109 protein-coding genes, 1 tRNA gene, 2 pseudogenes, 1 riboswitch and 2 other annotated features (2 of these 115 only partly in view) are annotated in these 115,343 nt (G+C 41.8%); of the genes and pseudogenes, 83 read left to right on the top strand and 29 right to left on the bottom strand.

Annotation, left to right across the window (positions count from 1 at the left end; all coding sequences use genetic code 11):
- The 4 genes from P343_RS21070 to P343_RS21045 all read left to right on the top strand — a co-directional run.
- Positions 1-1,980, top strand: partial view of an endonuclease MutS2 gene (locus P343_RS21070; RefSeq protein WP_023508683.1) — the 3' portion only. It extends 378 nt beyond the left edge of the window; the window shows 1,980 of its 2,358 coding nt (coding positions 379-2,358); its start codon lies beyond the left edge, outside the window; the stop codon is at positions 1,978-1,980.
- A 96-nt stretch (positions 1,981-2,076) separates the two neighbouring features.
- Positions 2,077-2,394 (top strand): thioredoxin, encoded by a 318-nt coding sequence (gene trxA / locus P343_RS21065; RefSeq protein WP_023508682.1) that lies wholly within the window; start codon positions 2,077-2,079, stop codon positions 2,392-2,394.
- A 238-nt stretch (positions 2,395-2,632) separates the two neighbouring features.
- Positions 2,633-4,414 carry an excinuclease ABC subunit UvrC gene (gene uvrC, locus P343_RS21060; protein WP_023508681.1) on the top strand — a complete coding sequence of 594 codons (1,782 nt, stop codon included), beginning with the start codon at positions 2,633-2,635 and terminating at the stop codon, positions 4,412-4,414.
- 61 nt (positions 4,415-4,475) lie between these two features.
- Positions 4,476-4,656: riboswitch (Lysine riboswitch) on the top strand.
- A 383-nt stretch (positions 4,657-5,039) separates the two neighbouring features.
- A complete protein-coding gene (locus P343_RS21045; protein ID WP_031263545.1) occupies positions 5,040-6,272 on the top strand; it encodes an aspartate kinase in 1,233 nt (410 codons plus the stop codon).
- Between the two features lie 216 nt (positions 6,273-6,488).
- On the opposite strand, the gene P343_RS21040 is transcribed toward P343_RS21045, so the two are convergent.
- A complete protein-coding gene (locus P343_RS21040; RefSeq protein ID WP_023508677.1) occupies positions 6,489-6,965 on the bottom strand; it encodes a YslB family protein in 477 nt (158 codons plus the stop codon).
- 217 nt (positions 6,966-7,182) lie between these two features.
- Here P343_RS21040 and fumC point away from each other — a divergent pair, with 217 nt between their 5' ends.
- The 9 genes from fumC to P343_RS37720 all read left to right on the top strand — a co-directional run bounded on the left by fumC (position 7,183) and on the right by P343_RS37720 (position 16,565).
- Complete coding sequence (gene fumC / locus P343_RS21035; protein ID WP_023508676.1) at positions 7,183-8,574, top strand: class II fumarate hydratase; 1,392 nt, start codon at positions 7,183-7,185, stop codon at positions 8,572-8,574.
- 374 nt (positions 8,575-8,948) lie between these two features.
- Positions 8,949-10,658 (top strand): FAD-binding protein, encoded by a 1,710-nt coding sequence (locus P343_RS21030; protein WP_023508675.1) that lies wholly within the window; start codon positions 8,949-8,951, stop codon positions 10,656-10,658.
- Positions 10,658-11,620, top strand: a complete 963-nt coding sequence (locus tag P343_RS21025) for a succinate dehydrogenase/fumarate reductase iron-sulfur subunit (RefSeq protein WP_023508674.1) — start codon at positions 10,658-10,660, stop codon at positions 11,618-11,620. Before P343_RS21030 ends, P343_RS21025 begins: the two co-directional genes overlap by 1 nt.
- Positions 11,610-12,491 (top strand): CoB--CoM heterodisulfide reductase iron-sulfur subunit B family protein, encoded by an 882-nt coding sequence (locus P343_RS21020; protein ID WP_023508673.1) that lies wholly within the window; start codon positions 11,610-11,612, stop codon positions 12,489-12,491. The genes P343_RS21025 and P343_RS21020 overlap by 11 nt, the downstream gene beginning before the upstream one ends.
- Positions 12,492-12,589: 98 nt before the next feature.
- The gene (locus tag P343_RS21015; RefSeq protein WP_010026148.1) at positions 12,590-12,814 is read left to right on the top strand and encodes a helix-turn-helix domain-containing protein; all 225 of its coding nucleotides are present in this window, start codon (positions 12,590-12,592) and stop codon (positions 12,812-12,814) included.
- Positions 12,815-13,042: 228 nt separating this feature from the next.
- Positions 13,043-13,954 (top strand): retron St85 family effector protein, encoded by a 912-nt coding sequence (locus P343_RS36285; RefSeq protein WP_023508672.1) that lies wholly within the window; start codon positions 13,043-13,045, stop codon positions 13,952-13,954.
- Between the two features lie 170 nt (positions 13,955-14,124).
- Entirely contained in the window at positions 14,125-15,411 is a 1,287-nt protein-coding gene (locus tag P343_RS21005) for a retron St85 family RNA-directed DNA polymerase (protein ID WP_023508671.1), read from the top strand.
- Between the two features lie 795 nt (positions 15,412-16,206).
- Complete coding sequence (locus tag P343_RS36280) at positions 16,207-16,464, top strand: lytic murein transglycosylase (RefSeq protein WP_023508670.1); 258 nt, start codon at positions 16,207-16,209, stop codon at positions 16,462-16,464.
- Complete coding sequence (locus P343_RS37720) at positions 16,455-16,565, top strand: lytic murein transglycosylase (RefSeq protein ID WP_152525242.1); 111 nt, start codon at positions 16,455-16,457, stop codon at positions 16,563-16,565. The genes P343_RS36280 and P343_RS37720 overlap by 10 nt, the downstream gene beginning before the upstream one ends.
- Positions 16,566-16,654: 89 nt before the next feature.
- Here the strand turns inward: P343_RS37720 and P343_RS20995 are convergent, their stop codons facing one another.
- Entirely contained in the window at positions 16,655-17,443 is a 789-nt protein-coding gene (locus tag P343_RS20995; protein WP_023508669.1) for a hypothetical protein, read from the bottom strand.
- 499 nt (positions 17,444-17,942) lie between these two features.
- Here P343_RS20995 and P343_RS37395 point away from each other — a divergent pair, with 499 nt between their 5' ends.
- From P343_RS37395 to P343_RS20980, 5 genes and pseudogenes are all read left to right on the top strand, one after another.
- The gene (locus tag P343_RS37395) at positions 17,943-18,233 is read left to right on the top strand and encodes a hypothetical protein (RefSeq protein WP_236620306.1); all 291 of its coding nucleotides are present in this window, start codon (positions 17,943-17,945) and stop codon (positions 18,231-18,233) included.
- 63 nt (positions 18,234-18,296) lie between these two features.
- Positions 18,297-18,503, top strand: a pseudogene (locus P343_RS37390) (recombinase family protein).
- A 53-nt stretch (positions 18,504-18,556) separates the two neighbouring features.
- Positions 18,557-18,967, top strand: a complete 411-nt coding sequence (locus P343_RS37385) for a hypothetical protein (RefSeq protein ID WP_023508667.1) — start codon at positions 18,557-18,559, stop codon at positions 18,965-18,967.
- Positions 18,968-19,056: 89 nt separating this feature from the next.
- Positions 19,057-20,205 carry a DUF3800 domain-containing protein gene (locus P343_RS20985; protein ID WP_023508666.1) on the top strand — a complete coding sequence of 383 codons (1,149 nt, stop codon included), beginning with the start codon at positions 19,057-19,059 and terminating at the stop codon, positions 20,203-20,205.
- Positions 20,206-20,348: 143 nt separating this feature from the next.
- Complete coding sequence (locus tag P343_RS20980; RefSeq protein ID WP_023508665.1) at positions 20,349-22,484, top strand: AAA family ATPase; 2,136 nt, start codon at positions 20,349-20,351, stop codon at positions 22,482-22,484.
- Between the two features lie 598 nt (positions 22,485-23,082).
- Here P343_RS20980 and P343_RS20975 read toward each other — a convergent pair.
- Complete coding sequence (locus P343_RS20975) at positions 23,083-23,535, bottom strand: MarR family winged helix-turn-helix transcriptional regulator (RefSeq protein ID WP_023508663.1); 453 nt, start codon at positions 23,533-23,535, stop codon at positions 23,083-23,085.
- Positions 23,536-23,692: 157 nt separating this feature from the next.
- Between P343_RS20975 and P343_RS20970 the strand changes: the two genes are divergently transcribed.
- From P343_RS20970 to P343_RS20955, 4 genes are all read left to right on the top strand, one after another.
- On the top strand, positions 23,693-24,568 hold the full coding sequence (locus tag P343_RS20970) for an SDR family NAD(P)-dependent oxidoreductase (protein WP_023508662.1): 876 nt from the start codon (positions 23,693-23,695) through the stop codon (positions 24,566-24,568).
- Positions 24,569-24,598: 30 nt separating this feature from the next.
- Positions 24,599-26,053, top strand: coding sequence for a DHA2 family efflux MFS transporter permease subunit (locus tag P343_RS20965; RefSeq protein ID WP_023508661.1), 1,455 nt, complete (start codon positions 24,599-24,601; stop codon positions 26,051-26,053).
- 207 nt (positions 26,054-26,260) lie between these two features.
- A complete protein-coding gene (locus P343_RS20960; protein WP_023508660.1) occupies positions 26,261-27,388 on the top strand; it encodes a methyl-accepting chemotaxis protein in 1,128 nt (375 codons plus the stop codon).
- Position 27,389: 1 nt separating this feature from the next.
- Complete coding sequence (locus P343_RS20955) at positions 27,390-28,559, top strand: phenylacetate--CoA ligase family protein (RefSeq protein ID WP_023508659.1); 1,170 nt, start codon at positions 27,390-27,392, stop codon at positions 28,557-28,559.
- Positions 28,560-28,948: 389 nt separating this feature from the next.
- Here P343_RS20955 and P343_RS20950 read toward each other — a convergent pair whose 3' ends face one another.
- Positions 28,949-30,550, bottom strand: a complete 1,602-nt coding sequence (locus P343_RS20950) for an AMP-binding protein (RefSeq protein WP_051384700.1) — start codon at positions 30,548-30,550, stop codon at positions 28,949-28,951.
- Positions 30,551-31,048: 498 nt separating this feature from the next.
- On the opposite strand from P343_RS20950, the pseudogene P343_RS36910 reads away from it, so the two are divergent.
- Positions 31,049-31,146, top strand: a pseudogene (locus P343_RS36910) (helix-turn-helix transcriptional regulator); the annotation flags it as partial.
- 164 nt (positions 31,147-31,310) lie between these two features.
- On the opposite strand, the gene P343_RS20945 reads toward P343_RS36910, so the two are convergent.
- Positions 31,311-31,673 (bottom strand): FlxA-like family protein, encoded by a 363-nt coding sequence (locus P343_RS20945; RefSeq protein ID WP_023508657.1) that lies wholly within the window; start codon positions 31,671-31,673, stop codon positions 31,311-31,313.
- Between the two features lie 250 nt (positions 31,674-31,923).
- On the opposite strand from P343_RS20945, the gene P343_RS20940 reads away from it, so the two are divergent.
- Positions 31,924-33,570 carry an L-lactate permease gene (locus P343_RS20940; protein ID WP_023508656.1) on the top strand — a complete coding sequence of 549 codons (1,647 nt, stop codon included), beginning with the start codon at positions 31,924-31,926 and terminating at the stop codon, positions 33,568-33,570.
- A 122-nt stretch (positions 33,571-33,692) separates the two neighbouring features.
- On the opposite strand, the gene P343_RS37030 is transcribed toward P343_RS20940, so the two are convergent.
- Entirely contained in the window at positions 33,693-34,208 is a 516-nt protein-coding gene (locus P343_RS37030; protein ID WP_023508655.1) for a hypothetical protein, read from the bottom strand.
- A gap of 456 nt (positions 34,209-34,664) precedes the next feature.
- On the opposite strand from P343_RS37030, the gene P343_RS20930 reads away from it, so the two are divergent.
- Positions 34,665-34,940, top strand: coding sequence for a response regulator transcription factor (locus tag P343_RS20930; protein ID WP_023508653.1), 276 nt, complete (start codon positions 34,665-34,667; stop codon positions 34,938-34,940).
- 25 nt (positions 34,941-34,965) lie between these two features.
- On the opposite strand, the gene P343_RS20925 is transcribed toward P343_RS20930, so the two are convergent.
- Positions 34,966-35,517, bottom strand: a complete 552-nt coding sequence (locus tag P343_RS20925; RefSeq protein WP_023508652.1) for a GNAT family N-acetyltransferase — start codon at positions 35,515-35,517, stop codon at positions 34,966-34,968.
- 223 nt (positions 35,518-35,740) lie between these two features.
- Here P343_RS20925 and P343_RS20920 point away from each other — a divergent pair, with 223 nt between their 5' ends.
- The gene (locus P343_RS20920) at positions 35,741-37,900 is read left to right on the top strand and encodes a glycosyltransferase family 39 protein (RefSeq protein WP_023508651.1); all 2,160 of its coding nucleotides are present in this window, start codon (positions 35,741-35,743) and stop codon (positions 37,898-37,900) included.
- Between the two features lie 45 nt (positions 37,901-37,945).
- Positions 37,946-38,920: a glycosyltransferase family 2 protein gene (locus P343_RS20915; protein WP_023508650.1), complete on the top strand. Its 975-nt coding sequence runs from the start codon at positions 37,946-37,948 to the stop codon at positions 38,918-38,920.
- Positions 38,921-38,981: 61 nt separating this feature from the next.
- Here the strand turns inward: P343_RS20915 and P343_RS20910 are convergent, their stop codons facing one another.
- Positions 38,982-39,893, bottom strand: a complete 912-nt coding sequence (locus P343_RS20910; RefSeq protein ID WP_051384691.1) for a methyl-accepting chemotaxis protein — start codon at positions 39,891-39,893, stop codon at positions 38,982-38,984.
- Positions 39,890-40,348 carry a methyl-accepting chemotaxis protein gene (locus P343_RS36265; RefSeq protein WP_051384690.1) on the bottom strand — a complete coding sequence of 153 codons (459 nt, stop codon included), beginning with the start codon at positions 40,346-40,348 and terminating at the stop codon, positions 39,890-39,892. The genes P343_RS20910 and P343_RS36265 overlap by 4 nt, the downstream gene beginning before the upstream one ends.
- Positions 40,349-40,678: 330 nt before the next feature.
- Here P343_RS36265 and racE point away from each other — a divergent pair, with 330 nt between their 5' ends.
- From racE to bsh, 10 genes are all read left to right on the top strand, one after another.
- On the top strand, positions 40,679-41,500 hold the full coding sequence (gene racE, locus P343_RS20905) for a glutamate racemase (RefSeq protein WP_031263538.1): 822 nt from the start codon (positions 40,679-40,681) through the stop codon (positions 41,498-41,500).
- Positions 41,501-41,586: 86 nt separating this feature from the next.
- A complete protein-coding gene (locus P343_RS20900) occupies positions 41,587-42,606 on the top strand; it encodes a GerMN domain-containing protein (protein ID WP_023508648.1) in 1,020 nt (339 codons plus the stop codon).
- A gap of 97 nt (positions 42,607-42,703) precedes the next feature.
- Positions 42,704-43,456 (top strand): ribonuclease PH, encoded by a 753-nt coding sequence (gene rph, locus P343_RS20895; RefSeq protein ID WP_023508647.1) that lies wholly within the window; start codon positions 42,704-42,706, stop codon positions 43,454-43,456.
- Positions 43,453-44,055 (top strand): XTP/dITP diphosphatase, encoded by a 603-nt coding sequence (locus P343_RS20890; RefSeq protein WP_023508646.1) that lies wholly within the window; start codon positions 43,453-43,455, stop codon positions 44,053-44,055. Before rph ends, P343_RS20890 begins: the two co-directional genes overlap by 4 nt.
- Positions 44,055-44,576, top strand: a complete 522-nt coding sequence (locus P343_RS20885) for a metallophosphoesterase family protein (RefSeq protein ID WP_023508645.1) — start codon at positions 44,055-44,057, stop codon at positions 44,574-44,576. Before P343_RS20890 ends, P343_RS20885 begins: the two co-directional genes overlap by 1 nt.
- A gap of 527 nt (positions 44,577-45,103) precedes the next feature.
- Positions 45,104-45,868, top strand: coding sequence for an epoxyqueuosine reductase QueH (locus tag P343_RS20880; protein ID WP_031263537.1), 765 nt, complete (start codon positions 45,104-45,106; stop codon positions 45,866-45,868).
- Positions 45,869-46,387: 519 nt separating this feature from the next.
- Positions 46,388-47,209, top strand: coding sequence for a non-homologous end joining protein Ku (ku, locus tag P343_RS20875; RefSeq protein WP_023508642.1), 822 nt, complete (start codon positions 46,388-46,390; stop codon positions 47,207-47,209).
- A gap of 3 nt (positions 47,210-47,212) precedes the next feature.
- Complete coding sequence (ligD, locus tag P343_RS0118400) at positions 47,213-48,163, top strand: non-homologous end-joining DNA ligase (protein WP_031263536.1); 951 nt, start codon at positions 47,213-47,215, stop codon at positions 48,161-48,163.
- A complete protein-coding gene (gene ligD, locus P343_RS0118395) occupies positions 48,160-49,065 on the top strand; it encodes a non-homologous end-joining DNA ligase (protein ID WP_051384689.1) in 906 nt (301 codons plus the stop codon). Before ligD (P343_RS0118400) ends, ligD (P343_RS0118395) begins: the two co-directional genes overlap by 4 nt.
- Before the next feature lie 105 nt (positions 49,066-49,170).
- A complete protein-coding gene (gene bsh, locus P343_RS20870) occupies positions 49,171-50,160 on the top strand; it encodes a choloylglycine hydrolase (RefSeq protein ID WP_023508641.1) in 990 nt (329 codons plus the stop codon).
- 103 nt (positions 50,161-50,263) lie between these two features.
- Here the strand turns inward: bsh and P343_RS20865 are convergent, their stop codons facing one another.
- The 3 genes from P343_RS20865 to P343_RS20855 all read right to left on the bottom strand — a co-directional run bounded on the left by P343_RS20865 (position 50,264) and on the right by P343_RS20855 (position 51,621).
- The gene (locus tag P343_RS20865) at positions 50,264-50,725 is read right to left on the bottom strand and encodes a hypothetical protein (protein WP_023508640.1); all 462 of its coding nucleotides are present in this window, start codon (positions 50,723-50,725) and stop codon (positions 50,264-50,266) included.
- A 199-nt stretch (positions 50,726-50,924) separates the two neighbouring features.
- Positions 50,925-51,272 carry a hypothetical protein gene (locus P343_RS20860; protein ID WP_023508639.1) on the bottom strand — a complete coding sequence of 116 codons (348 nt, stop codon included), beginning with the start codon at positions 51,270-51,272 and terminating at the stop codon, positions 50,925-50,927.
- Between the two features lie 97 nt (positions 51,273-51,369).
- On the bottom strand, positions 51,370-51,621 hold the full coding sequence (locus tag P343_RS20855; protein WP_236620305.1) for a YciI family protein: 252 nt from the start codon (positions 51,619-51,621) through the stop codon (positions 51,370-51,372).
- A 240-nt stretch (positions 51,622-51,861) separates the two neighbouring features.
- Here P343_RS20855 and P343_RS20850 point away from each other — a divergent pair, with 240 nt between their 5' ends.
- The 4 genes from P343_RS20850 to P343_RS20835 all read left to right on the top strand — a co-directional run bounded on the left by P343_RS20850 (position 51,862) and on the right by P343_RS20835 (position 55,022).
- Complete coding sequence (locus P343_RS20850) at positions 51,862-52,224, top strand: 3D domain-containing protein (RefSeq protein ID WP_023508638.1); 363 nt, start codon at positions 51,862-51,864, stop codon at positions 52,222-52,224.
- A gap of 513 nt (positions 52,225-52,737) precedes the next feature.
- Positions 52,738-53,199, top strand: a complete 462-nt coding sequence (locus tag P343_RS20845; protein ID WP_023508636.1) for a DUF2975 domain-containing protein — start codon at positions 52,738-52,740, stop codon at positions 53,197-53,199.
- 9 nt (positions 53,200-53,208) lie between these two features.
- Positions 53,209-53,424 (top strand): helix-turn-helix domain-containing protein, encoded by a 216-nt coding sequence (locus P343_RS20840; protein WP_023508635.1) that lies wholly within the window; start codon positions 53,209-53,211, stop codon positions 53,422-53,424.
- Positions 53,425-53,447: 23 nt separating this feature from the next.
- Positions 53,448-55,022, top strand: coding sequence for a DUF4153 domain-containing protein (locus P343_RS20835; protein ID WP_023508634.1), 1,575 nt, complete (start codon positions 53,448-53,450; stop codon positions 55,020-55,022).
- Between the two features lie 377 nt (positions 55,023-55,399).
- Here the strand turns inward: P343_RS20835 and P343_RS20825 are convergent, their stop codons facing one another.
- Entirely contained in the window at positions 55,400-56,170 is a 771-nt protein-coding gene (locus P343_RS20825; RefSeq protein WP_023508632.1) for a 2-keto-4-pentenoate hydratase, read from the bottom strand.
- Between the two features lie 291 nt (positions 56,171-56,461).
- Positions 56,462-56,767, bottom strand: coding sequence for a hypothetical protein (locus tag P343_RS20820; RefSeq protein WP_023508631.1), 306 nt, complete (start codon positions 56,765-56,767; stop codon positions 56,462-56,464).
- A gap of 210 nt (positions 56,768-56,977) precedes the next feature.
- Between P343_RS20820 and P343_RS20815 the strand changes: the two genes are divergently transcribed.
- A tRNA-Arg gene (locus tag P343_RS20815) sits at positions 56,978-57,051 on the top strand.
- A 191-nt stretch (positions 57,052-57,242) separates the two neighbouring features.
- A complete protein-coding gene (locus P343_RS37025; protein ID WP_023508629.1) occupies positions 57,243-57,398 on the top strand; it encodes a hypothetical protein in 156 nt (51 codons plus the stop codon).
- A 301-nt stretch (positions 57,399-57,699) separates the two neighbouring features.
- Here P343_RS37025 and P343_RS36585 read toward each other — a convergent pair whose 3' ends face one another.
- Both P343_RS36585 and P343_RS20790 read right to left on the bottom strand, forming a co-directional pair.
- Positions 57,700-57,819, bottom strand: coding sequence for a YjcZ family sporulation protein (locus tag P343_RS36585; protein WP_023508627.1), 120 nt, complete (start codon positions 57,817-57,819; stop codon positions 57,700-57,702).
- A gap of 1,544 nt (positions 57,820-59,363) precedes the next feature.
- Positions 59,364-60,440: a helix-turn-helix domain-containing protein gene (locus P343_RS20790; protein ID WP_023508623.1), complete on the bottom strand. Its 1,077-nt coding sequence runs from the start codon at positions 60,438-60,440 to the stop codon at positions 59,364-59,366.
- Positions 60,441-60,850: 410 nt separating this feature from the next.
- On the opposite strand from P343_RS20790, the gene P343_RS20785 reads away from it, so the two are divergent.
- The gene (locus P343_RS20785) at positions 60,851-61,357 is read left to right on the top strand and encodes a DUF3189 family protein (RefSeq protein ID WP_023508622.1); all 507 of its coding nucleotides are present in this window, start codon (positions 60,851-60,853) and stop codon (positions 61,355-61,357) included.
- Positions 61,358-61,499: 142 nt separating this feature from the next.
- On the opposite strand, the gene P343_RS36580 is transcribed toward P343_RS20785, so the two are convergent.
- The 3 genes from P343_RS36580 to P343_RS36575 form a co-directional block, all read right to left on the bottom strand.
- A complete protein-coding gene (locus P343_RS36580) occupies positions 61,500-61,616 on the bottom strand; it encodes a YjcZ family sporulation protein (RefSeq protein WP_023508621.1) in 117 nt (38 codons plus the stop codon).
- Between the two features lie 246 nt (positions 61,617-61,862).
- The gene (locus tag P343_RS20780; protein WP_023508620.1) at positions 61,863-62,225 is read right to left on the bottom strand and encodes a hypothetical protein; all 363 of its coding nucleotides are present in this window, start codon (positions 62,223-62,225) and stop codon (positions 61,863-61,865) included.
- Positions 62,226-62,501: 276 nt separating this feature from the next.
- Positions 62,502-62,600 (bottom strand): YjcZ family sporulation protein, encoded by a 99-nt coding sequence (locus P343_RS36575; protein ID WP_023508619.1) that lies wholly within the window; start codon positions 62,598-62,600, stop codon positions 62,502-62,504.
- A gap of 410 nt (positions 62,601-63,010) precedes the next feature.
- Here P343_RS36575 and scfA point away from each other — a divergent pair, with 410 nt between their 5' ends.
- Together scfA and scfB are read left to right on the top strand one after the other, a co-directional pair.
- Complete coding sequence (gene scfA / locus P343_RS20775) at positions 63,011-63,160, top strand: six-cysteine ranthipeptide SCIFF (protein ID WP_037593772.1); 150 nt, start codon at positions 63,011-63,013, stop codon at positions 63,158-63,160.
- A 165-nt stretch (positions 63,161-63,325) separates the two neighbouring features.
- Positions 63,326-64,732, top strand: coding sequence for a thioether cross-link-forming SCIFF peptide maturase (gene scfB / locus P343_RS20770; protein WP_031263531.1), 1,407 nt, complete (start codon positions 63,326-63,328; stop codon positions 64,730-64,732).
- Positions 64,733-64,850: 118 nt separating this feature from the next.
- On the opposite strand, the gene P343_RS20765 is transcribed toward scfB, so the two are convergent.
- The 3 genes from P343_RS20765 to P343_RS20755 all read right to left on the bottom strand — a co-directional run bounded on the left by P343_RS20765 (position 64,851) and on the right by P343_RS20755 (position 67,904).
- Positions 64,851-65,852: a zinc-dependent alcohol dehydrogenase family protein gene (locus P343_RS20765; RefSeq protein WP_023508616.1), complete on the bottom strand. Its 1,002-nt coding sequence runs from the start codon at positions 65,850-65,852 to the stop codon at positions 64,851-64,853.
- A gap of 87 nt (positions 65,853-65,939) precedes the next feature.
- Entirely contained in the window at positions 65,940-66,869 is a 930-nt protein-coding gene (locus tag P343_RS20760; RefSeq protein WP_023508615.1) for a YczE/YyaS/YitT family protein, read from the bottom strand.
- Between the two features lie 510 nt (positions 66,870-67,379).
- Positions 67,380-67,904, bottom strand: a complete 525-nt coding sequence (locus tag P343_RS20755; RefSeq protein ID WP_023508614.1) for a DoxX family membrane protein — start codon at positions 67,902-67,904, stop codon at positions 67,380-67,382.
- 378 nt (positions 67,905-68,282) lie between these two features.
- Here P343_RS20755 and P343_RS20750 point away from each other — a divergent pair, with 378 nt between their 5' ends.
- A complete protein-coding gene (locus P343_RS20750; RefSeq protein WP_023508613.1) occupies positions 68,283-70,217 on the top strand; it encodes a fructose-bisphosphatase class III in 1,935 nt (644 codons plus the stop codon).
- Positions 70,218-70,397: 180 nt separating this feature from the next.
- Here the strand turns inward: P343_RS20750 and P343_RS20745 are convergent, their stop codons facing one another.
- Positions 70,398-71,045 (bottom strand): TIGR01906 family membrane protein, encoded by a 648-nt coding sequence (locus P343_RS20745; RefSeq protein WP_023508612.1) that lies wholly within the window; start codon positions 71,043-71,045, stop codon positions 70,398-70,400.
- 468 nt (positions 71,046-71,513) lie between these two features.
- Here P343_RS20745 and P343_RS20740 point away from each other — a divergent pair, with 468 nt between their 5' ends.
- The gene (locus P343_RS20740; RefSeq protein ID WP_023508611.1) at positions 71,514-72,677 is read left to right on the top strand and encodes an iron-containing alcohol dehydrogenase; all 1,164 of its coding nucleotides are present in this window, start codon (positions 71,514-71,516) and stop codon (positions 72,675-72,677) included.
- A 163-nt stretch (positions 72,678-72,840) separates the two neighbouring features.
- Here P343_RS20740 and P343_RS20735 read toward each other — a convergent pair whose 3' ends face one another.
- Positions 72,841-73,512: an SOS response-associated peptidase gene (locus P343_RS20735; protein WP_023508610.1), complete on the bottom strand. Its 672-nt coding sequence runs from the start codon at positions 73,510-73,512 to the stop codon at positions 72,841-72,843.
- A gap of 187 nt (positions 73,513-73,699) precedes the next feature.
- A complete protein-coding gene (locus tag P343_RS20730; protein WP_023508609.1) occupies positions 73,700-74,074 on the bottom strand; it encodes a YolD-like family protein in 375 nt (124 codons plus the stop codon).
- Positions 74,075-74,247: 173 nt separating this feature from the next.
- Here P343_RS20730 and P343_RS20725 point away from each other — a divergent pair, with 173 nt between their 5' ends.
- The 7 genes from P343_RS20725 (at position 74,248) to hemL (ending at position 84,643) form a co-directional block, all read left to right on the top strand.
- Positions 74,248-75,492: an aminopeptidase gene (locus tag P343_RS20725; protein ID WP_023508608.1), complete on the top strand. Its 1,245-nt coding sequence runs from the start codon at positions 74,248-74,250 to the stop codon at positions 75,490-75,492.
- A gap of 93 nt (positions 75,493-75,585) precedes the next feature.
- The gene (locus P343_RS20720) at positions 75,586-76,644 is read left to right on the top strand and encodes a tetratricopeptide repeat protein (protein ID WP_023508607.1); all 1,059 of its coding nucleotides are present in this window, start codon (positions 75,586-75,588) and stop codon (positions 76,642-76,644) included.
- A 252-nt stretch (positions 76,645-76,896) separates the two neighbouring features.
- Entirely contained in the window at positions 76,897-78,201 is a 1,305-nt protein-coding gene (tig, locus tag P343_RS20715) for a trigger factor (RefSeq protein ID WP_023508606.1), read from the top strand.
- Between the two features lie 773 nt (positions 78,202-78,974).
- On the top strand, positions 78,975-80,243 hold the full coding sequence (clpX, locus tag P343_RS20705) for an ATP-dependent protease ATP-binding subunit ClpX (RefSeq protein WP_023508604.1): 1,269 nt from the start codon (positions 78,975-78,977) through the stop codon (positions 80,241-80,243).
- A gap of 161 nt (positions 80,244-80,404) precedes the next feature.
- A complete protein-coding gene (gene lonB / locus P343_RS20700; RefSeq protein ID WP_023508603.1) occupies positions 80,405-82,123 on the top strand; it encodes an ATP-dependent protease LonB in 1,719 nt (572 codons plus the stop codon).
- A 494-nt stretch (positions 82,124-82,617) separates the two neighbouring features.
- Positions 82,618-83,202: a ribosome biogenesis GTP-binding protein YihA/YsxC gene (yihA, locus tag P343_RS20690; RefSeq protein WP_023508601.1), complete on the top strand. Its 585-nt coding sequence runs from the start codon at positions 82,618-82,620 to the stop codon at positions 83,200-83,202.
- Between the two features lie 145 nt (positions 83,203-83,347).
- Positions 83,348-84,643, top strand: coding sequence for a glutamate-1-semialdehyde 2,1-aminomutase (gene hemL / locus P343_RS20685; RefSeq protein ID WP_023508600.1), 1,296 nt, complete (start codon positions 83,348-83,350; stop codon positions 84,641-84,643).
- An 82-nt stretch (positions 84,644-84,725) separates the two neighbouring features.
- Here hemL and P343_RS20680 read toward each other — a convergent pair whose 3' ends face one another.
- Together P343_RS20680 and P343_RS20675 are read right to left on the bottom strand one after the other, a co-directional pair.
- Positions 84,726-85,145 carry a hypothetical protein gene (locus tag P343_RS20680; protein ID WP_023508599.1) on the bottom strand — a complete coding sequence of 140 codons (420 nt, stop codon included), beginning with the start codon at positions 85,143-85,145 and terminating at the stop codon, positions 84,726-84,728.
- Positions 85,135-85,347, bottom strand: coding sequence for a helix-turn-helix transcriptional regulator (locus P343_RS20675; protein ID WP_023508598.1), 213 nt, complete (start codon positions 85,345-85,347; stop codon positions 85,135-85,137). The genes P343_RS20680 and P343_RS20675 overlap by 11 nt, the downstream gene beginning before the upstream one ends.
- A gap of 181 nt (positions 85,348-85,528) precedes the next feature.
- Here P343_RS20675 and P343_RS20670 point away from each other — a divergent pair, with 181 nt between their 5' ends.
- From P343_RS20670 to P343_RS20655, 4 genes are all read left to right on the top strand, one after another.
- Positions 85,529-86,203 carry a DUF421 domain-containing protein gene (locus P343_RS20670; protein ID WP_023508597.1) on the top strand — a complete coding sequence of 225 codons (675 nt, stop codon included), beginning with the start codon at positions 85,529-85,531 and terminating at the stop codon, positions 86,201-86,203.
- Between the two features lie 188 nt (positions 86,204-86,391).
- Positions 86,392-87,756 carry a LysM peptidoglycan-binding domain-containing protein gene (locus P343_RS20665; RefSeq protein ID WP_023508596.1) on the top strand — a complete coding sequence of 455 codons (1,365 nt, stop codon included), beginning with the start codon at positions 86,392-86,394 and terminating at the stop codon, positions 87,754-87,756.
- Positions 87,749-88,741, top strand: coding sequence for a hypothetical protein (locus P343_RS20660; RefSeq protein ID WP_023508595.1), 993 nt, complete (start codon positions 87,749-87,751; stop codon positions 88,739-88,741). Before P343_RS20665 ends, P343_RS20660 begins: the two co-directional genes overlap by 8 nt.
- Positions 88,692-89,741 (top strand): hypothetical protein, encoded by a 1,050-nt coding sequence (locus tag P343_RS20655; RefSeq protein ID WP_023508594.1) that lies wholly within the window; start codon positions 88,692-88,694, stop codon positions 89,739-89,741. Before P343_RS20660 ends, P343_RS20655 begins: the two co-directional genes overlap by 50 nt.
- A gap of 16 nt (positions 89,742-89,757) precedes the next feature.
- Here P343_RS20655 and P343_RS20650 read toward each other — a convergent pair whose 3' ends face one another.
- On the bottom strand, positions 89,758-89,940 hold the full coding sequence (locus P343_RS20650) for a hypothetical protein (protein WP_023508593.1): 183 nt from the start codon (positions 89,938-89,940) through the stop codon (positions 89,758-89,760).
- A gap of 177 nt (positions 89,941-90,117) precedes the next feature.
- Positions 90,118-90,380, top strand: a binding site (T-box leader).
- An 82-nt stretch (positions 90,381-90,462) separates the two neighbouring features.
- Between P343_RS20650 and P343_RS20645 the strand changes: the two genes are divergently transcribed.
- The 18 genes from P343_RS20645 to obgE all read left to right on the top strand — a co-directional run bounded on the left by P343_RS20645 (position 90,463) and on the right by obgE (position 109,112).
- Positions 90,463-93,096 carry a valine--tRNA ligase gene (locus P343_RS20645; RefSeq protein ID WP_023508592.1) on the top strand — a complete coding sequence of 878 codons (2,634 nt, stop codon included), beginning with the start codon at positions 90,463-90,465 and terminating at the stop codon, positions 93,094-93,096.
- Positions 93,097-93,203: 107 nt separating this feature from the next.
- Positions 93,204-94,514, top strand: a complete 1,311-nt coding sequence (locus tag P343_RS20640; RefSeq protein ID WP_023508591.1) for a bifunctional folylpolyglutamate synthase/dihydrofolate synthase — start codon at positions 93,204-93,206, stop codon at positions 94,512-94,514.
- A 204-nt stretch (positions 94,515-94,718) separates the two neighbouring features.
- Entirely contained in the window at positions 94,719-96,407 is a 1,689-nt protein-coding gene (locus P343_RS20635) for a sensor domain-containing diguanylate cyclase (protein ID WP_236620310.1), read from the top strand.
- Positions 96,408-96,561: 154 nt separating this feature from the next.
- Positions 96,562-97,599, top strand: coding sequence for an SPOR domain-containing protein (locus P343_RS20630; protein ID WP_023508589.1), 1,038 nt, complete (start codon positions 96,562-96,564; stop codon positions 97,597-97,599).
- 173 nt (positions 97,600-97,772) lie between these two features.
- Complete coding sequence (gene radC, locus P343_RS20625) at positions 97,773-98,459, top strand: RadC family protein (protein WP_023508588.1); 687 nt, start codon at positions 97,773-97,775, stop codon at positions 98,457-98,459.
- A 125-nt stretch (positions 98,460-98,584) separates the two neighbouring features.
- Positions 98,585-99,628 (top strand): rod shape-determining protein, encoded by a 1,044-nt coding sequence (locus P343_RS20620; RefSeq protein ID WP_023508587.1) that lies wholly within the window; start codon positions 98,585-98,587, stop codon positions 99,626-99,628.
- A gap of 41 nt (positions 99,629-99,669) precedes the next feature.
- The gene (gene mreC / locus P343_RS20615; RefSeq protein WP_023508586.1) at positions 99,670-100,548 is read left to right on the top strand and encodes a rod shape-determining protein MreC; all 879 of its coding nucleotides are present in this window, start codon (positions 99,670-99,672) and stop codon (positions 100,546-100,548) included.
- Entirely contained in the window at positions 100,545-101,060 is a 516-nt protein-coding gene (gene mreD, locus P343_RS20610; RefSeq protein WP_023508585.1) for a rod shape-determining protein MreD, read from the top strand. Before mreC ends, mreD begins: the two co-directional genes overlap by 4 nt.
- A gap of 123 nt (positions 101,061-101,183) precedes the next feature.
- Positions 101,184-101,876, top strand: a complete 693-nt coding sequence (minC, locus tag P343_RS20605) for a septum site-determining protein MinC (protein WP_023508584.1) — start codon at positions 101,184-101,186, stop codon at positions 101,874-101,876.
- A gap of 23 nt (positions 101,877-101,899) precedes the next feature.
- The gene (gene minD, locus P343_RS20600; protein ID WP_023508583.1) at positions 101,900-102,697 is read left to right on the top strand and encodes a septum site-determining protein MinD; all 798 of its coding nucleotides are present in this window, start codon (positions 101,900-101,902) and stop codon (positions 102,695-102,697) included.
- A gap of 211 nt (positions 102,698-102,908) precedes the next feature.
- Positions 102,909-103,700, top strand: coding sequence for a M23 family metallopeptidase (locus tag P343_RS20595; protein ID WP_023508582.1), 792 nt, complete (start codon positions 102,909-102,911; stop codon positions 103,698-103,700).
- Positions 103,693-104,535, top strand: coding sequence for a site-2 protease family protein (locus P343_RS20590; RefSeq protein WP_023508581.1), 843 nt, complete (start codon positions 103,693-103,695; stop codon positions 104,533-104,535). Before P343_RS20595 ends, P343_RS20590 begins: the two co-directional genes overlap by 8 nt.
- A 58-nt stretch (positions 104,536-104,593) precedes the next feature.
- Entirely contained in the window at positions 104,594-105,775 is a 1,182-nt protein-coding gene (locus P343_RS20585) for a ribonuclease E/G (protein WP_023508580.1), read from the top strand.
- 55 nt (positions 105,776-105,830) lie between these two features.
- Positions 105,831-105,905, top strand: a sequence feature (ribosomal protein L21 leader region).
- Positions 105,906-105,970: 65 nt separating this feature from the next.
- Positions 105,971-106,279 carry a 50S ribosomal protein L21 gene (rplU, locus tag P343_RS20580; protein WP_023508579.1) on the top strand — a complete coding sequence of 103 codons (309 nt, stop codon included), beginning with the start codon at positions 105,971-105,973 and terminating at the stop codon, positions 106,277-106,279.
- A gap of 12 nt (positions 106,280-106,291) precedes the next feature.
- Entirely contained in the window at positions 106,292-106,621 is a 330-nt protein-coding gene (locus P343_RS20575; protein WP_023508578.1) for a ribosomal-processing cysteine protease Prp, read from the top strand.
- Positions 106,622-106,634: 13 nt separating this feature from the next.
- Positions 106,635-106,931, top strand: a complete 297-nt coding sequence (gene rpmA / locus P343_RS20570) for a 50S ribosomal protein L27 (RefSeq protein WP_023508577.1) — start codon at positions 106,635-106,637, stop codon at positions 106,929-106,931.
- Between the two features lie 364 nt (positions 106,932-107,295).
- Entirely contained in the window at positions 107,296-107,847 is a 552-nt protein-coding gene (locus tag P343_RS36260) for a Spo0B domain-containing protein (RefSeq protein ID WP_023508576.1), read from the top strand.
- Complete coding sequence (obgE, locus tag P343_RS20565; protein WP_023508575.1) at positions 107,829-109,112, top strand: GTPase ObgE; 1,284 nt, start codon at positions 107,829-107,831, stop codon at positions 109,110-109,112. The genes P343_RS36260 and obgE overlap by 19 nt, the downstream gene beginning before the upstream one ends.
- Before the next feature lie 9 nt (positions 109,113-109,121).
- Here obgE and P343_RS20560 read toward each other — a convergent pair whose 3' ends face one another.
- Entirely contained in the window at positions 109,122-109,658 is a 537-nt protein-coding gene (locus P343_RS20560) for a transcription repressor NadR (protein ID WP_031263522.1), read from the bottom strand.
- Between the two features lie 272 nt (positions 109,659-109,930).
- Between P343_RS20560 and P343_RS20555 the strand changes: the two genes are divergently transcribed.
- From P343_RS20555 to P343_RS20530, 6 genes are all read left to right on the top strand, one after another.
- On the top strand, positions 109,931-111,643 hold the full coding sequence (locus P343_RS20555) for a LysM peptidoglycan-binding domain-containing protein (protein WP_023508573.1): 1,713 nt from the start codon (positions 109,931-109,933) through the stop codon (positions 111,641-111,643).
- 165 nt (positions 111,644-111,808) lie between these two features.
- Positions 111,809-112,375: a YhcN/YlaJ family sporulation lipoprotein gene (locus P343_RS20550; protein WP_023508572.1), complete on the top strand. Its 567-nt coding sequence runs from the start codon at positions 111,809-111,811 to the stop codon at positions 112,373-112,375.
- 255 nt (positions 112,376-112,630) lie between these two features.
- Positions 112,631-113,359: a YebC/PmpR family DNA-binding transcriptional regulator gene (locus P343_RS20545; RefSeq protein ID WP_023508571.1), complete on the top strand. Its 729-nt coding sequence runs from the start codon at positions 112,631-112,633 to the stop codon at positions 113,357-113,359.
- Between the two features lie 163 nt (positions 113,360-113,522).
- Positions 113,523-114,122: a Holliday junction branch migration protein RuvA gene (gene ruvA, locus P343_RS20540; RefSeq protein ID WP_023508570.1), complete on the top strand. Its 600-nt coding sequence runs from the start codon at positions 113,523-113,525 to the stop codon at positions 114,120-114,122.
- A gap of 15 nt (positions 114,123-114,137) precedes the next feature.
- Entirely contained in the window at positions 114,138-115,145 is a 1,008-nt protein-coding gene (gene ruvB, locus P343_RS20535; RefSeq protein ID WP_023508569.1) for a Holliday junction branch migration DNA helicase RuvB, read from the top strand.
- A protein-coding gene (locus P343_RS20530; RefSeq protein WP_023508568.1) for a DUF2905 domain-containing protein crosses the window boundary here: on the top strand, positions 115,145-115,343 show its 5' portion. Its footprint extends 2 nt past the window's final position; only the first 199 of its 201 coding nucleotides appear in the window; the start codon lies at positions 115,145-115,147; only part of the stop codon is in view: it crosses the right edge, with 1 base visible at position 115,343. Before ruvB ends, P343_RS20530 begins: the two co-directional genes overlap by 1 nt.

Raw genomic sequence — 115,343 nt, 5'->3', positions numbered from 1 at the left:
ATTGATCCACCGGGAGCACTGGAACGAAATATCCGTAGCGCAATCGACGATCAAGGCGGGGTCATGGATTCCGCCAGTCCGGCTCTACGGCATATTCGCGGGCAGATCAGGACTTGTGACAGTCGCGTAAAACAGAAACTCGAGAGTATTGTTCGATCAAGCGGGACAGCCAAAATGTTATCCGAAGCGATCATTACCATTCGCAACGATCGTCAGGTTATCCCGGTCAAACAAGAATATCGCGGATCTTTCGGCGGTATCGTGCATGACCAGTCTGCATCGGGAGCAACCTTGTTTATCGAACCGCAAGCAATTGTGGATCTGAATAACCAGCTAAGTGAAGCAAGAGCGAAAGAACGTCATGAGATTGAGCGTATCCTGCGTGTTCTTTCAGAAGAAACTGCTGAATACGCAGAGGCCATGCTTGAAAATGTAGAAGCTCTTGCCCAGCTGGATTTCGTGTTTGCGAAAGCTGCTTATGGCCATCAAATGAAGGCAACGCGACCGAAATTGAACGATCAAGGCATTATTCGCTTGAAAAAAGCGCGCCATCCGCTGATTGACCGTGAGCGAGTGGTACCGATCGATGTCGTCTTTGATGAGCACACGCATGCGCTGATTATCACAGGCCCGAATACTGGCGGTAAAACCGTTTCTCTGAAAACGATTGGCTTGCTGACGCTGATGGCTCAATCCGGATTACAGTTGCCGGTGGATGAAGATTCAGAGGCAAGCATTTTCCGACACGTTTTTGCTGACATCGGTGATGAGCAGTCAATAGAACAAAGTCTCAGTACGTTTTCTTCACATATGACAAATATTGTTGAGATTCTTAAAGAGGTTGATTTCAGCAGCCTCGTCTTGTTTGACGAACTCGGCGCCGGCACCGATCCCCAGGAAGGTGCGGCATTGTCCATGTCTATCCTTGATGCGGTTTATGGAAAAGGCGCAACCATCGTATGCACAACGCATTACAGTGAACTGAAAGCCTACGCCTATGAACGGCCTGGCGTCATGAACGCCAGTGTTGAATTCGATGTGGAAACGTTGAGTCCTACTTATCGACTGTTACTTGGGGTTCCGGGGCGAAGCAACGCTTTTGAAATATCGAGGAAGCTTGGCTTGCCAGTTGACATCATTGACGGCGCTCGCCTCCAGATTAGCCGTGAGACCAATCAGGTCGACAAAATGATCGCGTCACTTGAAAAGAACAGAAAAGCAGCTGAAGAAGAGGAAGAGAAAGCACGTAAGCTGAAGCTCGAAGTGGAGGCAAAGGAAGCCGCTCTGACTAAGAAGCTCAATGAATTGGAACGCTCGAAAGACGACATTCTGAAAAAAGCACGGGAAAAGGCAGAGCGCGCACTTAAAGACGCACGCCAGGAAGCTGAAGAAATTATTGAAGACCTGCGCCATTATAAAAAGAATGGCCAAGTTAAAGAACATCAATTAATCGATGCAAAGACTAAATTGGCGCACGCACTTGATTCGCTTGAGCAAAATAATTCTACCGCTTCGCAGCAGCCTGTTCAAAAAGCAGCTTCAGGCTTCCAGCCGGGCGATGCAGTCAAAATTATCAGCTTCGGCCAAGATGGCTATATCGTTAATAAAATCAGCGACCAAGAATACTTGGTTCAAGCCGGTATCTTGAAAATGAATGTTAAAGCAGGCGACTTGAAGAGAGTTAAAGAAAAGAAAAAAGTAAAGCCCGTTGTTAATGTGCGCACATCGGGACAGACCGTGCGTCCTGAACTCGATCTTCGCGGCGAGCGTTATGAAGACGCGATGCTAAAGGTTGAAAAGTATTTGGATGAAGCCATGCTTGCAGGCTATCCGCGGGTGTCCATAATTCATGGAAAAGGCACGGGGGCACTGCGAAAAGGTGTCACCCAATTGATCGATCGGCATCCTCGTGTTAAAGCCTCTCGTCTTGGTGCACAAGGCGAAGGCGGAAGCGGTGTGACCGTTGTGGAATTTAAGTGATTTCTCGCGCCAAGCTGAATAATGGCATCTAGCGGTTGCACATGCTATACTTTGTGACATAGAGCATATTGATTTTTTTGAGGAGGTTTTTAGGTAATGGCTATTAGTCAAGTAAATGACGCAAACTTTGCGGATGAAACTTCAAAAGGACTTGTTCTTGCCGACTTTTGGGCAACCTGGTGCGGACCATGCAAAATGATGGCACCTGTTCTTGATGAAGTGGATTCCGAATTAGCGGATAATCTTAAAATTGTTAAACTGGACGTTGATGAAAATCAAGCGACCGCCAGCAAATATGGTGTGATGAGTATCCCAACGATGTTCTTGTTCAAAAACGGCGAAGTTGTGGATAAAGTGGTTGGCTTCCAACCAAAAGAAGCATTGGCTGAACGCATCAAGCAACATATCGGCTGATTGTTACACCTAATGTATTGTTAAGAAAACCGGGACGCACTGCGTGAAACGCATGCTGTCCCGGTTTTTCTGTCTACAGCTATATACCTTTTCTTATTACAGATGGTTAGCAGTTGAATGTTTGCCCGATCTCGATGATAATAAGAACGAGGGTTTGCTTATTGAAGCAGTCCTAAGGTTTTTGCATTAATTAATTCACTAATAAATTCCGTTGCTATTTTTAAAGGATGATTGAAACATGGCAAGTCAAAAAATAAAAGAAAAACTAAGTCTGCTTCCGAAACAGCCGGGCTGCTATCAGATGAAAAACGAACAAGGGCAGATTATCTATGTCGGAAAAGCGAAAAACTTGTTCAATCGCGTGCATTCGTATTTCAGCGGGTCGCATGATGCGAAAACGCAGCGGCTTGTCGCGGATATTGCAGATTTTGAATATATCGTTGTCTCTTCAGAAATCGAATCGCTGCTGCTTGAAATAAACCTGATAAAAAAATATGAGCCTAGATATAACATTATGCTGAAGGATGACAAGAGCTATCCTTATATTAAGCTGACCTCTGAGAAATTTCCTCGGCTATTAATTACACGAAAGGTGAATCGCAAGAGCGGCAAATATTTTGGTCCGTATCCAAACGTGACGGCGGCGAATGAAACAAAGCGCTTGCTCGATCATCTTTATCCGCTGCGCAAATGCCGAACCTTGCCGAATCGGGTTTGCCTTTATTACCATATTGGGCAATGCCTAGCGCCGTGTGTTAATGATATTCCAAAGGAAACCTACGCCAATATGGCTGAGGACATCACGCGTTTCCTAAATGGAGGCTATCAGGATGTCAAAAAGAGGCTTCAAAAGGAAATGCTTGAGGCTTCCGATCAGCTCAATTTCGAAAAGGCCAAAGAGCTGCGTGATCAGATCAGCAATATTGAAACCGTTATGGAGAAACAAAAGATCATTTTTAATGATCTGGATAATCGTGACGTTTTTGGTTATGCCTATGACAAAGGCTGGATGTGCGTTCAGGTATTTTTCATGCGCCAGGGGAAACTGATTGAACGCAAGGTTTCCATGTTTCCCTTTTATCAAGAGCCGGAAGAGGACTTTTTGACCTTTATCGGCCAATTCTATAGCCACCAGAATCATATAAAACCTAAAGAAGTGCTGATCCCTAACTCAGTAGATCGAAGCCTGATTGAGCAAATGCTAGAAACCGAAGTGCTGCAGCCGCAGAGGGGCAGAAAAAAAGATTTGGTTGAAATGGCCGTGAAAAATGCCGGAATCGCACTCAAGGAAAAGTTCGCGTTAATTGAACGTGATGAAAAACGAACGGTCGGTGCAGTAGAACAATTGGGAGAGGCACTCGACATGCCGGCGCCGCGCAGAATTGAGACCTTTGACAATTCAAACATACAGGGAGCAGATCCTGTGTCTGCAATGGTTGTTTTTGAAGACGGCCGGCCAAAGAAAAGTGATTACCGAAAATATCGGGTGAAGACGGTCGATGGTCCTGATGATTATGCAACGATGCGTGAAGTCGTACGGAGACGCTACACACGCGTTTTGAAGGAAGGTAAGCCGCTGCCAGATCTTATTTTGATCGATGGCGGCAAAGGGCAGTTATCTGCAGCAATTGATGTGCTCGAAAATGAGTTTGGACTTTATGTGCCGGTGTGCGGGCTCGTGAAAGATGACAAACACCGTACATCACAACTCGTGATTGGCGAACCTCCACAGGTTGTTCCTCTGGCAAGAAACAGCCAGGCATTCTATCTCTTGCAACGCATACAGGATGAGGTGCACCGATTTGCAATCACTTTCCACAGACAGGTGAGAGAGAAATCGATGATCCATTCCTTATTGGATGATGTACCTGGAATTGGCAAGCAGCGCAAGCAGAAATTGTTACAGACGTTCGGTTCAATAAAGAAAATCCGGGAGGCAAGCAGCGCAGAACTGCAAGAAGCGGGACTTCCAGAGAAAGTCGCTGAATCGGTTCGAAAATATCTGGACAATCCACAATAAAAGGTATTGTTTCGATTCAACAGGTTTGTTATAATTTCCATAACTTAATTTTTCAAATATCTGAAGTGATAGAGGAGCAGTCTTCATAAGTAGGCCGCGCGAGAAGGATGAGATTCATTGACCGCGGCGGAAAGGGAATCCTGCCGAAGTCGGAATCGGTTCATCTCGTTTCCGGGCTGGACCTGCATTGAACAAATGCAGGGCTGTCACACTTGCAAAAAGTGTGGAGAACTATCTCAGCACGTTGAAAAAAGATTGACTGTTCAACAGCGGGGATTTCTCGCTGTTCTTTTTGTCACTGAAGAGAATGAATGATAAGGAGCACGCTCTTATCAAAGAGAATGTCCCGCAGCTTTATAAAAGAGTTTGTTCGAAAAGGAGCAAAATGCGAACATCTCTTAAAGAGTCTGTTCAAAAAGGAGGACAAAAAGGGCCGAGAAGATCAAGAAAACGCAGTTTCGAGTACCGGAGCGTATGTAAAGAATACGTGAGGAGTGGAGAAACAAGTTGACGTAGAGATTCGACAGCAATTTTTCCCGGACTTTTTGAACACCCTCTTAAAAAAGAGGACACAGAGAGAGCGAAGCATGAATATGCCGGTCAGATTCTAAAGGAGCGAGTGTAGGTGGCTTTAACAGTAATGAAGTTTGGCGGAACATCGGTAGCGTCGGTGGAACGGCTGCAGAAGGTAGCGGACAGAGTAATAAAGAAGAAAGAAGCCGGCAATCAAGTGATTGTTGTTGTCTCAGCCATGGGCAAAACAACAGACTCACTAGTCTCCATGGCCGGCGAGATTTCCGACAGGCCGTCAAAGCGGGAAATGGATGTGCTCTTGTCGACGGGCGAACAGGTCACGATTGCTTTGCTTTCAATGGTCCTGATTGAACGCGGCTACGATGCAATCTCATTTACTGGCTGGCAGGCCGGAATCAGAACAGAAGCAGTTCACGAAAGTGCGCGGATCGCGTCGATTGACACCTCATTGATCCGTCCGCAGTTGAAAAAAGGATCAATTGTGATTGTTGCCGGTTTCCAAGGTGTGACGGAAGACGGAGCAATCACAACGCTCGGCAGAGGCGGCTCGGATACATCCGCTGTGGCACTTGCTGCAGCATTCGGAGCGCAGCGATGCGAAATCTACACAGATGTGACCGGTGTTTTTACAACGGATCCGCGCTACGTGGACAAGGCGAGAAAACTGAAGGAAATCAGTTACGATGAAATGCTTGAAATGGCTTATCTTGGTGCGGGGGTTCTGCATCCTCGTGCTGTGGAATACGCGAAGAACAGCCATCTTGAGTTGGTGGTGTGCTCCTCTTTTTCTGATGAAGAGGGCACGGTGATTAAGGAGGAAGTATCAATGGAGAAGACAAAATCGGTCAGAGGGCTCGCTTTTGAGAAAAACGTGACGAAAGTGACGCTGCTCGGACTGCCGAATAATGTGACAGCTGTTTCGCGGGTGTTCGATGCGATTGCGGCAAAACATATTAATATCGATGTCATCGTCCAGAATGTGCTTGATGAAGCAAGAACAAGCCTATCGTTCACTGTTGATCATGATGTGCTGGATGAGACACTGGACGTGCTCCGCGAACAGGAGAAAGAGCTTGAGTACCATCAGATGATCTTCGAATCCGAGTTGGCGAAGGTTTCGATCGTCGGCTCAGGAATGGCATCTAACCCGGGAGTTGCTGCACAGATGTTTCACGCACTCGCCGGAAAGGGAATTAAGGTCAAAATGATCAGTACCTCGGAAATCAAAGTTTCAACGATCATTGACGAAAGCAAACTTCTTTTAGCGTTGGATACACTTCATGAAACCTTTCATCTTGCTGAAGAGGAATCCGTCAGCCTATAAAAAGGTGCAGGTAACAAACTAAGGTTAAACAAATGCCCTTAAGGAACACTAGATTCCTTAGGGGCATTATTATTTGACCAATTGGTATAAACGTTTAATTAATCTAGGTTCTCCAGGTGTTCAGATAGAGCTACGACTGCCGTGATAATCGCTAATGAGTCAAAATGCCGGGCAAAGTGCCCGGCATTTATGTCATCTTAATTATGATGTTATCGCTCATTCTGAGACGGACGCATACTGAATTGGATCCTTCGCATCCCATTTAATGAGAAAGACAACTTTTTTTTGCCGACCGGACTTGATCTCCATGTACGTTTCCGCAACGCATCCCGTCTGATGCTGAATCTGTTCCGCAATGAATCCGGCTTCAAGAGAAAAACTGCCTGATTCCGGGAAATCTTTAATTCGCGACTCGATCAGTGGCGAACTACATTCAAAGGTCATTTTATTTTTTACTTTACTGACTTGTTCTAATTTTCCCCATCCTGCACGATCAAAAAAATCGATAATCTGCTGTTCGTTTTCAAGCGGATACCGGCTCGCCAACTTGCGCCCGGACCAGTAGAGAATCGACGCCGTTTCTTTGCCAAGTAGTTCAGGAATAAGTAAGTCTCTTATTAATTCATAGCCGAAAGCCGGTACAGTAGCATCACCATAATGTTCCGGCTGCGGGCAAGTTTCGTTTCTCGCCATCTTCAATCCCTCCACAGACTATTATAACTGTCTTTTTACGGTTTCACTATGATGAGTTGTGGTTCAGAGCATAAATCATTCTACTAATGTTCATCTAGATCAAGTGTCCTGTCAATACTATACATTGAATGCTTCTTTGATCGATAAAAAATAAATATTTCACAAAATATTCATTATATGTAACACTAGAATTAGAACGTTGAAAGGAATGATAAGGATGGAATTCAGATTAGAACACGATACACTCGGAGAAGTCAAAGTACCCGCGGATCGGCTGTGGGGTGCACAAACACAAAGAAGCAAAGACAATTTCAAAATCGGCTGGGAAAACATGCCGCTTGAAATTATTCAAGCATTTGCGGTATTAAAAAGAAGCGCAGCAATTGCTAATCAAAAGCTTAAAACACTTAATTCAGATAAAGCTAAGGCCATTGTTCAGGCAACCGACGAAGTACTCGCGGGAAAATGGAATGAGGAATTCCCCCTTGTTGTCTGGCAGACGGGAAGCGGCACGCAATCCAATATGAACATGAATGAAGTCATTGCGAATCGTGCGAATCAATTGCTCAAAGAAATAGGGAACGACGCGCGTGTCCATCCAAATGATGATGTCAATAAAGCGCAAAGCTCAAACGACACCTTTCCGACGGCGTTACATATCGCTGCTGTTCGAGCCATTGAAGACGATCTGTTTCCTGCTTTAGATGAACTTAAGGAAACATTGGATAAAAAGGCGCAGGAATTCAGTGACATCGTTAAGATCGGCCGGACACATCTGCAAGACGCGGTCCCCCTGACTGTTGGGCAAGAGATAAGTGGATGGGCATTTATGCTGAAAGAATCGAAAGAACTTATTGAGAGTACGCTTGGTCACTTAAAAAGCCTAGCGATTGGCGGAACAGCAGTTGGCACTGGCTTGAACGCACCGGAACAGTTTGGCGAATTAGCCGCCGAAGAAATCAGCAAAATCACAGGGAAAACGTTTTACGCTTCGGAGAACAAGTTCCATGCACTTACAAGTCATGACGCGGTTGTGGTGGCACATGGCGCGTTGAAAGCTCTCGCCGCAGATCTGATGAAAATTGCGAACGATGTACGGTGGCTGGCTAGCGGACCGCGCTGTGGACTCGGCGAGCTGGAAATTCCGGCAAATGAACCGGGAAGCTCCATCATGCCGGGTAAAGTCAACCCGACCCAAGCTGAAGCGGTCACCATGGTTACTGTTCAGGTAATGGGTAATGACGCTACGATTGGCTTTGCGGCTAGCCAAGGAAACTTCGAATTGAACGTATTCAAGCCGGTCATCGGTTATAATTTTCTGCAATCCGCTAAGCTTCTGTCCGATGCAATGCGTTCTTTTAACGTGAATTGCGCAACAGGCATCAAAGTGAATCAAGAGAAGGTAGATTATTTCCTTCACCACTCACTGATGCTGGTAACCGCTCTTAATCCGAAAATCGGTTATGAGAAAGCAGCAAAGATTTCAAAACTGGCACATCAAGAAGGGATCAGCTTGAAAGAATCCGCAATAAAGCTTGGCATTCTCAGCAGCGAGGAATTCGACGCTTATGTAAAACCTGAACAGATGGCCAATCCATATCAACACTAAGTATAGTGAACGAAGAATAAAGCTGTCCGCTTGACCAGAGGGAACAGCTTTTATTTATTTGTGAAACAAATCACATATATATTCTGTTCTTTATCAGTGACCACGAATTCATAGAAATGCCGCTGTATTTAAAAGTGATCAGCAATTTATTTGAACATGAGTTACTTTGTGACGCTCGACATAGCAGAGCTGGTGCTATTCCCCTTATATTAATGATATGGTCTATTTACTATTTTTGAAATGGATCAATCAAACGCGTATCCAACATTGAAAAGCTTTGATTAATACATAGAGTGCTCGATCCAGGAGAATGAACATGTCCGGGCCGATTTTCAAAAAATGATGATGTGGCGTATGAGAGGATGAATACATATATGATGAAGTACGATGTTGTTGTCGTTGGTGCCGGGGGTGCAGGTATGCAAGCTGCGCTCAACGCATCTTATGGCAGCTCGCTTAAGATTGCGGTTCTATCGAAAATATTTCCAACACGTTCGCATACCGGAGCTGCGCAAGGCGGCATTAATGCTGCACTTGGTTATCGCGATGCAACCGATTCAATTGAAAAACATTTTAAGGATACCGTGAAAGGCAGCGATTTTCTCGCCGATCAAGATGCCGTGCAGTTTTTTACTGAGAATATGCCAAAAATTATTTCTGAACTGGATTACATGGGCGTGCCATTCTCACGTGATCAGAACGGCCACATCGCTCAACGGCCATTCGGAGGAGCTTCGAGTCCAAGAACCTGTTATTCTGCGGATAAGACAGGCCATGTCATTCTGCATAGCTTGTATGAGCAGTGTCTGCAGCAAGGTATTCATTTCTATGATGACTGGTTCCTTCTTTCATTAGTGGTGAAAGACAATGAACTAGAGGGACTGGTTGCCATGGACATGCGCAAAGGGGAAATCCAGGCCATTCAAGCGAAAGCGGTTGTCATTGCGACTGGGGGATTCGGAAGGGTCTTCTGGAGCCGGACTACGAACGCCATCAATATGACGGGTGACGGGACCGCCGCCTGTTTCAATGCCGGCATTCCATTGAAGGATCCGGAATTCGTGCAGTTTCATCCTACCGGTTTAGCATCTACCGGTGTACTTGTATCTGAGGCCTGCCGGGGGGAAGGCGGCTACCTCTTGAATAAAGATGGCGAGCGTTTTATGAAGCGGTATGCGCCCGACAAAATGGAACTTGGTCCTCGTGACCTCGTTGCCCGTTCGATTGAAACGGAAATCAAGGAAGGACGCGGTTTTGGCGAAGGCATGAACTCTTATGTGCTGATGGATCTGAGACATCTTGGCAAAGAACGGATCATGCAACGCCTGCCGCAAGTTCGTGAACTGGCGCTTAATTTTGAAGGTGTAGATATTATTCATGAGCCTGTGCCGGTACGTCCAAGCTGCCATTATATGATGGGCGGTATCAGCGTCAGTGACTATAAAACACTGGCAACATCCGTCCATGGTATTCACGCGGTTGGCGAGTGCTGCTGCGTCTCCATTCATGGAGCAAACCGATTAGGCGGCAACTCTGTGGCAGACGTCGTTCTTTTTGGAAAATATGCAGGGCTTGGCGCGCGCCAAACAGCGGAAAATCGTGAGTTCGGATCGATCGAAAAGCTCGAAGAAGAACAAAACAAGTGGATTGAAAAGTTTAAGATGATGCGAAAGAAAACAGCAGGGATAAAGTTCTTCGAAATCAGAGACAAGATGGCGGAAGCGATGTGGTATCATGTCGGTATTTTCCGCGTCGGCAGCGAAATAGAACAAGCCTTAGCCACGCTTGATGAAGCCATTGAGGAGTATAAAGATGCTTATATCGGTGATTCATCCGAGCGGTATAATATGGCGTTTATCAATTATGTGGAGCTTGGCAATCTGCTGAAACTCGCAAAGGCAGTCACCATTGGCGCGCTCAATCGTAAAGAAAGCCGAGGCTCTCACTCCAGAGGCGATTTCACACAAAGAGACGACAAAAATTACCTGAAACATACGCTTGTTTATTACGACGAAGGGCGCTTCCGCCTCGATTATGCCCCGGTCATGATTACGTCGTATCAACCCGAGGAGCGAAAATACTGATGAAAAAGTTAAAAATCACAATCAAGCGTTACGACGGACAAAAATCGTGGAATCAGGATTACGAGATTGACTATGAGAAGGGAAGAACCGTTCTCTGGTCTCTGACGATGATTCGAGAGAAGCTTGATTCGACGCTCGTTTTTTCTTCCGCATGTCAGCACGGTATTTGCGGTAGCTGTGCAATCAAGATCAATGGCAAAACCGTTCTGGTATGCCAAACCCCTCTTGATTCTATGCTCAATCTTTTTAAGACAGACAGACTGATCTATGAACCGATGAGCCATTTTGAGGTGATTCGGGATCTCGCGGTCGCCTGGGAGCCGAAAATGGAGAAAATGAAAAAGGTAAATCCATGGCTGATCCCAATCGAAGCGGGTACGAAAGAAAACGGCTTTCTTCAGGGTGCAGATGATTTTCAAAAAATCTCCTCAGCAACAGACTGCATTTTGTGCGGGATCTGCACGTCGGAGTGCAACCAGCTTGAGGTGAATGACGGCACTTTTCTCGACCCGTTTATCTTTAATAAGGCGTACCGGTTTGCCGTTGATTCACGCGATTGCGCTTCGGAAGACCATGTACATCCAGCCTATGAAAATGAATTGTGGAAATGTCTCCACTGCATGCAATGCGTCTCAAACTGCCCGAAACATATTGACCTTACCGGTGAGATATCGGCACTTCGAAACATGTCAATGAAGATGGGCGAAACAAAGAATCAAGGCGCACGGCATGCGCGCGCGTTTTATGAAGATACATGGAAGAAGGGGCAGTTGAACGAGACCATGCTTCCAATTAAGACAGATGGGTTGCTTAAGACTGCCGCGACAAAAGTCCCGTTTGCATTACGGATGATGAAGACAGGCAAAATTAATCCGCTTGAACTGCAGAAACCGGTTAATGGAATTAAGGGTGTTCGTGAACTGTACGATTATGCCAAGGAGGTGGAGAAGAGTGAATCTTAAATATGGATTTTTCCCAGGCTGTACTCTGAAATCAGCAGAAAAAGAACTAATGATGTCGACCATGGAAGTTGCTCGCGCTTTGGGTATTGAACTCATCGAACTTGATGGCTGGACCTGTTGTGGTGCCAGCCACATCCAGGATTACGACGAGTTCACAGCGACATTGGTCAATGCACGGAATATCGCTTTAGGTGAAAAACTTGGCGTTGAAAAGATTGTCACTGTATGCAATACCTGCACCTTAATGCTCAGAACAGCGAAGAAAAAGATTGATGAAGATGGCGAATTAAAAGAAAAAGTGAATACGGGCCTAGAAAGAGCAGGGATGCAGTACAAGGGTACAGCTGAAGTCACTCATCTCTTGTGGGTACTTTTAGAAGACTACGGACTCGAGCGGCTGAAGGAAAAGGTGGTACGTCCGCTGAATGGGCTGAAAGTGGCAAATTTTTACGGTTGCCATATTCTGATGCCTCCTAACGTTATGGGCTTTGAAAACCCGAAAAATCCTCAGTCCATGGAATTAATTGCAGAAGCGTTGGGAGCGGAGACAGTAAATTTTGATCAGCGTCTTGCCTGTTGCGGTTTTCATGCCGTATTCCCCGCTGAGAAAGAAGTCAACAAATTAACCAGAATCAACTGTCTTTCACCAAAAGAGGCGGGTGCGGACTGTCTCGTAACACCATGCCCGCTTTGCCAGATGCAGCTTGATGCCTATCAGCCGGGCGCGCAAAAAGGACTTGATCAAGATATAACCATTCCTGTCCTTCATCTGCCCCAATTGATTGGGCTGGCGCTTGGTATTGATCCTGATAAGCTAGGTATTCAGCGTCATGTTGTCGATGTTATACCAATGTTACGGGCACTTGCGTAAAATAATCAAACTTAGCACGCATCGTCCTTGTTTTCATAAAATGTTAAGGACTAAAAGCCTTCCCCGCCCGCTCTTCTGCTGAGCAAGGAGGGGGAATTTTGAAGGAAGAATATCACCGTCCAAAACCTTTGCTGACGAAGAGGGAAAGAGAAGTTTTCGAATTGCTTGTCCAAGACAAGACGACCCGAGACATAGCTAAAGAACTCTTCATTAGTGAGAAGACTGTTCGTAACCATATCTCTAACACCATGCAGAAGCTTGGTGTGAAAGGACGCTCCCAGGCGGTTGTCGAACTTCTGAGGCTCGGAGAACTAAAATTATAGCACCGGCCGGTTCCTGATGAAGGGCCGGCTGTTGTTTTTGTTCGTAATCACATGTCGAATGCGGTGCATGGTCATTGTGAATGTTTTTCAAGGCAGTATAATAAATCGAACAATTGATTTATTATACTGCCTTTAAGGTATCTAAATCTTATAATAAATAGATTAAATTCAATTATGCGGCACTATTAAATATGATATTATGAATAAAAAATGGGAGAAGTTGTTAACTTGTCAATAAATAATACAGTTAAAAAAGGCGTGACTAAAGAAATACAAAATCACTTAATAAGGATTTATAATGATATTTTTTTAGCATTGTCGGACTTGTCACAAGTTAATATATTTTTGTGTGGTGGTGCATCTACATCATCAAAAAAATCTATAAGGGATCTTCTACGAATTGAACTGGAAAAAGAAAGATTTTTAAAAGTATTATATCCTGAAGATTTACTAATTGATTTACTGAATAGAAATAAGAATAAAAATTTATTAGAGCTAGAAGGATTTCTTGCAGACAATAGTGATATTATTTGCATTATTAGCGAAAGCCCCGGTTCTTTTGCCGAGCTTGGGGCATTTGTAACTGATGCAACAATTAAAAATAAAGTAGTTGCCGTTGTGCAAAGCAGTTTTAAAAGAGCAAAAAGTTTTATTATGCTAGGTCCGATAAGACTACTAATGAATATGGACAAAAATAAGGTCATTTTTTTTAAAAAAAATGACCTTAATGGACTAAAAAAAGATTTAATGAAAAACGTAATTAAACCAGCTAAAAACAAAAAGGATAATATTAGGTTAGATTCTATTTTTGGTGTTGATAGAATTATATTGTTAATAAATTATTTTTACACAGGAGTTACATCTGAATTTATCCGTGACTGTTTAAACTTTCTATTTAAGCAATATTTAAATGGATCTACTAATAACTTGCAGGTGTTATATAAATCTGCACTAAAGCAACTTTACAAAGATAAATTGATACAGAAAAATAGTAATTCAAATTCTTTTGTTTATGAACTAACTAAAGAAGGATTTAAAGAGATCCATTTTATAATGGATAACCTTTATTTTCACAACAGTTCACGATTGTTTGATGAATTGAGATTTGATATAATGACCTACAGTTATTATTCACAGTGACGTAAATTTTTTAGAATTTTCTCTTTGAAACTTGAAGAGTGAGAAATGGTGATTCGCCATTTTAAGTGAAATGTGAGATAACTTATTTGAATAATAATCCTCACATTTACAACGTAAATATTCGGCTCATTATTCAAATATCTAATGACTGGTAAAGGATTGACGACACTGTGAATAATACTCATTCTAATACAATTCTATTAAATAACTTACAATTACCAATTATACATGACATCTTTGACCTTTCAGACAATACAAGAATTAGTGACGGGAAACTTTATTTATTATTTCAATTCCATAACTACTACTATAATACTTTTTTTATAAATAAGAAAAATGGTAAAAAAAGGGAAATATCCTCTCCGCAAAGACCCTTAAAATTATTGCAGAAGTGGATTTTGGAGGAAATTCTTTTAAATATCAAAGTATCTGCAGAATCTCAAGCCTTTATAAGGAAAAAGAATGGGATCTTAGAAAATGCACTTCTTCATAAAGATAATTTGTTTTTGCTGCAAATGGATATAGAAAACTTCTTTCCAAGTATCGATGATAAAAGAATTTTTTATTTTTTTAGACAAATTGGCTATAATTCATTTGTTTCTGACATTTTAAAGAATGTTTGTACTTTTAAAGGAAAACTTCCCCAAGGTGGAGTATGTTCACCATATTTATCAAACTTAATTTGTTACAGTCTTGATAGGCGTATCGCTGGACTATGTGCAAGGCGCGATATTATATATTCAAGATATGCAGATGACCTAAGCTTTTCTTGTGATAATAAAGATAATTTAAGAAAAATTCGTCCTCTTGTTGAACTAATCTTATCAAAAGAAGGCTTCAAAGTTAATAAAAGTAAAACTAGATTTTCGTTTTCACATAAAACAATAACTGGATTAAATATAGCTAAAGATAATAATAATATGAATGTAGTTAAAGTTCCGCGAAAATTAAAAAGGAAAGTACGTTCAATTATCCATTATAGCTTTGTGAGTGGAGATTTCTCTAATCAGAATGTTGTTCTTGGTTACATTGCTTTTATTTACTCAATTGAGCCGGAATATATATCAAAAATAATAAAATACATTCAATCACTACAAAATAAGGATTATAAATTTTTTTCGGACATTGTTAATGCGTTTAATAAATCGGATTTAGCTAAGATATCTAACTTTTGTTGGAATTTTGATGACACATATGAATCAAAGATTGATGTAGAAAAAGTTCTTAGGAAATATAAAATATCTGATAGAAAAGATTTAGATCTTTTTGCTGAATATTTGCCGGATGAATACTGGGGTTTTCAGGAAAAATTTGAAAAACGTTTTTTCTACCTAAAAAGACATAAAGTTTTAACTGATCATTTAGTGAGCATCTATCAAAATAAATTATACGATTTAAACTTTTTAAATAGAGAAGATAGTACAAATTCATTTCATCAAGATCTATTTGAATTTTAATCTATTTAGCTTTAGTCACATCAAAGAGATTTTGAGTATCATCTGAAACAGAAGATCCTTAGATCAATTATGCTCTTTCATCATGAGTTGCAATGCAATAAAATATATCTCACATTCATTTTATCACTGTCACTTGTTGTGAGAGCATTTGATTATGCTTTAATTGATCGAATCGGAGTTTGCATAATTCGATTGATACTTGAAATGTTGCAGATGCCTCTTGTAAGAGCGTAGGGCTATCCAAATTGATTGAATCGATATATGTAAAAGTATTGTTGCATATTGAGTGAATCGTTAAGCATCTGATTCTTGAAGATCTAAGAAGGGTTTAGGCAGCCCATTGAATTGATTTCCTGAATGTCTCAAGACGTGGTACAACTCATGAAAAAAGAATTCTCTTTACTTGGATATTGGTAAACGATTGTCAATGTTTATCATTTTAAAGTTATCTTCATCAACAGAATAACTTCTAAGACTAGAATAAATAAGTTTAATGCCTAATTCATAACAAATATGTTCTTCTTTCAGTTCGTGTGGATTATGTATACACATATCTTTTAATAGTTTAAACACACATTGATCCAAAGTCAGAGAGCGATGAATAATAGTTCAAAATAACCGCCTCGGAACTATTAGATAAGCGTACTCTGTATTTTTTAATAAAATAAAGAACATATGTTCTCGATGATTATGTAAGAGCAAATAGAGCGATCGGATCAGAATGAAAAGATCAAGCTGTTCAGGAAAGATACACAACTCTCTAATTATACAGCTGCGTACCAAAAAGCAATTGAATTGATCCAGGAGCCAGAAGTAACAAATAACAGCCAAGCAATACAAAGTTATGCCAGTTTCTCTTTTATTCCTGCTAAGATGCAACCAGGCGAAAATGTCCCGCAAGAATATATTCCAATCTATGAAGCTGCCAGGCAGAGATATGAGGTGAACTGGCAGTTGTTGGCTGCTATCCACTCCATTGAAACGCATTTTTCAAGTATTCGAACCATGGTGTCGCCGATAGGCGCAATTGGGCACATGCAGTTATGCCAGTAACATTCGCAGCTTATGGTGTTGATGGTAACAGAGACGGTCAGACAAGCGTCTGGGACCTCACAGACGCCATCTTTTCTGCTGCACTCTACCTTTCCAGTTAATGGTTATTCAAACGATGCTAGAAAAGCGATCTAGAATTATAATCACGCGGATTGGTATGTGAATGATGTGATAACAAAATCTAATAGTATCAAATCACTTTTGAAATGATTTGATTGATGATCTTTGATTCCACCCTATTCACTTTTTCTTTCTCAATTTTTGCAAGATCTTCATCAATCATTGCCAAATGAATAAATTCAGTTATTAGAATCAGATGTGTTATTCTATCTAGTTTTGTGTTAATTATCATTTTGATGAAGTAACGAATAGTCCAAATAATAATTAATATTAATACTATAAATGATGATATTTGTACTATATAACCGATAGCTTCTTCAACAGAACTATCCCGAGAATTATTAAATATCCAATTATTGAATGAAGACCAAATAGGAATGAAAAGAATTAAGAATGATCCTCCAAAAGAACTTAAGAGTTTTAAAAAATTATTTTTTGAGAGTGTATATTTTTGTACTCGAAGTTTTCGAATTAGATACTTCATAGCATTCTGGTGATAATAATGATTATCAATAATAAATTTTTTAACAGATGCACAAATTAAATCCTCCCACTGCTTATCTTTATATGACATGTTATATAGACTTGTACATCTTGTTTTACTTCGTGGATCTAGGTAGTATTTGAGAATTATTAATAGATTGGTTTCAAAAATAAAGGGTATTATTGTAGAACTAAATAAATTACCGTACTCAGAAAAAAATGGATTATATCTAAAAAAATAATTAATTAAATAATAAATCAAAGGAATTAGTATTAGCACTGCACTGATAATTACTTGCCCAATCATCTCTTTGAGAACTAAATTCCAAATTGATAGTTTTGAGTAAAAAGTAAATAGCCGATTTTCAAAATTCATAAGCTCAACTCCCGTACATATTCATTTTTTTATCGGCTATTTTAAAGAAAAGTTAATAAATTCCTGATTTGCGAATATATGTTCTATTTATGTGCTAATCTTTGTATAATGTATACAGATGTGATGCAGTAATAGACATTTTTAATCGGACTGAATTAAGTAAAGATAAAATCACCCCTTATCATGTGTACCCCTACATTGTTTATGGTCGTACATCCACTGAAAAAGATGAGCAGATCTTGTCCCTAGAAAACCAAATCGACATATGCCATAACTGGCTTGATTAGACTCACTTTGAATGGAATGAAAAGAGCATTCTCCTGGACGATGGCATTTCAGGAACAATAATATTGGCGCGAAAAGCAATGCGTCTTATTCTTGAAAAGCGAAGAAAAGAGAAATTAAAATGGTTCTTTTCAAGTAGATAAGCAGACTTGCAAGGGACTTAAAGGACGCACTTTAAATTAAAGAAGTGCTGATTTCTGCTCGTGTACGAGTCGTGACTATTGAAGAGGAATATCACAGCCTTACAGAAAATAAGAACGATATGAAATTTGAAATGTTTTCGATGTTTGCGGCTCAGTATCAGAAAAGTAACTCAGTTTCAACGAGTGCAGCATTTGCTGCCAAAGTTAGAAGAGGTGAATACAGAGGTGGAAAAACCGCGATCGGTTATCGTATAGAAAATAAAAGACTGGCTATAAACGAAGAGGAAGCCAAGGTAGTTCGACTTATTTATGAGCTCTATAATCACCATGGTTTTGGACAGAAAAACAATGTATCGTCTTAACAAAGAATTAGCAAAGAGGATATTGTTGGCCCTCGTTTAAAAGACAAGTGGCAGCTAACCAGCGTGCAAACCATATTGAAGAACCCGATTTATTGTGGTGTGGTGATCACGAATCGGTATGAGAAGGTAAAAATATCTGGTCGTAAAAAGTAGATCCAAAATCTTCCGGAAAAGTGGAATATATACTATGATCAACATCCGAAAATCATAACAAGAGAAGAATGGCAGAAAGCAAATAGTAAAGTATATAAGCACTCAAAAAAAGAATAACTACATGGAATGAACTTCGTGGTTTCGCAGTTTGCAGCGAGTGCGGTGCAAATATGGTTGTCGATGCTACGTATTACGAAAAGAAGAACGGAGGCAGGACAAATTGGCAGTATTTAAAATGCAGTACGTACAGTCATTTAGGTAGCTACGGCTGCGTGAAACATGCGCCGATTATTTATCAGGATTTTAGAAATCTCATTATTGAAAATCTGAAAGAAAAGGGCAAGAAGACAATGTTTGATCTGAAAACCAATTTAAATCAAAAGCGCAGACAAAAAATTGAGCTATTGAAAAGTCAAATTGAAAAGTCTAAATTAAAGAAAAGAAAACTAATTGAGCTCTTTCTGGAAGATGAATTATTCCTGCTTAAACAAATGAATCGATATATATCAACGACATCAAAAAAGCCTTTAATATGTTTGATAGGACAGAGGGGAACTTATATACAGTATTTCAGGCGTTGATCGAGAAAAATTATCGTACAATCAGACGGACATATTGTTATCAAGTATAAATTTTCAAATGCATAAATTTTTCGCAGGAGGTGGATAGGTTGGATATTTATTTTGATGAATCAGGTAACACGGGTTCAGTAAAGGTAAAAAATAATAAACTTAATTATGATAATCAAAGACATTTTGCCTTATGTGGAGTTATTTGTAAAAGTGATGATGAAAAGAATAAAATTCAGAAAAAATATTGTGAATTCAAAAAAAAATATAATATTCAAGGAGAATTAAAAGGAAATTCTCTAATGACTAAAAAGAATAATAAATTGCTACACTATTTTATAGAAGAAATTTTAGATGCATCACACTTTCAAATAAATATTTATGACAAAAAATTTTACTTAATTACTAAAATGCTTCAAATTTTTTTAGGCTACGAGTTTAAAAGGGAATTTCCTGTAGAATCATATAAGTTAGCAAGTAGCCTTATTAATGAAAATGAAGATATTTTAATAAAGTATTTGCAGCTCGAAGAGAATATAACTTTAGAAAATGTCGAATTATTCACGAAATATCTAATGGATTTTCCTTACAATTTTGAATCCAATTTCTTATTATCCACAATCGCTCAAAAAATTATAGAAAATACCTTTGAAGATCAAATATTAAACGATCTGATTGAAGAGAGCAAATATGATGGAACCATATCCACAAATATTGTGAATTTGAATGCCCTTTCCGAGTTTATATTAATGTTCAAAAAAGAATCTGGAATCAGTATATCAAATAAATCTATAAATATTTATCATGATAAAATTGATGGTTTCTTTAAGGTCTTTCAGAATGAATTAGATCCGTATGGAATTTTAGTTCATTTTACAGATAGTGCTGATAACATATTCATTCAAGTGGCAGATAATGTAGCAAGCATTTTCTGTAAGGTTTTCAATCAGATGATAAACATTTTTGAAAACAAAAAAGAATGGTGTAAAGAAAGTGAGTGGACTCTAGATATCGCATCTAAACTTATTAATCAAATTCATGTAGACAATATAAAATTTACATTGCCTATTCAGGACTGGGACGTTGCTTTATGCGTTAGTGAGATGTTCAAATCAAGCTATAGAAGAGAAAATAGAAACAATATACATTTTAATCCAATTTATATATCAAATATGGATAAAATATATGAATCAATAGACTCTAATATGCGTGAGGATCTTGATAGTCTAAATTTTATCTTAAAGAGATAATAATTTTGTAAATTAGCCTTTTCGACAACTGTCTATCCTCATGTGTATAAATTACTTTTGTTTCTTCTTGTCGCCTAAAACTAGAAAAATAAAATATGTATGTTTAAAAGTGTTCTTATGCAAATTTATTGGAGGGGTTCATTATGATTTCTCAAATAAAAAATTTAACATATAAGTCGTTCTTAGATTATACTGGTCCAGCAGAAAATTTTAAAAGTAAGAATATAATATATGGTGACAATGGAAACGGTAAATCTTCTTTGGCAATAGGGCTTTATAATTCATTTATTCAAAGTGATCACGAGAGACTTACATATCTTTTTAATAAATATTACATTGCACAAAATATGTTATTAACCGAAGAATCAAATGATAACATAAAAGCAGTTAAAATAACTTATGGAGATAAGAATGTTTCTAATGAGAAAGAAATAAAAGAATTAAAAGATAAATTAGATATATTAAAGAGCAATGAGAGTGGGTTGAAGAAAAAAATAGATGGACATTCAAAAAAGGTCCTGAGTGAGATCGAAAAAATTTTTCAAGATAATAAAAAAGACAACAAATCAATTAAAAGAAAACCAGGTAAGGATGTCGATAGAAAATTTAATGCATGGTGTGGAGAATATACTGAAGCTATTAAGCAACATCCTGATTACGATTATAGTAATAGCCCTACTTCTAAAAAAATAGAGGAAGAAATAAATGACATTGAAAAAGCAAAGATAAATGAGTTGAATTGTTCAGAAATAGATCAATTATTAAGAGTTATAGAGAGCTTGATGATGACAGGATATCCTGAATTAGGAATTAGCAATGAAGTTTTAAATTGGATTAATGAAGGTCTACATATACATAATGATAAAAAGAAAGATGTTTGCGAATTTTGTCATAATAAGTTTGATAGAAATCAACTGTTGGGGGAAATCAATGACAAATTAAAAAATGAAACGGCAAAGAAACAAAAATACTTAGAAACTGCTACAGATAAATTAATTCTCTTTAAAGATCAGTTAGGTACATTAAATGTTAATAGTAAAGTACTTTTAGAAAATGGCGATTTTAATGATACTTATTTTACATTAGTGTCATTAATCAATATTGCAAGGGAGGAACTGGAGAGCAATATATTGACTATGCAAGCAAAAATAAAAAAAATGGCCACACCACTTAACAAGAAACTATTGAGTCAAGTAAAAATAAATGATATTGAGCAACTAATAAATGATTTAATTAAAAAAAAGAGAAAAATAAGTAGAGAAAAAAGCAGAGAACTTGAAGAAATTAATACCTTAATAAAAGGTGTTATTGGATTTAAAATTAAAAATAGCACTTTGATTTCGAGTGAGATGGCTCTTCTAAAACAAGACAATAAAAATCTTAGTGAAATGAGTGAAAATGCTAATGATATAGAACAACAAATAGAGTCACTGGAAGCTGAAGGATCAGATATTTCGGATTTCGCTCAAGAAATTAATGAGATATTAACTGACTATGAAGTCGGATTGAAACTAGTGCCTAAAAATGACACATATTTCTTATGCCACAAATTTAATCCAGAAAGAGAGATTACGTTAGATGTTATTAGTGAAGGAGAAAGAAATGTTTTAGCATTTTGTTATTTTTACTGTTCCCTATTAGGAACTGAAAAAGAAATCAAAAATGATATTGCTGGAATTATTATAGATGATCCAATTTCAAGTCTTGATAATAAAAATTCAACCCTAATAACTGCTATGCTTGAGCACATTTTAAAAAGCAACGCTCAAGTTTTTATTCTTACACATTCATGGAAGGATTATTTAAATATTATCTATTCAAAACAAGAGGAAGAATATGGATTTTATGAGTGCTTTAAGGAAAACTATAGGAGTTCAATTAGGCGCATTAAAAAAAGTGTATCTGTTTATAAAAAGTTATATCAAGAAATTTACCAGATACAAAAGAAAAATTTTGATGATATTAAACCAGAGGAGTTTTTGCATTTACCAAATACAATGAGAAGAGTGTTTGAATCTTACTTGAGGTTTAACTTTAATATTTCAATGGCTACTGCAAACAGTATCGATAAAATAAAGACTGTTTTTGAATTTTCTAATAGAGATATTGATAATGGTAAACTTCAAGGTTTTTTAAATGTTATAAATGTGTTTTCTCATGGATCGATATTTGAATACAATCCAAAGCAAAGAGAAATTTATGACAGCGCGAAATTTTTAATTAAGACGTTGAAGTGCAATAATAAAGGGCACCATCAAAAAATGATTGAAGATATATAAGCTCAGATAAACTTAATGGGGTTAGTTTTCCTTGTTCTAATAACGAAGAGCACACCAGATATAATGGTGTGGTGAAACTAACTTGTTTCTGAGGACAGCTTACTCAAATTCATGTAAATAATATTTATATAATAGGTAATTCATTGCTGCTATTTTCGATTATTAGACAATTAGTTACAGAGTTAATTAGGTGGTCATTGATTATTAGGCGATTGCAAAAAGATATGATTGAAGAATAAATTTGTTTTGGTTTATTCTATTGTGTAACAACACACTTTAATCCGCAATGGGTAAGTATTACGAACACCATACAGAAATTAGGTGTGAAAGAACGCCCCGGCGGTTGCCGAACTTCTAAGGCTCGGAGAACTAAAATTATAGCACCAGCTGGTTCCTGATGAAGGGCCGGCTGGTGTTTATTAATAAGTTCGATTATGGCCCCTTGTCTTATTGAGGGGCGGGCTTGTCTCCTGAACGGCGAACTTGTCCTGTTCAAGCTAAAATCTGAAAAAAAAATCCTAAATCAAAAAAGCCAAGACAAAAAATTGTGCCTATTGAAAAAGCCAACTAGGAAAGCTAAATTAAGTTTTCAATTTCGTTAAAGTCCATTAAAAGACCTGAGCATATTAATAAACTCTTGAAGATCGTCGTTATTCCAATTTGAAATGCGTTCATAAAAAACCGATTCTTTTTCCTTAAGAGCACTAATTGTCTTTTGTTTTCCAACCTCAGTAAGAGAGAGAAGAATTCTCCGACCATCATCAGGCGATGCGTCTTTTTTCACATACCCTAAAGATTCCAACTGTTTGACAAGACGGCTTACCGAACTGCGATCCATAGCGGTTGATTCCGCTAAGACAGCAGCACTCGTCGGTCCATAGGAATAGAGCCAACGAATAATATGGAACGCAGCAGGCTGTAAGGAAGAATCGAATCGCGCTGCGGCTTTGACATTTAGTGCATGTGAAGCGCTGATGAGTGCATTGAGCTGCTCACCCAACGCTATCTCCAATTGCTCTCTTGGACTTTTTTTGTAATGATTATCCTCCATGACTATTCACCTATCCTTTAGTCTCCAAAATAACCTTCTGTATTTTGATTGACATATATCCACCAAATCTATATAGTGGACATATGTCAATTATATTAATTGCTACACTGGCTTTCTCAGCTCTCAAAAATATTGTAGCACACAAAGGAGAATGATCATGGCTAAAAATCCAATCGTTGTCATAACAGGAGCAACAAGCGGTCTGGGGCAGATTGTTGCAATTGAATTAGCAAAGCGTGGGTTTGACCTTGTTCTGACAGCAAGAAGCAAAGAACGTGCTGATGCAACGAAAAAAATCATTGAAGACACCAATCCTTCAGTGAATGTCGCCTTTTTCTTCGGAGACCTATCGTTAATGAAGGATGCTAAACGAGTTGGCCAAGAAATAGCTGCTGCTTACCCTAAAATCGACGTACTTTTGAACAATGCGGGAATTCATGCATTCGAGCAACGCATTACTTCCGAGGGATTTCCAGAAATGATTGCTGTAAACTATTTAGCACCATGGCTATTGACACATGAGTTGAAACCATCCTTACAGAACGCAGGTAAGGCTAGAGTTGTCAATGTTGCCTCCGAAGCTTCACGCAATCATGGAGTATTGAAGCTTCCCGAAGATTTAACTGATACCACTCCTTTTACTGCCCGCGGCTCATCTGCTATCTATGGAAAAACAAAATTGTTAGATATCATGTTCACTGCTGAACTGGCTCGACAATGGGCAGGCACCGGAATCAGTGTGAATGCGCTAAATCCTGGATTTAATGTTACCGGACTTGGACGTGAACTCAGGTTTGCAAACGTTATTGAACGTCTTTTAAAAATCTTCCATATCGGAGATCCGAGAAGAGGGGCTGATATTATTACCCGATTAATCGTGGAACCCAAATATCAAGAGGTGACAGGAGGGTATTTTAATGTTGGAACCGGGAATGCAATTGAACCGAAATCACCTGGCGGAGATGTTGCGATGCAGAGTAAGTTGTGGAAGGAGACACAAGACTTACTTGAGCAACGAGGCTACCTTGGTTAAATCAAATACATGGAAAGGAGTGAACAATTGATGAGTCAAGATTTAGATAGAAACACCATCAAAAAAGGTCCCCTTCTCTTTATTATGATCTTAGGTGCATTTATTGCGATTCTAAATCAAACGATTATGAGTGTGGCGATACCCGAACTGATTACAGAGTTGAACATTGCAGCGACAACAGCTCAGTGGCTGACAACAGGGTACATGCTGGTCAATGGAGTATTTATACCTGTGACAGCGTATCTCATGCAACGTTTCACAACTCGCGAGCTATTTCTTTCAGCGATGATCGCATTTCTTTCCGGAACGATCGTATCAGGTGTCGCTCCGGGCTTTGAGATGCTGTTAATCGGACGGCTTATCCAGGCTGCAGGAGCAGGTATTATTATGCCACTGTTGATGAATGTTGTACTTGCCATTTTTCCGGTGCAGAAGCGTGGGGGAGCCATGGGTTTAATCGGAGTAGCCATCATTTTCGCACCAGCCATTGGCCCAACATATGCCGGCTATATGCTGGATCATTTTGTATGGCGCTCACTGTTTTACATTATTATTCCGTTTGCCGCACTGGTTATTATTTTGGCCTTCTTTTACCTGAAAAATGTAACGGAGCGCACCTACCCTAAGTTGGATGTTATAGGTATGATTTTATCGACCGTTGGATTCGGCACTTTATTGTATGGATTCAGCAGAGCAGGCGCAATTGGCTGGTCAAGCGCCGAGGTGGTTTTAACCTTAATTATCGGCGTGATTGCACTAGTAGTGTTTTCCATAAGCCAATTAAGGAGCAGTAGCCCTTTGCTGGATTTAAAGGCTTTTAAATACAATATGTTCACGTTGACTACAGTCATTAATGTTGTGGTGACCGTTGTCATGTATGCGGATATGATGCTGCTGCCTATCTATTTGCAGAACATGCGGCATTATTCTGCATTTGATGCCGGTATCTTAATGTTGCCAGGCGCTTTACTTATGGGGCTTATGATGCCCGTTGCCGGTAGATTGTTCGACCGATTTGGGGCAAAATGGCTGTCTATCATCGGTATTGCTATCACGGTTGTGACAACAATCAGTTTTACTTCCTTAACGGATTCGACAAGTTATACGTTTCTCTTGCTCATGTCGACTGTCAGAAGGTTTGGAATGGCGCTGTTTTTGATGCCTATTACAACCGCAGGACTTAACCAGTTACCAACGGCATTGCACGCTCACGGAAACGCAATCTCTAATACGGTAAAGCAGGTGTCAGGGGCCATCGGTACGGCGCTGTTGGTTACAATCCTTACCAACCGAGCGCATGCTCACGCCGTTAAACTAGCAGCAGAAGGAACAATAAGCAATCCAACCAAATTACTTTTGAAAGCTTCCATTGCTGGAATGAATGACGCATATTTGGCTGTCATCATTTTTGGATTAATAGGGTTGGCAATGTCCTTTTTTATAAAAAAGACCAAACAAGCCGATCTCATGCAGCAGGGCAACTAACATTTAAAATGAAAATTCTATGAATAATCACACTGAATGCCGAAAATAAAGTCTGTAATCTTTTTAGAAGAACAGGTACATCTCCCTGTTCTTCTATTCTTTATGTACATCTATCGACTCATTTCACGCACTAAATCTAAATGATTATTTTTTATCGCCGATATTAAAAACGAAATAAATTAATGATTTATGGAAAGGACTTGGAGCATGAACATCAGATTAAAGCTGTACATAGTCATATCTGCTAGTTTCATTTTCCCGTTATTTATGTTTTTTGGGGTTGGCCGTAGTTTTAATGCATGGGAAGGAGTTTTACTTTTCATTTTCATGTGCATTACGATTATTGGACTTATCATCGTTCATCGGGGGGTGCCGCTTCGGTCACCAGATGAGTTGTCAGATGCGGTAACAGAGAATCATACATTAACTCACCAGGAAAGTAATGCTGCACAGGATACGAAACATGCAGTCTCTGAATTGTCTCACCAAACGGTTGCATTAACTGAGCAGGTAGAGGCACTCGTTAATATTGCTGGTGACATATCACATGGTGCATCGATTCAAACGAATAATGTGGTGAAAAGCACAGATACCATGACAGAAATTACGAGTGGTATTCAACAAATTGCTTCCAGTTCGGAAAAGGTTTCGGACACATCAAAAAAAGCGTCAGTTGCTGCGGATGAAGGCTATAAACTAATCGGTAATTTGCTCACACAAATGCAGTCTATCTACCAGACAACAGATAAGTTGTCAAAATTCATTGCTAATCTTGCTAATAACTCAGGTCAGGTTGATCAGATTGTCCATACAATAACAGACATAGCAGAGCAAACAAGGTTATTGTCTTTTAATGCGACTATTGAAGCAGCTAGAGCTGGTGAATTTGGAAAAAGCTTTGCGGTTGTGGCGAATGAAGTCGGAAAGTTATCGGATAAGTCAAAAGAAGAGGCAGATCACATTTCCAATATTTTATCTTCAATTCAGTCAGATGTGCATACAGCGGTCGAAATAACGTCAAACAGTATGGAAAAAGTCTCAGACGGCATGACAACAATGAATACAACGAAAAATTATTTTAAGACAATTATTCAGGAAGTCAGCGGTACATCTGATCAAATCATGGAAATGTCTGCTGCTGTTCAGCAGTTGGCAGCGGGAACTGAAGAGGTTAAAAAAATTACTGAGTTCACGATGAAAGTGCAACAAGGTGGGACAGATAAGATTAATCAACTTGATAAGCTTCTGAAAGAATTCCGTTCTTCTTATGAAATGATAATAAAGAATACTAGTAACTTAGAATCACATGTCGGACAAGAAATTACAGTGGGTTAAGATGATGAATGATGATTTTGTTACTTCAGCATTAAGGTCTACTTTTTACCGAAAGAAGTTAGCAGGGTTAACAATTAATAGATGGGAGGATATTCCCTTTACGACAAAGGATGAACTCCGGAATACTTCGGCATATGACGTGTTAGGTGCATCTATTGAAGACATTGCTACATACCATGAAACAAGTGGTACCACAGGCACACCTACTCCAAGTTGGTACAGTCATTCCGACGTAATTAAGGAATATCAAGTGATTCTTCAATCAAAACTTAATTTGAATAAAAATGATATATTGCTTAACCGGTTTCCTTTTGCCCTAGCCATCCCTTCATTTATTTTATATTGGGCATGCCAAAAGGTAGGAGCTACACATATTGGTGTAGATAAAGCAAGTATGATCACACCGGACCGAAGAGTTGTAGAAATTATGCAAAGAGCAAAACCTAGTATCTTAGCCCTGTTACCATCAGAAGCGGAAAAAATATTTGAAGTTGCAAAACAACTTCACATTCCGTTCCCAACAGATGGGTTAAGAGCGCTACTCCTTGCCGGAGAGTTAGTTTCGCCTAAACGAAAGGAATATTTTGAAAAACTATGGGGTGTACCCGTATTTACTTTCTTTGGAAGCACAGAAACAGGAGGTTTGTTTGTAAGCGATCAGGATGGTTATTATCGATTGAATAATCCGCATGTAAAGATTGAAGTAGTTGATGATGATGGTCATCCGGTACCTCATGGCGTCCGCGGCTATGGTGTTCTGTCAACCACTCGGGAGGGAATGCCCCTATTACGTTATTATAATCATGACCTGCTAGAAATTAGGGACGCAGATCCGACAAATAAAGATCAAACCCCTGCTTTGATCCACTACGGCAGAGATGAAAACACAATTATTTGGCATGGAAAAGAATGGACCTTTTATGATTTACAAGAATTGATCTATTCTTTGGATCGTGTACCGCTATTATGGAAAGTAAAACAAAATGGAGAAGCCGTTACGTTTATACTTCAATATACACCGGATCAGAATATATCAAGTGATTTGATCAAAAATGAAATTTTTAGACGATCTGATCTCGAGGCTGAAGTTCGGATAGAGGATATTATTCCAATCGAGAAGCTTATAGGGAAACCAGCTTACAGTAAATATGTTCATATTGAGAAAGTATAAACAAGCTTAATTTGATCAAAACATGTTTAAATAACTTAGATTTTATAATAAAAAACAAGACGTTATTCTTAAAAAATGTCCTCATCATTTCGATGAGAACATTTTTTATGGTTCAATAAGTTTATTTTGATGAAAATGAGTTTGCGAAGAGTATATATCACAAACACCATGCAGTAGCTTGGTGTTTAATTCTACGTAGAAAGCCGAAAAGAAAATAGAGAATTTTTCACGCGCATTATACTGGAACAGCGCTTGAAAATCCTCTAAAGAGAAAAAGATGGGAAGACTAGACTTTACCTATTGAATGCGGGCATCGGGCTGTCAGACTGTTCTGTAAGCACCGTGCTGTTCTTTCGGCAAATGGAATTCTTTTCGGTTGCCTGATGTAATCAGGCAAGATTCATACCGCATCGTCTAATTTTCCTTGTCGTTGTTTTTTCAAATTCTTTTTCCAGAATTTCAAACACACGGATGTGTTTATAATCCGGCATTTTGTTGTTTACTTCATCGATGATCGATTTTACCATGGCTTGTATTTCTTCTTTTGCAGGCAGATGACCGATTATTTCGGTCACGCAATCTAAATCTGGAAATATTTTGGCCTTCACACAGGCGCCTCCATTGCGATCATTTCCAGTAAGAATAAGGGCTTCACTAATCGTATCCTTTTCCAATAGTCGCGCTTCTAATTCCTCCGGATAAATGTTTTTGCCGTTAGCCGTTACAATCACATTCTTCATGCGCCCTTTGATATACAAAGCCCCGTCTCTATCGATGAATCCCAGATCACCTGTCCGAAAATAGCCGTTGCGGAAAGTGTTGGCCGTGGCCACCGGATCGTTATAGTAACCAAGCATGATATTATCGCCTTTGGCAAGAATTTCGCCTACACCAGCTTCATTGGGGCTGTCTATCATCAATTCGACGCCGGGAATAGCAACACCGGTTGATTTGGCGTTGAAATAAAAATCGTTGTTTCCCGCCAGAAGAGGAGCAGATTCAGTGAGTCCATAGCCTTGCAAAGCCCGAATGCCAAGCGCCAGAAAATCCTCTACCACAGCAGAGGAGAGATCGGCCCCGCCGACAATGCACGTATGAATTTTGCCTCCAAGCGATTTCTTCACTTTTCGGCGGATGACCATCCTTACAAGCGCAGGCAAATCTCGAAGCGCCATTGAGATTGAAGATGTTTTGAATTTTGATTGATACTTTGCCGGACCATTCTTTGAAATAGCCGCTTGAATCCGCTTGTCTAAAAGCTGAAGCAGCGCGGGAACTACGACGAGAATGGTTGGCCTGTATTCAAGGATGTTGCGGCGTATGGCATTCAGGCTGTCTGCGTAAGCAATGCAGGCCCCGCGCGACAGAATAAGTAAGCAATCCAATGTGCATTCGTACGTATGACAAAGGGGCAGGATTGAAAGGGTTTTGTCGCGTGACGTGATCTTTACGATTTGTGAGGTCGAAAAAATATTCGCGCAAATATTCTTTTGAGAAAGGCACACACCTTTTGGCTTTCCGGCAGTGCCTGAAGTGAAAATCAGCACACTCATTTCATCTTCAGCAATCGAAACGGTGTCAATTCGCGTATCGTCCGCAGGCATGGGTGGCAAGGTGTCCTGCAAAGACAAAAGCAATAGTTCACTGCTGATCATCGGTCTTAATTGTTCGAGTATCTCTCTGTCCGCGCACACCGCGGCACAGTCGGCACTGACAATGAACTGATACATATCTTCCGGCGACAGTTCGCGATCGATTGGAACAGCCACACCAACTGTAGCGGCGCACGCATAGTGCAGCACCCATGCATAGCTGTTTTTTCCAACGACTGCAATTCGCTTACCAAGTAAGCTAAGATCGAGAAAATGCGTGCCTAGCGTTCTGTACTCCTCTTTAAATTGAGAATAAGTCACATACCGGTAGCTCCCGCTCCCAATCTTTATCTGAAAGGCAGGCTTTTTCCTGAACTTCTTTGCACTAGTGTAAATCATTTCCCGAAAATCAGTATACCGTGTGGCCTTGTTCAACTGTTTTATTCTCACATTCTTGCTCCTTCACCTGTTGGTCATTTATGGTTATTCAGAATTTTGCCTGAGACAATTGTTCAGCCAGTTACAGCAGCTGTCTAAGAGACCTGCGCCTGATTAAGAACTGACACAGGCGTTGATGGATCAATCGCACAGTCTGGTTACTTTTGAGCACAGTGAAAATGTTGGATTTTGAAAAAAACACGAATACGCTCATTGTGATTCGTGCGGAATCCCAGTTACCAAAAGGTGAGAAATTGATAACATAATTTTTTCGCTTTTAGTGTCTCTTCTAAGTACGTTGTTTTTCGCGGATAGTTTCAATTAATTATAAATAGAAGTTACAATGATTATCGCGCGTGCTATCCGTCATTAATTGATTTAGAGATTGAGTAAAGTTTTTTAAAAAATAAGTGATGAAGGATAACCTGGACAATGGGACACAAAACTACACTTAATTGCATTCGTAACCATATCTCAAACACTTTGCAAAATCTTGGTGTGAAAGGACGCTCCCAGACGGTTGTGAATTGCTAAGGCTCGGAGAATTAAAACTATAGCACCGGCCCGTTCCTGATGAAGGGCCGGCTGTTGTTTTTTTGTAAAATGAAGAATGTCTGCTTGGTTTTTCTTAAAGGATCAACTATTTTAGCTGAAGTAATCAGTCATAGTAAAAAGGCACCCTCAATGGATGCCTCGATCTTTCCCTTTTAACTTAAAACAGTTATTCATTTTCTTTGATACTTTGTTGGCTAATGGTCAGCAGATCGCCATCAGTAGATTGTGCCGACACTGCGGTGTTTGCATCGTTCTGATTTCCTGTATTGGCGCTCCCATTGTTACTCTTGTTTTTCGATCGGGATTGCAGTTGCTGGATCTGCACTTCAATTTGTTCAATCTCGTTTTGAATGATTTCGATCTGTTTTTGTGGATTGGCTTGATTGGATTGGCTGGATTCCAATTGCCGCTTTTGGTTTTCCAGTGTCTCTTTCTGTTTCTCTAGAGTTTCAATTTTCTGAGTTGAATCTGCAAGGTCTGTTGATTGATACGTGCTGCTTGCGGATGTGGTAACGGATTGTATCTGCATAACGAATCTCTTCCTTCTTGATCTAAACTTACGTGCTTCAATTAATCCTTCAAAAACATAGTCCTCAATTCTTAAAATATCCTTAAGGTTTTTTTAAACAAATTCGATCAACGATTTGTTCACAATAAGTTCAAAAAATGTTCACCAAAATTGCAAATTTAAGGAGTTGCATGTAAAATTTAAAAATGTAAGCGCTTTAATTATTTCTGGCTTTATTCACCTTATATTGATGTTGGGAAGGGGAATGATTATGCAATGGGCCCAGAATTATAATCCAATGGGGAATATGTTTCTCTCGTTTGTCGTTGCCTGTATACCGCTTGTCGTCTTTTTTTGGTGCTTGGCCATTAAGAAAATGAAAGGGTATAAAGCCGGACTTTTAACCGTTGCCGTCGCTGTTCTGGAGGCGGTCTTCATCTACAAAATGCCATTTCATTTAGCTTTGGAAGCAACAGCTCTTGGCGGACTTCAAGGACTTTGGCCGATTGGCTGGATCATTATCACGGCAGTATTTCTGTATGAGCTGACTGTCGCATCAGGCAAGTTTCAGATTATCAGTGATTCCATCGCCTCAATTACCAAAGACAGAAGATTGCAGGCGCTCTTAATCGCATTCTCATTCGGCGCATTTCTCGAAGGGACGGCGGGATATGGAACTCCTGTGGCAATCGCAGGCGGGCTGCTCGCCGGTTTAGGCTTTAATCCTTTTTACGCGGCCGGTCTTTGTCTGATTGCAAATACAGCTCCGGTTGCGTTTGGCGGTGTAGGTATTCCAATATTAACCTCAGGTCAGGTTGCGGGCATTGATGTACACCTGCTCAGCCAGATGGTCGGCCGCCAGGTTCCTTTTCTTTCACTGTTTGTTCCGTTTTGGCTTGTCTTCATTATGGCAGGCTGGAAGCGAACGTTAGAAGTGCTCCCGGCTATTCTTGTATGCGGTGTTTCTTTTGCTATTACGCAGTTTTTGACCTCGAATTTTTTAGGACCGGAATTGCCGGATGTTATGTCGGCAATTGTGAGCATGGCTTGTCTTGTTCTTTTGTTAAAATTCTGGCAGCCGAAAACAATTTTCCGTTTTAAAGATGAAAAAGAAGAGCCGGCACAACCAGAGGGGTTGCCAACTTCGAAGACCAATTACTCCCTACCTCAGATTATGCGTGCATGGTCGCCGTTTGCTTTACTCGTGGTCGTGATTTGTTTATGGGGCGGTTCAGCAAGTTTCAAAGCGTTCCTAAGCCAAGTAACACTAATGATACCGATTCCTGGATTGAATCAAATGATTGAACAAGTACGGCCGATTGTGACCCAGGCGACGCCGTATGCAGCGGTGTATAAATTTGATGTGCTGGCGGCGACCGGAACCGCTATTCTTGTGACGTGTATTCTGAGCAAATTTTTGGTGGGCATCAGCTGGAAAACGTGGGCGCAAACATTTGGTGTCACGCTTAAAAAGCTTACTTTTCCATTAATCATGATTGTTTCCGTACTTGGGTTTGCTTATATTGAAAACTATTCGGGCATGAGTGCAACATTAGGGCTTGGTCTTGCATCAACAGGTACGATCTTTCCGCTATTCTCACCGGTCATCGGTTGGCTTGGGGTATTTCTCACAGGTTCGGATACGTCATCAAACGCACTGTTCTCAAATCTGCAGAAAGTCTCCGCCCATCAGATTGGTGTCGATCCGACGCTGCTTGTCGCGGCAAATTCAACCGGCGGTGTCGCAGCTAAGATGATTTCGCCTCAATCCATTGCCGTAGCGACAGCAGCAACCGGGCAAGTTGGTAAAGAAGGTAATTTATTCAGATTCACCATCAAACACAGCTTGTTTCTTGTCGCAATCACCGGTGTGATTACCATTCTTCAAGCGTATATCTTTCAATGGATGATTCCATAATGTGTTTACCCTAACTGGATCGTATATTTCACTATAAAAGTGCTGGAGAGATAACCTTTTTCTCTTCAGCACTTTTTCACACAACAAAAATGTACGAGCAGAGGATGAATGCCCCATATGTTTTACACTTCTACAGAATTCTCAGCGATGATTTTTTGGACAGGATCCGGATGGACTTGATCAATAAATTGATCGATAAATTTTGAAAAATCCTTGTTATTCCGTGCGAGCTCAATATTCTCTAAAATTTGTATGAGTTCTGTTAATTGAGCTGTTTTACTAATTAAGCTCTTGAAATAAAAACGAATAAGCCAGCTGATCATAATGACGAACAACAGATTGATACACGATATTGATAAATAAATGAATGCATAACCGGCATTATCATCAACAATCTGATACAAATACCAGTTGTTGAATGTTAACCAGATTGGGAAAAAAACAAGCAAAGATCCTAAAATTAAATAAGTTATAATCGAAAAGCGAATGAATTTAGTTCTTACCTTTCTCTGTTTCCTAAATTCTTGTATTAGGAAGAATATCCCTTGATCAAGCAGTTTGTTCGTTTTTATAAATTCGGAGATAACAGAGAAAATTAAATAGCGCCATCCGGAATACTGAAAGGAGGTTTGATACAACTCTATACTCTTTTTGATGGCTCGGGGAAATAGATAATACCTAAGAAATAAGAAAGAGGAGATTTCAAGAAAGCAAAAATAGAACATTAAGGATATGAGCCAATGAATATCAGATAAGTAAGTAACAAGACGACAGATCTCGAGATAGACACCAAATAAAATAATCGATAAAAAGAAGGAGAGATTTAAGAAGATAATTAATTGAGATTTCATATGGCGGAGTACGAGATTCCACACGGAGAGTTTCTGATAAAAGAGTATCAAATGATCTTCAATATTCACAAGAGTCATTCCTTTTTTTATAAGTTATTTATTTTATTATCGTTAATTAATGAAAAAACTGAAATGTGACTCTAGTCTCATATTGTAGAAAGACAAACGATAAAAGGCAAGAGAAACGAACATTCAGGATCAGAAGAGATTGTCGGCGCAATTAAGGCGGCGAACACCAACAGCATGCTGCTTAATGAAAAGATTGCCTTAAAAGTTGTGTCCGCACTGCACAAAAAACCGGCAAAGGATCAGAGAGATACAGAAAAACTGTCTCTTCTGACACAGCGGGAAATTGATGTGGCAAATGAAGTGAAGCTGGGAAAAAGTAATAAAGCAATTGGGAAGGCCTTATTTATTACAGAGGGGACGGTCAAAAACTATGTCTCTAGAATTCTAGATAAACTTGAACTGACTAACCGTACTGAACTGGTCATCTATATGCAGCAGCATGACAAGTAAACAAAATTAGTTTTTCAATGCTAGGTTATTTTATAAAATAATGCGCAAAAGGGATGGTACACATTGGCGCCGCATCTATGAATGAATGTTTGTTCAATACGGTTAAACGGACTGCTGCCTGCGGAACCGCTTTGGTCAGCAAAAAGTCCAGCTGAAAATCGCGATAAAAATGGTTAATGAAGATTGCGAATAATTCCTCCATAGCGTCTGTTGTCTCGAGCGATGACAGCACATCGATTCTCAAAATGCCTATCGTTTCCTGAGCCTTCGAATATTTATGTGAAGGACACAATTCTACTGTTCCAACGCATTTATTCGTTTGCTTATGCACGATGCTCCAGCGAACAAAATCGTGAATGGTATAGGAGTGAATCCAATAATTTATGCATTTCTTGAATTTTTCAAAATCCGTATAGTAAAAATCGTCACCGCAGTTATCCCCGTTAAAAAACTGAGCTGCAACAGGATCTGAATAACACTCAAAAAGCTCTTCACTGTCCTCAATCATTAATTTTCTAAGCGTAAAACTTTCGGTTTCATAAACCGGACAGTTTACAAAAGGATCTAAATGCCACATAAGTTTCCTCCATCATCAAATAATAAATTCTAGCTGTATCAATTATAGAACATATGTTCTTATTTGTCGATGCATTTTTTAATTTTTTCCCCCAGCATCAGAACATAACGGAAGTTAAGCCTTTCTTAAGAATGAATGTTCATAATGACGTTAAACAAAAGCCCAGGCTGACGAGCCGTGGTGTTGGCGAAGATGTTTTTGACCGATGAGGAGGAAATGTAAGATGAACTTTTTAAAAAAGAAATCTATTGATTTTTATCTGGTTGGTGTCATTATTTTTTCGGCGTTTATGAACTTCTTTCTGCTCAATCAAGCGAGCACGAATGAGTATTATACAGTGGCGGTAAAAAGTATGATGAAGAATTTCCACAATTTCTTCTATGCGTCCTTTGATCCGGCGGGTTTTATTACCGTCGATAAACCGCCGGTTGCACTCTGGTTTCAGGTTTTGAGCGCCAAAATCTTTGGCTTTAGCAACTTTAGTGTTCTGCTGCCGGAGGCGTTGGCCGCAGTCATCGCCACAATTATTGTTTACCAAATGGTAAAACATAGGGCTGGAAAATTGGCAGCCTTTATTTCTGGCTTGACCATGTCCGTTACACCGATTTTTATCGCTATCTCACGGACCAATAACATGGACAGTATCTTAATCCTTACATTAGTTATTGCAGCATGGGCCGTTTTCAAAGCGGTGGAAGTCAAAAAGATGCGTTGGCTGATCCTGAGTACCGTCATGGTCGGGATCGGTTTCAATGAAAAAATGTTTGAAGCGTTTATGATTTTGCCGGCTGTCTACCTTTTTTACTGGCTGGCCATGAAGGTCAACTGGAAGAAGAAAATTCTGCATTTGGCAGCAGCAACGGTTGTGCTGGCGGGGATCTCTCTATCATGGGCGATTGTTGTTGACTCTGTTCCGGCAAGTAAACGTCCTTATATCGGCAGCAGCCAAACGAATTCCGTTCTGGAACTTGCCTTTGGCTATAACGGCGTCTCTCGTTTGACTGGGCAGCAGAATAGTGGCGGCGGACAAAAGGCGCCCTCTTCGATAGAAAAGCAGTCCGTTAGCCAAACGAAGGCAACGACTCAGAACAGCATCACCTCCAAAACTAAGTCATCTGGGGAACTGTCTTCTGAAACCCAGATTGGCGGAGCACGGCCAAGCGGCAGACTGGGCGGCGGACAGCAGGGCGGCATGTTTGGAACAGGAAGTGCCGGACCACTTCGTTTGTTCTCCAAGTCCTTATCTGGACAAGCAAGCTGGCTTCTGCCTTTTGTGCTTTTCGGAGTAATCGGTATTGTAGCGGACTGGTTCCGCCGTAGAAAAATCGACCAAAAGCACACATTCGCTATTTTCTGGCTGGCTTGGCTTGCTCCGGCAATGGTATTCTTCAGTATCGCTGGATTTTTTCACCAATATTACCTGAGCATCATGGCTCCACCAATTGCAGCACTGGTTGGCCTTGGATTTTCCTATCTGTGGCGCGATTACAGTGATAAACAGAATTCTTGGCGCAGTTATCTGTTACCGATTGCTTTCGGTGTCACGCTCGTGTTCGAAGCCTTGATCTTTTACCAAAACAGCATCGGTACACTTTGGATTATTCTGCTGATCGTTGCTGCAATCCTCTGTGCAGGTTTCGGATTGATTTGGCGATCGGCTGAGCACAAGGCAAAAGGTACGATCGCGGGAGCCGGTATTTTTTTAATACTGCTGCCTCCTCTGTATTGGGCATTACCATCGACATTCAATCAAACAAACAGCTCAATTCCTGTTGCAGGTCCTAGTTCGACACTTTCCGGTATGGGCGGTATGGGTAGAGGCGGCGCTAAAATGAGCGGTTGGCGACAGTCTTATGAAGGAAAGAGCGGATTCCCAGGGAACAATGCCGGAGGCGCTCCTGGTCAAGTGCCAACAAAAAATAGTTCGACAAACGATGTATCAAACCAACTGCCAAATGGGTCGATGAGTCATAAGATGAGTGGCATGCGTCGTGGTGGCGGCATGGGTGAACAGGTGAATACGAAACTTCTGAATTATTTAAGAAAGCATTATAACGGGGAAAAATTTATTTTGGCTGTTGAGCGCGCGCAATCGGCATACTCGATCATGATGAAAACCAACTACGCGGTCATGGCGATGGGCGGTTTTGGTGGTAATGATCCTGCATTAACCGTTAGCAAATTGGAAAAGATGGTGAAGGACGGAGAAATTAACTATTTCCTTTTATCAAGCAGTTGGGGTAGAAACCAGGATTCCAGCGTAACAGACTGGATTAAGAAACATTGCACAAAGGTGCAGGCAAGTGAATGGTCAAACCAGAGTTCAAGCTTCAGCCAGAGCGGCCCTGATGGGCAGTCAACACTTTATGTTTACAAAAAATGATGATGAATAATCAGCGGGCATGGATCAGTTAAAGGAGGCAAAGCCATGACAGCCAAATATTCTGTAGTTGTTCCTGTGTACAATGAAGAAAAAGTGATTTATGAATCCTATAAACGGTTGAAAACGGTCATGGATCGGACCTATGAGCGCTATGAACTGCTCTTTGTTAATGATGGCAGTAGGGACCGAACCTCAGAAATGCTGAATTATATTTCCAAAGGTGACACCAATGTCAAAGTGATTGAGTTCTCAAGAAATTTTGGACATCAAATTGCGATTACCGCAGGGATGGATTATGCCTCGGGTCAGGCTGTCGTTGTTATCGACGCAGATCTTCAGGATCCGCCGGAATTGATCCTGAAGATGATTGAGAAGTGGCAGGAAGGCTATGATGTCGTTTACGGCAAACGTGTCGAGCGAAAAGGCGAGACATTCTTCAAGAAAATGACAGCATCGCTTTTTTACCGGACTTTGCGTATGTCAACAGAAATTGATATCCCTTTGGATACCGGAGATTTTCGATTGATTGATCGACGCGTCTGTGAAGAAATGAAACGGATTCCGGAAAAAAACCGATTCATTCGCGGGCTCGTCAGCTGGGTTGGATTCAAACAGACAGCGATTGAATATATCCGGGACGAACGGTTTGCCGGGGAAACTAAGTACCCGCTGAAAAAAATGCTGAAGCTCTCAGTGGATGGATTAACATCATTCTCATACAAGCCATTAAAGCTCGCAACGTATGGCGGGGCATTACTCTCAATTGCTGGTTTCGCTTATATGATTATTGCCCTAGCCCTTAAATTGTTTACCTCCAGCACTGTACCAGGGTGGACATCACTGATTGTTATTCAGTTGCTGTTCAGTGGTTTCACGCTGTTCATTCTTGGGGTTATAGGCGAGTACATCGGAAGAATCTATGACGAGACGAAAGATCGTCCACTTTATATCGTAAAAGAAGCGAAAGGGTTCAGCACAGCTAATCGGGTACGCTCCATTTCAAGCGTCAAACATGGCTGATCAGTAAAGAACAGAGCCGAATGGATCATGTATGATCTGTTCGGCTCTGTTTTTTGCTGGTTTACTGAATGGTCAGGTCCACACCGAATACGCCAATGACCTCGTTTTCATCAATAATGGGAAAGGACAAGGTGACACATGGGCGCTTAGTGATTGCGGAATAATAAGGGTCCGACACATAAGGAACTCCTTTCATGGCTTCAAGGAACCACTTGCGAGCACCGGCGTTCGCGAGCGCTGCTTCCGGATCGGAAAAAATGAAAGAGCCGTCTGAAAGATTTAATACTGCCTCAAGTTCCGGATGTTCATCGCGAAGAATGCTTAATATCCCCTTATGGCGGGTCACTTCTAAAGGAATAAGCGGATGATCATCAGCAAACTGCAGAATATTGCGTTTTACACGCTCAACAACTTCCGGATCGATCCGGATCGTCGCGCGCTTGTCCTGCTTGATTGAGTCTTGAAGCTCGTTCGAAGTGTCAATCAATCGTTTATTTAATGAAAGCATCTGATCGATGTTTTCGAATTGGTTGGCGACATCTTGGTCAACGGTTTCGGCAAGTGCCTGATTTGTCTGAGTCATGGCTGAGATTTGGTTGATCAGTTCCGATATGGCAGATATACTTGTTGTTTGTTCATTGACGGCAGCTGCTGATTCCTTGCTTCCGAGCATGATCGTTTCCAGCTTAGCCCGAAAAGTGTCAAGATGAGCAAGAATGTTCTTGAGGTTCTGAGAGCCATTATCTATTTCAATAGTTTCCTTGTTCACCCGTTCTGTCGATTTCTTGATTTCTTTTTGGATGAGTTGAGTTGTTTCTTTCGTGTCTTGCACTGCTTTCTGCGTTTCGCCGGACAGCTTGCGTATTTCAGTAGCAACAACGGAAAAACCTTTACCCGCTTCACCGGCTCTTGCGGCTTCGATCGCGGCATTAAGCGAAAGTATATTTGTCTCCTCCGAAATCGATCCAATCAATTTAAAGACTTGATCGATTTTTTTGAATGCTCGACAAGCTCATTCATTTGGCTGATTAATTCGCGGTGACCATTCAGAATTGCATTCATTGTTTTTTCCAATGTATCAACAGCCTTTAAGGATAGGATAAGATCTTGATAGGTCTGTTCGCTATCCTTTTGAACACCAGTGACAATGGATAGAATTTTTTGTGCGGAGTTCTGGATCCGCTGCATTTGTTCATTTACTTGCGATGTATCGTCAGCCGTACGGCCTGTATGCACTTTAAATTCCGAGACACTAGACTGGCTTGAACTGGATGTCACACTCAAGGCATCGGCAGCATGCTTCAGCTGTTCTACAATGCCTTTTAATTGATCGGCGGCGACCTGAATTCTGCCGATGGATTCTCCTTTTTCAGTAGATTGTTCGGATGTATCAATTGTGTTTTGCGTATTTTTTTTAAACCGTAACATTTACGTTCCTCCCGTATGAATAAGCGGTGATGTTATGCGAAAAACAGGACTTTATACTCATTAAATTGAGTATACCATGATGTGACAAAATTTTCTTACTGTTTATAAAAAGTCAAAAAACATGGGTCCATCATACGCTAATAAAATAGAATTCCTGAAGTGTCGCTTATCTGCCATTGCGAAGATCATGTCTGCTTTTCCATTGTTCTCACTCAGAATCAATGATTGTGATAAGATGGTAAAGGCATTTTGAAGACTTTCATAATTAGACAGAGAAATGACTTGTGGTTTCACAAATGTCTCGATCAATGGCAGCGAGAAACATAGTGAATGAGGCGAACTTTCTTGAATCAACCAATAGGTGTTATTGATTCCGGTGTCGGCGGTTTAACCGTTGCCCGAGAAATCATGAGACAATTACCGAAAGAAAAAATAGTATATCTTGGCGATAATCAGCGCTGTCCCTATGGTCCTCGGCCAGTTGAGGAAGTGCGCAGCTATACATGGCAAATGATTCGGTACCTGCTCAAACATCATTCGATTAAGATGCTGGTGATTGCCTGCAACACGGCGACTGCAGCTGCCTATGAGCAAATAAAAAAAGAACTTAATATTCCCGTAATTGGTGTTATCCGCCCTGGAGCACGGTCCGCACTGAAGGTTAGCCGCTCTTACCACATTGGTGTCATCGGCACATTCGGCACGATAAAAAGTAATGCGTATCAGCAGGCACTTCTCGATATCAATAATGAAAGCGTCATAAATAGTCTTGCCTGCCCTGAGTTTGTTCCGCTTGTTGAAGCCAATAATTTCAGCAGTCCGGAGGCTTATCAGACGGTTGCTGAACGGTTAAATATATTGAAATCGGATGCGCAAATGGATACCTTGATTTTAGGTTGTACGCATTATCCGATTTTGCGCCCGTTAATTCAGAAAGCAATGGGTTCGGCCATAAAGTTGATTGATTCCGGTGAGGAGACCGCGCTAGAAGTGAGTACCGTGCTTTATCATAAGAATTTAACGAGAAAAGACCGCAGCCAGCCTGTGCATCAGTTTTATACAACGGGATCAGCACAAATGATGGAAGCAATCGGGGGGCAGTTGCTCGGTTATAAGCCTGAGGTACGGACGGTTCGTATTGATATGGAATAAACAACTTTTTCCATAAGAAAGGTCTATTCGAATGGATAGCTCGTATACATGGTAGTACAACCTATAGGGATCAAGGAGGGTACACCATGTATCGTCGAACATCGATCATTGTAACCGGCGCATCGCTAGTGTTATCAATGGCACTTCTATCCGGCTGCGGCAGCATGGCTGACCGTGAACCGGACAGTGTAAAGTATGTGAACAGCAAAGTGGATCTTGCCAAAACCGCTAAGCATCAGCAATACACGGAAAAAGTGTTGTACTTAATTGACGCGAATGGTTTTGTCGCACCGCAGATGGTAGGTCTTCCGAATACAAATACATCCGTAAAGCAAGTCTTGGATTATTTGGTTGAAGATGGTCCAGTCTCCAATCTATTACCAAACGGTTTTCAAGCGACACTTCCTCCAGGAACAGAAGTAAGGAATGTGACTACCGACCAACGAGGCAATTTGACCGCCGACTTTTCAAAAGAATTATTGGATACACCTGCAAGTAATCAAAACCAGGTTGTCCAATCGATTGTCTGGACCTTGACTCAGTTTCAATCGGTAAAAACGGTAACCATCAGTGTCGATGGCAAGCCGCTCGACATGTGGCCTTCAAGCAAGAATGAAGTGGGAAGAACGCTGACACGCGCGGATGGCATCAATCAAGTAGTCGGCGATATTGCGGATTTTACCGGCAGTGAACCATTAACTGTATACTATATGGCTGCCAACAAGGGAAAAACATACGATGTACCGGTCACTGTTCGGGCAGACGGGAGTGTCGATCGTGTGACGAGTTTAGTCAATGCACTGGTGCATGAGCCGGCGACAAGCGACCTGATCTCACCATTTAATCCGAACATCCAGTTGATTGGAAAGCCGCAGATTAAGAATGGGACCGTTTATCTGCATTTTAATGACGCGATTTATGATAACAAAAAAGCGAAAACGATTAATGACCAGGTGGTCCGCAGTCTTGTCCTGACCTTAACGGGGGAGCCGACCATTCAAAAAGTGTCAATCAGGGTAGGGACTTCCACAAAAATGACGTTGGAGTCCGGGAAAACGTTGACTGGTCCCGTTTCCCGTGAAATGGTGGATGCCACTGGTTTATGATTTAAAAAAGCGAAATATGGTATAGTAAGAGGAGCAAAAAGGCTCCTCTTTTTGATATTTTATTCTAAATAACTGTGACACGGAGGCTAATGGAACAATGAGACCAGATGGCAGAGCAAGTGATGAACTGAGGTCTGTTCAAATACAGCCGGATTTTATTATACATCCTGAAGGATCTGTCCTAATTACGATCGGCAGGACGAAAGTCATCTGCAATGCGAGTATCGAAGATCGAGTGCCGCCCTTTATGCGCGGTCAGAAAAAAGGCTGGATCACAGCAGAATATTCGATGCTGCCGCGTGCGACTCCGGAGCGGAACATTCGCGAGTCGTCAAAGGGAAAGGTGACCGGACGGACAATGGAAATTCAGCGGCTGATTGGTCGCGCACTTCGCTCAGTGGTTAAACTCGAAGACGTAGGTGAGCGGACAATCTGGATCGACTGTGACGTTATCCAAGCGGATGGAGGGACGCGCACAGCGTCCATTACAGGTGCATTTGTCGCTATGGTTCTTGCCTTTAAGCGTGCACTGGAACATAAGCAGATCAGTAAACTGCCGATTAAGTCTTATCTTGCTGCTACTTCAGTTGGTGTCCATCCGATTTATGGACCGATTCTTGATCTGTGCTATAAAGAAGACTCTACAACCAATGTAGATATGAATATTGTGATGAATGGTCAGGATGAATACATTGAGATCCAAGGCACCGGTGAGGAAGCAACATTCAGTGAGAAAGAATTGGCGACCTTGTTAAGTTTAGCAAAGAAGGGTATTCATCAGCTGATTGAAGCCGAGAAAGCAGTTCTTGGCGATTTATTCACAGAGCAAAAGGTGGGAACGAGCAAGTGACTAAGGTTTTAATTGCTTCCAATAACTCTGGAAAAATCAAGGAGTTTAAGACCTTGTTGGCGGATTTTGGCGCGGAAGTTTTCTCTTTGAAAGATATGGGAATTGATACTGATGTTCCAGAAACAGGCACAACTTTTCGTGAAAATGCGGCACTGAAAGCCGAAACACTGGCGAAACAGACAGGCATGATCACGCTTGCCGACGATTCCGGCTTATGCGTTGATGCGCTTAACGGTGAGCCGGGCATCTATTCCGCGCGTTATGCGGGACCGGATAAGAACAGTGAACACAACATTGATCTGCTGCTAAGTAAACTGGAGTCCGTTCAGGCTGATGAGCGAACCGCTCACTTTGTCTGCGTGTTGGCCATTAGCAGGCCGAATCACCCGACACATTTTGCTGAAGGACGCTGCGACGGACAAATTACGAATGAACGGCGAGGCGATGATGGCTTTGGCTATGATCCGGTTTTTCTGATACCAGACAAGAATCTGACATTTGCTCAAATGGGTGAAGAAGAAAAAAATTTGATTAGCCATCGCGCACGCGCTCTTCGGCAGTTACAGGATAAATGGACGAGCTGGGTAGGTGAAGGCTGATGAAAGGCCTTATTGTCAGCGATTCGCATGGCTTTACAAATGAATTACTGGAACTTAAGGAACGCTACAAGGGGCAATTAGATTTTATGATCCATTGCGGAGACTCTGAGCTGCAGTCAGATCGTCAGGAAATGGAAGGATTTCTTTCAGTGGAAGGAAATTGCGACTATCCGGGTACATACCCTAATGAGCGCATAGAAAAGTTCGAAAATCTGAAATTTCTAGTCGTTCATGGGCATCTTCTGGGTGTTCGTCAGTCACCTGCCCGGCTCTGTTATCGCGGACTTGAGGAAAAGGCAGATGTGGTTTGCTTCGGGCACACCCACTATGCGGGAACCTTTGAAGAAGAAGGCATGATTGTGATTAATCCTGGGAGCTTGCGGCTTCCTCGAAATTATCAAGAAGGTACCTATGTGATTTTTGAACATAATGAGGAGCAGAATAAAGTTCATGTTACCTATTACAACTTTGCGGGTGTACCTGTTGAAGCATTTTCCAAGTCCTATAATTTAAAAAATTAATTCTATAGGTACAAAAAAGAGAACCGGATATCCAGTCCGGTTCTCTTTTTATTGCGGAACGCACCGCTTCGTAAGGGAGTGATGAGGAGGGGCACTCATATGGCGGTTATCAGACATCTTTAACTCTTTTGCCTGATGATACATATTATGTTTATTCAGAACGAATTGAATGGGGAAATGAACGAGCCAAAATGCCTTTTTTGGATTCTGAAATAGTCAAAGACAGTATCTATACACGGATGAATGGACATACTGCCGAATATCAAACCCTGTCCCACAACCGGAAAAGACCGGTGAAATGACAAAATGAGGTGGTCTCATGGAAGGGAACTTTTTTAAAGGCGCACTGTGGGCAATGATGATTTGCATTCCATTCTGGGTCGTTGTGATCTGTCTTTTGATTGCATTATGGTGATGGTTCGCCATTGCTCAGTTTTTTTAAGCTTGATACAATCAAAGAAAATGCGTTTCAAGAGGGTGTTCAAATTTGGACAGACTCCTCAAAAGTAAAGAGGTTTAAAAAATTGTTGATCAATGCTGAAGAAATATTGAGCAAATTACAACCGAATCAAAAAATAAACTATGATGATGTTTTGCGAAAAATGATTGACGCATGGAAAAAGAATGGTGAGCGCCCGAAAATTCTAATTCACAGTTGTTGCGCGCCATGCAGTACCTACGTGCTGGAATTTCTTTCTCAACGCGCAGATATTACTATTTATTTTACTAATTCCAACATTCATCCTAAGGTGGAGTACGAGCGCAGAAAGTATGTACAGGAGAAGTTCATCAACGATTTTAATGAACGTACCGGCAATCATGTAGCGTTTCTTGCGGCCCCTTACCTGCCACTAGATTATTTTGCGAAGACGAAAGGGTTGGAAAAAGAACCGGAGTGCGGAAAACGATGCAGTGTATGCTTTGAAATGCGCTTGGATTTGGCTGCAAAGAAAGCGAAGGAACTGAATTTCGACTATTTCGCAACAGCACTGACGATCAGTCCTCATAAGAACAGTCAGGTGATCAATCAAATCGGATTAATGCTTCAGAAAACCGATGATTTTCCTTACCTTCCTGCCGACTTCAAAAAGAGAGGCGGCTATCAGCGTTCGATTGAGATGTGCAAAGAATACGATGTTTACAGACAATGTTACTGCGGGTGTGTGTTTGCGGCATTACAGCAAGGGGTTGATTTAGTGAAAGTAGTTCATGATGCGAAACAAGCTTTGAAGGCTGTAGAAGACGCAAAATTTTTGACTGAAAATGAAGGAAATGTTGCAATCGAAAATTAATAAAGAAAAAACATTATTATAATAAAATATTTTCAAAAATATATAGAAAAATTGTTTTTTCTCTGTTATGCTAAACTTGTAACTCGTGAAAGCAATAACCCCCCTTTTAGGTCCTTGTTTCAAGGACTTTTTTTTATTTTTTTGAAAAAAATTAAAGAACTCTTGAAATCTAATTAAACCTAGTTGTATAATATGAATTACCTTCTGTTTCTGACAGCAAGATCCTTTTCCATCCGTCTCCTTGCATCATTTGCGAGGAGGCTTTTTTTTAGCTAAGAAAGAATAAAAGAAGCAAGGCAGATTCAATACACAATAGATTAGATCCCTTAAGCCATAAAATAAATGAAAACGAATCAAAATACTTGTGGATGAATAAATCCAAGTTATATAATATGACTTGCCTTCTGTTTCTGATATGCAACATCCTTTTTTGTTCCGCTTCGTGTCTTTACGAAGCGGCTTTTTTTCGTTTTTAATAGTCCAAGGAGATGCGTGCATACTAACTTCGAGGTGAACGCCATGCGAACAATGTGGAAGGGCTCGATACAGTTCGGACTTGTCTATATACCGATCAAGCTATACACAGCCACAGAAAATAAGGATGTCCGCTTAAGGATGCTGCATAAGGATTGCATGTCGCCGATCAATTACACACGTACCTGTTCGAAATGCGGCAAAGCGGTTGGAAACGAAGACATTATCAAAGGCTATGAATACGCACCGGATCAGTTTGTGCCAATCAGTGAACAGGAAATGAATGAGCTTCAAGAAGATGTAGATAAACACATTGAAATCATCAATTTTGTCAAACTAAGCGAAATTGACCCCATTTATTATGAGAAGTCTTATTTTATCGGACCTGACAGCGGCAACGGTTTACGTGCATTTTCTCTACTAAAGCAAGCGATTCAAGATTCGGACAGAATCGGGATCGCCAATATCATTATCCGTTCCAAGCAGCACCTAGCCGCTATCAGAAGCTTTGAGAACGGCATGTTGCTGGAGACGTTATATTATCCGGATGAAGTGCGAAGCATGAATGAAGTGCCTGGTCTCGGCGATCTTTCGGTCAATAATGCACCGAAGGAAATGGATATCGCAAATCAATTGATTGACCAGCTGACAACCGAATTTAAACCGGATCAGTATAAGGATAACTATCGTCTGAAACTTGAGAAATTGATCGAAGACAAAGTCGCAGGAATGCCCACCGAACGGAAGAAAGGTAAAGCGCCGCAACAAAATGTGGTGGATTTGCTCTCTGCTCTGGAAGCGAGCGTAAAAGAAGCCAAGCCGAAACCAAGAAGAAAAACGGCTGCGCGCAGCAAGAAGACGGTCTGAGTAATGGAACTCCAGCCGATTGTGCCATTTGAACCGGTACAGGAAAAAGTAATTCCCGAAGGATCAGAATGGGTACATCAGATCAAATGGGACGGCGTCCGGGTACTGACCTACTGCGATGGGAAAGAGGTCCGGCTTTACAATCGAAAGAAAAATGAACGCACATTAATTTTTCCTGAACTGGCTGACGCCTCCGCCTATAAAGCGGAATCATTTATCATTGATGGTGAGGTCATTGCACTGGACACCGATGGGAAACCTTCCTTCCATGAAGTGATGAAGCGGGATGGCATTCGAAATAGTGAACGGGCTCGCGCATTAGTGACTACCGTACCCATTTTTTATATGATTTTTGATTTGCTTTACTGTAACGGCGAGTGGATTAATGATCATCCATTCATCGAACGTGCCCATCGGCTTAAACAACTGGCACAAGGCAATGACAAGATTCAAGTCGTCCCATTTTTTGGAGATGGCAAGGCGCTGTTTGAGAGTGCCAAGAAACAAAAGCTGGAAGGGATTATATCCAAAAAAGTGGATAGCCCTTACCTAATTAACGGTAAAAACGGAAATTGGAAGAAAATAAAAAAGATCGAGGATTTGATTGCCGTCATCGGTGGTGTAACCTATCGTGCAGACCGAGTAAACGCTTTGCTACTTGGACTTTATAATCAGCATGGAGAATTGGTCTATATTGGTCATGCGGGCACGGGCAAGCTGACTGATGAGGATTGGGGAGCAATCACCCAAATTGCCGATTCGTTGAAAAGTGAAGAAAGGCCGTTTCTGAACAAACCTGAACGAGTCAAAACGGCACAATGGCTGAAACCGGTTTTGACTGTAAAAGTGGCGTTCAGCGAGTGGACTGAAGGTCATGTGTTAAGACAGCCGAGTATTCAGGCATTCGTTCATCTGGATCCAAAACAATGTAGAATCGAGGCAGTGAAATCATGACAACAGCAGCCCCACTAACCATTGATAAGAAACTACAGATCACTCACCCAGAAAAACCGATTTGGATCAATCCGCCGATTAATAAAGAGCAGCTGATCGATTATTTGAAATTGGTTGCTCCCTTTATGCTCCCATTCCTATCCGGCAGGGCATTAACAACCATTCGTTTTCCTCACGGGGTTCTAGGAGAATCATTTTTTCAAAAAAATTGTCCGGATTACGCGCCTGAATACATTCACACAGTCGAGGAGGACAATACACGCTATATTGTGTGTGATGATTTACTTACATTACTCTGGCTTGGCAATCAGCTAGCAATTGAGTACCATGTTCCCTTTGGAAGAATCGGATCGGACCGACCAGTTGAGATTGTTTTCGATCTTGATCCCCCAGATCGGTCGGCCTTCTCCCTCGCTATTAAAGCTGCAAGAGAAATAAAGGCTGTATTTGATCGGCTCTCAATTGTCAGTTTCCCGAAACTGTCGGGAAGCAGAGGTATTCAGATTCACATTCCAATTGCAAAACTGGGGCTTAGCTATGCGGACACCAGGCTTTTTACTTCATCAATCGCTCGACTTCTGGTGCAACAGTTCCCAGACGCTTTTACTATTGAACGGCTGAAAAAGAATCGCGGCGGCCGGCTCTACGTTGATTATGTGCAGCATGCAGAAGGAAAAACGCTCATCTGTCCGTATTCACCAAGAGGCAAAGAAGGAGCGACGGTCGCAGCGCCATTATTCTGGCATGAAGTCAATGATTTGCTGCGTATAGAGGATTTTACAATTCCAACTGTTCTTGAACGGCTTTCACAGGGTGTTGACCCGATGCACGGCTATTTTGAGCAGGAGAATGGCGCACTGATCCCAATCATCAACCAGCTTAAGAATATGGAGATTGACTGAAGCTGTGAAAAGTGGCGGACTGCATTAAGTTGCCCGGAAGTTATGCTATACTGAGGAAAACTCAGCTTCCGGCTTCAGTCGGGGCATGATGAGGGGGAATCCGGCATGTGTACAAGCCTGACATTGGAAACAGCAGACGGACATCATCTTTTTGGACGAACGATGGATTTTGCGATTGATCTTGGACAGGCAGTCACAATCGTTCCACGAAATTATTCATGGCGTTCTGCAGCTTCCGATGATTTAATCAAAACAAAGTATGGAATTGTTGGCATGGCATCGGTAGATCAGGACCTCGTGGTATATGCGGACGGCATAAACGAAGCGGGTCTGACATGCGCAACGCTATATCTGCCTGGGTTTGCAGATTACAGCGATCACGCAACTGATGGAAAAGAAGCGGTTGCTCCGCATGATTTTGTGTTTTGGAGTCTGTCCCGCTATGGCAGTATCGAGGAAGTCAAAGATGCACTCGCAAATGTTTCTTTGGTTGAGTTCCCATTGGCAGCGTTGCAAGTCACTCCTCCGCTACACTGGATCTTATCCGATAAAACCGGAAAGAGTATTGTTGTTGAACCTATTGATAAGGGGATTAAAATCTATGACAATCCTGTTGGTGTCATGACCAACAGTCCCGACTTTCCATGGCATCTGACTTATTTAAGACAATTTATCGGATTGCGTCCGCGTCAGTTTGAACCTGTGCGATGGGAGAATCTTGATTTATCGGCGTTCAGCCAAGGTTCAGGTTCGGTCGGTCTTCCAGGAGACTTTACACCTCCATCACGTTTTGTTCGCGCTGCATACTGGAAAAATAACATTACCAATATTGATACAGAACAAGATGGGATTACTGGACTTTTTCACATTTTATCGACCTGTGATCTTCCAAAAGGAGCTGTTGTTACACCTGAAGGTCTTGAAGATGTGACGATTTATACGTCCGCGATGTGCGCTGAATCCGGAACTTTTTATTATCACGGGTATGATAATCGGCAGATAACAGCAGTGAACCTTTTTCACGAAGATCTTGATGCAAAGACAATCAAGACCTATGATTTTGTTCGAAATCAATCCATCCATTTTGAAAACTAATGAAACATGGTTTAGCCATACTTTGGCGTAATCGGAATAGAAAACAACAATAAGCCCCAAATAGGGCTTATTGTTGTTTTACAGCCAAATATACGGTTTCCAATCATATCATACTGATTCCGCGCGCAAAGCGTCCGATGAAATGAATGGACGAGAAATCCAGCACTTCACAATTGACATCCTCATTATTCCTGAGGATGAGTGATTGATTCGTAAGCAGTTTAGACTTCCCAGCGAATAGGCGATGATCGGTTGTCTGTATAATGACGCGGTCACCTTCAATAAAGAGATTGCGCGGTTCAATGATCCACACAGGAAAGTGTTTTATACCGATGAAATCAGTAATGTTTACATTAAGACTATCCAATGCGAACGTTTTCGGGAAGACATGCTCGCCTTCGTGTACTGTGTACGGATATAAACTGTCGCGATTCTTCGATCCATCCTGAATCAATTGTCCCTGTTTCAGATTGGTGACAAAAGGAAGCCTCACGACTCGCGTTGGTTCCAGTTGAATTTTAAAGACCCCCAAATCGTAATTCACGTGCTTAATGGCGGCATTCATGGCCGCACCTCATATATACTTTATCGGAAGATTTCAGGTTTCTTTTTACAATCGCTCTTCAGACACTATCATTATGAACCAAGCATCGAGTCGAACGCAAGAATTCGGGACTTTTTTTACTTGTTTTCCGAGGATTTATGTAAATTATTTTCGTGAATGACAAAAGCGGTAAACTCTGATCATAAGTCAAGCATTCACATCAATGAAAAAAGGAAAACAAATAATAGATAGAGACTGCAAAAATAAGTACTGCAATAAGAATCAGATATAATTTGTCAAAGTTTCTGTTGTGTGCATTCCGATCAAGTTCATTAACTTCCCAAACCTCTATTATACTGTCATATTCCCCTTCATCTTTATATAAATTAAATTCAACCACATAGGTGACACCTAATTTGGTTGGGTAAGACATGTTCTCAAGCCCGACAATATCTTCCCAGTATAACCTCCTAAACTCCTTCTGCCCCCCGGTGATTTTGGCGCAAAGGTCATCAAGCTCATGGGGCTTAAACGTTTTGCCCACCAATTTCTGCAATTCATCTAACATTCGAAGGCCCCCTGCACAGATTTGTTCAGGATAGTATATGGGGGAATGCCTGTTTTTCTGACACTGAAAAATGTTCATTGGCCGACATTTAGAGAGGTCAGTCCGCTTGTTTTTCGCCTCTGATCAATGCGACATGATAAGGAAAGAGTTCGGCGGTCATCATGCCCTCAGTAACTGCCGGATCATCGTTCATCAGTCTTCGAGCCTCTACCTCAGATTCTGCTTCAAATATGACAAGTCCAAAGGTTTTTTCTAATGTTCTTCCGGCAGAATTAACCGGCCATCCGAAAGCATACATTGCAGTCTGGTAAAGTGGCGATTGATGATTTCTTCTTCTTTGATGGTCCAATTGTTGTCATCCATGAAATAAGGAATGAGTTTAAGGACGTAAATGTATTGCTGCTTTGCCAAATTGAATGCCTCCTTCATCAAATTCATAATCTTTTATCGGTTTTGTACCATGAATGAATAATGCAACGCGCAATCAACTTGTCATGCTGTTGTAATCAAACAAGAACAGTTATGATACATGGCTGTTATATAAAATTGGTAAATTGTAGTCAGACGGAAAACAAAGGATGTCGATAATATGAAAAAGATCATTTTGTTACTCGCCGTGATTACTGTGTTATTCTCAGGCCTTCCAGAAAACTCTGCAACAGCGAAAAGTAAATATAAAAACATAACAGTCAGCGCAACTTCTTATTGTGAACTTGGACGTACAGCAACTGGATTTGATTATAGAACAAATCCGAAAGCAAAGGCAATTGCCGTTGATCCGCGTGTCATTCCGCTTGGATCAAAGGTTTATGTACCGGGTTATGGAACCGCGATCGCGAGGGATGTAGGCGGACGTATTAAAGGGAAAATCATCGATGTTCATTTTAAAACGCGAAAACAAGCCATTACCTGGGGAAGAAAAAAGATTAAAATCAAAGTCTATAGTTATTGATTGGTTAATTGAATAAGATCAATAAAGAAGAAGCTCATGTCCACGAGTGGAAGACATGAGCGATTAATTTTTTTTTAGTATTCTAATGATGCGTTTAGCATCCTTCATTGTTGAACTTTTGTGTGATAACGATCCCAAATGACAGCGGCAATAACCGGAATGGCAACGCAAACTGAGCCGAAAATACCGATGATAACCATAAAAATCACACTCCTAAGAAATTAAATGTTAGCGCTTTCGCAAATATATTTTACACCCCTTTCTTTGTCCAAATCAAGCAGAATGCAAAAAAGGGGCGGATATTCCTTTGAAGTTTTTTTGGGGGCATTCATCTTGTTCTTAACAGGATGAATGTCTTTTTTTACTATATATTTGATAAGCGCTCTTGTTGTCATATGAGTTTTTATACATCAATAAACAACAAAAATATATCGAAAAACGATAAATAAATACTGTTTTTCAATAAATGATATGGTATAATCACTTTGGAAATTAAATCAGAGGTGAGCGAGAATGATCATTCTTGATGAAAAAGGGCTCTCAGGCCTTGTCAAACGCATGCTTGATTTACTCTTTATTGGCGGAATCGGAATTTTTCTAAGTTTACCATGGTCAGTAAAGTGGTACATGAGCCAGTTGTACGAAGAAACAAGCAGAAATTATTGGTTTCTACTCATTTTTCTGTATGTGACAGGTTTCTTTGCCTTGCAGATTGTGTACGAAATCAGAAGAATCTTCAAAACACTGAACAGACGCAATCCATTCATGATGGATAATGTGAACAGTTTAAAAAGAATAGCGATCGCATCTTTTCTTATTTCAATCGCTTATCTTGTGAAAGTGGTTTGTTTCAATTCCTTTTTAACGATTGTTCTCGCTATGGTGTTTATTATTACGGGCTTTTTTTCCATTATCCTTTCTGAAGTTTTCCACCAGGCTGTGATGGTCAAAGAAGAAAATGACTTAACGATATAGAGGTGCGAGATGGCTATTGTTGTGAATCTAGATGTTGTTATGGCGAAAAAGAAAATGAGCGCCTCTGAACTGGCAGCGAGAGTGCAGATTACACCGGCCAATCTCTCCATTCTGAAAAACAATAAGGCGAAGGCGATCCGTTTTTCAACACTTGAAGCGATTTGCAAGGCGCTTGACTGCCAGCCAGGAGATTTGCTGGCTTTTGAGGACGAAGATAAAAAGTGAGTTTTGTAAAGGAGTGATTCAGTATGGTAGATTTATCAACGACATACAAAGTGAAAAACAGCAGCAATCGTCTGTTTGTACATAATCGGAGCAGCATGCTTTTGTTATGTACCGTTTTGCTCGGAATTCTAGCCAATGTTTTGTTCTTCGATCAATTTCCAGGCATATCCTATCCGATCTTTGTTATTGCATTTTATTGCGTATTTTTATGGAATGCGCGCGACGAGCTGCATGTAAAAGTAGATTTCGGATGGTTATTGCTGATCCCGATTTTCTTGTTATCGCTATCGTATTTCGTTTTTTCTAATCTTATTTTTTATGCACTGAATTTTATGGCGATTCCTGTGCTCATTGTCATGCAAACGACATTGACTACAAGGAGAGCCAATGAAAAATGGTATTCCATAAAATTTATCGGCGATCTTTTTCTAGGCTTCTTTTATCGTCCATTTGCGTTCATTGCTCTGCCTTTTCGCGTTGTGATCAAGCAGGCTACAGCAAGAGTGGGTATAAGGAAAGACAGTACGTTTTTAAAAGTGATTATTGGAGTGCTCGTGGCGGTGCCGCTGCTTATTTTGATCATTTCACTGCTTGCATCAGCGGACCAAGTGTTCAGCTATCTTGTTGACAGAATCCCAAATTTATTTGTCACGATTAATCTGGACACCATTGTTCCGAGAACACTGTTTGCTGCGATTATAGCTCTGCTATCGTTCAGTTATATCTGGAGCTTAATGAAGCCGAAAACAACTTCAGCCCCTTTTTGGAAAATGAGTGAACCGATGACCGTGAACAATCGCGTGGATCATGTGATTGCTGTGACCATTCTGAGTTTGATCAATGCCATCTACGTGTTATTCACGCTGATCCAGTTTTCTTATTTATTCGGCAGTTTCTCGTTCGCGCTGCCTGCTGAATTCACTTATGCTGAGTACGCACGCAGGGGATTCTTCGAGTTGGTTGTTGTCACATTGATTAATTTTAGTATTTTACTGGTGATCGTCTCTTGCACAAAAAAAGGCGGCAAAGCGATCAATAAAGCGATGCAGCTATTAGAATCATTGCTTGTCTTCTGCACCTTGGTTATGCTGCTTTCCGCGTTTGTTCGTATGTTCCTCTATGAGCAGATGTACGGCTACACATATCTTCGTGTGCTTACCCACGCGTTTATGATCTTCCTATTTGGTCTCTTTATCGTAACGCTTTGCCGCATCTGGAAAGAAAATTTACGGCTCTATAAATTTTATCTGCTTGCCGCGATCGCTGCTCTGGTAATCATCAACTACATGAATATTGATGTACTGATTACCAAATGGAACATCGACAGATATGAGCAGACCGGGAAAATTGATGTCAACTATCTGGCAACACTTTCCGACGATGCCATTCCGACAATGACTGTGCTCCTTAGTGCAAAGGATGATACCGTTGCCGGACAAATCGAAAATTATCTATTTGAAAGAAAGCGGGAACTTGCCAAGAAACGGTCGTGGCAATCCTTTAATCTCTCTCAGTACCGTGCGATGCACGTATTGGATCGTTATGACCTCAGCTACAATGCACGTTATGCCCATAGCTCTGAATCGGATCAGTATTAAGTCGCGCCAAAAGAGAGAATTTTGGCTATTGATACCGCACTGTCTAGTTATGTTGTATCGTTGCAACAATAAAAATTAAATTGAGGTAATTCAAATGGGATTTTGGTACATGTTGATGTTTGTTACAGGTATTTTGCTTATTGTAATAGGATTAACGAGAAAAGATGTTTCTCGATTTGTCAAAATAGTTATCTTGCTATTCATTATTGGAATAGTGTTTGTGATTTTTTCACTCATCTTGTTCTTACCTGGAAGTAGTTACTTACTAGACGAACTTTTAAGAGTTAAAAGCTAGATAGATAACTTTCTGTCTTAGTCAAAGCATAAGTAAAAGGCCGAATCCCTGAAAGAGAGATCCGGCCTTTTTATTAATTGATTTATTTTACATGAACCGTGACGCTGCCCAATTGATGGTCGAAGGTTGCGACATAGGTTCCTTTGGTCAATTTCTTTGGCAAGCAGAAGGTTCCGGTTGATACCGTAGTTCCTTTAGTTAACGTCTTTCCTTCCTGGGCAAGACGTTGAACGAGCCATTTCAGAGCATGAAGCGGGTTGCCGAGCACCTCGGAGGAAACGCCCGAAGTTAATGGTTCACCGTTCAACGTGACGGATGAGTGAACATCTGCCAATTCTTCTACGAATGGCTTTTGGGCTGCCTTGCCGACAACTACGCGGCCACAGACAGCGCTATCGGAGATTACAAGTTCAAGCGGTAATGTTGGGAACCAGTCTTTGAAGCGTGAATCAGGAACTTCGATGCCTGGAGCCACTTCGGTCTTTTCAAGCAAAGCCTGTTCATCATCTTCCGGAGACAAGTCTTCCAAGGCAGTGAACTCCAATTCAAGTTCCAGTAGAGGTTCGTTGAGAGAAGCAAGCTCAACCTCTGCATTGTCTTTCAATAGGCTAGAGGCAACAATCTGGCCATAGAGCGGTGAATCAGAATGAAACATGTCTTGAGTTTGTTTGCTTGTCAGACTGATCTTGTAGCCTTTCACAGCTTCGCCTTTCTTTTGATTAAACGCATGCTGCACGTTATAGGCGAGTTCCGGAGTCAATTCCGAGTGATCAGCATCCTTCCATGCAAGCGGTTCGCGTTTGCTTAATGCGTGGTACAACTGTTCTGATAAATCATCCTTTGTAAACAACATCCTTACGCCTTCTTTTTCTATTTTTAAAAAATTTTTGTAATGCCCATTATAGTACGACCAGTTGTTCAGTCAACCCCTTTTGAGCAAAAAGTCTGATAAAGGACAAGTGAAAGTTAAACGACGAAGATGATAAAACCGCCAGTATATTAGTACTGGCGGAAGTAGTATCTTTATAGAGCAGAAACCATTTAATTTAACTTGATTTTTCAAAGATTGATCCTATCTAAAAATATGAAGTAATAGACCCCCACACGAGTGAAAGGTTAATGAACCAGATACGGTAAGCTGTCCTTATTTCATAAAGTCAGCAGGCGTTCTTAGCTGCCAGTTTAATTCCGAGTTTACCTTTTTAATAAAGGGCTTAATCACTTCATCCAGATAGTTTTGCGACATCAGCATCTTTGGCGCATTCATTGACCATCCGAAAATCAATTTCTGATAGGGTCCCAGGTTTTTATACGAAGGATCCAGCTGTTTGTAAACATCATCAATCATCACTTGGATGTCTGTCTCTGTGTACACATTATTTTTGGCATCCTCAATTGCCTTGATTGGATTTTCAAGATATGCTTTTATTGTTTCGGGTTCCACAGTCACGTTCATCATCCCCCAAATAATATTTACAGATATATCTTATCATAAATCAATGTAAACGGTTTCTATATGCGATATTCGTAACAAATGCGAAACTGTTGGTATTGAGAGTGTTTTATGAAAAAGAAGCGAAACAAAAGTTATTTAAGATCAACCATTGACAGATGTATTTTCATTCTCTAAAATAATAAAGGTCGTCATAATTATTATTTTGTCCCAGTAGCTCAGCTGGATAGAGCAACGGCCTTCTAAGCCGTGGGTCATGGGTTCGAATCCCTTCTGGGACACTAATAGAAAAACGCTCAAAACCTTGTGAATCAATGGTTTTGGGCGTTTTGTATTTTAAAAAAAATATCTTATTGAGCGAAATGCTTTTACGACGATTCTGAAGTATATAATATGGATGCTTATGTCAAAGGGGCAATCAAGCCGTTTGTATATGAGCGAAATCAGTTTGATTTATTAGATGAGGGCAGAATTGCCGATTAAGCAAACAATCTTGCTCTCAGGACCTCCATGCAATCCAATTGCGTTGTATGGGATGCATAGTCCTGTGCAATACTTTGAATTTTATGAACCGTATTATGGCTTGATCCAGCAGCCACAAAAACAGAAGCGGTTAAAAGCGATGTGAAATATTTATCCGATGATACGGATCTGGAAGTGCTGAAAGAAGTTTCCTGTGATTATGCTTTTGAAAAACTCTCTGATATTCATCAGGGATGAGGAGAAGTTTGTCATAAATGAAGGCATCTTGAAAGAGTTCGAAGATAGAGAAAATGGCACGCTACTTATTGACGGTAGTTTCTCATAATAGGAAGTGCAGACAGAATTTTATCAGGGATAGCTGTTCTGAAATGAAAAAAGGACACCTGGTGCAAGGTGCCCTGACTCAAAGGAGTGACTAATAGATGCCGAAGAATGCGGCGGCTAGATTAATAGCAGAACGTTGCCCCAACAATAATCAACAGAATAAACAATACGACGATCAGGGCGAAACTTTTTGCACAATCAAAGCCACCGTATCCGCCGTACCCACCATTAGAATAACCCATAAATGAGCACCTCCTTTGCCACGTGATAAAACATCATATGAGACCTAGCACAAGAGTGTAAGGGATAAATGTCTGAGGGAAAAAGCCTGTTTTGAACTTTTTATTAAGATTATGTTGGTACTCTTAGCAATAACTATTTCTGTTGCAGGTATTGGATTCATGATTGGAGAATTGAAGTATGGTTATTAAAATTATAATAATGCTATTAGGCATAGTTATTACAATTGTAGGTCTACTTTACAGCAAATCTTATCACGAGAAGCACTTTTCCAGTGATATTAATTCAGGAACATTTAGTGATGGGATTATTGGCTTCATCATTGAATTTGTTGTATTAGGTTTACTAAGTATATTGCCTTGGTATATAAATAAGGCCCTAGTCATTTCTATTGGGTTGCTTCTTTTTGTTACTTCTGTTGTGTTTATTTAGACAGAACAGGGAGAGAAATCATTGTATTACATCGGGGAAATACGCAAGAGGAAAATGGACTTCCACTGAGGTATAGAATAGCTTTGAGGGGATGGGGGAAAAAGAATCAAGCAGGTAACGTGAACGTTTATGAAAAAGGGTAATTACGTTCTTTGGGTATTTGCAACGACAAACAAGATTGCAGTTTATAAGGGAGAAAAATCAGATCTAAATGAATAAATAGTTGTCCAAGAAACCTGAGTACACTAAGTAATGGAATGGACACAAAATAATAATAAGTTAAGGGTGATCGCGATGCTCGAAAAAGATAAGGAACCCTTCAATGATGTGATTGATCATCTCGACAAAATTGAGGGCGGTAGACTAGAAAAAATCGAAATGAAGACACTGCCGAAGCCTATTCGGATCCTTGGTTATTTTTTAATATCATGTGTAGTTATAAGCACGGTATTAGTGATCATTCTTAGTATTATTAGTAATTAAATACTTGTTCAATATAGGAAAGCCTGAGGACACTGATCGCGCATTAATGCCGTTCAGTGCCTTTTTCGTACAATGGAGATATTATCGAGACAGCAAAGGGAAAAATTGCTAAAATTAAGTCTAACGAAGGGGAAGTGTTTTAGAACTCAAAATAGCGAAAGAGAGTGCTGTCATTGAAAAAATCGAGAGAATACTTTCAAGCACATCATAAGATCGCTTATCTTGTTAATCTTATCATCATGATTATTTTTGTTTGGCCTGTACCGTACTATTTATTTGGAAATAGTAGGTTTGGTTATATTCTTGGAATAGTCTTAGCTATTATTGTTGTGAATATAGTTGGAGCATTTTGGTATCCGTGGTTTGTAATTAAAAGTAAAAAATAATTGTCCAAGATAGGAAAGCCTGAGGACACTGTTTGAGCGTTTATGTGCTTGATTTGTGCCATTTTTTATTTTATTGGAGGGATTTCTATGGCTACATGTCAAGCGATCCGGCATCAGAACAACTAAATGTAAGAGATCAAAAAACTACTAAACTTTAATATTGAATTAAATCCATTTTCTTGGACAGTTGTGGTATTAAAAAAAAGAATAAATTAATTTAACTGATTATACAATACGTTGATTCTTTACATTTTAGCAACGGTATTTTTTAATTCTTTAATCGCTTTTTCATACTCGGGAATTCCAGCTAACAGTTTTAAACTATCATCATCTATCAGTGAATCGATCATTTTTTTTCTTATTATCTTCTGTCCTATTGGATTTACTTCCAAGTCATAATTCTCAAAATAAGGGTTGCCCTGATAATCATAACCTGAAGAGAGCAGTCCCTCCACATATGTTTGGAACCATTTGGCCGCCTCCTCCATATTACCGGTTTCTATGTGTAATTGACAGTAGTTGTATGCTGCTGAATGTAACCCCGTTCCAAATAGATTCTGCATCTTATAAACGGCATCTAGATAGAAGAATGCCTTATCATAATTCTGTTCTGTTTTTGAAATGTTTGCCAGTGTAGTTAGCGTAAGATAATTTTGGTTTACATCCTGCATTAACATCCTGTTGCAAAGAATTATCGCCTCCTTGGTCTTACCCTGCTTTAGAAAAAGGGTTGGGTACAAAGTCATGGGATTTATCGGTGACTGTGGAAGCTCCTTAAGTGCTTTTTCACTCTCTTCATAGTTCTCTAATATCATCTGAATATTGGCGACGGAAAACAACGCTAGTGGTGCATATTTCGGTTCTCTACTTTCAACTACTTGTTGGAACAAGGCTAAGGAATGATACATCCTCGCTTTAATAAGTTCTTCAGAACACTCATTCGACATCATCAAATACATTTGGAGCAAACTGGCAACAGTAAATTTTAAATGAATACTGTTGGGATACTCATTTAGGTACTCTTGACATTTTGCTTCTCCAACGGCATAACCTTCAAGTAGAAATTCTTCTGTTAATTTCTGTTTGATATTGGCAATCTCTGTTTCAGAAAGTTCCTGCTGAAAGGACAATAAGATGTCTAGGGATGTATTTAATGCACGGGCCAAGGGGGCTAGCAATGAAATATCTGGTGTTGAATTTCCTGTTTCCCATTTGCTGACTGCTCCTGCCGAAACACCAACCATAATGGCTAATTGTTCTTGGGTAATGTTTTTCTCTTTTCTTAACTGTAAAATTGTTTTTCCAATATTTAATCTGTTCATATTGGATCCCCCCAGATTTTTCAATTCAAAAATCCCTTTGATAAATCTAATATAAGCTGGATTGGCTCCGTGAACAATGGAGAGGAAGTTGGACTTAAGTTAAGAAAACTTGAATGGTATTCGACTTATGCGACTTAAATATTTAGAACATTATATAAATTATGGATATTTGAATATATAGGATACGAGCAAACTCAAATTAAACATTAAATTATAAAAAACCGATCCTAGTGACTACTTGCTAACTTTGATAATTTCATAAATTAAATTCTACAGTTGTGATCACGATGTTGAGATAGAAAATTTGTTGAAAAAAACCATTTGCAGTGTTTGGTATTAACACTTGGATAATTGCATGGTGAAATGGTAACAATTATTGGGATGACATCAAATTAAAAAAGGATGATCCTGTGATTTACATATATAATGATTTTGGTGGGACACATACTACTGCATTAGCTGCGGCTTATCATCTTAAAAAATTATCTACAGACCATAAATTAACCAAAGAAGAAATTTTAGCTACGCCTTATTTCAATAAATTAAACTCTTCAGATATGGGTAAAATTGTTTTTCATGGCATCGATGATGATGGGAATTCAGTTTATACAGTTGGACGTGGTGCTTCAAAACACTTGCTCCCGGCTCTAAATAATTTAAGTTTACTGTTACAAGAGAAATATGATGGCAGTGAAAAAATTATTTTCTCTAACACATCACCAACTGTTCCATTTGCGATGACAATGGGTGGGTTACTTTCCAGATGGCTAAAAATAGATTTTATCGGCGTACCGCTGCTAGTGTTTGGAGCAAAACAATGTTGTCAGGATATCATTCGACTTGTAGCATACACTAAAAAAGCGGGAAGAACTTCTCAGAAAAAAGTAACCGTATTATACAATAAATCATTTAAGTAATGGTTGTCAGAGCACCTCAGTTGGTGCTTTTTCTTTGTTACAAGTGATCTGATCAATAAAAAGGGCACCCGGGTGTTAGGTGCCCTTTAATTGATGAGGTGCTGTAGAGGTAATGTATGGGTGCTGACAGAAAGACAAGGCATTAATAGCAGAATGCGGTGCCAACGATGATCAAAAGAATGAAAAGAACAACAACTAATGCAAAGCCGCTGCCAGATCCGTAGCCGCCACTATATCCGCCACCATCAGGAGAACTCATATGCGAACACCTCCTCATCACGTGATTATGCAGTATATGAGTATTGGGATGAATGCGGAATGATTAAATTGCCCAATTAATGCAAGGTGAAAAAAGCACGATTTTTCTGCAAAATTTCAGATGATATTCAACTGTTTGCAAAGTAATACAATACCTGTGCGGCTCGGTAAAAATCCAGTAGCGGGAAGCTTCTAGAACTTGGGTGAATAAAAAAAACCCGCATGAGCGGGGCAATACATTGTTTCATTAGATCCAGAAAAAAGGAAAGATAAAAGGGAAAAAGAATGGGCGTCTGAAAAATCGAAACGGGAATCTAAAGGGAGTGAAACGGAAAAATCCAGGAAAACGCCCCATTTGTCTGCTGTCATCTTCTTTTTGGGTTTCATCTCTTTCAACAACAAGAATGGTAACAGAATCATTATCCACGTCTAAAATGATCCCTTCAATGACTCTTCCGTCTGTCAAATGTCCGATAACATAATGGTGTAAGTATTTCTCGCTTATTGCTTTGATCTCCTTGTTATCAGGGCTCATGTTTGAACTTCCTTGCATTGGGTAGTTGTTGGGCACATTTCGATAATCATAAAATTGATTGGCATTTTGATCCATCAGTGCATTCCTCCTTTGCAATGAACAGGATATTCACCTAATAGGAAATGTGTTCATTTCTCAAAAACTTACCTAAGCAAGCGATACATGACACTCATAAAAATAATCATTTCTTAACCATGAAAACTCTTCCTGCATATATAAGTTGGGAGTTAGTTAGGAAGGTACGGATTAATAAAAATTCATCGATAAAAGAGCACCTGGTGCTAGGTGCTCTCTAATTAAGCGTATTGATGAGGTGTGGTGAAGCGCATGGGTGCTAACGATGGAGTGGCATTAATAGCAGAATGCAGTACCGACAATAATCAAAAGAATAAACAACACAACGATTAAAGCAAAGCTAGAATCTCTCTTCGGGTGGCAAGAATCAGTCATCTTGATCCCCCTCCTTATCACGTATTAATTCATCATATTCATAGTTAGGGAAAGTGCGCAGGACAAATGAATAGGTAAAATAGCTTTTTAGAGACAAAAGTTCACAAAACTTGCCGGTTAAGCAGCTTTATTTATACAGAGATATTATCGAATAAATTTCAAACCAACAAAGTTTGGCGATTTGAATCGTGTGATTTTTCTTTTCCTCTGTTTTTTCTATGTCAAACATCACAGTAAGGATCGATTCCTTTTTGTATAATGAGCAAAGTAGGTTTTCTTTACGTTTGCTCTGATGGATGTTCAGGACAAAATGAAACCTGGTATTGCGAACATGATCGGATAATGGATGCAAACAAAGAATCATGAACGATTATTTTTCTAAAATATGTTGTAAAAAGGGGTCGTGTATGATGAAAAGAATCGTAACGCTGAACACAATGAACCTGAGAGAATCCGCAAATCATGGCGGACACGGTGAATGTCAGACTTCCTGCCAGTCAGCCTGCAAAACATCTTGCGGTGTTGCTAATCAGAAGTGTGCCGATCCAACGAACCGCTAAAGTAAACTTGCCGACTGGTAAGTCTTTGGTTAGTTCCCTTTAAACTGTCCTTATACTAAAACGTGCTGAAATGTACCTTGTCGTGTAAGAAACAGGACTGTACCGCCCAACTGCCTGATGCAGATGGGCGGCAATTTTTTGGAAGAAGGAGTCTGATTGCAAGTTATGATTCATCAATATAAATTAAATGGATACAATATTGTGCTCGACACCTATAGTGGAGCAGTGCATGTTGTCGATGATCTTGCTTATGATGTCATTGCACTTTTTGAAGAAACTGCACCTGACAAGATTGTTTCGATGATGCTGGATAAATATGCGGATCAAGAGGATGTTACAGAAGAGAGCATTCGTGAAACGATTGCCGATGTTGATAAACTGAAAAAAGATGGGCAGCTCTTTACAGAGGATGCTTTCAAAGATCTTTCATTTGACTTGAAGAAACGCAAGACCTATACAAAAGCGCTCTGTTTAAATGTTGCACATACCTGCAATCTCTCCTGTGAATACTGTTTTGCCAGTCAAGGCAAGTACCATGGTGATCGTGCGATCATGAGTTATGAAGTGGGAAAAAGAGCGATTGACTTTTTGCTTGAGAATTGCGGCTTTCATCGAAACCTTGATGTCGATTTTTTTGGCGGAGAGCCTTTGATGGACTGGAAAGTGGTAAAACAGCTTGTAGCCTATGCGCGAAGCAAAGAAGAGGAGTGCAACAAGCATTTCCGATTTACGCTCACGACGAATGGGATGCTGCTTAATGATGAGGTTATCGATTTTCTGAATAAAGAAATGCACAATGTTGTTCTAAGCCTTGATGGACGGAAGGAAGTTCATGATCATCTGCGCAAAACGATTACCGGAAAAGGCAGTTACGATTACATCGTTCGGAAGTTCCAGAACTTCGTTAAAAAGCGTGGGGACAAGGAGTATTATGTCCGCGGAACGTTCACACATAACAATGTAGATTTCACGAATGATATATTCCATATGGCAGACCTTGGCTTTGATCGGCTTTCGATGGAACCAGTTATCTGTGATCCAAAGGAACCTTATGCATTGAAGGAAGAGGACCTTCCTGAAATCTATAATCAGTATGAGATTCTAGCCAAAGAAATGCTGAAGCGTGAGGAAGAGGGCAGAGGCTTTATTTTCTACCATTACATGCTTGATTTGTCCGAAGGTCCATGCATTCATAAGCGAATCTCCGGTTGTGGATCAGGTACCGAATATCTTGCGGTCACTCCCTGGGGCGAGCTTTATCCTTGCCACCAATTTGTTGGTGATGAAGCCTATAGTATGGGCAACATATGGGATGGGATCAAAACGCCGGAACTGCAGGATCAATTTAAAGAAACCAACTGTTATTCCAAGCCGGAATGCAAAGATTGCTGGGCAAAGCTCTATTGCAGTGGCGGCTGTCCCGCAAACTCACTTCACGCGACAGGTTCTCTTAATGGAAACTTTGAATTCAGCTGTGACATCTTCCGCAAGCGCGTTGAATGTGCCATGATGATTAAAGTTGCTCAATCCATGAGGGATATGGACCAAGACAAACAAGCAGTGAATAATTAAATCTATGTAAAAGAGAAGCTGCACATCATTCGGAATGGTTGATGTGCAGCTTCTTTGTTCTATGAAAAAACAACAGGTGAGAAACACCGCGTTTACTCGGGAATCAGATCACAGACTGTTAATCCATTCGGATAACAGCTTTTGTGATTTTATAGTCAATAGTTCCGCCCAGAACATCGGGAATGTCTTCAAGTCTCATTTCATGCGTAATCAGCGGCTCGACATCCAATCGTTTTTCAGCCATAAGTTGAATCGCGTCCAGCATTGCATGGGGGTTGATAAATGCCCCTTTGATCGTTAATTCCTTAAAAAAGATATCATAGGAATTGATCTTAATGAGATCGTCGGGCCCTGAAACACCGAACATGAGTATCTGGCCGCCTCTGCGCGCGGAAGCGATTGCTTGCTCCTGTGTGCCTGTATAGCCGACACATTCTATGACGATATCATAAGTTTCATCATGCTGCTCTTTTTCGGGATTGAAGACTTCGGTTGCTCCGATCTTTCTCAATAAATCAACTTTTTTAGGATTGCGGCCGCTGACATCAACCTTTTTTAAACCACTTTTCGCAAGAATAGCAGTGAAAATCTGGCCAATAAAACCGTTGCCAATAACGAGTGCGGTGTAGTGGGGTTTCACAATCAGCTCATCAAGTCCGTGTACCGCGCAACTGACCGGTTCAACCATTGCTGCCGCTTTCAGGCTGAGGCTGTCCGGAATCCTGAATACGTTTGACTCGGGAACATTTACGAACTCAGCCATGCCTCCGTGGCGGGTCACGCCGACCGCCTGATTATGTTCACAAAGTTGAGGCCGCCCTTCCTGACAGTATTGGCAGAACCCGCATGGAATGTTCGGGTCTATGGCAACTCTGTCCCCAATTTTTAGAGGACTGTTGACTTCAGATCCTAATTGCTTAACCACTCCGGAAATTTCATGTCCCAGGACGACCGGCATGTTTGCCTCTCCGGAGCCTGGCAAACCCTGATAGAGGTGCTTATCGGTTCCACAAACCCCAACATAGTTCACCTTCACTTTGATTTCATGACTTTTTAAGGGCACATCCGGAAGTTCCTGAAGTTTCAAATGTTCTTTCTTTGTCAGTACAAGTGCTTTCATGTAGAAAAATCTCCTTTCGATGAGACGTCATCCTCCAATTCAGTTCAACGTACAACTGCGTGTATTCTTGATTACTGCATTATTCCCTTACTTTTTTTCGTAGCTTTCATGATTCTCTGCTCTTTCTCGCCGGCGCTCTTCCTTTTTGACCATACCGTATTGAATGATCGAGTTCTTAAGCACGATTCTTGCGTCTTTTAATGTTCGGCGTATCTGTTTTTCTTTCTGTTGCAGTTGCTGGTCTGAATAGTGGGACAGCTTTTCCTGGATTTCAACCGTATGATTATAGCTGTGTTTAACAAGATTATAGGTGGACTTTCCAGCGATATCGAACCCATGTCCAATTTTTCTGCTTGAAGGGTTCTTGCTGAATTCGACAAGCGTGTTTACTAAATTATCACTGACATGGTTATCCCAAAATGTAATTAATGGGCCTGCGAAGAATGAAATAATGATCGTGGCAAGGCCGATCGGACCGCCCATGATTAGTGCGGCAATCATAAATCCGATATCCTGTATCATACGGCAATATTTATATTTAATATGCAGTCGATTGGAAGCGATCGGCGCAAGCGCATCATATGGGGCAACACCAAGGTTTGCAGTCATGTAGAGCGACGTGCCAAGTGTAAACAAGAGCAACCCCAAAATTCCATTTGCAATTCCTGTCAGGAATGTTAGATGATAATGAAAGACCGTATTATAAAATGCTGAGAACCAATCAATCATAAAACCGGCGAACACCATATTGATAATCGTGCCGATTCCAATTTTTTTCCGATCAAGCAGGATGACAAATATTATAATAAACACGTTGGTAAGCAACTGATATGTGCCTAGGCTCAGATGTATTTTGCCGGATACGCCGATATTGAGCGCGGTAAACGGATCAAGCCCGACATTTCCTTCCTTGCAAAGCATCGCTCCGATCGCAAGGATTGCAACGCCGATAAACGATAAAATTGATTTTAAAAACATTTCCAGCCATCGATGTGGATTGTTCAGGTTTTCTGTCATTGTCTTACCTCCAGGTTTTCGAGACATTCGCATAAGTCTGGCCGATCTAATTCATCGCCTCCTGAAAATTAGTCATAAGGTAACAATTGCCGCAGTATTGCAGCAAATGGAAATTAGATAATTAAAAGGGTGGAAAGAGGATTTTTTATTAAAAGAAAAAACGCGGAAAAAAATAATTTTCAACGTAAATTATGGGAAAAAGCCTATATCTATTGTTTCAATAACCTTTTCTTTTGTCAAGAAACCCAATAGTTCACTGTATTACTCAGGAGTTGAAGGAAATTAATTTTCACTAATAAATACCTGTGAATCTTCCGGAAATTCAACTTTGTTAAATCATCGCAAGATGTTGAATGTACCATTGTGATTAAAATCGCACATTCCATGAAAGTAATCTTCCAGGATAAGCAAAAAGTTATGTAAAGCAAAGCTGCACACCAGTCAGAAATGATTGATGTGCAGCCTTTTTATTGCAAATATACTTTTTTAACGAAAACATCAGTAAAAATGTTATTGCCCACGGTTGTAATTAACTGTCTCTTTTCCAATCTTCTTGCCAAATGCTTGACGAAGCCATGGGATCAGCCAGTAGTCTCCGCCCCATTTACCTGCATTAAATCCGGCAAAAAGAATGATTCCACCAACGAGAATATAGAGCGGGTTACTTGATACAGTACCGGCGAATAAATACATAAAGTTCATGAGTAAGGCGAAAAATACGGCGGCTGTTGTCAATGTACCAAGAAGCAAACCTAAGCCGCAGAGCAATTCTCCCCATTTGACCAAGAAACTAAAGAATCCTGATCCGGGTAAGGCAATGTGTTGAATGAAAGCGTTATATGGGCCGTAAAGCACGTTGTGATCGGGCCCTTTAACCGGATTGGCAATGACTCCCTTTAAATAACCCGAAGCATCGAACGGTTTAGCGCCGAAGACTTTTTCAAAACCATCCTTCAACCACTGCCAGCCTAACCAAACGCGTAAGACTAATAATACAAAGGATGCTGTCTTACTTGTACGTAACCAGTTAACCATTTTCACTCATCTCCTTCTTGATCGTTGGTATCGCTTACATAAGTATAAGTGATACCCTAAATAAAGTATAGTTCCGAACTCTTATTTATGACCAGATCATCTGTTACACGTATGTGACGTTTTTCTCAATTCGTATCCTTTTCCATAATGTATATAAATATGATGGCACAATTAAAAATATAGGTAAACATTATATAAGAAAAAACGTTATTTGTGTTATACTTAATGCGTTATTGTTCATAAGAAAACATATAGAGCTAAAAAATGATAGGTTTGTTGATTCTAATCAATTGAGTAAAACTTTTTTATCAATTAATTGCAATCGTTTACATGAATAACTGCTGGAAATTGACAATCCATCGGGTTAAGGGGATGCGCATGGACACAAAGTATCTGGATTTACTTGCAGAGAAATACGATTGTGAAGAAAAAGTCGCGACGGAAATCATCAACCTTGAGGCGATATTGAACTTGCCGAAGGGAACGGAGCATTTTGTAAGTGATTTGCATGGGGAATACCACGCTTTTCAACATGTCTTAAGGAACGGTTCCGGGAATGTTAAAGAAAAGATCAAAGATTTGTTTAAGGAAGAACTGTCGCAGAATGAGTTCAATGAATTTGCCACGCTCGTCTATTATCCTGAAGAAAAGCTGCAATTGGTCAAAAAGACATTTGAAAGCACACAGCTGTTAAATCAGTGGTATGTGAAAACCATTGAACGCATGATCAAATTGACTGCTTTTTCCTCTTCTAAATACACGCGTTCAAAAGTGCGCAAGGCGTTACCTGAGCAATTTGTTTATATCATTGAAGAGCTTTTATACAAAACCGATGAATTGACGAACAAAAAGGAATACTATACGAAAATCATCAACCGTATCATTTCACTTGGCCAGGCCAGCAAGCTGATTACAGGTCTTGCGTATACGATTCAAAGACTGGTCGTCGATCATCTCCATGTCGTTGGGGATATTTTCGACCGCGGCTCACATCCGGAAAAAATCATGGATACGCTGATGAACTACCATTCGGTTGATCTGCAATGGGGCAATCATGATGTGCTTTGGATCGGTGCCTATGCCGGATCAAAAGTGTGCTTAGCCAATATTATCCGCATTTGCGCTAGATACAATAACCTCGACATCATCGAGGATGTTTATGGTATCAATCTGATTCCTCTATTGAATCTTGCGGAAAAATACTACGATGACAATCCTGCTTTTCGTCCGAAACTTAACTCAGATGCTCGTATTTCGGAAAATGAAAAGCTGCAGATCACGAAAATTCATCAAGCAATTTCAATGATTCAGTTTAAGCTGGAAATGCCGATCATCAAGCGGTGTCCTGATTTCAAGATGGCTCATCGTTCGTTGCTTGAAAAAATTAATTATACACGCCAGACCATTAGCCTTAATGGCAAAACCTATGCGTTAAAAAATACATGTTTTGCAACGGTTAATCCTGATCATCCTGAACAGCTCATGAAAGAGGAAGAACAGGTTATTGAGAAATTGCTATTCTCCATTCAGCATTCTGAGAAGCTGGCCAGACATATGAATTTTTTGATCGGGAACGGCAGCCTTTATCTGAAATACAATGGGAATCTGCTCATTCACGGCTGTATTCCGTTAAATGAAGACGGCAGCATGAAGAAAATGATGATTATGGGAAAGGCATACTCTGGAAAAGGGCTGCTCGATTTATTTGAAAATTATTTGCGGTACAGTTGCGCGCACCCAGAAGTGTCGGATGACTTTGCGACCGATATGGTGTGGTATTTATGGACGGGCGAAAATTCTTCGCTCTTTGGGAAGAAAGAGATGACAACGTTTGAACGGTATTTCATCGAGAATAAGGAAACCCATGTTGAACAAAAGAATCCATATTATCAGCTGCGTGAGCGTGAGGAAACATGCCGCAAGATACTTAGTGAATTTGATCTGGACCCTGATGAGGGTCATATTATCAATGGTCATACACCAGTTGAGGAAATTAATGGAGAGAACCCGATTAAAGCAAATGGCAAGATGATTGTGATTGATGGCGGCTTTTCAAAGGCGTACCAATCGAAGACCGGAATAGCCGGCTATACGCTCCTCTATAATTCGTATGGTATGCAGCTCGTGGCGCATCAACGATTTACATCAAAAGAAGATGTGCTTCTGAAAGGCACGGATGTATTATCTGTTAAAAGGCTTGTGGATCGTGAACTTAGGCGGAAAAAGGTTTTAGAGACCAACATCGGCAAAAAATTATTAGAACAGATTGCCGTATTAAATGATCTTCTGGAATATAGATATACATTAATGTGAGAATTAGGGTCCGGTTCGAGTAGGAGAACCGGACCATTTTTCAACACGACGAGTGAATTTCATAAGTCTAAACAGACTTTGCCTTATGAATTATATTCTAATGGTTCGCGTAACACCGCGGCCGTGCCGGTTAATGCGAACAAATTTCGTCTTGATCAATACAAGATGCTGGTGGTCGGATCAGCGAAAGATCTTTTGCTTATTTTTCTTATAAATCAGGATTAACGTGATTATACCTAAGACAATGATGCCAAGGATGAGCAGCGCGGCGTGGAGGAAGAAGGTTTCCGGCAGAATCGTGATGACCGGGTCGGTGCGTGGGTCGAATATCCAGTAATTATTACGGAAAAACAGTTTATGAAAGAGTATGAACGTTCCGTTAAAGTCAATTGCAAATGCAATCAATGGAACCACTGTGAATATAGCTAGAGCAACCGCAGCAGGCTTGAGAAAATAAAAGTCTCTGTTTTTCGTTTTCACCCAGATACCGGCAGCACTGATGATCCCCGTTACTACGAGCAGGAAATCAATAAATACAAAGATACGCTTAACGTCTTGAAAATGAATTTTTCCTGCCATCGAATAGTGAAGAGAAGGCAGATCAAATACCTGGGGGAACGGATTAAGAAGGTATTGGATCATGTAGTTATAATTCTCAATAATCCGAGCGCGGTTGATGCCGGACTGCTCTGCAATGTTCAGATGCTGAATATCAGCATAGTACAACGGTGTGAAAAGAAGCGTTAGCTCGATAGCAAAACAGATGATGAAAAGTGCGAGACTGAGTGCTAAAATAAGCTGAAAGAAGCGGTATGCAGATAAAGACAATCCGGGACACATCCTTGAACTATGTATTTTATATACGGGATCCTTGCAATTTTCAGACACTAAGATCATTATCCATCATAATCGATTGGATTTCAAAAATAAGAGAGCAATTCTGAGGTGTCTCTGCTTAAATTGGCGGCTCATCGGCCAAATTTATTTTGAAATTAGAGATGTACACAAAAGAAGGGGTTTCTTAGCTGACGGATGCGCGAAGGGTTGTGTCGTGCGAACGCACGTGGAACAAGTTTATAATAGAGGGTGTTCAAAAAGTCCGGGAAAAATTGCTGTCGAATCTCCGCGTCAACTTGTTTCTCCACTCCTCACGTATTATTTACATACGCTTCGGTGCTCGAAACGGCGTTTCCTTGACATTCTCGGCCCTTTTTGTCCTCTTTTTTGAACAGACTCCAATAGACACATGAATCTATTTATTCTTCGTGTTTATCATGAAAAGCGAGGCGATCAATCTTGGATCAATTTATTTTTCATAACCCGACAAAACTTATTTTTGGTAAGGGGCAGCTAGAAAACTTGAAGACAGAAGTGCAGCAATACGGCCAACGTGTACTACTTGTGTATGGAGGCGGCAGTATTAAACGCACGGGTTTGTATGATCAAGTCAAGCAATTGTTAAATGAGATCGGTGCGGAAGTAAATGAACTGCCGGGTGTTGAGCCTAATCCTAGACTTTCAACCGTCAAAAAAGGTATTGAAATTTGTGCAGAAAAAGAAATCCAATTTTTGCTGGCAGTCGGTGGAGGCAGTGTGATTGACTGTACTAAAGCGATTGCAGTCGGCGCAAAATTTGATGGCGATCCATGGCAGTTTATCACTCGAAAGAAACCTGTCCATGATGCACTCCCTTTTGGTACGGTGCTGACACTTGCCGCAACAGGTTCGGAAATGAATCCGAATTCGGTCATTACGAATTGGGATACGCATGAAAAATATGGATGGAGCTGTGCGTATTCTTATCCCGCTTTTTCAATTCTGGATCCAACCTTCACTTTTTCTGTTCCTAAAAATCAGACGATCTATGGTATGGTCGACATGATGGCCCATGTTTTTGAACATTATTTCCATCCTACGGAACATACACCGCTGCAAGATCGCCTTTGTGAATCAATACTGCAGACGGTGATAGAGACGGCGCCGAAAATGGTGGAGGATCTGGAAAATTATGATCTCCGTGAAACCATCCTTTATTGCGGTACGATGGCGCTGAACGGTATGGTATCGATGGGTTTTGCAGGAGACTGGGCATCGCATAATCTGGAACATGCCGTTTCCGCAGTTTATGACATCCCGCATGGCGGCGGACTTGCGATTGTTTTTCCAAATTGGATGAAACACAATCTTGATGTTAACGTCGGACGGTTCAAACAGATGGCCGAACGTGTTTTTCATGTGGATGCTCAAGGAAAAAGTGATCGAGAGGTTGCGCTTGAAGGAATTGAAGCACTGCGAACCTTCTGGACAAGTATCGGTGCACCAAGTCGCCTTGCCGACTACGATATCGATGACAGTCAACTTGATTTGCTTGCTGACCGTGCCATGGCAAGAGGTGTATTTGGTAATTTTAAGAAATTGCATCGTGATGATGTTCTCGACATTTATCGTTCCTCACTATAATAAGAAGGTATTCAAAAAATCCGTCTGCTCGTTCGTGAGCAGGCGAATTTTTTTGCATGAATGTTGCTTATGTTTAACAGGTCGCACAATGAGGCATCTCCTCATCAAGTGATACTGTAATTGGTGATTTATTTGGTAATCGTGTTTTTCGTACACAGAAGTTTTATTGCTTCTCTATCAGGTATGGCGCGTTGTTTTTAAACGAATTCACGTCTTGAGAAACTTCGTACGCTTGCATGTGTTCGGAATCATAAGGTTGAAGCATATTCGCAAGTTCTTTTGGATTACTTGAGGGGTCCAGCCATTTTGCTTCATCTTCTTTTTTCAAAATGACGGGCATACGGTCATGAATTGGGCTCATGAGCGTATTTGCTTTTGTCGTAATGATTGTGCAGCTGTATATGATCTGTCCATCATCTTTTTTCCAAGATTCCCACAGTCCGGCCATTGCGAACAGTTCCCCTGATTTCATCGTAATTCGGAAAGGCTGTTTTTCTTTCGGATCACGATGTTCCCACTCGTAGAAGGAATCGGCGACGATTATGCAGCGCCGTTTTTGGAAGGATTCCTGGAAACTTGGCTTTTGGGTGATCGTTTCTGCTCTGGCGTTGATCAGCTTATAACCGATTTTTTCATCCTTTGCCCAAGAAGGAATCAGTCCCCAGCGGAGAAAGCCCATTCGATTTCCATCGGTACCCCTAATTACAGTGAGTATTTTTTGTCCTGGCGCAACGTTGTAATTTGCTTTGTACATGTCTCGTCCTGAATCATGCTTGACTTGAAAACGATAGATAATATATTCATAAGGCGCGATGATCGTAAATCGACCGCACATAAAATCACCCCTTTCCACTAGTATAACAATGAGTGGCTCTGAATTGGAGAAGACGGTGAAGCGAATGCTGTTGTTTACTCTTTTTGCGCTGATTTATTGGCTGGTGCTTCCCCTTCATTTGCGGATCATACGTCACTCAGATAGAAATGCCAGGCGGAAAAATTGAAATACATTTTAAAAACCATTCTCAGACGTCTGTTCTATCCGCTGCACCGCTGTATTGGACATCAATAAGATCGCTTATAGAAATAGTCTGGGTGATACCTGATCGGTTGTCGTTTAAAAGCAAATGTTCTTTGCTATGGTTAAGTAGAACATAGCTGTTCGCCAGCAATTGAATGCCTCCATCTTTATAATAAGAAACATCGATTTTTATTTTAGTACATATCGCATCGTGTACAATACGTTCGATTTCTTCCCACTTTTGTTCATCTAAGTGGGGTTTGTTGATCTTAATTTCCTCATTAGCCAATGCGCGAAGTGCCTGCACATGCTCGGGAAGCATCATTCGGCTAGATTCCCAGCGCATGTTCGATCCAGTGGTCAATTTATTATCTTTCATTTCAGATCTCGCCTTCCTTTTGTTCTTGAAGCTGGTTAGGTGATGCGAATCAGTTTTTTCTTTAATTATATACGAATATATGTTCTTGTAAACGTTAATTATAGATCGTCCAATGTTTTCCATCCGGAGCAAGTCGGCTATAATAAGACAATAGATTAAGGAGGGGGATTCACATGGAAAAGCTTAAGGAATCATTGGAAAAATTTGCGAAGTTGGCCATTAAAACAGGGGTTAATCTCCAACCTGGTCAAGGCCTATTTCTTGCGGCTCCGATCGAAGCTGCGGATTTTGCAAATCTTGTTGCTGAAGAAGCTTATAAAGCCGGAGCAAAAGATGTTGATATGCGCTGGAAAGACGATGGAACCGATCGGCTGCGCTTGAATTATGCACCAATGAATGCATTGGAACATATCCCTGATTGGAAATTTGCGGCACAAAATGCAGCAGTAAAGGATAATTATGCGGTACTTCATATTTATGGACCAAATCCCGATTTATTTAATGGCATTGACGGCGCGCGTGTCGGCGCATTCATGAAAGCATCAAGTCAGGGATTGAAGTCGTACATGCAGAGCATTATGAAAGATGAAACGCAGTGGTCAATTATTGCCTATCCCACTCAAGCATGGGCGAGAAAAGTGTTTCCGGATAAGCCTGTTGAAGAAGCTCAGGAACTGCTCATGGAAGAGATCTTGCGGATCAGCAGAGTAAGCGGGAATGATGACCCGATCGCTGCATGGGATGTGCATAATGAAACGATGCACAAGGCAAGCGACTTTATGAATCGAAAAAAGTTCAAGCAACTCATTTATCATGCGCCGGGTACCGATTTGACGATTGATTTGCCATCCGGACATATTTGGAGTGGCGGTTCTGGCCCATCAACTTCAGGCGTTCCATTTAACGCAAATATCCCAACTGAAGAAGTGTTTACTTTACCGGATAAGCGTGGTGTCAACGGAACTGTTTCGAGCACGATGCCGTTGAATTCTGACGGCCGAATTATTGATCATTTTTCTCTGACTTTTAAAGATGGAGAAGTTGTTGATTTCAAAGCGGAGAAAGGTGAAGACGCACTGAAACATCTATTGGATTCAGATCCTGGCGCACGCCGGCTTGGTGAAGTCGCACTTGTTCCTCATCATTCGCCGGTATCTGAATCTGGACTTGTTTTTTACAATACTTTATTTGATGAAAATGCATCATGTCATATAGCGCTCGGCAAAGCTTACCCGACCTGTATCGAGGGTGGAAATGACTTGGATGAAGCAGGGCTGGATAAAGCTGGCGTCAATGACAGCCTCATTCATGAAGATTTTATGGTTGGTTCTGCTGAACTGGACATTGATGGTATTACAAGTGACGGAGAGAGAATCCCTGTATTCCGCCAGGGTGCTTGGGCATTCACTTTCGAATAAGAACCCTTGTCTGAATCCTCGTTCTCTCATTGCTAAGGTAGTTCGAAACTGATATTCTTAAAGCAAAGATAAATGGAAGCGGGACGGGGCAAGATGAAAAATAAAGGTAAGTCAAGCCGCGACGATGGCAAGCTGGTCATGTTCCCGGGTCTGGAAGAGCGTTTGCTCAGCAAAGCGATGCTGCTGGTTGAGGAAAAAAAATACAATGAAGCACGTGCTTTGTTCGGCAAGATGCTTGAATTAGATGAACGTGACGTACGCGGTCTCTATGGATGGGCGGTTTGCTCTGTAGAATTGAACGATTATCGCGAAGCGGAAGAAGCTGTTGTGTTGCTTCTAGAGGAGGACACCCCATATTATTATGATGTGTTCCGGCTCTACTTGACCATACTTATTGAGCGAAAGGACTATAAAGGAGCTCTTCATGAGATCGTGAAAGTGAGCAAGGAAAAGAACTTTCCTCCTGAATTAAAGGAATTTCTTCACCAGATGAAGAAGTTCTGTCAGCTTCGCCTCCATGAACCGGCGTGGAATGAAGCGGTAATCGATGAGAAGATGGACGACGTTTTTTCGTGGCAGCGTGAAGAACAAAAGAGTACACAATCGGTAGACTGGCTCGCTTTAGAAAAAGCAGACTCGAAAAACCAAATGTTGTTACTTCGCAATTTGGCCGATCAATTAAGAGAATCTCATCTTCCGGAAATTAAACGCTTTCTGTTGGATGAGAAGCAGCATACTGAAATAAAGACGATGCTTCTTTGTGCGATAAAGGAAGGCAGCCTGACGAAGGAAATCGCTGTAAAGAAATTTGGAAAAGTCTATCGTGTTCACTTTGAGAGCGAGGAATTTCTCAATAAAAGCTTTGCTGATCAGATTGAGATGCTGATCAGACGTGAACTTGATTCGGATAATCCGACTTTGGCGGATCTGGCGGTTGACATGGAACGTTACTTTACGATGAATGTCTACCCCAAACCTATTTCGCCTGCATCGGTAAAGGTTTGGGCTGCTGTTTTCTCGATTCGGGCGATGGGAAGCAGTGCTAAGGAAGAGGAATACAAAGTGCTCGAACGGTTTGGGGTGACAGAAGAGGAGTACCAGGCTGCCGAGCAAATGCTGCATGAAGTGGAAGGCTACGGAATTTGGTCATAATCTGACTGATCCAAACACTTACGCAGAAGATCCTTTTTAACATTTTCCACGGATTTTTCGAACATCCTCTATAAATAAGTTTTTCACAAGAAACTCTTATGTTATAATAACAGGGTTGTCATTGCTTTGCTGAAGGGCGGCACGTGTGGCGTTCTCAAGTCGGCATAACAAATGGCGGATGTTTGCGCGTAATTCAGGCAGAAAGCCAATATGCTGAAAAAGCATGAAGATAGATGGTGGAGGTAAGAATAAATGACTGTAGAAGCAAAATGGGAAAAACAAGAAGGCAATGTCGGCACACTGACTTTTGAGGTTGATGCCGAAAGCTTTAACCAGGCGCTGGATAAAGCCTTCAAGAAGGTAGTTAAGAAAGTTAATGTTCCTGGTTTTCGTAAGGGCAGAGTACCACGTGTTCTTTTTGAACAGCGTTTCGGTGTAGAAGCTCTTTATGAAGACGCGATTGATTTCGTGCTTCCGGATGCCTATTCAGAAGCAATTGATCAGACAGGCATTGAACCTGTGGACAAGCCGCAGGTTGATGTTGAAGAAATCGGCAAAGGAAAGAAACTGGTACTCAAAGCTGATGTCACTGTAAAGCCTGAAGTAAAGCTTGGCGAATACAAAGGACTTGAAGTTGAAGAAAAGAATACTGAAGTAACAGACGAAGATGTTGATCACGAAATCAAGCACCTTCAGGAACGTTATGCAGAATTGGTTGTCAAGGAAGACGGCGAAGTGGCAAAGGGAGACACTGCAGTCATTGATTTTGACGGCTACGTAGACGGCAAACAGTTTGAAGGCGGCAAAGCTGAAAACTATTCGCTCGAAATCGGATCCGGCTCTTTCATTCCTGGCTTTGAAGATCAGTTGGTCGGTGTTGAGGTAGGCGCAGAAAAAGATGTTGTCGTAACTTTCCCGGAAGATTACCACGCTGAAGAATTAAAAGGTAAAGAAGCGACATTCAAGGTTACTGTTCATGAAATCAAGCAGAAACAGCTGCCTGAACTCGATGACGAATTTGCCAAAGATGTGGATGACGAAGTGGAAACACTTGCCGCTCTGAAAGAAAAGATCAAGAATCACGAAAAAGAACACAAAGAAGCAGATGCTACAAACAGCAAGCGCGACAGTGTTGTGCAGCAAGCAGCAGCAAATGCTGAAATTGATATCCCTGAAGTGATGATCTCAAACGAACAAGACAACATTCTGAAGGAATTCGAACAACGTCTTAAGGCGCAGGGTATGACACTGGAAATGTACACATCATTTTCAGGCACCGATCAAGATGCGCTCCGCGATCAGATGAAAGACGATGCTGAAAAACGCGTGCGTGCCAACTTGACACTTGAAGCGATTGCCAAAGCAGAATCTATTGAGGCTTCTGAAGAAGACGTTGAAGAAGAACTGAAGAAAATGGCAGAACAATATAAGATTACCGCTGATCAGATCAAAGCTGCAATGGGCGGTACCGACCTGATCAAAGGTGACATTAAGTTGCGCAAAGCTGTTGATTTTCTTGTTGAAAACAGCAAGGAAAAAGCAGCAGACGAAAAATAAGCAAGAACATAAGTAAGTGAACGATTGGTTGGTGGGCGGACTCGATGATTCAGTTCGTCCACCAATTATTATTTTTTATCAAGCAAAGAAAAGATAGTATAGTCTGTTCAATAAGGAGGACAAAAAGAGCCGAGAAGATCAAGGAAGCGCAGTTTGGAGCACCGGAGCGTACTTTCACAGGATGTGATGACTTCAACGTTGCGTACAAGACGTACGCGCTCTTAGTTGAAGTTCCCCTATGAGATACGTGAGGAGCGGATAAACAAGTTGACGCAGAACTTCCGCAGGATGTGGTGACTTCTGCGTTATGCATAGGACGTGCATGTAATTAGCAGAAGATCCTTCTTACCTTTTTCCCGGACTTATCGAACTGCCTTTAATAATTTTTTCTTTGCGATACATATTCTGTTGCAAAAAGCATATGGCTTATCGGAAGAGTTTTTTTATGTTACAATGCCTACATAGAACTTGCCAGAGGGCAAGCTGTCAAGTCATGTTTAGGTGATTCTTTAATTTGAGAAAACTTACCAGTTATTGAAAGATCGTTCTTTGCTGTTTCGTTAACCTCTGAATAGCAGGGCGCTGCGGCTGGAACGGCAACTGTTTGTAGATTGTTCTTTCCTGAAAAGTACGCGATTTGCGTGAAACAGGGAAAGATACTAAAATGCGGCTTTCGCATCTTGCGATGGGTGGCCGGTAAACGGCTCAGAAATAGCCCAGGTTTCGCTCTTGTCTGGAACTTCGAATAGCAAAGCATGAATAGGGGTGAAAAAATGTTTAAATTTAATGAAGAAAAAGGGCAGTTAAAATGCTCGTTCTGTGGAAAAACCCAGGATCAGGTGCGCAAACTTGTGGCAGGACCAGGCGTATACATTTGCGATGAGTGTATTGAACTGTGTACTGAAATAGTGGAAGAAGAACTGGGCACAGATGAAGAAGTGGAATTCAAGGATATACCCAAGCCACAGGAAATCTGCTCCATTTTGGAAGACTATGTCATTGGACAAAATGACGCAAAGAAAAGCTTGTCTGTGGCTGTATATAATCACTACAAACGGATTAACAGCAAGCAAAAACCGGATGATGTTGAACTTTCGAAGAGCAACATCATGATGATCGGACCAACCGGTAGCGGGAAAACCCTGCTTGCGCAAACGTTGGCGCGTATTTTGAATGTGCCGTTTGCGATTGCCGACGCCACTTCGCTAACTGAAGCCGGTTATGTTGGTGAAGACGTTGAAAATATTCTGCTGAAATTGATTCAGGCAGCAGATTACGACGTAGAGAAAGCTGAAAAAGGCATTATCTACATTGATGAAATTGATAAAATAGCCCGAAAATCGGAAAATCCTTCAATTACACGTGATGTTTCCGGTGAAGGCGTTCAGCAGGCGTTGCTGAAAATTCTGGAAGGCACTGTTGCCAGCGTTCCGCCTCAGGGTGGACGCAAGCATCCTCATCAGGAATTTATTCAGATTGACACAACAAATATCTTGTTTATTTGCGGAGGCGCTTTTGACGGAATTGAACAGATTATCAAACGCCGTCTTGGCAAAAAGGTTATCGGATTTGGTGCAGGAAACAAAGCTCAGGATATGCACCGCGATGACGCACTGAAGAATGTTCTTCCTGAGGATCTCCTGAAATTTGGCTTGATCCCTGAATTTATCGGCCGTCTTCCGGTCATCAGTACATTGAAACAACTCGATGAAAAGGCGCTGGTCGATATTTTGACGAAGCCGAAAAATGCTCTTGTAAAGCAATACAAGAAGTTGCTTGAGCTGGACGACGTTGATTTGGACTTCACAGAAGACGCGCTTGAATCGATTGCCAAACTGGCCATCGAGCGTAAAACCGGTGCCCGCGGTTTGCGTTCCATCATTGAAGGCATGATGCTTGATGTGATGTACGAATTGCCTTCACGTGACGACATTGAAAAATGTGTGATTACAAAAGAAACAGTTGACGGAAAATCACGACCAACTTTGATTTTGACTGACGGAACAGAAGTCAGTGTTGAAACACCAAAAGAAAGTGCTTGACTTCAGCATTCGTAAAAAACGTTTTCTCTGTAAAAGGAGAGAACGTTTTTTTTGTACTACTGTTTAGCTGTCCTCACGCTTGGAGATAATGCCTTTATAAGAATCTTCATGAAGCAAGCCGACATTAGGTGCGGCTGTTTCTCCGGGAGGCAGAAAAACGGATGAGTTGGATGTTTTTGCTGATTTTCACACAAATATTTTTCGGAGCAATCATCGGGCTGTATTTTTGGAGTTTGCTGCGTAACCAACATGTGCAGAAAATCTCTATTGACAAGGAATCGAAGAAGGAAATGGACGAATTGAACAGAATGCGCCGCCAGTCGTTGGCTGAACCGCTTTCTGAACGAATTCGTCCGAAAACATTAGATGATGTGATTGGTCAAAAAGATGGAATTGTGGCGCTTCGTGCCGCACTCTGTGGGGCAAATCCGCAACACGTGATCATTTATGGACCGCCTGGAATCGGAAAAACTGCTGCGGCGCGTCTGGTATTGGAGGAAGCCAAAAAAAATACCAACTCACCGTTTAAACCTTCTGCGCCATTTATTGAACTGGATGGTGCGACTGCGCGATTTGATGAACGGGGGATTGCAGATCCACTGATTGGTTCAGTTCATGATCCGATTTATCAAGGCGCGGGTGCTATGGGTCAAGCGGGCATTCCTCAACCCAAGGAAGGGGCTGTTACCCACGCTCATGGCGGTGTTCTGTTTATTGACGAAATCGGTGAATTGCATCCGATCCAGTTGAATAAGCTGCTGAAAGTATTGGAGGACCGTAAGGTGTTTCTAGAAAGTGCATATTATAATTCGGAAAATCACCAAATTCCGGCGTATATTCATGACATTTTTCAAAAGGGATTGCCCGCAGATTTTCGTTTGATCGGCGCGACAACACGCCGTCCAGAGGAAATACCTCCGGCAATTCGATCTCGCTGTCTTGAAATCTTTTTCTCTGAACTTAGCCGTACGGACATTCGCCAAATTGCACAACGAGCTGCCGCAAAACTGAACCTGGGGGTCTCGGAAGCTTGCTTGGAAAAGATTGCGGATTACGCGAAGAGTGGGCGTGAGGCTGTGAATATTATGCAAATAGCTGCAGGTGTGGCAGCGGCCAAGGATGAGCATCCAGGCACCATTGGTTTGGATGAAATCGAGTGGGTGGTTCGCTCCAGCAGGATGACGCCAAAGCCTAATCGGAAGGTTCCTGTTCAACCAGAGATCGGTCTAGTTAACGGACTCGCTGTCTATGGGCCTGGGCTTGGCACATTACTTGAGGTCGAAGCCTCTGCGGTCAAGAGCAGGCATGACGGCAGTCTGACGATTACCGGAATCGCCGAGGAAGAATCAATGGGTTCATCCGGCCGATCAATTACTCGAAAAAGTATGGCGCGTGCATCTGTAGAAAATGTGCTGACTGTGCTGAATCGAATGGGCTTTGCAGCTTATCGCTACCATATTCATGTCAACTTTCCGGGAGGCTCATTAGTAGACGGGCCATCTGCGGGCATATCTATGGCCGTCGCAATCGGTTCGGCGATTTTGCGCCGGAAGGTTCATCCGGACATCGCGATGACCGGAGAGATCGGCCTGCATGGCCAAGTTAAGCCAATCGGCGGTGTTATGGCGAAAATTGAAGCAGCTGTTGAAGCTGGTGCAAAGCGTGTGATTATTCCGGTTGAGAATATGCAGGAAACCTTAAAGCATTATGATAAAGCAGAAATCATTCCTGTCGAGTCGCTGCATCAAGTACTCGAACTTGCTCTCTATCCGGAAGAAACAAAGAACAAGAACGAGGAACGCGCATCTTTTTCTGACCTGCTCTTAAATCGAACACTCTCAGCACATTCAGCAGAAACTGGTGTTGAGAAGCAAGGGTAAATCAATCGTGTCTTAAAACCGGGTCATTTGATCCGGTTTTTTTACAAAATAAGAAAGTTCCAAAACTAGGATTAGCGGCGTTACGTTCAAAAAGATTCATATTCAAACACAGAAGTGCGAGACTCCAGCGGGATCGAATCAGTGATGCGAGCCAAGGGAGACCCCGCAGACGGCAGGTTGTCCGAGGAGGCTTCCGGATCGTCCCGCGGCCGCGCCCTGTTGATGCGAGCAACTGAAGTGTCATTGAGCACAAGATTGATGAATCAAAGCCGCATAAAGATTGGCATCCAAGGACCAGGCGCAGCCTGGTTTTTTCAATGCAAAAATTCAGGTAGACATACTAGTGAAGTGAACGAAGTATTCGATGGCAATGACTTTGACATGTACATCGTGCCTCGTCCATTGGACAGAGGCAATCAACATAAGATAGAATGTGTATACACAACAGATTGTTGTCAAGTTCTTTAGAAGACGCAATCTGAGGAGAGATGACTATGAAAATTACACAAGCGGACTATGTGATTAGTGCCGTAGGTCCGGCACAGTACCCAACAGATGGGTTGCCGGAAATTGCCCTTGCTGGGCGCTCCAACGTCGGCAAGTCTTCGTTTATTAATAAGATGTTGAACAGGCGAAACCTAGTTCGAACTTCTGAAAAACCAGGAAAAACGCAAAAACTGAACTATTTTATTGTTAATCAGGCTTTTTATTTTGTGGATGTTCCGGGCTATGGTTATGCGAAGGTGTCGAAAACAGATAAAGAAGCATGGGGACGCATGCTGGAAGCCTATTTTGCTGAACGGGATTCCCTAAGCGCAGTTGTCCAGTTAGTTGATTTGCGTCATCCGCCTTCCAAAGAGGATATACAGATGCATGATTATCTGGTTTATTTTGGACATCCAGTGATCACGGTTGCAACAAAGTCGGACAAAGTGCCGAAGAGCAAGCATCAGAAACATAAACAAATGATCATCCATGATCTTGGACTTAGCAAAGATGAGCCGCTGCTGCTTTTCTCATCACTGAACGGAACCGGAAAGGAAGAAGCATGGCGTGCACTTGAGCCGTATTTGCATTAAACGAACACGTGATAAAGCAACACATGAGACTGAAAGATATTAAATGAGTGAATATGAAACACCTTGTTTTATATGAAAAAGAATATTCACTTCGCATGTACATAAATGCAAAGCAGGCTGTTAGGCTAAGGGGAGAAAAAGAACGATGAATTTCAGTAAATCCATTGCGGCTTATGACGAGGCGAAACCACTAATGCCAGGGGGTGTCAGCAGTCCGGTACGTTCGTTTCCGTCAGTTGATCTGAGCCCAATTTATATGGATCATGGAAAGGGTTCTAATATCTATGATCTGGATGGTAATGAGTATATTGACTACATATTGAGCTGGGGTCCGCTGATACTCGGCCATGCGGATGAGAAAGTCGTGCAATTAATTAAAGAAACAGTAGAAAAAGGAACTAGCTTCGGTTCGCCGCATGTGCTTGAAACAAAGCTTGCAGAACTGGTGATCAACCGCGTGCCTTCTATTGAAAAAGTGCGTTTTGTGAACTCTGGAACTGAAGCGACGATGAGTGCGATTCGGCTTGCTCGCGGATATACCGGCAGGGACAAGATTTTGAAGTTTGAAGGCAGCTACCACGGTAGTGCCGATTCACTGCTGATTAAGGCAGGCTCTGGTGTAGCCACGCTCGGGCTCCCTGACAGTCCAGGTGTTCCTGCGCAGCTTGCCAAAGATACACTCACCGTTCCATACAATGATTCTGAACGGGTTGTCGAAATTTTTAAACAGTACGGGCATGACATTGCCTGTGTAATTGTGGAACCGGTGGCAGGCAATATGGGGGTGGTACCTCCGGTTGACGGCTTTTTGCAGGCATTGAGGGATATTACACAGGCTTATGGTTCACTGTTAATCTTTGACGAGGTCATGACCGGCTTTCGCGTCGCCTACAATTGCGCACAAGGCTATTTCGGCATTACACCAGATCTGACGACACTTGGAAAAGTAATTGGCGGCGGGCTCCCAGTAGGGGCTTACGGCGGCAGACTGGAAATCATGAATCAAATTGCACCTGAAGGCCCGGTTTACCAGGCAGGCACGCTGTCGGGAAATCCGCTTGCCATGGCTGCCGGCTATATGACGTTAAGCCAACTCACACCCGAAGATTATCCGGAATTTAGAAAAAAGGCGGACAGACTAGCAGAAGGGTACATAGCAGCAGCGAAAGAATATCATATTCCGCTAACCGTCAACCAGGCAGGCGCAATGATGGGCATCTTCTTTACTGATCAGAAGGTTATTAATTACAAACGGTCCAAATCATCAAATCTCAGTCATTTCAAGACATATTTTGGGCAAATGATCGAACAAGGGATTTCTTTGCCACCGTCACAATTTGAAGGTGTATTTCTATCGACGAAGCATACGATGGACGATATTGAAAAAACAATTCAGGCTGCAGCACACGCATTTAAAGTAATAGCAGATTTAGAAGTATAACAATCATATAGAACAGTGAACGTTCATTAAAAAACTCAGGATGAAATTATAGTTTTTCGTCCTGAGTTTTTTTCTTATTTGATTAGATTTCTTTTCCATATTTGGCCGTGTACACCATTTGAAAAACGATTCCTGTCAAGTAGATACAAACTGTTCCTAAAGTCACCCAAAGTGATGCTTTCAGTAAAATGGTTAGGAATGACACACAAATAAGTAAGACAATCAGAGCCTGAAACGCTTTTGCTTTCGCTTTTTCTGTGATTAATATATTCCGCTCATCTTTTTGTTCAATTTCTTTTTGTTTTTTTATTCCTGGATTTTTTTTGTAAAGGAAATATTGTAAGAACCAAATCACGGCAAAACTAAATAATGAGCCACCAATGCCAATACATAACCCTGAGATATTTTTCATACGGTCATAAATTAAAAATAAACCGGAGAAAATCAAAAAACAGCTGCATAATAACAAAAGGACAGGTGGCCAAAGCTTATTATTGTTCATGATTAACATCCTCCTCGTAAATGAAGATATCCTCAATAGATAATTGAAAATAACGGGCGATTTTAAAGGCAAGCAAAATTGACGGGTTATATCGGCCATTTTCCAGAGATCCAATGGTTTGCCTTGAAACTTCTAATGCTGCTGCGAGATCCTCCTGCCTAATACCATGACTTTTTCGGATTTCCTCCAATTTATTTTTCAAGAACGTTCTCCTCTCATTGAATGGAAAGCATGCTTTACATGAATATCCTATCCGAGTTAAAGGGTAATGTCAAGTTAGCTTTCCTTTTTTTGTGGTGGACATCGTTCATTAAATAATTATCCTGTTTTTGATCATACTAACTATGTTTTCAAGACTTTTATCATCTGAAGGTGAATCGTATATGCACTTTGTAAAAATCGCTATTGAGCTGGTTGTCGGACTTTCCACGCTCTTCCTTATGACAAAAATACTTGGCAAAGCAACCCTTGCACAGATAACAGCATTTGATTTTATTTCTGCTATCGTTTTAGGTGAGTTTGTCGGAAATGCGCTATACGATAAGAATGTGGGAATTGGTTCAATTCTATTTGCAATTGCACTTTGGGGAGTGATGATCTACATCGTTGAGTGGTGCACGCAGAAAATCCGCTCTACGCGCGCATTTCTTGAAGGGAAACCGACCATTATCATACGTCACGGTCGTATGGACAGGAATGCGATGAAAAAAGAGAAGCTCGATGTCGATATGCTTCAGAATTTGTTGAGACAAAAAAGTGTATTCTCAATTCGCGAAGTAGAGCATGCGATTTTGGAAACCGACGGAACAGTCAGTGTGCTTAAAAAATCCAAATATGCCACGCCGACTTTGGAGGATTTGCAGCAACCGAAAAAGCCTGTCTACTTACCCTATACAATCATTGATGACGGTGAAGTTGACTGGGAAAATTTAAAAGCAGCCGGCCTTAATGAAGAATGGCTGCTAAAAAATCTTCGTATGCATCATATTCACAATTATAAAGACGTGTTTTATTGTGAATGGAAAAAGGACGAAGGCATTTTTATTGAGAAGATGTAAACAAATGATTTTAACGAGCGCCTTTGAATTGGCGCTTTTTTGTACCTGTATAACCCATGCGACTAGCAATCGGAAAATTGATTTAAGCGGTGAAACGGCTGTCTTATCCAGCAATTAATGAATGATTGAGCATAATTCTGCACCTCACGCATAGAACAATATTAAGAACGGATGAGAGGGTGGAAGGAATGTCTCAATCTTCGAATGATCGATTGCAGTTTTCAATAAATGAATCAGTGTGGCTCAGAGATGACGCACCTGCTGAAGAAATATTGTCCATGGCTCTAGAGCCTGATATCACAGTAGAAGAAAATTGGAATGACGTTACAATCAAGGGTTTTCTCCGGTTAACAGGAGAGTTCAGACCGGCAGAAATCTCTGCGGACGCGGTAAACGATGCGGAAAATCAGACCGCCCCCTTTCGTACCATCGATGAAATCATGGAAACAGGCAGTGGAACGGATACTTTAGAGCATCATTTCCCGATTGACATCACCATTCCGGCTGATCGCGTGCCAAATCTGGAGAATCTATTCGTTGTCATTGACTCCTTTGACTATGAACTGTCCGAGCATCGTCATATCCAGCTGCAAGCGGATATCGCGATCACCGGGTTGACCAATAACGATCCGGTTGACAGAACCGAGAAACCGAAAGAATCGGCCAAGGCACCAATCAAGGCACCTGTTCAGAAGCCGGCGCCGGCACCAGCGGCAAAACCTGCAATCAAGGAGAAGGCTGAGAAGCCTGAAAAAGCTCTGAAACCAGCAAAGGAAGCGCCTGTAAATAAGGCAGAAAAGGCAAACAAGCCTACAATAGAAGCACAGGCTGAAAAGCCTGCAGCAGAGAAGCCAGCCCAAAAGAAAGAAGCAGCATCAGAAAAAGAAGTAGCATCAAAGAAAGAAGCAGCCCTCAAAAAAGAAGTGGCGTCCAAAAAAGAGGAGAAACCTGTCAAAGCAGAAAGTAAAAAGAAACCTGCCACTAAGGGAAAAAGATTATTGAACAGTGAACTTCCCCTAGGTGATACGGATTTTGCGTCCGATATTGATGAAATGCCGATCGATCGACTTGGCGATGAAGAGAACCCTGATTTCCAGTACGAGGCATTTCGGAATCCGGATTTTGAGAACGAAGAGGACAGCGCGCCGCTTGTTGCATTCAAAGGAATAGATGGTACTGAAACTATTGACAGATCAGAAGTAGTGCAGCCCGCACAATCAGTTCCTGAGGCTGCACAACAACAAAGTGCACCACCGGTAGCTAAAAGCGCGCAAGAAGCCGAACCAGAAACTGCAGAAGCAGAAAAAGAGGCCAAGGCACCTGAAGCAACCAGCCTCTACCTGACCAAGGTGCTCGCCGGCGAAGAAGAAGAGCAAAAATCTCGGCTCAAGATTTGCATTGTACAGTCTGGCGAGTCTCTGGAAAGCATATCTGAACGATATCATGTTCCAGTAACAACGCTTTTGAGAAAAAATGAACTGACTACAGGAGAGATTGAACCAGGCGAACTGTTGTATATACCGAAAAGCACTAAGGCTGCCAAGGATGAATAATGAACAGGCGATGCTTTTATCTGCGGTGCAGGCGAACTATTATTTTGGCCACTTGCGCATCGCCAATGAGCAACCACTTCTGATCGAAACCGAAAGAGGCTTTAAGAAAATTAGAATTTGGGAAGATGAAGCCTTATTGAAGCTGCATCTTCAGTGGCGAGAGCGTCTCGTAAATGACCGGTACTTTATCGACCGTATGTATGTGACACGCTCAGGATTTCCTTCGATCCGCATAGGGCATTATTCTGTGACTTGCCATGATGCCCCACGGGAACAGGCATCACTTGCTGAAAATGAGGAACTGTGGGCAGGCTTGATCACGCACTTAGTTCAAGTAAGTCGCAGCGAGCCGGTCGATGACAGGCATTTCTCATCATCTGCACGAGTGCACACTGTGTTTGAACAGGCTAAGAATATGAATCTTCAGGGGCTTGACTTATGGAAAATGATCGACGCTTGCTTCTCTTCCGCCTGTGGACGCGCTGAGCAGGCGGATCGTTTGCGCGATCCATACCGATTTCAGAGCAAAACTTTTTTACTGCCTGACGGTTTTTCACCCGGCACATGCACCCGGCTTTTTGATACCTTGTTTTTTGAACTTGGTCAATCGAGACCGGCGGATGGTTGCCGGATATTAGCTCGATTCTTTTTAAATGAAGCATTGGCAAATGGCGAGCAATCTGTACACAAACTTTTTCAATTGTTAAAGAGCGGCGGAAGCTTTGATCAGAAAATCGCTGATCTGGTTCTTGCGGAATGGCTTGAACCTGACGAATGGATCTGGCTTGTGAATGCAGGAATACAGGCGCACGAGGGCCAGAATGATGATATGACTCTAAAAACATTTAAACAATTATGGGATAAAAAAATATTGCTGATTCACATATTCAGAACTATTTTTCCACAACCCGGAGAAACAGTTGGGGGTACGGATTTTGGGTCCAACGGAGAACAATCAGATCAATCGAATACTTTTTCACTATGATCTTTCACCTGATAATCTTACCTCTCAAGGTAGTCTGATCAAGGTTGAAACCAATTCCGGCACTTTTGCGCTTAAGCAGAAAGCGTTAAGTGAGCACCAAATACGCAGCTTACAGACGGTATATGCCTTGGCACGTCGATTGGTTATTGATGCCGTTTGCCCTCTTCCTTCAAAGTATGGGGATCTAGTTATCTGGGGAGAAAATCTGAGTTTTTATTTAATGCCTTGGTTTCATGAAACAGTAGACGATTCGGACCTCCCAGAACGTTACCGGCATCTTTTCATTAAAGCCGGTCAGCTGCATCGGCAGACGCTGGAAAAAGAGGCGGAATGCGGTGCGCTTTATCAGAGTATGGTACGTGTACTTAATTCTAGGCAGATGGTTTGGGAGAACTTCTTGTATAGTGCGGAACACCAAGTTTACCCGTCACCTTTTGAACAAGTCGTTATGAAGTCTGCATCCATTTATCTCACCAATATGCAACGTGCCAAGGATTTTTTTTCACAGGAGAAGGATGCAGATGGTAAAAATAAAAAAATGAGACGCGCGCTTTGCCACGGAAGATTGAGTCCACTGCATTTGCTGATTGAAAAAGAAAGGAGCTGCCTAACCAACTTCGAAAATAGTGAGGACGGCTTTTTTGTGGTTGAAACCGCCTCTCTTTTTGAACAAGCAAGCGCAGTGCTGAGCGCTGGGAAAACAGATTGGCGCAGCTTCTTTACTTCCTATTCATCCGCTTGTCCGATGTTTGACGAAGAAAAAGAATTTCTGCTCCATTTTCTTCTGTTCCCGAGTGCACACGCCGAATTGCTCGGCAGATACATTCAATCAGAATCGAAGAGCGAACAGTGGTTTGTCAGACGCTGGACGAACCTGTGCCGTGTGCATCAGAATATGTTCACGTCAATCAAACAGGTGATGAATGAAGAACAAAAGAAAAAAGAAGAACTTCTGGCAAAAGAGGCGGAAGAAAATAAAAAAGAATCGGATGATACCTAACCGGTACTGCTGCGGCTCAGAGCCACTTTTTTAAAAAACCGACGTAGATAAAGAAAAGAAGAGCGGTGAGTAGCACATCCATTGATGTCGGCAGAAAAATAGTGCGGATTAATTGAAAAAGAGCGAGCGGCAGAACGACGATACTCAATCCTTCACGGCATTTTTTTAAAAATGGTTGAAAACGTTTGTTCTTGAACACGATGATTGCTCCTTTCAGTAAAAAGACTTCAGGTTGGCTATGCTCATAGTTTATGTGCTTCATGGTCTGTATGTGCGCTTGACCCCAGGGACGTGAAAAATTTTCAGTTGGCATTGACTAGTGGAACATGAAATCTATATAATGAGTACAAAACACATTATTGTTCTGTGTCAGAGTGAAAATGCTGAGACAGGGAGTAGTACACATCTTTAAGCTAGAAGAGGATTTCCCGGACTTTGTGAACATCCTCTACAAGAGAGAGAAGCTGATGCGCTGAAAAGCTTCTTTAGCCGCCGGAGTGGAAGTAGCCCTCGAGCAGTCTTTCTGAAAGATTGATTAACGATCAAGTAGGAAAGTCCGGATTTCCGTTATCGATTCAATAAGGCGTGTTTCCTGCACGCGAATAAAGGTGGTACCACGGAGCTTTCTTCGTCCTTGTGATGAAGAAGGCTCCTTTTTGCGTTACTTCTGCCTGCTTAAACAAGAGCATGATGATAAAGATTGTTAAAGGAGCGGTAAATGATGGGAAAAGAATTGGCGACGAAATATGATCCGAGCCAGAATGAAGAGAAATGGTACAAAACTTGGCTGGAAGAAGGGTATTTTAAGGCGGAAAGTGATCCGGAGAAAAAACCGTATTCAATTGTAATCCCACCGCCTAACGTTACGGGAAAACTTCATCTCGGTCATGCCTGGGACACAACAATGCAGGATTTGCTGATTCGTTTTAAGCGGATGCAGGGCTATGATGCACTTTACTTGCCGGGTATGGACCATGCAGGCATCGCAACACAGGCAAAAGTTGATGCCAAGCTTCGTGAACAGGGCAAATCACGTTACGACTTAGGACGGGAAAAGTTTTTGGAAGTTGCTTGGGACTGGAAGAAAGAGTACTCCGGATTTATCAGAAAACAGTGGGCTAAGCTTGGGCTGTCTCTGGATTATTCAAGAGAACGTTTCACGCTTGATGAAGGACTCTCTAAAGCTGTTCGCAAAGTGTTCGTCGACCTATATAATAAAGGGTTGATTTATCGTGGAACCTATATTATCAACTGGGATCCGGCAGCACGAACCGCGTTATCTGACATTGAGGTTATTTATAAAGAAATCCCTGGCCATCTCTGGCATGTGAATTATCCGCTATCCGACGGATCAGGTTCCATTCAAATTGCGACAACTCGTCCTGAAACGATGCTCGGTGACACTGCTATCGCCGTTCATCCTGAAGATGAACGTTATAAAGACATTGTCGGAAAAACGGCGATTCTGCCGCTTGTTGGACGAGAAATCCCGATTGTTGCCGATAGCTATGTAGATCAATCGTTTGGAACCGGCGCTGTTAAAATCACACCGGCACATGACCCGAATGACTTTGAAGTGGGTATGCGTCATAACTTGCCTCAAATTCTCGTTATCGACATTACCGGAAAAATGAACGAAAACGCAGGTAAATATCAAGGGTTAGATCGCGAGGAATGTCGAAAACAAATCGTGAAGGATCTTGAAGCATCCGGAGCGCTTGCCTATGTTGAAGAGCATACTCATGCGGTTGGGCATTCAGAGCGAACCGGCGTTGTCGTTGAACCGTTTCTATCAACACAATGGTTCGTAAAAATGAAGCCACTTGCTGAAGCATCTTTGAATAATCAGAAGTCAGATGACAAAGTTAATTTCGTTCCTGAACGATTTGAAAAGCAATTTAGTCATTGGATGGAGAATATTCGCGATTGGTGTATTTCCAGGCAGCTTTGGTGGGGTCATCGGATACCGGCATGGTACCACAAGCAGACCGGTGAAGTGTATGTCGGTATGGAAGCACCAAAGGATGTTGAGAACTGGAAACAGGATGAAGACGTTCTGGACACATGGTTTAGCTCCGCACTCTGGCCATTCTCTACGATGGGCTGGCCAGATGAAGAGGCAGCGGATTATAAACGCTACTTCCCGACAGATACACTGGTGACGGGCTATGATATTATTCCGTTCTGGGTTGCGCGTATGATCTTTCAATCGATTGAGTTTACTGGAAAGCGACCGTTCCGTGATACCTTGATTCATGGCCTCGTACGTGACGAACAGGGACGTAAGATGAGCAAGTCGCTTGGTAACGGGATTGATCCGATGGATGTCATCGCAAAATACGGTGCCGATGCACTTCGCTACACGCTGGCAACCGGAACAACACCGGGTCAAGACCTTACCTTCCAATGGTCGAAAGTAGAGGCTAACTGGAATTTTGCCAATAAAATTTGGAATGCTTCGCGATTCGTCATCATGAATTTGGAAGGATTTACGCTAAAAGATATGGACTTGTCTGGCGAACGTTCAGTAGCCGATCGCTGGATTCTTACCCGCCTGAACACGACCATCGAAAAAGTGACAGCCCTTTATGAAACCTATGACTTTGGGGAAGCCGGCCATTACTTGTACCAATTTATTTGGGATGACTTCTGCGATTGGTATATTGAGATGGCGAAATTGCCGCTATATGGTGAAGATGATACAGCAAAGAAGACAACGAAGTCTGTATTGACTTATGTGCTCGATAAAATTCTTAAATTGCTTCACCCGATCATGCCATTTGTGACCGAAGAGATTTGGCAACATATCCCTCATGAAGGTGAGACGATTATGCATAGTGAGTGGCCGGTTGCGGTTGCCGAGTGGAGTGATCCAGAAGCAGATAAAGAAATGGCTGCTTTGCAGAACGTGATCCGTTCCGTGCGCAATATTCGAGCTGAAATGAATGTTGCGCCTAAGAAGCCGGTTGATCTTCTGATCAAAACCGCAACGGATCGCGAAACGAAGATCTTTGAACAAAATAAGACATACATTGAACGTTTCTGCAATCCATCGGCGCTCGAAATTGGAACAGCGATCCAAGCTCCTGAAAAAGCAGTGTCTGCCGTTATTTCCGGTGCTGACATTTATCTCCCGTTATCCGGCCTGATTAATCTGGATGACGAAATCAGCAGACTGAACAAAGAATTGGATAAAATGAACGCTGAAGTTGAGCGCGTTGAGAAGAAATTAAACAATCCTCGGTTTGTTGACAAAGCTCCGGAACAAGTAGTAAATCAAGAGCGTGAGAAACAAGCGGATTATCTGCAGAAACGCGATAAACTGCAAGCAAGAATTGCTGAATTGCAAGCTTGATTGCGTTAAAATAGGAGTACGATCATTGGCCAAAACGGTGGTGGGAGCTTAATCGCCCGCTGCCGTTTTCTTCATCAATGTAAACTGTTCATTCGGAGGGCACAGTCATGTTTGAAACAATTAATGAAACACTTCAATGGATTCACGAGCTAATTCCGCACGGCATCAAACCTGGAACAAATAGAATGGAATGGATGCTTGATAGACTGAACAATCCGGAGCGCAAGATACGTGCCATTCATGTCGGCGGAACCAATGGAAAGGGATCAACCGTATGTTATCTCTGGCATATTTATGAGGCAGCCGGCTTAAAGGTCGGCACCTATATATCACCGTACATCACTTCATTTAACGAACGAATGATGGTGAACGGACAGCCGATCTGCGACGATGATTTGGTGAAAGCGGCCAATATCGTTTATCCGCTTACGCTCGCGGTCGATCAGGAAACCGATCTGGGCATACCTACTGAATTTGAGGTCGTGACGATGATAAGTTTTGTCTATTTCGGTCAGTTAAACCCATGTGATTTGGTTATCTATGAGGTAGGACTTGGTGGCAGATTGGATTCAACAAATGTCATCCATCCGCTTGTATCGGTTATCACGAATGTCGCGATGGATCATATGAAGCAGCTTGGAAACTCAATCAAAAGCATTGCCTTCGAAAAAGCGGGAATTATCAAAGACAGAACAGGCATTGTAACATCGGCAGAACACCCTGATGCGCTTGCGGTAATTCGTGAGAAAGCTGAAGAAAAAAAGGCGAAACTGTTTGTTCTTGGTCATGAATTTGATGCACACCCTCTTAGTCATGGTGAGGAAGGCGAACATTTCAGCTTTGAATCCGATTTTATTCATGAAACCGATCTGACTATTCACATGAAAGGCAAACATCAATTGAAGAATGCTGCTGCTGCGCTCATGGCGGTTGGATATTTGAGGAATTATTGCGGGATAGACCCAGGTGAACAAGCGATACGCTCCGGACTTGAGAATGCTGCGTGGCCAGGCCGATTTGAGAGAATGATGAAAGCCCCACTCGTCGTTATTGATGGGGCTCATAATGTTCAGGGAACTGAAGCACTTGTTCAAACGGTGAAAAGATACTATGCCGATCGTACTATTCATCTACTCTATGCTGCATTAAAGGATAAAGAATATGAAAAAATGATCCACCTGATTGAAACTGTTGCAGACGATATTACGCTGACATCTTTCGACTATCCACGTGCAGCAGAAAGTGGACTGCTCTATGCAGCCGCGCAGCATCAAAAGAAAGTGAACCAACCGGATTGGAAAGCGGCTCTTCGTCAGTTAATTGAAGCGACGAAAGAAGATGAAATGCTGCTTGTTTGCGGTTCGCTTTACTTTATTTCAGCTGTCCGACATGAATTGTTATGCTTTCAAAACCGTTGATTCTTGTCTGTAAATGCCGGATATTCAGAAAACAAGGGACAAAACAATTGGGCGATTTTTGTGGAAAGTTGAGAAGGTTTTGAAAAACCTTTTCAACTTGTCTTTGTTTTGCTACAATACACTTAGTAAAAAAGTAATAGGATAGAAGATTTTCGAATTCAAATCGCACATGCAAGGATAAAGGAGGTAGTGCGATTGAGCGAAGTGAAGCGACGAGCGGTAAGCGCAATCTGGATCCTTACATTGATTTTTACACTACCTCTTATCTACATGGCTGATCCACCACGAAATGTTACGCCTTCTTCATTGGCTACTGTAGGCATCGTTTTTGTATTAACCGCTCTCTTCAGTTTTAAAGTTAAGGGAACAGATATCATTGTACTTCAAGGAATAGGACTTGCCTCCTTCCTTATTTTTGGTTTGTTTGTCGAGACATTGCTGACGCAATTCGGCATTTTTGTCTATTTGCTGTCCCAGAGAATAGGAATCAGCGATGCCCATCGTATCCCTGTAAATTCATTAATGTTTCTCGCTGTCTCCATATCTGCCGGTTCGATGTATTATGCGCTCGGCGGCGAAGTTGAGATGATTTCAGGTAATGTTCTTGATTTAAATTTTATTCCGATTATCGGCTTTTACTTTTCAGCTTATGTGGTCAATACGATTGCACTACATATTATACGAAGATGGTTGCTTAGTCCACCGGTAAAGTTGAAATTTTTCGATAAAGACACCGTATGGGAAGTTGCAATGACGATACTGATGATGCCGCTTGGCATCGCCTTTTACCTCATGTACGCCACAAAAGGCTGGCTTGGCATGATGATTATTGCCGTACCTATGGTTACGCTCTCTGTTATTATTCGTCTTATAAACAATAGTCAAGTCTTAATTAATTTTTTGCAAAGTGTTAATCATCTTGGACAGCAGCTTACAGAAGAACTTTCTGTGAAGCATGTGTTTGATCTACTTTTTGAAAAAACGCCGAAAATGCTGCCGGTCGATTATCTTTATGTTGTTTTGTACACCCATCCGGAAAAACCAAAGCTCGTTCGTATGTTCCGTAAAGATGAGGGTGAGTCGTTTGTTCCTTTCCAACAGGAAGCCGATATCAGTCTCAGTGTATATCGCCAGTCCAAGGCGATTATTGGTTTCGGCCGCGCGAGAGACATGTATCCTTTCCTTGACGCGCTTTCCAATGGACAGGCAAAGTCCTATTTGTCTGTTCCTATGATGCATCGCGGCCAGGTTATGGGCGTGATGACGATTGCTTCTCATTTAAATAAAGCCTATACAAAAACAAGCAGAATCGGGATGGAAATTGTTGGCGATTTTTTAGCCATTGGACTTGAAAACGCTAAAAATTTTGAAATTCGAAAAAAGGAAAGCGAACGTTGTCCGCTTACGGATCTGTTTAACTACAGATATTTGATGAAGGCTATCAGTAAAATGTACAATAACCCATCGATAGAAGTCTTTTCGATTATCATGATGGATATTGATAATTTTAAAAGAATTAATGACACATACGGGCATCAGAATGGAAACGCGATCCTGATTGGAGTCGCCAATCGTCTGAGAAAAACCGTTGGACATAAAGGCATTGTGGCTAGATATGGCGGTGAAGAATTTACGGTGCTGCTCCCAGGACTTGATCGTAATTTGTGCTTCGCTGTGGCGGAAACGATCCGGCTAGCTGTTGCGGCTGAACCGTTTATGATCTTTAATGAATCCGAGAATCGCTACGATCAGATTTATGTGACGATCAGTCTGGGAACATCAACAGCACCGGTTGATGCGACTGAGCCTTCGGAACTGATCTACAATGCCGATCATGCGATGTACAGAGGAGCAAAGCAGAAGGGGAAGAACCGAGTTGCACGTTTTGTCTGATCCGGCTTACTGACGTGCACAGTTTCATATATGTGAAGCGTGAAAAACAGCGAAAAAAGTTTGGGACGAGACGACAAATGTCTCGTCCTTTTTCATTCTTGGTGTGCTACTATTTTCGGAAGAAGAGTTTTGTCTTGCTGTGAGGGGGATAAATGTGTCCGATAACAAGAAACAGGCACCCCATGTGACGGTTACGTTCAATGGAAAAAAACATAATCTTGATGAATGGACAAGAAAAGAGACGGCGGCTGATAAGGATAAATCACTTGACTGGAGCACTGCCTTCTCTACTGAGCTTAAGTCTGTAGATGAACACGCGCACGCACCGTCACATTTGCTCACTGACCAGGATGCGTTTGTAAAACGAAAACATTCTTTGTTCAGAGGAAAGAGAATTTGGCGTCCGAAACAACACCAGATTTCAGGGCCCGTTCGCATCATTCGTTTTTTCTGGCTACCTGCAGCGGCTGCGGTGGTTGTCGGATTAGTGATTGGTTTGTCCATGTTAACGATCTTCAGTCAGCAAAACCATGCGGTGAAGGATACGTGGGCAAATTCAGGAAAATCGCCGCAAACAGAAGAAAAATCACAAGCTATTCAAAACCAGGATCTTAATTTATCTGTTTATTTAATACAAGCGGGGCTTTTTGGATCAAAAAGTAAAGCTGATCAAATTGCAAGCCAGCTCCGAAATCATGGGCCGTCTATTCTTATGGCTACTCCAGGAGGAACGGCGATTTTTGTCGGTGTCGCAGAGACAGATGCAGGAGCAAGCCAACTGCTTACTCGTGATAAAGATCAAGGGCTGACCGTTTTCAAGAAACAGATGCAATTCCAGCCGGCTACAGGATTTCTCAATAATAAGAAACAAGCGAATAGCGCGCTTGATGGCAAAAAGTTGATGCTGGCATTTCTGGCCGCTTCTGAAGAATCACAGAATGGAGCAAGTAGTCCATCTAAAAAAACAATGCAAAATATGGACAAGCTGTATGAAAAGTGCAGAACAAATGCAGCGTCGACAAATGATAATACGGTTGGCCGTTTTCTCGCAAGTGTGGACCAGTCGAAAAATGCCGCACAAAAACTCGCGGCCAGCCATTCTGAAGCGCAGTTTGTACAATTTCAGCAATCCTTGCTTGAATCAGTTTCTGAATATGGGGTAATGATTAATAGCACAAATGGAAAAAAATAATTCACCCTATTTTTGTGCTTTATTGACATAAATTATAGTTTGCCGTCGAAAATAATGGACGACTACCACAAAAGTCGTGTCTTTTTTTGCTTTTTCCATTCTGCAGAAGTCAGCCAGAAAAGGTATGGTATATCTTAAATGGCATTGCCTTCAAAGAATGGGGGAATCGGTAGATGAACAAAAACGTGATGATGAGAGATGTACCTCAAGGGGACCGCCCGAGAGAGCGCCTGATTCGTGAAGGAGCGCCGACGCTTTCCAATCAGGAACTGCTAGCGATTCTACTGCATTCAGGTACAAAGAATGAATCAGTCATGCAGCTTGCTGAACGGTTAGTCAGCCAGTTTAAAGGCTTAGAGCTATTGAAAGAAGCGAGTATTGAAGAACTAAAAAGCGTGAAGGGTATCGGGACAGCCAAGGCGGTCCAGCTGCTGGCCGGATTCGAGATCGGCCAACGCATGGCGCGTATGGTTCATGATTCCCGTTATGCGATCCGCTCTCCGGAAGACGGCGCGGATTATGTGATGGAAGAGTTGCGTGCTTTAAAGCAAGAGCATTTTGTTGCCTTATTTCTTAATACCAAAAATCAGGTCCTGCAAAAGAAAACGATCTTTGTAGGCAGCTTGAATACCTCAATAGTTCACCCGCGAGAGGTGTTCAAGGAAGCGGTTAGGCAATCGGCGGCATCGATTATCTGTTTTCACAATCATCCAAGTGGTGACCCAACACCAAGCAGGGAGGATATCGATGTCACGAAACGTCTTGTTTCCTGCGGCAAAATGCTTGGTGTTGATGTTTTGGATCATATTGTGATCGGTGATCGGAAATTTGTAAGCTTGAAGCAAAAAGGCTTGATCTAAAAGATCAGCAGGTAATGGAAAACTGATGGGTTTTTGTGGACATTTTGCCCAAGCCCTATAAATTCAAGATCAATTAAGATATAATTAAGTGCATGAGTTCTGCAACTTGAAGGGAGATTACATAGATGTTTGGCGGATTTTCTAAAGATATGGGTATAGACCTCGGCACGGCCAACACTTTAGTATATGTGAAAGGCAAAGGTGTGGTCGTTAGAGAGCCATCAGTCGTCGCATTGCATACAGACTCAGGTCTGATCGAGGCGGTCGGCGGCCCAGCCAAGAATATGATCGGTCGTACACCGGGCAATATTGTAGCGGTACGACCAATGAAAAATGGTGTGATCGCGGATTTTGAAACGACAGCGACTATGATGAAATATTTCATAAATCAAGCTCAAAAACAAAGGTCGATTTTTTCACGTAAGCCAAGTGTAATGGTTTGTGTGCCTTCAGGCATAACTGCAGTGGAAAAACGTGCTGTTGAAGATGCGACAAAACAAGCTGGAGCACGTGAGGCGTATACAATTGAAGAGCCTTTCGCTGCTGCGGTCGGTGCCGATCTTCCAGTTTGGGAACCGACAGGAAGCATGGTTGTTGATATTGGCGGAGGAACGACTGAAGTAGCGATCATTTCGTTAGGCGGCATTGTAACGAGCCAGTCGATCCGGATAGCAGGAGACGATATGGATGAAGCCATTATCCAATATGTAAAGAAGACGTACAACTTGATGATTGGTGAGCGATCAGCCGAATCCTTGAAAATACAAATTGGTTCTGCTGGCGGCTCAGAAGAAACAGAGAATGCCAAGATGGAAGTCCGCGGCCGCGATCTTTTGTCCGGATTACCGAAAACCATTGAAATTTCCGGTAAAGAGATTGCTTCAGCCTTGAGCGATTCCGTCAACCAGATTGTAGAAGCGGTCAAAGTGACCTTGGAAAAGACGCCGCCTGAACTTGCTGCTGATATTATGGATCGCGGTATTGTCCTGACTGGCGGCGGCGCTCTGCTGAAAAATTTGGATCATGTTCTGAGCGATGAAACCAAGATGCCTGTGATGGTGGCTGAGAATCCGCTTGATTGCGTTGCAATCGGTACCGGCCGTTCACTTGAAAATTTGCCTTTGATCCGCTCTAAAGCTAATACTATTTCATTGTCAAACAAAAAATAATTCCTTTCGAATGGAACGTAAATGATTAAGCAGGTGTCTCTATGCCTTCATTTTTCTCAAATAAAAAATTGATTGTCCTTTTAACAAGCCTGATTGTTTTGATTGCTTTGATTAGCTACTCTCTTAAAGAGGGTACGCGTTCTACATGGACGGAACAATTTGTTCAGGATGTTGTTGGAGGGTTTCAATATGTTGTTAATGTACCCGCTCGCTATGTAGCGGGTTTCTTTCAGAATGTCGATGATATCAATAATGCTTATAAAGAAAATAAGCGACTTAAAGAAAATCTAGCAGATTATGCGAGTGTTGAGCAAGAAAATAGAGATCTTTCGATGCAAAACAATGAATTGAAAGCGCAGTTGAACTTGCTTAAAGATCCTGCACTTTCAGATTTTAAAAAGTATTCAGCAACCATGATAGGAAGATCAAGCGATCAGTGGAATCAGCTAATAACTTTGGACAAAGGCAAAGTCAACGGTATCAAGAACGGGATGCCGGTGATCACGTCTGGCAGGCGTCTAATCGGAAGTATTTCAAAAACCGGGAATTTTACAAGTAAGGTCTCGCTTATCTCTGATCAGCAAAATGTAAACCAGATCTCCGCGGTCATTGAAAACAAAAATTCGCAACCGGTATTCGGCATGATTGAGGGATATGATCAGAACAAGGGTGTTTTACTTTTTCAGAAAATCCCGATCAAGGCGAATGTGAAAAAAGGTCAGATCGTTACGACATCGGGTTTAAGCGGCAAATATACAAAAGGTCTTGTGATTGGCACAATTACTCATGTCACGACAGATCAATATGGACTTACAAAGGCTGCTGAGGTCAAACCTGCTGCCAATTTAAATGATCTAAGCTATGTGATGATCATTGAAAGAAAGGCGCAGACGTCCAGTAGCGGGGGGAAGGGCAATTGAAGCAGATCAAAGTCTTCATTTTTCTATTTCTCCTCTTTCTTATTCAAGGGACCGTTATGCCCCTTTTTCCATTTAGCTATGCTTGGGGTAAGGCTCAGATCGTCCCCGAATTTGTGCTTGTTGCATTGCTCATGGTTGCTTTTTTTGGCTCAATAAGCTGGGGCTTAAAATATGCCGTGCTGTTTGGTTTTTTAATCGATATAATCTATTCGTCCGTGCTGGGGGTCTATGCGTTTAGCTTGGCAGTCGCCATCTATTGCGCTCAGATTATTTCCCGGTGGGTAAACATGAATGCGGCAATGACTATGCTCCTGGTGGTTGCAGGTGTATGTATTATGCAGTGTGAAGTCTATGTCATTTATCTGATGATTGGCTTAACCGACCAGCAGCCTTCCTTTTTCTTTCAATGGAATCTTATCCCAACTATCTTGCTGAATGTGCTTTTTGCGGCAATCATCTATTACCCATTCAGACGTTATTTGGAACGGATTTCGGATGGACCTGAAAAATAAAGGCATTTTTGCCGATAAAATAATCAATAACTAATTTTCGACTGCTTATGATACTGCTTGCTTATTTAAGAAGGATTATGTCCTTCCTCTATTGAATAAAAACATATCGAGGTGAAAATCCCGATGTCAGCCAATCATCCACTTGTAACGATGAAAGGCAGGAAAGACGGGCTTGTGCTCGTTATGGATGACTCTTGCGCTTATCACGATTTGTTGCATGAACTTAAAGAAAAACTGACGGTAAACGCCAATCTTTATAAGAATGGTCCTGTCATATCGGTAAAAGTTCAAGCAGGAAATCGTTATCTTAGCGAATCGCAACGAGATGAACTCAAAAAAATGATTCATGCTTTTGACTATCTGAAAGTTGATGAGATCCAGTCAAATGTGATGACGTTTGAGGAATTTTCGAAAAAGAAGACACAAGAAAAAATTGTGCCGATTGCTCGAATTATCCGCTCCGGACAGACGCTTTCCGTCGAGGGAGACCTGCTTTTGATCGGTGATGTGAATCCGGGAGGAATCGTCTCGGCGACGGGAAATATCTATATTTTTGGTGCGCTGCGGGGCATCGCACTTGCGGGTTCCGGCAGTGACGGAAAGCATGCCGTGATTTGTGCCTCCGTCATGTCGCCAACTCAGTTAAAAATAGGTCAGGTGATCAGCCGAGCTGAAAGCGGACCCGTTGAAGAGATGAACGAAAACCAGAAACTTGAATGTGCATACCTGGACGAAAGTGTTGGAAAAATCGTTATTGACCGGATGCATTCCGTATTGAAGAAACATGATTTTTCGTTCGCGCTTGAGAAGATGTAATTTTATTGAAGAGGGGTGCAACCATGGGGGAAGCAATCGTTGTGACTTCAGGCAAGGGCGGTGTCGGCAAGACAACTACTTCAGCAAATATTGGAACGGTTTTGGCATTGCAGGGAAAGAAAGTTTGTCTTGTGGATACGGATATCGGTTTGCGTAATTTAGACGTTGTTATGGGGCTGGAAAATCGAATTATTTACGATCTTGTAGATGTGGCGCATGGCCGATGCAAATTGAATCAGGCGCTGGTAAAAGATAAACGATTTGAATGTCTCAGTATGCTTCCGGCTGCCCAGACAACCGATAAGATGGCCGTAAATCCATCTGAAATGAAAAAAATGGTTGATGAATTGAAAGCGGATTTTGATTATATCATTATTGACTGTCCGGCAGGTATTGAACGTGGCTTTAGAAACGCCGTAGCAGGTGCAGATCATGCGATTGTTGTGACAACCCCCGAGATTTCTTCAGTGCGAGATGCTGACCGAATTATCGGCTTACTTGAGCAGGAAAAGCAGATTACTCCGCCTCGGTTGATTATTAATCGCATTCGTCAGCATATGCTGAAAAAGGGCGAAATGCTCGAGATTGATGAGATCATGAACATTTTGGCAATAGATTTACTCGGTATAGTTTTGGATGATGACGGAGTAATCTCATCTTCGAACAAGGGTGAGCCGGTTGTCCTTAATCCATCATCAAAGGCTTCGCAGGCCTACCGAAATATTGGAAGGCGGATTTTAGGCGAGACCGTGCCGCTTATGGCGATTGAAGAAAAAAATGGATTCTTGCATCGATTTAAATCATTGTTAGGTATGAGATAAAAAATAAATAAAACCGCGAATAGCGGCCATTGTTCGAGAAACTCTCGAGTGATGGTCGCTTTTTGTATGTTCATATTTTATATGATACGCGCATAGAGTGTTCATAGAAGCTTGTTTCAATGTCCAAGCTACCTGCAGATTTTAACCCATCAATCTATCCATTTATTGAAACCTTATCAGAAAAAAGGACAAGGTGGAAAGGAAGCCGAACATGAAAGACGTTACGGATTATAAAAGGAGACATTTAGAACGAAAAAAGAGAAAACTAATGATGCTGCAGGCACCACCCAAGTCATATCCGAAATACAGAGAAACGAGCAATCGGCGTGATCCATATCCTTACTGGGAACATACGGATGAGGGGCAGCACCCGCCTATTCACCGATCACGCCGTTTCTTTGTTCAATGTCTTGTCTCTGCTTTGCTCGTCGGCTCAACCTATCTGATTAATACGAGTACTGGTGATCATTTTCACGCGGTGAAAAATTCGATTAAGACAGCGATGACGCAGGAATTCCAATTTGCGGCTGTTTCTAATTGGTATGAAAAGAATTTGGGAGATCCAATAAGTTTTCTGCCCAGCTTTTCCAACAATACATCGAAATCAGCAGATGGCGGTCGTTCGATCAGTACAAATCGTACGAATTCTTCGTCCTTTGCTGAACCGGTTATCGGTGAGGTGAAGTCTCCATATAGCAATACTACGAAAGGGGTAACCGTCGAGACTTCATCACACTCTGAAGTTCGGGCAGTCAAAGATGGTCTTGTTGTTTTTGTCGGCAAAAAGAAGAATATCGGCGAAACCGTTGTTATCCAACACAAGGACAGCGATGAATCATGGTACGGGAAGCTTGATAAGGCTAACGTAAAAGTGTATCAGGAGGTGAAAAAAGGACAGAAGATCGGCATTACCTCTGGAAAAGACAAAAAAGGAACGTTCTACTTTGCGCTGAAAAAAGGTGAAAAATTTATCGATCCCATACAGGTGATGTCCTTTGACTAGACTGCTGCTTTCTAAAATCAGAATCCATCCGATTTTCTGGCTTGTCATTGCGGCAGGAACATTGACCGGACATCTGTGGGAGACGGTAATCGCTTTTGTGATTGTCTTGATTCATGAACTTGGACATGCCTTTACAGCTCACTGGTTTGGCTGGGAAGTGACGGAAATTGAGTTGCTTCCTTTCGGCGGAGTTGCTAAATTGGATGAACATGAAGAACATCCGTTTCATGAGGAATGTCTTGTTCTGATTGCCGGTCCGCTGCAGAATATCTGGCTGCCGCTGCTTTCGTATGGATTTCTGGCTTTTCCATTCTGGGGCGCGGCACAACATCAGATCTTTTTGAGCCAGAATAGTGCATTACTCCTGTTTAACCTGCTGCCCATATGGCCTTTGGATGGAGGGAGGCTGATGCATGTTTTTTTAGAAGTCGTGTATCCATTTAAACAGGCTTATAAAAGAGCACTTTATTTCTCAATTGCGGCTTTGCTTGCTTTCAGTACCCTCGCATTGTGGCATTATCCATTTTCAGCTAATCTTTGGATTATCATTTCATTCATTCTTTTCGCTATCTATAAAGAAAGACGTTTGCTCCCGCTCCGTTTCCTTCGTTTTCTGCTGACGCTTTCGAGCACAAAGAAAAGATATGCCAGGTTGAAAAATCTTTCGGTTCCAAAGGAAGCTTCATTAACCGATGTGTTTTCAATGTTTTATAAGAATGCGGAGCATCACATCCATATAAGAGGAGCAAAGAAGCCCGATATCGATGGCAAATCACTCGCCGATGCTTATTTTAAAGGCCAGTGTAAAGGAAATAATATCAGCGATTACCAGTGATCCCGCCCTCTGTGTTGCACCCTACTTCGGCATTTGCGATAATGTGGGGAGAATACGGATGGCGGGTGATGTTGTGTCCGATGAAAAAGTAACGCTAGTCATGGAAAGAGAGGCGGAAGGAGTACGTGCCGCTCTTATGGAAAATCAGAAAGTCGTTTCTTTTTACTTCCAATCAGACTCAAGAGACATTCGCGTTGGTGATCTCTACCTTGGTAAGGTCTTGGACAATCGATTGGGCCAGGTCGGCTGGTTTATGGATCTGGGTAATGGTCGAAGCGGTTTTCTGCCCAGCCATAAATACGTTTCGGATTGTGCACCACAGGCAGGTGAGCTCCGGCTTGTCCAAGTCGATAAAGAAGCGCGAGATCATAAAGAAGCGGAGCTTACAGAACATGTGCAGATTACAGGAAAAAGCATCGTTTTTTTGCCAAAGAGCGCCTATGTTGCTGTATCGAAACGAATAGCGGAAGGACGCGGTGAACGTTTGAAAACAAAGGTGTCCGGATGGTGTTCAGCAGGAGAAGGTGCAATCATTCGCACATATGCAGAGGATCAAGATGTTGATGCACTCTATGAGGAATTTTCCAGGTTGAAAAAAATTTGGAACTCAATGAGGCAGCAGGCAGAGTGCGAAACGTCGCCGAAACGCATCCTCCGGCCATTTTCCTTCATCTCTGCGATTTTGAATGAAAATCATTTTCCCTCAACGTGCTCAATAGTTGCTAATTTTGATCTGAACGAGGACGAGCTTCCCGAGCATACGGACATTCGCATCAAAAATAATGAAAATCCATTCATTGCACTTCATCTCGAACCCATCTATCAGGCCGCGCTGCATCCCTTTGTGCCGCTGGAGTCAGGAGCATCGCTAGCCATTGAATACACCGAAACGCTGACAGCTATTGATGTTAATTCAGGATCAATGCTCTTTCAGAATAACTGGGAGGCTACAGCCTATAAAATCAATTGTATAGCCGCAAGAGAAATTGCTAGGCAATTGAGACTCAGGCAGATCGGCGGAATGATCGTGATTGACTTTCTGCGAATGAAAGAGGAATCAGACAGAAACAGATTATTACTCGAATTGGAAAATAGCACCAAAACAGATCCAAGTGCTGTGCATGTGTATGGCTATTCCAATCTTGGGCTTGTGGAAATCACACGGAAAAGGCAACGCTATGGGCTTCGTGATCGAGCTGTCGACCGCCTGAAGAAAAATAAAGGATTCATTGACAGATGAATAGGCTTTGTGTTAATATAACAACTGTTATTGTGTTGTTAGAGGACTTAGGAGCATCTCGCTCCAACCGCTCAGAAAAGGCTTTAATGTCTTTAAAGGCAGCCTTTCTCTGGCGAGTCTGAGAATGACAGAGTATGTTCGGAAATCATATGCTTTCATGTGATCCGAACATGATCCTAAAGGAGGTGCATCTGAATGTACGCAATTATCGAAACTGGCGGCAAACAGCTTAAGGTTGAAGAAGGAAAATCGATCGTTGTTGAAAAGCTTGCTGCTGAAGCAGGTGACACGGTTACTTTTGACAAGGTGCTTTTTGTTGGCGGCGAAACAGTTAAGGTTGGTGCTCCAACAGTTGACGGAGCGACTGTCACTGCGAAAGTAGTGGAACAGGGCCGTGACAAGAAAATCATTGTCTTCAAGTTCAAGAAAAGAAAGAATTATCGTCGCAAACAAGGACATAGGCAGCCGTTTACGAAAGTCGTTATTGAAAAGATCAATGCCTGAGGGTGATCTCCAGTGGTCATTTTGACGGTTCGGCGGGATCATTATGGAAAAATTTTTGCATTTAAATTGACAGGGCACGCAGACAGCGGTCCTTATGGACAAGATTTGGTCTGTGCGGCTGTTTCTGCCGTTGCTTTTGGCTCAATAAACGCAGTTGAGTCCCTGGCCAACCTGAGAATGGATGTGCAACAAAGGGATGAAGGCGGTTATCTTGAATGCGGAATTTCCGATTGTCCGGCTGATGCCAATCTGGAAAAAGCTCAATTGATCTTGGAAGCGATGCTCGTTTCAATGCGAACGATTGAAAAGTCCTACGGGCAATATATTAGAATTAGTGATTAAGGAGGTGCTGAACATGCTTAAACTCGATCTTCAGTTTTTTTCATCAAAAAAAGGTGTTGGTAGTACAAAAAACGGTCGTGATTCCATCTCAAAACGTCTGGGCGCGAAAAGAGCGGACGGACAATTTGTGACAGGCGGCTCGATTCTGTATCGTCAACGCGGCACGAAGATTTATCCGGGCACGAACGTTGGACGCGGCGGTGACGACACATTGTTCGCTACAGCGGACGGCGTTGTGAAATTCGAAAAGTTCGGACACGACCGCAAAAGAGTTAGTGTCTATCCTGTAGAAGCAGTTAAAGAAGCTTAATTATTCTTTAAGTGTGGAATAGTGAACTGAGGCGGCAGATGATTTTTTGCTCAGGCAAAGAATGACATCTGCCGCCTTTTTATAATGTAAGCAACCATAAAATCACAGTACAGTTAAGAACTAAAGATATACTGGACAAAGACCGCGACAATAGTGGAAACACTGTGATGGCTTGTTTACTTTGCAAGAAATCTTTTTTTAAACGATTGGTGAATCTAAATTATCTTATTCAAAATAAGCTTTCTCGAATGATCAGCAATGAAAAAAAGTAATGGTAGTCGTGTGACGCTATGACCATATTGAGCCTTTCTATTTCTGATATAATAGAGACTGGAGAAGAAATGGGAAAGGATGGCAAGCAGCCATGTTCGATGCGAAAGATGGAATAGAGCTGCTCGGCTCGGCGAGGCATGATTTTCTAAACGACTTGCAGCTGATTAAGGGATATCTTTTTTTGAAGAAACCGGAAAAGGCAGAAGAGGTTGTTAAGCGTGTAACGGAAAAATTATACAATCAATCTCGGCTCGCACATTTGCACATTCCGAATTGCGCAGTTTTTCTCATGAAGTACGGCTGGTCTTCACATGCTTTTCAATTAGTATATGATATTGATGGGCCGGAAAAGGATCTTTCAGCACATGATGAAGACCTAAGAGATGTTTTTCAAGTATTGTTCACTTTTCTTGAACAAAATGCTTCTCAGGTTGCGGATAATAAGGTCCGGGTTGTTATGGATACGGAAGTGGATCTGCGCATTCATCTCTTTTTTGAAGGACAGCTGAAAGACAACGCGAAAGCCGATGGGCAATTAAGCAAGCTGAACATGAATCATTCTTTTCAATGGGTTGAACACTATATGATAGTTAAAGACAGTAATAAAAGTGTGAGGTGGAATATGTGTTTGTCGATCAAGTGAATGTGTTTGTCAAAGGCGGAGATGGCGGAAATGGTATGGTCGCCTTCAGACGTGAAAAATATGTACCCGATGGTGGGCCAGCAGGCGGAGACGGAGGCAAAGGCGCCGATGTTGTGTTTGTGGTAAATGAAGGGCTGCGCACGTTGATGGATTTTCGCTATAAACGGCACTTTAAAGGGCAAAAAGGTGAAAATGGTCGTACAAAAAATCAGCATGGAAAAAGCGCCGGCCCATTAGTTGTGCAAGTTCCGCCGGGAACAGTCGTACGCGACAAAGCGAACGGACAAATCATTGCCGACCTTACCGAAAATGGCCAAACCGCAGTCATTGCTGCCGGCGGTCGCGGCGGTCGTGGAAATACCCGATTTTCAACACCGGCTAATCCGGCGCCTTATATTTCTGAAAACGGTGAACCTGGTGAAGAACGTGAAGTACAACTTGAATTGAAACTGCTTGCGGATGCAGGGCTTGTCGGATTTCCAAGTGTTGGAAAGTCGACTCTTCTTTCCGTTGTGACCTCCGCGAAACCCAAAATTGCTGCATATCATTTTACGACTCTTGCTCCAAATCTTGGCGTTGTGTCCGTGGATGAAGGGAGAAGCTTTGTGCTTGCCGATCTTCCTGGGCTGATAGAAGGCGCGAGCAGTGGCGCGGGACTCGGTTATCAGTTCTTGCGTCATATTGAACGTACAAGAGTAATCATTCATGTCGTTGACATGTCCGGGAGCGAAGGAAGAGATCCTTATGATGATTACACGAAGATTAATGAGGAATTGAAGAGTTATCAGCTGCGCTTGCTTGAACGTCCGCAAGTGATCGCGGCGAGTAAGATGGATATGCCGGATTCAGAAAAAAATCTTGAGCTTTTTAAAAAGAAAATTGATCCTGAGATTCCAATTTTCCCGATTTCTTCATTAACTCAAGCGGGTCTTAAAGAATTGATGAGTGCTGTATATGAACTCATTCTGACTACTCCTGAGTTTCCGATGGAAGAGGCAGGAAAAGAAGATGATAAAGCGGTCTATACTTTTGAAAAAGAAGAGGTACCTTTTGTTATTTCAAAGGATGATGACGGTATTTACAATGTGTCCGGTCCGAAAGTGGAACTGTTGTTTAAAATGACCAATTTCCAACATGACGAAGCGATCAGGCGATTCGCTAGACAATTGCGCGGCATGGGTGTGGACGATGCACTGCGAGAGAAAGGCGTGACTGAAGGCGATACTGTACGCATTATGGACTTTGAATTTGAATATACGGATTGAACAGGCAGGTTACAGCAGATAACCTGCCTGTTTTAATGCTTGGACGGCACAATCGATCTGATCGGATGATTCCGCTTCTAGTTCATGAAGATGGACACCATCCGTTAAAGATGAGAGCAGAGATGCACCGGTTTTCTCAAGGTTTTTCACAAAAATGTGGACGTCAGACTGATTGCGGATCATCAAAGAACGAGTGATTTCTCCATAGAGCGGATGCTCGACGGTCACATTGAGCACAGTCACACCACAGGTAACAATCCGTGTCAACTCATCCTCGGTTTCATCGACAGTGTGATTACAGGCCACAATCTTTGTTATGAAATGAGACTGCGCTTTTTGAAGTAAGAGATAGCCTTGAGAAGTGGCAATGATTTTCTGTCCTTCAGCTTTGAGCAAAGAAATATCTTGTACGATTACTTGCCGGCTCACTTGCATTTCATCAGCGAGATCATTTCCTTTAATGGGGTCGGTTGCCTTTTTCAGACAAGCCATAATGGATTTTCTGCGCTCGTTTGCGGTTTTTCGTTTATATTTTGACTCAGTCATGAATAAACACTCCATTGTTTCATTTATTTTCATTATAAAACAAAATGAACCTCCTGTGCATTACTAGCTATTTCCTGAAGAATCGTTCGAAGTAATGTTTATAGGTGTCTGTTTGAAAAAGAGGACAACAAGAACCAACGTCAAGCAGGACGCCACTCCTTACCTTTTCCAGACTTTTCGAACACTCTCTATAAGTTTCCTTAGGAAAGAGTGGCAAAAAGCCTAAAGAAGCCATATATATAAAATGACTTTCACAGGAGGGATGGAATACCGTGAAATTATATGTTGTCCAAAAAGGCGATACTTTTGAAGAAATCGCGCGTAAACATGGCATGACAATTGACGAATTCAGGAAAATGAATACAGGTTTAACCGAAGATTCATTGGCTCAGGGGATGAAAGTGAAAGTGGCAATAGGCAAACAACCGCTTAAAAGGACGATAGCTGCCAGTGAAAGATCTGAAGTGTCCCATCAACAGCAACCAGCTCCGCCGCAACCGCAACCAAAACCAAAACAGCAACCAGTGCAATCACAACCGCAACCAAAACCTGCCCCAGTAAAGCAGGAACCGATAAGCCAACAGCCTGCAGTGGAAACTCCAGCACCAAAGCCAGTTCCACCGAAGCCAAATGTAAAGATTGAGGCTGCTGAGAAGCATCTAAATGCGAATATCGGGTCGCAAAATGCAGGAGAGGCGGCAACGGATTATCCTCAAATCCTTTATCCAAAGCAGCCTGTCTCTGCGGCGCAAAATCCAACTAGGATCAGTCCTGCTTCGCAGGGGAATATGGGAAGCGCCGTCAGTCCGGCAACGCAAGGTGGTATAAGTCCCTATTATCCGAATATGGGAAATGTAGTGAGTCCGTATACACTTGGAAGCAATCCCTATCCAACAGGAAATATGGGAAATGTAGTTAGCCCTGTATCTCAAGGAAGTATCAATCCCTATTATCCAAACACCGGCAGTGCGGTGAGTCCGGCAACGCAAGAAAGCGGAGCAACTCCATATTATCCGAACATGGGCAGTGTCGTAAGTCCGGCAATGCAGGGAAGCGGAGCAACTCCATATTATCCGAACGTGGGCAGTGTCGTAAGTCCGGCCACACAAGAAGGCGGAGCAGCCCCATATTACCCGAACATGGGCAATGAAGTAAGTCCTGCGACCCAGGGAAACGGAGCCAACCCGAAATATCCGGATATGGGCAGTGCAGTAAGTCCGGCAATGCAGGGAAGCGGAGTAGCCCCATATTATCCGAACATGGGCAATGAAGTAAGTCCTGCGCAAGAGAGCGGAGCTAATCCGAAATATCCGGATATGGGCAGCGCGGTGAGCCCTGCGGCCCAAGGTAGTGGAGCTAATCAAAAATATCCAAATATGGGCAGTGCAGTAAGTCCGGCCACACAGGAAAGTGCAGCGAATTCACTTTACCCAACAGAAATCGCAGGAGCTTATACGCCGAAACTCAAACCAATGCATCCTTATCACCCGACGGGACAAATGGGACAGATGAGTCCGTATTTCCCACAATTGCAGCCGTGGAAAGGACAACAGCCTCAGTATCCGATCAGTCATGAGACAATTGAGCTTGATCAAGCATACAAAGATGGAAAAACAGCGGGAATTAAAAGTACGCTCCCATGGTCTAACCCACAAACAGCTGGTGTCTCCCAGCAGGCACCACCTAAATTTAAACCAACTCAAAGTAGCCCAACGATGAACAAATCGAACACCGGAAAGATATCACCTGCTGGACCAGGATCAATCGGTGGTTATCCTTATCCTTATATGCCTGCAGCAAAACAGCAAGGGAAACCATGCGGATGTGGTGGTCCAATGCCGTATTCGCCTTATGGTCAGACGCCGGTTGCGGGCTATTATGGAGGAAACAAGCCACCGCATCCGCAGCCTGTTCCTTATTCTGCAATGCCAGGTGTCTTAGCACCTATTTATCAGCCAAATATATCAGGTCAGCCAAAAAAATAAAAAATGAACAAAATTTAGGGCAAGTGCTCACTTATGATCGCCATGCAAATATGGGCGATTTTCGAGCACTTGCTTTTGTTAAGATCTGCTAATTTAACGGAAAAAATTCTTAAGCGTAAAAACGCCTCGTTTCACACAAGATAAGTTGTGAAAGGGGGAGTTAAGTTGAAAAAAGTAATAATGACACTTGGAACAGTGCTGACTATGAGTGGACTACTTGCAGGCTGTGGTGCGAATAATGCCGCTTACAACCGTCCAACCGCACCGCGCAATGTGAATTATCAAACGGGTTATAATTATCCCTATAATAATCCTAACGCGGTGCCTGCGCCGAATTATACAGGTTACAACAACAATCAGGTTAACCAGATGAGCTATCAGGATGAAAGAGATCTGGCGAAACGTATCGCTAATCGAGCAGATTCGGTTAGCGGTGTGAAAAAAGCGCATGTCCTTGTTAACGGAAATACTGTTGTTGTAGGTGCTATTCCTGAAAGTGGAGTAACAGACAAAGCGAATTTAAGAAAAAAAGTTCGTTTGGCCGTTCTTCCGCTTGCAGGTAACCGACAAGTCCTTGTATCCACCGATAAGCGTTATTTAAAAAGAATAACGGCAACCGAAACAACGTTTAATGCAGGCAAAGCTACTCGCGAAGCGCGATCAGATGTTGTCGGCATCATCAATGATTTATCGAAAGCATTAAAACGTCCATTTCAAAACAACACCAAATAACATTCATTTGGCAGGAAAAAGAGCAAGGGCAAAGCCCTTGCTCTTTTTTTCGGCATAAAAAATGGGTATAATGGGAACGGAATGAAATCTGCGGAGTACGTTGAAGTATAAGATGGAAGAACGTGGACCAGAGAAAGAACGCGAGTTGAGCAATCAGAAAACGGCTATTGTCGGCTCTTTTTTGGCATTCATGTTTACTAGATATATGCTTTAATCGTTAATCGGACCGCAATGATCATCGGGAGGAGAATGACTATGTCTGGACATTCAAAATGGAATAACATACAGCATAAAAAAAATGCATTGGATGCAGTACGTGGAAAAATATTTATGAGGTTATCCAAAGATATCTTTCTTGAAGCACGCCATGGAGGCGCCGATCCAAGCATGAATGCCGGATTAAGGCATGCCATCGAAAAAGCGAAAGCAGCGAATATGCCGAATGACAATATTTCCCGGGCAATCAAGAAAGCGACTGGTAATCTGGATGGCGTGACTTATGAGGAAATTACTTATGAGGGATACGGACCTGGTGGTGTAGCGGTTATGGTCGATGTTCTGACGGATAACCGAAATCGTTCGGCATCTGAAATTCGCCACGCATTTTCGAAAAGCGGAGGCAATTTGGGCGAATCAGGAAGCGTTTCTTTCTTGTTTGACAAGCAAGGCATTATCGAGATTGAAGCTAAAGATGGATTAGACGAAGACGAGGTCATGATGGACGCCGTTGACGCAGGTGCAGACGATATGAGAACGGAAGATGACCGTTTCATTATTGTGACGACACCTGCAGCATTTGAAGAAGTTAGAAAAGTGCTGAGTGAAGAAAAGGGTTATGAAATTGACCGCGCAGAAGTAGCGATGATCCCTACAACAAAAACAGCACTAACTGGTACAGATCTCGAAAAGATGGAAACGCTGATTGAAACTCTGGAAGATAACGATGATGTTCAAGATATTTACAGCAATCTTGAAGAAGCATAACCCAAATTTGACTTGAATGATAAAGGAAGGGACATTCGGCGCCGGATGTCCTTTTTTCGTGTGGTTCATTTGGCTTTTCTTAGGACAAATGCCCTCCATATGATATGATAGACAAAGATGTGGTTTTTGCGACGTAGAATTGAACGGATGAGGGGTTAATTTAGTGTTTGATTATATTAGAGGCATCCTGACCTACCTTTCCGGAAACGGTATCGTTATCGAGCAAGGGGGATTTGGCTATCGGATAATTTGTGCGAATCCGTTTAGTTACCAGCCGTTGCTGAATAAAGAAACGAAGGTCTATCTCTATCAATATGTGCGAGAGGATGCAAATATTTTATATGGCTTTCAGACGAGGGAGGAGCGGGAGCTTTTTGTTCGACTGCTCTCCGTATCTGGAATTGGTCCCAAGAATGCGTTAGCCATCCTTGCCTCTGGAGATCCTGATGAAGTCATTCAAGCGATTGAAGCTGAAGACGAAAAATTTTTGACGCGGTTTCCAGGAATTGGACGAAAGACAGCAGGACAGATCGTTTTGGATTTGAAGGGAAAACTCAAGGAATTTGCGGTACGTCCAGTCGGTACACAGGCAGAACCTTCAGAAGAGCGACTGGACAATGCGCTTGCCGAAGCAGTCGATGTCTTGTCGATGCTCGGCTACTCCGAACGGGAAATTCGTAAGGTTGTTCCGGCTTTAAGAGAACAGGACCTTAGTGCAGAAAATTATGTTAAAGAAGCGTTGAAACGATTATCAAAAGTATAAAAGGAGGGCGTCGAATTGGAAGACGATCATTTGCTTTCAAGTGACTCAATTCTTGAGGATCAGGGGCTGGACCGATCCATTCGCCCTTCGGATCTGGACCACTATATTGGTCAGAACGAAATCAAACAGAATCTGAAAGTGTTCATCCGTGCAGCTAAAGAACGGCAGGAACCATTGGACCATGTCTTGCTGTATGGTCCGCCCGGTCTTGGAAAAACAACCTTATCAATGATTATCGCCACAGAGATGGGGGCAGGTATTCGTACGACATCCGGTCCTGCGCTTGAGCGCCCGGGTGATCTAGCAGCTGTCCTGTCCTCACTGGAACCTGGTGATGTGCTGTTTATTGATGAAATTCACCGGCTTCCGCGGCATGTCGAGGAAATTCTGTATCCGGCGATGGAAGACTTCTGTATGGATATTGTCATTGGCAAAGACGAGACGGCTCATTCGGTACGTATCAACTTACCTCCATTTACATTGGTTGGCGCAACAACGCGGGCTGGCTATCTGTCGCCTCCACTTCGCGACCGATTTGGGGTGATTAATCGCCTGCAATTTTACAGTCCTGAAGAATTGGCGATGATTATCAAAAGGACAGCAGCTGTTCTGCAAACGGAAATTGAAGAAGATGCTTGTTTTGAAATCGCTCGCCGTTCGCGGGGAACACCGCGTATTGCCAATCGGCTTCTGAAGCGAATTCGCGATTTTGCCCAGGTTGAAAGCGACGGCATTGTCGATCGTGCAACCACGCGTGATGGGTTAAGCAGGCTGCATGTCGATGAAGCAGGATTGGATCGGGTTGATCATCAATTATTAACAGGGATCATCCGTCAATTTCATGGCGGCCCTGTCGGTCTTGACACTTTAGCTGCGGCGATTGGTGAAGAGCGGCATACCATTGAGGATGTGCATGAACCGTATCTGTTGCAGATTGGTTATATTCAACGTACACCTCGAGGCCGCATGGTGACTGACCTTGCCTATGAACACTTTAATATTGAGAGGAAGGATCAGGACTGATGGGTGATTTTGGCAAAGGGTTAATGATCGCAGGTGTGGTCATTTTTCTGATTGGCCTTTGCTGGCCATTAATCGGACGGTTGCCTGGGGATATTTTTGTGAAAAAAGGAAATGTCACGTTTATTTTTCCAATAGTAACTTGTATCATCATTAGTCTTGTTTTATCACTTATTATGTATGTCATAAATCATTTTCGAT

The sequence above is a fragment of the Sporolactobacillus laevolacticus DSM 442 genome (genome assembly GCF_000497245.1).
GTDB lineage: Bacteria > Bacillota > Bacilli > Bacillales > Sporolactobacillaceae > Sporolactobacillus > Sporolactobacillus laevolacticus.
The sequence above is the reverse complement of the archived record's forward strand: the minus strand, read 5'-3'. Positions and strand labels throughout refer to the sequence as shown.

Bases quoted from the DNA above. Each gene is read 5' to 3' on its own strand.
- trxA (WP_023508682.1), top strand. From the start codon at position 2,077: ATGGCTATTAGTCAAGTAAATGACGCAAACTTTGCGGATGAAACTTCA.
- uvrC (WP_023508681.1), top strand. From the start codon at position 2,633: ATGGCAAGTCAAAAAATAAAAGAAAAACTAAGTCTGCTTCCGAAACAG.
- P343_RS21040 (WP_023508677.1), bottom strand. From the start codon at position 6,965: ATGGCGAGAAACGAAACTTGCCCGCAGCCGGAACATTATGGTGATGCT.
- fumC (WP_023508676.1), top strand. From the start codon at position 7,183: ATGGAATTCAGATTAGAACACGATACACTCGGAGAAGTCAAAGTACCC.
- P343_RS21030 (WP_023508675.1), top strand. From the start codon at position 8,949: ATGATGAAGTACGATGTTGTTGTCGTTGGTGCCGGGGGTGCAGGTATG.
- P343_RS21025 (WP_023508674.1), top strand. From the start codon at position 10,658: ATGAAAAAGTTAAAAATCACAATCAAGCGTTACGACGGACAAAAATCG.
- P343_RS37720 (WP_152525242.1), top strand. From the start codon at position 16,455: ATGCCAGTAACATTCGCAGCTTATGGTGTTGATGGTAACAGAGACGGT.
- P343_RS20995 (WP_023508669.1), bottom strand. From the start codon at position 17,443: ATGAATTTTGAAAATCGGCTATTTACTTTTTACTCAAAACTATCAATT.
- P343_RS37385 (WP_023508667.1), top strand. From the start codon at position 18,557: ATGGTTGTCGATGCTACGTATTACGAAAAGAAGAACGGAGGCAGGACA.
- P343_RS20980 (WP_023508665.1), top strand. From the start codon at position 20,349: ATGATTTCTCAAATAAAAAATTTAACATATAAGTCGTTCTTAGATTAT.
- P343_RS20975 (WP_023508663.1), bottom strand. From the start codon at position 23,535: ATGGAGGATAATCATTACAAAAAAAGTCCAAGAGAGCAATTGGAGATA.
- P343_RS20970 (WP_023508662.1), top strand. From the start codon at position 23,693: ATGGCTAAAAATCCAATCGTTGTCATAACAGGAGCAACAAGCGGTCTG.
- P343_RS20965 (WP_023508661.1), top strand. From the start codon at position 24,599: ATGAGTCAAGATTTAGATAGAAACACCATCAAAAAAGGTCCCCTTCTC.
- P343_RS20960 (WP_023508660.1), top strand. From the start codon at position 26,261: ATGAACATCAGATTAAAGCTGTACATAGTCATATCTGCTAGTTTCATT.
- P343_RS20955 (WP_023508659.1), top strand. From the start codon at position 27,390: ATGATGAATGATGATTTTGTTACTTCAGCATTAAGGTCTACTTTTTAC.
- P343_RS20950 (WP_051384700.1), bottom strand. From the start codon at position 30,550: ATGATTTACACTAGTGCAAAGAAGTTCAGGAAAAAGCCTGCCTTTCAG.
- P343_RS20945 (WP_023508657.1), bottom strand. From the start codon at position 31,673: ATGCAGATACAATCCGTTACCACATCCGCAAGCAGCACGTATCAATCA.
- P343_RS20940 (WP_023508656.1), top strand. From the start codon at position 31,924: ATGCAATGGGCCCAGAATTATAATCCAATGGGGAATATGTTTCTCTCG.
- P343_RS20930 (WP_023508653.1), top strand. From the start codon at position 34,665: ATGCTGCTTAATGAAAAGATTGCCTTAAAAGTTGTGTCCGCACTGCAC.
- P343_RS20925 (WP_023508652.1), bottom strand. From the start codon at position 35,517: ATGTGGCATTTAGATCCTTTTGTAAACTGTCCGGTTTATGAAACCGAA.
- P343_RS20920 (WP_023508651.1), top strand. From the start codon at position 35,741: ATGAACTTTTTAAAAAAGAAATCTATTGATTTTTATCTGGTTGGTGTC.
- P343_RS20915 (WP_023508650.1), top strand. From the start codon at position 37,946: ATGACAGCCAAATATTCTGTAGTTGTTCCTGTGTACAATGAAGAAAAA.
- P343_RS36265 (WP_051384690.1), bottom strand. From the start codon at position 40,348: ATGTTACGGTTTAAAAAAAATACGCAAAACACAATTGATACATCCGAA.
- racE (WP_031263538.1), top strand. From the start codon at position 40,679: ATGAGGCGAACTTTCTTGAATCAACCAATAGGTGTTATTGATTCCGGT.
- P343_RS20900 (WP_023508648.1), top strand. From the start codon at position 41,587: ATGTATCGTCGAACATCGATCATTGTAACCGGCGCATCGCTAGTGTTA.
- rph (WP_023508647.1), top strand. From the start codon at position 42,704: ATGAGACCAGATGGCAGAGCAAGTGATGAACTGAGGTCTGTTCAAATA.
- P343_RS20885 (WP_023508645.1), top strand. From the start codon at position 44,055: ATGAAAGGCCTTATTGTCAGCGATTCGCATGGCTTTACAAATGAATTA.
- ku (WP_023508642.1), top strand. From the start codon at position 46,388: ATGCGAACAATGTGGAAGGGCTCGATACAGTTCGGACTTGTCTATATA.
- ligD (WP_031263536.1), top strand. From the start codon at position 47,213: ATGGAACTCCAGCCGATTGTGCCATTTGAACCGGTACAGGAAAAAGTA.
- ligD (WP_051384689.1), top strand. From the start codon at position 48,160: ATGACAACAGCAGCCCCACTAACCATTGATAAGAAACTACAGATCACT.
- bsh (WP_023508641.1), top strand. From the start codon at position 49,171: ATGTGTACAAGCCTGACATTGGAAACAGCAGACGGACATCATCTTTTT.
- P343_RS20865 (WP_023508640.1), bottom strand. From the start codon at position 50,725: ATGAATGCCGCCATTAAGCACGTGAATTACGATTTGGGGGTCTTTAAA.
- P343_RS20860 (WP_023508639.1), bottom strand. From the start codon at position 51,272: ATGTTAGATGAATTGCAGAAATTGGTGGGCAAAACGTTTAAGCCCCAT.
- P343_RS20850 (WP_023508638.1), top strand. From the start codon at position 51,862: ATGAAAAAGATCATTTTGTTACTCGCCGTGATTACTGTGTTATTCTCA.
- P343_RS20845 (WP_023508636.1), top strand. From the start codon at position 52,738: ATGATCATTCTTGATGAAAAAGGGCTCTCAGGCCTTGTCAAACGCATG.
- P343_RS20840 (WP_023508635.1), top strand. From the start codon at position 53,209: ATGGCTATTGTTGTGAATCTAGATGTTGTTATGGCGAAAAAGAAAATG.
- P343_RS20835 (WP_023508634.1), top strand. From the start codon at position 53,448: ATGGTAGATTTATCAACGACATACAAAGTGAAAAACAGCAGCAATCGT.
- P343_RS20825 (WP_023508632.1), bottom strand. From the start codon at position 56,170: ATGTTGTTTACAAAGGATGATTTATCAGAACAGTTGTACCACGCATTA.
- P343_RS36585 (WP_023508627.1), bottom strand. From the start codon at position 57,819: ATGGGTTATTCTAATGGTGGGTACGGCGGATACGGTGGCTTTGATTGT.
- P343_RS20790 (WP_023508623.1), bottom strand. From the start codon at position 60,440: ATGAACAGATTAAATATTGGAAAAACAATTTTACAGTTAAGAAAAGAG.
- P343_RS36580 (WP_023508621.1), bottom strand. From the start codon at position 61,616: ATGAGTTCTCCTGATGGTGGCGGATATAGTGGCGGCTACGGATCTGGC.
- P343_RS20780 (WP_023508620.1), bottom strand. From the start codon at position 62,225: ATGGATCAAAATGCCAATCAATTTTATGATTATCGAAATGTGCCCAAC.
- P343_RS36575 (WP_023508619.1), bottom strand. From the start codon at position 62,600: ATGACTGATTCTTGCCACCCGAAGAGAGATTCTAGCTTTGCTTTAATC.
- scfA (WP_037593772.1), top strand. From the start codon at position 63,011: ATGAAAAGAATCGTAACGCTGAACACAATGAACCTGAGAGAATCCGCA.
- scfB (WP_031263531.1), top strand. From the start codon at position 63,326: ATGATTCATCAATATAAATTAAATGGATACAATATTGTGCTCGACACC.
- P343_RS20765 (WP_023508616.1), bottom strand. From the start codon at position 65,852: ATGAAAGCACTTGTACTGACAAAGAAAGAACATTTGAAACTTCAGGAA.
- P343_RS20760 (WP_023508615.1), bottom strand. From the start codon at position 66,869: ATGACAGAAAACCTGAACAATCCACATCGATGGCTGGAAATGTTTTTA.
- P343_RS20755 (WP_023508614.1), bottom strand. From the start codon at position 67,904: ATGGTTAACTGGTTACGTACAAGTAAGACAGCATCCTTTGTATTATTA.
- P343_RS20750 (WP_023508613.1), top strand. From the start codon at position 68,283: ATGGACACAAAGTATCTGGATTTACTTGCAGAGAAATACGATTGTGAA.
- P343_RS20735 (WP_023508610.1), bottom strand. From the start codon at position 73,512: ATGTGCGGTCGATTTACGATCATCGCGCCTTATGAATATATTATCTAT.
- P343_RS20730 (WP_023508609.1), bottom strand. From the start codon at position 74,074: ATGAAAGATAATAAATTGACCACTGGATCGAACATGCGCTGGGAATCT.
- P343_RS20725 (WP_023508608.1), top strand. From the start codon at position 74,248: ATGGAAAAGCTTAAGGAATCATTGGAAAAATTTGCGAAGTTGGCCATT.
- P343_RS20720 (WP_023508607.1), top strand. From the start codon at position 75,586: ATGAAAAATAAAGGTAAGTCAAGCCGCGACGATGGCAAGCTGGTCATG.
- tig (WP_023508606.1), top strand. From the start codon at position 76,897: ATGACTGTAGAAGCAAAATGGGAAAAACAAGAAGGCAATGTCGGCACA.
- clpX (WP_023508604.1), top strand. From the start codon at position 78,975: ATGTTTAAATTTAATGAAGAAAAAGGGCAGTTAAAATGCTCGTTCTGT.
- lonB (WP_023508603.1), top strand. From the start codon at position 80,405: ATGAGTTGGATGTTTTTGCTGATTTTCACACAAATATTTTTCGGAGCA.
- yihA (WP_023508601.1), top strand. From the start codon at position 82,618: ATGAAAATTACACAAGCGGACTATGTGATTAGTGCCGTAGGTCCGGCA.
- hemL (WP_023508600.1), top strand. From the start codon at position 83,348: ATGAATTTCAGTAAATCCATTGCGGCTTATGACGAGGCGAAACCACTA.
- P343_RS20680 (WP_023508599.1), bottom strand. From the start codon at position 85,145: ATGAACAATAATAAGCTTTGGCCACCTGTCCTTTTGTTATTATGCAGC.
- P343_RS20670 (WP_023508597.1), top strand. From the start codon at position 85,529: ATGCACTTTGTAAAAATCGCTATTGAGCTGGTTGTCGGACTTTCCACG.
- P343_RS20665 (WP_023508596.1), top strand. From the start codon at position 86,392: ATGTCTCAATCTTCGAATGATCGATTGCAGTTTTCAATAAATGAATCA.
- P343_RS20660 (WP_023508595.1), top strand. From the start codon at position 87,749: ATGAATAATGAACAGGCGATGCTTTTATCTGCGGTGCAGGCGAACTAT.
- P343_RS20645 (WP_023508592.1), top strand. From the start codon at position 90,463: ATGGGAAAAGAATTGGCGACGAAATATGATCCGAGCCAGAATGAAGAG.
- P343_RS20640 (WP_023508591.1), top strand. From the start codon at position 93,204: ATGTTTGAAACAATTAATGAAACACTTCAATGGATTCACGAGCTAATT.
- radC (WP_023508588.1), top strand. From the start codon at position 97,773: ATGAACAAAAACGTGATGATGAGAGATGTACCTCAAGGGGACCGCCCG.
- P343_RS20620 (WP_023508587.1), top strand. From the start codon at position 98,585: ATGTTTGGCGGATTTTCTAAAGATATGGGTATAGACCTCGGCACGGCC.
- mreC (WP_023508586.1), top strand. From the start codon at position 99,670: ATGCCTTCATTTTTCTCAAATAAAAAATTGATTGTCCTTTTAACAAGC.
- minC (WP_023508584.1), top strand. From the start codon at position 101,184: ATGTCAGCCAATCATCCACTTGTAACGATGAAAGGCAGGAAAGACGGG.
- minD (WP_023508583.1), top strand. From the start codon at position 101,900: ATGGGGGAAGCAATCGTTGTGACTTCAGGCAAGGGCGGTGTCGGCAAG.
- P343_RS20595 (WP_023508582.1), top strand. From the start codon at position 102,909: ATGAAAGACGTTACGGATTATAAAAGGAGACATTTAGAACGAAAAAAG.
- P343_RS20585 (WP_023508580.1), top strand. From the start codon at position 104,594: ATGGCGGGTGATGTTGTGTCCGATGAAAAAGTAACGCTAGTCATGGAA.
- rplU (WP_023508579.1), top strand. From the start codon at position 105,971: ATGTACGCAATTATCGAAACTGGCGGCAAACAGCTTAAGGTTGAAGAA.
- rpmA (WP_023508577.1), top strand. From the start codon at position 106,635: ATGCTTAAACTCGATCTTCAGTTTTTTTCATCAAAAAAAGGTGTTGGT.
- P343_RS36260 (WP_023508576.1), top strand. From the start codon at position 107,296: ATGTTCGATGCGAAAGATGGAATAGAGCTGCTCGGCTCGGCGAGGCAT.
- P343_RS20560 (WP_031263522.1), bottom strand. From the start codon at position 109,658: ATGACTGAGTCAAAATATAAACGAAAAACCGCAAACGAGCGCAGAAAA.
- P343_RS20545 (WP_023508571.1), top strand. From the start codon at position 112,631: ATGTCTGGACATTCAAAATGGAATAACATACAGCATAAAAAAAATGCA.